Genomic DNA, 115,343 nt, shown 5'->3' with positions numbered 1-115,343 from the left:
TATCAAGCTCCTTAGGATCTATTTTAACGCCATCTATCCAATTCGAAAAGACTTTAAACGTATCTTGTAAATTTTTCTCATTTACATTAATCGTTAAGACATAGCTCGTCTGATCGTAGCTCGTCTGCGCGTTTAGATCGGCTCCAAATTTCACACCAAGGCTCTCAAGCTGCTTAATGAGCTCATTTTTACTAAAGTCACGGCTGCCATTAAATGCCATGTGCTCCAAAAAGTGAGCAAGACCTTGCTCGCCATCTTTTTCATCAGTTGAACCAGAATTTATAACAAGATAAAAAATAGCTGTTTTTTGTGGAAATTTATTCTCTTTAATATAGTATTTTAGCCCGTTTTTTAGCTCTGCATTTAACATATCTTTATCGTTTTGAAGCGCAAAAAGACCCATTGCTAGACAAAAAAGCAACAAAATTTTTCTCATTATTTTCCTTTTTAATTTTAATCGATAGACAAAGCAGAATTTAGCATAAGCCTGCAAATTTGCAGGCTAGAAGATTATTTTAGATCGTATTTTTTAAGTAAAAATTCGTAGCTTCCGTCTTTTTTCATATCATCTAAAATTTGATTTATTTTCTCTATTAACGCGCTCTCTTTTCCTTTATCAAATGCTATTGAAAAGCCCTCGCTACCATCAACTTCTTTGAAAAACGCTTCAAGTTCTGGATTTTTCTTGATAAAGCCATATCCGATAGAGCTATCAAGGATGACTGCGTCAAATTTGCCAACTTTTAATCCCATGATGAGTGGCACAGTATCTTCTGAAGGCACTACTTTTACGCCATTTATAGCATTTGCTGCTAGCTCTTGGACGGTGCCTTGTTGCACGCCAACTCTTTTGCCAGCTAGCTCTTCTTTAGCTTTTAGTGCGTCATTGCCTTTTTTCTTTAGATAAAGATTTTCAGTTAAATAGTATGGCTTTGTAAAATCAATCGATTTTAGTCTATCTGAAGTCGCACTCATCGCACTTATTATGCCATTTATTTTGCCAGCTTTAAGCGCTGGGATAAGGCCATCAAAACTCATATTTATGATCTTATATGAAAAACCTGCACGCTTTGAAATTTCATCAATTAGCTCGATGTCAAAGCCTGTTATTTTGTTATTTTCATCAATATATTCAAATGGCGGATAGTTCGCCGCTGTACCAAATTTTAGCTCATTTGCACAAAGAGCAACAAAAGCTGTGAGTAAAAGAGCAAAGATCTTTTTCATAATAGTGTCCTTTAAGGTGATTTAGTGGCTTAATTATCAGTATTTCTCTATTAAAAATTGTTTAAATCCGTAATAAAAGAAAAATGCTATAAATAATCGTATAGCAAAGTAGCATATAAATTTTTATAAATAAGTTCTATCCCTTAATTATCTTAAGGGATAGAATAATAGGAGCTCTAAGAGTAAGTCAAAGATTAAAATTTACTTTTTCTAACTTCGTTTACTATTGCCTTAGCCATGTCGTCAACATCAGATGTTACTTCATTTGCTTTATTGACAATTACTACATTTTCTTTTGTAAGTGTGTCTATTTGAGCAACTGATTGGTTTATCATATTGATTCCCTCACTTTGCTCTTTTATAGATTCACTCATTTCATTGATTGATTGAGCTAGTACATTTGTATTAGCTTCGATCTCTGTTAGAGATTTTTGAGTTCTCTCTGCTAGTTTTCTAACCTCATCTGCAACGACCGCAAAGCCTCTACCATGCTCTCCTGCACGTGCTGCCTCGATCGCGGCATTAAGAGCTAGTAAATTTGTTTGATCAGCTATATCTCTAATAATGGTTATGATATTTTTGATCTCGTCACTTTGTCTAATAACATCAGATGTTTTTTGAGATATTGCATTCATTGAGCTTGACATTTGCTCTACTGCAGCAGCAGACTCTTGAAGTGAGCTTGCTTGTACATTTGCACCTTGAGTTAGTTCTTTCATTGACTGACTTAAAGACTCAGCCTTTTCTTCTAGCACATGGGCTTGATCTAAATTTGCTCTTAACATCTTGGCTATCTCTTCACCAAGGGCATTTATACCAACCGCCATTTTGCCATCATCTTCAAGCCTTTTAGTAAAGTCTTGTTTTTTAAAGCTTTCTAGTAGATTTAACACGTCATCGCCATTTTCCGCAATAGCATGTTTAAGTGCGATTTGTAAGTCTTTGAAAGTTTGTTTTAGCTGGCTAAGTGCAGGATTTGAAGTATCTGCGTTAAGCTGAGCTACGTAGTTACCTTTGCCAATTTGATTTACAAAAGTATTTGCTTCTTTAATGAAATTATTTTGCTCAGATAAATTTGCCTCGATTTGTTTGATATTCTCATTTATCAGTGCACTCATCTGTCCGATCTCGTCGCTACCACTACGATCTAAAAATTCAGCCTTATTAGATTTATAATTTAAGAAGTCAAAAAATCTAACTAAGCCATTTTTAGTCTGATCTATACCAGAGATCAGGTTTTTACCTATTAATGTAGATACTAGCAACATAAGCAAAATACAAATCGCAATCACAATAGAACTTATAATAAGTTCGGTATTTGCATTACCCTTAATACGTCTTGCATCTTTTTGCATATTATCAAGTAGTTTAAGTTCAAGCTCTCTCATCGCATCTATTGAAATGCTTATCTTTGAAAACCAACTTGCTGCATCATAAGATACATCTTCAGTGGCAACTACATTTTTAATAATATTCATTGCATCTATAAAATCAGCCTTTTTTATAGCGATAGCATCAAATTCGTCACTAAATTCTTTTGGATTGTAATCGTAAAAATCCTGCATAAATTTATTTATAACGCTATTTAGTGCAACTACTTTATTGTAGTCCTCTTTGCTTATGCTCTTTTTAGTAAAAACCCCATTTAAAGTAGCACGCAAAATACCAAGAGACTCTTTTATCTCACCAACAATAATGATACGCTTTAGATCATCTACCAAGCTAGGCTCGAGCTTATCGCTATATCCATTTATAGCAATAACCTCTTTTCTTAAAATTTTTGTTATACGGCTAATTAGATCATTGCCACTTTTTTGATCTACATTTGAGCGGATACTATTTATCTCTGAAGCTATTTCATTTTTCTCTTCAAGCTTATCAAGCATAGCGTCTACTTTTTTACGCTGCTCTAATAAATTTTTATTATCCCCTCCTGCTAACACACCTGAGCTAAATCCGCGTTCTTTTTGCATCTCATGGATAAAATTATTTTGATTTATTATTGTATCCACGATTTTCTCACTAAACTCTGCTGTTGAGCGAGTCTTTAAGATACCATTTAGCATGTATGCGCTCATGATACCAAGGCCAATAAGACTGACGATAACTATCGCCATAATCTTAGATTTAATACCTAGATTATTCATTTTCTCTCCTTTTAGTTTTTCTTAAATATCTGCTTCAAAAATAAAGTTATACGACTTTAATACTTAAAAATTTACCAACAAAAAATACTTTTGGTTATTTTTATAAAAAATATTGATTAACGCATTTATGTAAAATTTTAATTTATATTTAGCTTTATTAAATAGTAGGAATTTTTTAACAAAATTGTGATACATGCAAATAGAAAATAGCACATTTAAAATAAATGCCGTTCTCATCCTGAGAAGCTTCATTTTTTCTCCTTGAAAATAGTTAAGTCATTTTATTAATTTTACTTTTAAAAGATGTTAAATTTTAAAAATTAGAAAAAAGTGAGTTTTTGCAGAGAATTCCTGCTTCTCTGCAAATTTTGTATTTAGATTTATTTCTTTAATCCATATTTATCTAGCATTTTGTCAAATTCACCAGACTTTTGTAGCTCATCGATCGCTGCATCTATCTTCTTGATAAGCTCGGTGTGTTTGCCTTTATCAAACGCCATTGCAAATCCTTCCGTGCCATCAGGAACTCTTAAAAATTCTTCTAAATCTGGATTTTGTTTTAAATATTCAACCCCTATCGGACTATCAGTTAGTACAACATCGATTTTACCAGCGTTTAGTGACATGATAGCAGCTGCTACATTTTCAGCAGGTATCGATTTAGTGGTTATGCTTTTGGCTGCTTCTTCTTGCAATGTTCCAACTTGAGCTGAAATTTTCTTATCTTTAAGGTTGTCTTTATTTACATCTGAGCCTTTTTTGCGGATAAATAAATTTTCTGAAAAATAATATGGCTTGGTGAAATCAACCGATTTTCTTCTCTCATCAGTTGCACTCATTCCGCTTATGGCAATATCTATTTTACCGGTTTTTAATGCTGATATCAGTCCATCAAAGCTCATATTTGCAACATCAAATTTTATCCCAGTTTTTTTGGTGATCTCATTTAATAAATCTATCTCAAAGCCAACAATTTTATTGTTTTCATCAAGATATTCAAAAGGTGGATAATCAGCACTTGAGCCAACTTTATAAACTACATTTTTACTAGCTTCTTCGGCATTATTTGCTGCATTTTTTTTATTAGCATCATCGCCACAACCTAGTAAAAATAAAACCAAGCTTGCCATCAAAAATTTTAAAATTTTACTCATTTTCTACTCCTTTAATGATTTAAAATTTTGCCTAAAAACTCTTTTAAACGCTCATGTTGCGGATTTGTAAAGACATTTTTCGGTGTGTCATCAACTGCGATTTTGCCTTTATCCATAAAGAAAATTCTATTTGCCACATTTCTTGCAAAGCCCATCTCGTGAGTCACAACAAGCATCGTTATGCCCTTTGCTGCGACATCTTTCATGATATCAAGCACCTCGCCGATCATCTCTGGATCTAGCGCGCTCGTTGGCTCGTCAAATAGTATCACCTCTGGATCCATTGCTAGGCTTCTAGCGATTGCTATACGCTGTTTTTGACCGCCTGATAGCTTATGCGGATAGGCGAATTTCTTATCACTTAGCCCAACACTTTTTAGCAACTCATCAGCTCTTTTTTCTGCACTTACTTTATCTAAAATTCCCGCTTTTATCGGAGCTAGAGTTAAATTTTGTAAGACGTTTTTATTTGCAAAAAGATTAAAGTGCTGAAAAACCATACTCACTTTTTGGCGAATTTTATTTATATCTGATTTTTTATCTAAAATATCTTCACCATTTATCTTTATGTGTCCGCTATCTGGCTCTTCAAGGCGGTTTATGCAGCGTAAAAATGTACTTTTTCCACCACCACTTGGACCAATTATCGCTATAACTTCACCCTTTTTTATATCTACGCTAATATCATTTAAAACTCGCAAATCGCCATAACTTTTGTTTAAATTTTTAATCTCAATCATGGCGGTTTAATCTCCTCTCAAGTAGTTTTGTCAAAAGTGTAAAAAATTTAACACTCACATAATAGACAATGCCCGTAAAAATTACTGGCTCTGGGCTATAAAAGACCGCTTGCAAGCTCTTACTTTGCATCGTGATATCAACGACGCTTATATAGCCCACGACTGATGTCTCTTTAAATAGCGATATAAACTCATTTGCAAGAGCTGGCAAGATATTTTTTGTAGCTTGTGGAAAAACTATCTCGCGCATCGAAACATAGTAGTTTAGGCCCATCGCACGAGCCGCTTCCATTTGTCCTTTATCCACGCTGTTTATGCCACTTCGCACGATCTCGGCCACATAAGCAGAGCTATTTAGTCCAAGTGCGATGAGAGCTACATAAAAATTATCACTCCATGTTGCAAAAATGACAACTGAAAATATTAAAAGTTGAAGTATTACAGGTGTTCCACGTAAGATATCGATATATTCATCAATTATAAAATTTAAGACTTTAATATTTAAAAATTTAATAAACGCCAAGGTAAATCCAAGTGTTATGCCTATGACAATACCGCCTATAGTAAGCCCTAAAGTCACTCCATAACTTTTGATATAAGCGATCTCTTGAGCCTCACTAAGATCTCTTGGATAGAAAAAATATGCTCCAAGTGAGACGATTATTATAAAAAATAGAAATTTAGCTAAATTTTGAGCCTTCAACTTTGTCCTTCTCTTTAAAATATGGCTTTAAATAATACGAAAAAATTTATATCATTTTGCTTAAAAGTGTTTAAGGATCGGCACTGAATGTTGTAATTTAAAAAAATTTATATTAACATAAGCCATTTATCTTAATTTGAAAGGAAATTTATGAGCTTTGGGTCTTATTTAGCCATCGCCATCTATTTTGGCTTTTTGCTCTTTATCGGACGATATTTCTACGATAAAAATGCAAGTATGAACGAGTATCTGCTAGATAACCGTCGAATGGGTCCAGTGGTTACTGCACTTAGTGCTGGTGCTTCTGATATGAGTGGTTGGATGCTACTTGGCGTGCCCGGAGCATTATACGCAACTGGCATAGCAAATGTGTGGATGATAATCGGTCTTATCATTGGAGCTTACTGCAACTATCTATTTTTAGCAAAGAGGCTTAGAATTTATACTGAAGTTGCGAGTGATAGCATCACGATACCAGACTTTTTAGAAAATCGCTTTAAAGATAGGACTAAAATTTTAAGAATCATCTCTGGTCTTATCATTTTGATCTTTTTCACACTTTATGTAAGTAGCGGCATCATCGCTGGAGGAAAGACATTTGAGAGCTTTTTTGGTTTAAAATTTGCCTACGGAGCGGTCTTTACACTTGTTATTGTGGTCTTTTACACATTTTTTGGTGGATTTAAAGCAGTTAGTATAACTGACGCATTTCAGGGGCTTTTGATGTTTTGTGTCCTAGTCTCGATCCCAGTCGTAGCATATCTAAATTTAGACTTGTCAAGTGATACAAATTTACTAAAAGAGATAAGCAAGCTTGATGCAAATCACCTAAATCCATTTAGAGATCAAACTTTTTGGGGAATTTTAGGACTTATGGCTTGGGGATTTGGCTATTTTGGTCAGCCACACATCATTGTTAGATTTATGGCGATACGTGATTCAAAAGAGCTTGCTAAGGCAAGAAGGATCGGCATTGGTTGGATGAGCATTGGGTTACTTGGTGCGATTATGAGCGGACTTATCGGCTTTGTCTACTTTAGTCAAAGAGGCGGGCTTAGTGATCCTGAGACGGTGTTTTTAAAGCTTGGCGAGCTACTTTTCCCACCATTTTTTATAGGCATTATCATCTCAGCTGTGCTTTCAGCGATAATGAGTACCATCTCAAGTCAGCTTTTAGTTACATCTAGCTCGGTAACAAAGGACTTTATCTTTGCATTCTATAAAAAAGAGATTAGTCAAAATACACAAACAGCGATCAGTCGCTATGCTGTCGTAGTAGTAGCCATAGTTGCTACTATACTTGCCTTTATCTCAACAGATAATGTATTAAATGTCGTTGGCAACGCTTGGGCAGGATTTGGTGCGAGCTTTGGACCGGTGCTACTTTTTAGCCTTTACTGGAAGCGCATGAGTGCACTTGGAGCACTTGCTGGCATGATAGCTGGAGGTGCAACTGTAATATTTTGGATCACGTCAGGGCTAAACGCTTATGTTTATGAAATTTTGCCTGGCATCATAGCGTCTTGCATAGCGATCATTAGCATAAGCATCTGGGGAGATGCGATAAATAAAATGACGAGCGAACCTCACGAGCAAGTCATAAAAGATGAATTTGAAAAGATGAAAACAAGGCTTTAAGCCTAAACTTACAAGAAATTCCTAGTATCTTGTACTAGGAATTTCTGCTAATTCTCTCTTAAAATTTTAATCCCTTTTTCAGTTTTCTTATCAAAAACCTAGCTGGATGAAGCTCATGAAATAGTGATCTTTCTATACAAAGTGGACGATCAAGTACAAGATCGGCTATCAAATTTGCTCCAAGTATCGCTGTGCCAAGACCTCGTGAGCCGTGAGCAAAATTTACAAAGACATTTTTTTCGTAGTTTGCTTTTGGATTGTTATCTTTATTTTTGCTCCAAAATAGCCCTTTGTAGTTTTGTTTATAAAATTCCTCATCATACAAGGCGCCAATTATCGGAAACCTATCTCCACTATAGCTTCTATATCCCACACGTGAGCCGATAATGGTGGCTTTTGTGGTGTCAAAAAACTCGCTTACATCGCTTAAATTTTTAGCATTATCCTCAACTTTAGGCATATCGCAAATTTCATTTCTAGCGTAAGTAGCGCCGATAACTTGCACACCTTTGACGGCTGGACAAATGTAGCCTTTTGCGCTTAGCGGCATGGCATTTTTTAGCACTGGTTTTAGGTGCGTGACTTGACCTCGGACACTGCTTATTTGCATGTCGTAGTCCTTAAAAATTTCACTGCTCTTACTGCCAGTGCAAAAGATTAAAATATCGGTCTCTAAATTTTTACCATTTTTAAATTTAACGCTGATCTTGCCATTTTGAAGGTACTCTCTGCTCTCGTACTCATGGTTAAATAAAATTTTAAAGTTGCTTGATAAAAATTTACAAATTTCTCTTGGTCTAGCGTATGCACCATCTTTTATAAATATGCCAGGATATGGTTTTAAGTTCTCATCGAATTTAAAAATATCCTCTGCATTTTGATCCTGCCATGAGGCGTACCTTTTAACGAGCTCATCATCAAATGCGTAGTCGATGCAGCCGTTAAATTTGATAAGGCTTTTTGGCAAAGTTGCCTTGTAAAATCTCACTGCTTGCAAAAATGCGTTTAAATGCATGCGGCCTAAATTTACCCCAGGCTTCGTAACTAATGGCATCAAAGCACCACAGTGATTGCCTGAGCCATTTGTTGCGACCTCACCATTTGCCTCGGCGATCACCACTTTAAAGCCATTTTTGGCTAGCTCGCCAGCTGTTGCAAGTCCAGCCACTCCTGCTCCTATGATGAGCGCTGTTTTGCCTTTTACGCTAGAGGCTGGCTCGCATCTCGCAAACCAAGCATCTTTTAAATTTTTATCTTTTTTCTCTAGCACGGCGCTACTCATCTGGCGTTTTCTAGCGTATCCCTCTTTTAGGCTTAGCAAAAAGCCAGCACCCTTTAGCCCGTCTTTTACTATTTTTGCACACGAGTAGGTTCTAGCAATCGTGCCAACCCTGCTTAGTCTTGCGATCTGCCTAAAAATTTCTTCGCTCCAGATCGAGCCATTTTTACTTGGAGCAAAGCCGTCTAGAAACCAGATGTCGGCAATAAAATCAAGCTCAGGTAAAATTTCTTTAGCCTCGCCGTAGCAAAGATCAAGTGTAATATTTGGGGCAAAATTTATACGGTGTATGCCTGAGATTAGCGGCGGATAGAGCGAAACCAGCTTTTTGACATAAGCTTTAAAAATGCCTAAATTTTCATAAATTTTTAAAAGATCTTCTTTTTTAATAGGGCTTTTTTCGATACTAACAAAGTGAAGTTTTTTAGAGCTATTTTTAAATTTCTTACAAATTGTGAAAAAATTTAATCCAGCACCAAAGCCAGTTTCAGCGATAATGAAGCTATCTTTGATCTGCCAAATTTCATCAAGCGCTCTTGCAAAGACAAATTCACTCTCAAGCCAAGGTTTGTCGGTATTAAAGTAGATGTCACCAAACTCCTCGTTAAATGGAATTTGCCCTTTAAAGCTTAAATTTGCATTTTTCATCTATTTTTTGCAAAATATCCATCGATGCCATTTGCGATGCCGTTTGCAAGGGCATTTTGATATGCATCATTAAAGAGCTTTTCACCCTCGACTGGATGCGTGATATAGCCGATCTCAACAAGAACTGCTGGCATAAGAGCACCTACAAGTACCCAAAATGGTGCCTCTCTCACACTGCCGTCACTTGCAGCATAGACTTTTCTGGCACTTGCTAAAATTTCTTTTTGGATATCGATGCCAAGCTTGTTTGAGGCGATGATCTTCTCGCGGTTTAGCACGTTTAGAAACGTCTGCTGCGAAAAGTAGTTCATCTCTTCTATATCTGATTTGTTCTCAAGCGCGGCTGCGTTTTTACTACGTTCACTTCGTGCAGGCGATAAGAAAAATGTCTCAATGCCGTGCATGCTCTTTGCCTTTGTGGCATTTGGAGCGGCATTTGCGTGAATGGAAACAAAAAGATCAGCCATCTTATCATTTGCAAATTTTGTTCTTGTTCTTAAATTTATAAAGACATCGGTTGATCTGGTAAAAAAGACCTTGTAGCCACGCGCTTTTAGTATGTCGCCAAGTTTTTTGGCTACACCTAAAACCGCAGTTTTTTCCTGAAGCTTACCATTTACTGCACCTGGATCAGTGCCACCATGGCCTGGATCGATGACGATCGTTTTGTTGCGTGAAAATTTACCAGTCGCAACTGGTGGCAAAGGTGCTGCTACTGGCTCACTTTGTGCAGGCTGCGGCTTTAAATTTGGCTCAGGCTCTTTGTGTGGCACTTCTTCATTTTTGTTTTTAGTTTTATGAAGTGGTGCTTTTACATTTTCATTTGAGATAAAATTTTGAGCGCTGATCACAAGCAGATCACTTGTTGCATTTGCTTTTATAGTCTTTTGGATATTATCAGAAAAAATAACTCTAACAGTATTTTTATCATACTGCGAGATATGAATGTAATCAGATATGAAATTTTTATAAGTTAGCGGATTACCATTTAATCTACCATCAATATCCATAATATTTTTATATGTATTTTGCTGCTTTAAAAAGGATGTTTTTAGTTTTGCGGTATCGATTTTTGTATTAAACTTAAGCACTAAAGTGTCATTTACCTTGGTTGCACTAAGCAGCGTCAAAGTAGCGGTGCTAGGCGTGCTAGCGCTCTTTATGCCATTTAGTGCATTTAGATCTTTTATATACCCACTTGAATCAAAACCAAGCGATTTTGAGCTAGTTATGAGTCTTGTGAGTGCTTGTTTTTTTATATTTTTGTCATTTTTTATGATCGCGTCGACATAGATGTCTTTTATATCGTTGTGAAATTTGATCTTTGCACTTCTGCTTGAGCTGGCAAAATTTTTATCAAATTTTGCAAATATCTCTGAATTTGTCGCAGCAAAAAGGAAATTACAAACAATAAAAAAGAGGATTATCGCTCGTTTCATTCACCATGTACCAGCTTGTGCATTAGCTCTTTTACGCTTATTAGCTCTTTTAGTTTATATCCGTTTGCTCCCGTGAAAAATAACCCGGTCTCTTTTTTGCCACTAAATGAGTCAAACAGCCTATCAGCGATGCAATATCCAACCTCTTTAGCCCCTTTGCCCCTTTGACAAGGGCTCACACAGTTGCTTATACACTGGATCTTTGGTCCCATCCTTTTTTCTACCAAATTTATCAAATTTGTTCTAATCCCACGAGCCGGATAGCCAACTGGACTTTTTATAAGCTCTATGTCCTTTTCCTCGGCTGCTAGTATCACTTCTTTAAAGCCAATATCTGCGTCACACTCATGAGTTCCGATAAAGCGTGTACCCATTTGAACGCCGTCTGCGCCTAGCGATATTGCTTTTTCGATATCATTTTTATCCCAAATTCCACCGGCTGCGATGAGCGGAAAGTCGCCCCACTCTTTTATCTCGGCTTTTACTTGTGGGATTAGATTAAATAGCGAAAACTCAGGATCAAGGCACTGCTCGTAAGTAAAGCCCTGATGCCCACCGCTTAGTGGTCCTTCAAGCACAACTGCATCTGGTAAGCGGTCATATCTTTGTAGCCAACGTTTGCAGATGATCTTTAGTGCTTTTGCACTTGAGATAATAGGAACTAGCGCGACTTCTTTAAAATTTTGTGTAAATTCTGGCAAATTCGTAGGTAGCCCAGCGCCTGATACGATGATATTTATACCGGCTTCACAAGCGTCTTTTACCACTCTTGCGTAGTCATTTGCAGCGTACATTATATTTACGCCAAGTGGCAAATCTCCACAAATTTTTCGTGCATTCTCAATAATTGCTCTAAGACCTCTTGTTGAGTAGAAATTTTCACTTCCAAATGGCTTTGCATTTAGCTCTTTGTTTATAAATTTACGATTTTCATAATATCCTGTGCCAACTGAGCTGATTATTCCAAGACCGCCTTCAAGGCTGACGTTGCCAGCTAGTTTGTCCCAGCTGATACCAAGTCCCATACCGCCTTGAAATATCGGATACTTTATCTCATATTTTCCTATTTTTAATGGCTTTAACTCCATCTATTCAACCTTTACTTTTGCAAATTTACGCTTTCCGACTTGCAAGATATATTCACCTGCTTCTAATTTTAACTGCTCATCGCTAATCTTTTCTTGATTAATGCTAACCGCATTTGCCTTTATGTCGCGTCTTGCTTGAGAATTTGACTCGCTTAGTTCGCACTGTGATAAAGCTTCCACTATCCAAACTGGTGCTTTTAGGCTAAATTCTTTGATATCAGTTGGGAGCTGATTTTGAGAGTGCACGCTATTAAACTCAGCCATCGCAGCCTTTGCAGCCTCCTCGCCGTGATACCTTGCTGTTATCTCGTAAGCAAGGTCCTCTTTTGCCTTTTTTGGATGATACTTGCCGTTTTTTACGTCGTTCATCAAATTTTCTATCTCGCCAAGGCTTTTTGTGCTTAAAAGCTCGTACCAACGCCACATTAGCTCATCGCTTATACTAAGCGTTTTTGCGAACATATCATTTGCATTTTCGGTTACACCGATATAGTTTCCAAGACTTTTGCTCATCTTATTTACACCATCAAGCCCTTCAAGAAGAGGCATCATGATGACAGCTTGCTCTTTGCCAACATTATATGTCCGCTGTAAGGTTCTACCCATTAGAAGGTTAAATTTCTGATCCGTACCGCCCATCTCGATGTCGCACTTCATCGCAACACTATCATAACCTTGAAGAAGCGGATACATAAATTCACAAATTGAAATTGGACTGCCAGATTTTATCCTTTTTTCAAAATCATCGCGCTCTAGCATTCTAGCGACTGAAAATGTGCTAGTTAGCTCTATCATTCCAGCAGCTCCAAGCTCATTTGACCATTTTGAGTTAAACATTATCACGGTCTTTTTTGGATCTAAAATTTTAAAAACTTGCTCTTCGTAGGTTTTAGCATTTTTTAAAACCGTCTCTTGATCTAGCTTTTTTCTAGTGACTGATTTACCAGTTGGATCGCCTATTTGAGCAGTGAAGTCGCCTATCAAAAACTGCACGATCGCGCCATGTTTTTGAAGCAGTGCCATCTTGCTTAAAACGACTGTGTGTCCCAAGTGAAGGTCTGGAGCAGTTGGATCAAAGCCAGCCTTTACATAGAAATTTTCACCTTTTTCATAATAGTTTTTTATTAAATTCTCAACTCTTTCAAAGTCAATAATCTCGGCAACACCGCGTTTTATCTCTTGTAAAATTTTAGCTATATCTTGCATTATCTTTCTCCTAGTTATGGTATGGATCGCTTTGCGAAACGAAATCTATAATCTTATATCTATCTTTGATCTTCTCCCTTAGCTCGTTTGCATCGATATTTTCAGCTATCTCAACACTTATCTCAAATGTATCACCGCTAAGGTCATTTGCTTCATTTAGCGAGATTGTAGCCAAATTTACATCTAATCTAGCAAGATATGTTAAAAATTCAGCCAACGCGCCTTTTCGGTTCTCAAGATTTAATAAAATTTTATATCTATGTGGGGCATTTCTAGTCCATTTGACAAAGATGATCTCATTGCCCTTATCCATAAGCTTTCCAGCACGCTCACAAAGCTTGTGATGCACAGTCACATTGTGCCCATTTTTAAAGCCAACTATGCTATCGCCTCTTTTTGGGTTACAACAATAGTCAAACTCGACATTTGAAATTTTATGATTTGAATAGATTACAATATTTTCAAATTTTTGCTTTTTAACCTGATATTTATCGCCCAAAGAGATCATAAAAGGACGCTCTTTTTTTATATACTTTTTAAGCATATTTACGACCTCTTGCAAAAAATCGCTTTCAGTTGCAGCACGAAAAACTTTTTTGCTTAAATTTTCATGCTCTATCCAGTCTAAAATTCTATCTTTTGAAACGTCAAAAACTGACTTTAAAATATCAACTGCAATTTTATAATTTATATCTTTTATCTTTTGTTTGCAGTATGTCCTTATCGTAGCCCTTGCTTTACCAGTTCGAACGCTATTTATCCACGAACAGCGAAATTTTGCCTCTTCGCCAGTTACGATCCTTACAATATCGCCATTTTTTAGCTCTGTTAAAAGTGGCATCCTGACGCGATTTATATAAGCTTCTTTTGCGTAAAGTCCGATCTCTGTGTGAATCTCATAAGCATAATCAAGTGCAGTAGCCCCGCGTGGAAGCGTAAAAACCTCACCTTTTGGCGAATAGACCGCAATATCTTCTATATAAAGACTATCTTTTGCATATTCATAAAGCTCTTCGACATTACTTTCAGCTTCATTGTTTTGCATACCAATGTCGTTTAGCCAGTCAAGTTTTGGATTAAGTAAACTGCCCTCGCCGTTTTTATATTTCCAGTGAGCTGCGACACCGTATTCAGCTGTTTTGTGCATATCGTAAGTACGAACTTGTGCCTCAAAAATACTCTTATTATCAAAAATAGTTGTATGTATCGTTTGATAACCATTTTGCTTTGGAAGTGCAATATAATCCTTAAATCTTGAAATAAGAGGATTAAAATTTATATGCAAATTCCCAAGCGCAAGGTAGCAATCAAGCGGCTTTTGCACAAGAATTCTAATAGCAAGCAAATCAAGCACCTCTTCAATCGAAATCCCTTTTCTTTGCATTTTTAAATAAATCGAATAGTAATGCTTTATACGTTTTTGTATCTCAAAAGTACCCTCAATAAAGCCATTTTCAAGCAAAATTTGATTTACTTTCTCGTAAAAGGTATTTAGCTTAAGGCTAAGCTGCTGTTTATTTTTATTTAAAAAGCTATCGATCTTGGCGTATTCTTCTGGCATAGCATATTTAAAACTTAGATCTTCAAGTATGTTTTTAATCGATGAAATTCCAAGCCTATGAGCGATCGGAGCGTAGACCATAAGCGTCTCTTCAGCAATACGTTTTTGTTTTTCTACTTTTAATGCATCAAGGGTTAGCATATTATGAAGTCTGTCACAAAGCTTAACCACAAGAACTCTAACATCCTCAATGGAGATTAAAAGCATTTTTCTAAAAGTTAGCGCCGAGCTTGCTAGTTTTTCATTACTACTTGAGCTTGCAAGCTTGTTTTCTCTTATAGCAACTATCTTTGTAAGCCCTTCAACCAGCTTTGCCACTTCATCGCCAAATTCAGCCTGAACTTCGCTAAGTGTAACTTCAGTATCTTCAACTACATCGTGAAGTAGTGCAGCTATGACCATGCTCTCATCTCCACCCATATTTGCTACTATTGATGCTACCAATATAGGATGGATTGCGTATGGCTCGCCACTTTTGCGATATTGACCAGCATGAGATGTGACACAGCTATCTATAGCTTTGTCTAATTTCTCGCTTCGTTCGCAAAGAGAAAAGAGCAACGTTATAGCTTCTGAAACATTTTTACAAGGTAAAATTTGTTCTATTAGCTGCTCTAAAAAAAGACTATTTTCCTTCAACTATTGCCTCTAAGCCTATTTTACCCTCAGCTACTTCAAGTAGCGCAATGTCAGCAAATTTCATCTTTGAAGTATCGGCTTCTACAAGCACTACTGCTCCATTTGCTAGTGCTTCTGCACGCTTTGCTACGATAAGTGAAAGTTTATATCTATCATCACCAACCTGTTTTAACGCTCTTGCTGTTATTTGTTCTGTTCTCATATTTATCCTTTTTAAAATTTATTTTACTACTGAGTATAGGGCTGCTTCTTCTTCATTTATTATTTTTAATAAATTTCCAGCCTTAAACATATTACAAACCAAAATCGGCAGTGAGTTATCTTTAGCTAAAGCTATGGCAGTATCGTCCATAACCTTGATATCATCGCTCATTGCCTTTTCATAGTTTAGTGATTTTAAAAGTTTTGCATCTTTGAATTTTTTAGGGTCTTTATCATAAACGCCATCAACCTTTGTAGCTTTTATGATCATATCTGAGCCGATTTCAATAGCTCTTAAAGTAGCTGCCGTATCAGTTGTAAAGAAAGGATTGCCGGTACCTGCAGCAAAGATGACAACTCTGCCTTTTTCTAAATGGCGCTGCGCACGTCCCACGATGAAAGTCTCACAGATCGCTTCCATTTTGATTGCACTTTGCACTCTTACCTCTAGCCCACTTCGTTCTAAAGCTTCACGCATTGCGATCGAATTTATAACAGTTGCTAGCATGCCCATGTGATCGCCACTCGTTCGTTTGATGATGCCATCTTTTGCGGCACTCACACCACGTATAATGTTGCCACCACCTATTACGATGCCAACCTCGATACCATTTTCGACAAGCTCTTTTATCTCATTTGCTATAAATTTAAGCACCGCCGTATCTATGCCAAAACCATTCTCTCCCGCTAAAGCTTCGCCTGAAAATTTAACCAATACGCGTTTTCTTTTACTCATTGTCTTGCTCCTTAAAATTCACGCATTCTAGCCAAAAAGGCTTTAAATTTAGTTAATAGTACTTGCAAAGTGGCTATTTTGAGATCATCTCAAGTGGATCGATGTGGTAGTTTCTTTGCGTCACTTCAAAGGTTAGATCGTTTCTAACTCGGCCTATAACGTAGCCTTTTTGCACAACTGAGCCTACCTTAACCGTCGGTGCGATCTGACTTAGGTGAGCATAGATCGTGTGGATGCCATTTTCGTTTTCAATGATGACTACATTTTCAAGCATCGGAGTTGCTTTTGCAAAGACCACTTTGCCATTTAGCACGCTTTTGACCTTGGCATCTGACGTGGTTGAGCGAAGCGTGACTGACTCATTAAAAATTTTGATGTTATATATCGGATCTACGTAATTTCCAAATTTTTGCTTTACGGTGTAGCTATCAAGAGGAGCGATTGTCTTTGCACCTGAATATTTTTTGACTGAGCTTGTTTGATAGCCTCCACCCATTGGCTGGCTCTTCTCACCTTTTTTACTACCTTTGCTTGCAGCTGCTTTTTCTTGTTTTTCTCTAGCAGCACGTGCGGCTTCATCTTCTTGTTTTTGCATGATAGCAAGCTGTTCTAGCGTCTTTCTTAGCTCATCTTGCTGGGCTTGAAGCTTGGCTAGCTTTTTGCTATAAATTTCCTTATCTCGCTTGAGCCCATTTATAGTATTTTTCTGCGTACTTTCTAAATTTTGCAGGTCGCTTTGTTTGCGTCTATAGTTTTTAATACTTGAGTTTATCTCGCTTATTTTGTTTGATTTATTTTTTATCTTCTCAATCGTATCTTCATAGTTCTGGCTAAGTCTTTTAAAATCCTCTTTTGTAATAGCATTTAGCTTGGTTAAAATTTGAGATGAGATGATGCTCTCCTCGCTTTGCTTGCCCTCAGTTGCAGACATCAAAAGATCAAACGACAAATCTTCTGCGATGATCCTTATCATATTTTGCTCTAGCTCTTTTTGTGTGCGTTCTAGCTCTTTGTTTTGTTTCGTTAGGTCATCAAGCTCAATAAGTGCTTTTGAAGCATTTGTCTCAAGGACTGAAATTTGACCCTTTAAATTTGTGATATCGCCACTTATACCGCGAAGTTTTTTCTCGCCATTTACGATATCACCAGCCAAATCATCTAGCTTTTTACTAAGCTGCTCGCTCATCGCCTGACTCGATCTTAGCGAGTTTTTGGAATCTTTGATCTTCTCTTTGGTATTTGACGCAAAAGCTAGACTAAAAGCTAGCAAAAATATAAAAATTACTTTTCTCATATCGTGCTTTTTCTAGCCTTACTCATCACTAAACTAACAGCAAAAATACTTAAAAACATAGCCACGCCAAATAAAATAAAAATATCCCTTGAAGGATCAAGACTAGGCAATATCACATCAATGCTTGCGGCATTTTCTCTAAAAATTTCAATGCCCGGCAAGAAAAAGAAAAATGCACCAACTGCAACGGTAGCAACTAGGCTATCAACCATGGCTGATTTGTAAAGCATGGCTGATTTTAGCCAAAAAGGTGCTCCAAAAAGCGTCATAATCTCAATGCGCTCCCTATGCTCAAATAGCCAAATTTTAGCCTGCTTAAGCATAAGCATAAGCCCAACAACACAAAGTATCGCCATAAAAGCATACGATATACTTTTGGCTAAATTTAGTATTTTAAAGACCTTATCGTGAGTCTTTGAAAATGTCTCAACCTTTGTGATCCCATCAAATTTTAAAAGCTTTTGCTTTAGCTCATCCATGTACTGCGGTGTCGGGAATTCGCTAAGTTTTAGTGAGTAAAATTTAGGTAGCGCATTTTGCAGTATGGATAAATTTTTAGCAGAGATGTCATTTGAAAGGCGGTCGATTATTTTTTGCGGACTTAGTGACTCGAGGCTAGCTAGATTACTCACGATCGCCTTTAGCACGGGCTCACTTAGCTCTTTACTTGAAACTATGACGATGTTGTAGTCATTTCCCATGAGCCTTTCATAATCTCTCACAACCTTATCGGCAGTTATACTAAACTGCACGGAAAACAAAAGCGCGATTAGCGGCAGGATAAATCCAAGATGATTTTTAAGCGATCTCATGCACGCCTCCATTTTCTATAACAAAGTGGCGGTATGGGATACGAAGCGTTGAGGGAATGTGATGAGTCACCACAACGACGCTTGTGCCTAAAAATTCCCTAGCTGATTTTAAAAGTGACCAGATGACGTCGCTCGAGTATTCGTCTAAATTTCCCGTTGGCTCGTCGCATAAGAGCAAATTTGGATTGTGCGCTAGAGCTCTTGCCATGGCAACTCTTTGCTGCTCACCACCACTTAGCTCACGAGGATATTTATCGGCTTTATGAAGCATATTTACATGTTTTAAAAGTTTAGCCACTTGCTTTTTGCTCACATTTTGATTGATGCCTTTGATGATGAGGGGCAACATAACGTTTCTTTCCACATTCCATTCATTTATCAAACGATAATTTTGAAATATAATGCCAACTCGCTGCCTAAGCTCACAAAGCCTTTTATCATCGATGTCGTCCATTTGTGTCATGCAGACATTTAGCTCTCCAGCAAGAGGTGAAATTTCTCCATAAAATGATTTTAAAAGTGTGCTTTTTCCACTTCCACTCTTGCCTGTGATAAAGACAAAATCATTTGCATAAATATCTAAATTGACGCTATTAATTACGATTTCATCGCGTTCATAAGCTAGGCTCAAATTTCTTGCACTAATTATCTCTTGCATCAGCCAAATACTCCTTCAAAAGCTCGTGTGCAGCTAAATTCTCACGAATTAATATCGGTTTTTTTATAAAATATTCGCTTTTCTCATCGCTTATTTTGATAAAACATTGCTCGGGTTTATTAAATGCTCCAAAAGCAACTTTTAGCAAAATTTCATCTTCATTTATGATATAAATTTCTTCGAAATGTAAAAAATAATCTTCTTTTTTGATGATAAAATTTTTAAAATTTTTAATGATATTTTTTACGCTTGTCTTTTCTTTAAAGCTAAAATCTCCAGCTAAAACACTCTCGCTACTTTCAATCTCACAAGTATAAATAACATCATAAATATCCTTATCTTGGCGTCTCCAGCGGTCTTCATACTTACTAGTTACTTCTAAATTTCTATTTTTAAAAGCTTCTATTTTTGAGTTTGTAGGCTCTAAAAATTTACTCAAGCTAAAGTCGCAATACTCCTTGCTGTCAGTCCTTAACTCAAATTTACCGCCAAGCTTTAGTATCCTCTCGCATTCAAGTGCAAATGCCGACGAGACCACACGTCTATGCTCTGCTTTATCCCATGGCACTGGAAAATGTAAAAATACCCTATCGACTAAATTTGAGCCAATAAGCGAGAGTAAAAGTCTGGCGTCGGTGTTTATTAGACGCACGTTTTCTAGGTCATTTGCCTTAGCTAGCTTTGCTACTTGCTCGATACTTGGCTTATAGACCTCTATGCCGATAACTAAGGCATTTGGATTGTTTTTGGCTTGATAAAGTAAGTGTCTACCAGAACCAAAGCCGATCTCTATAAAAATTTGATCAAATTTATCTTTTAGCTCGCAAAATGCTGGCACAAATTCTTCAAGGCTTAAAATTTCACTCACTTTTTTAGTCAAATTTGTCTTTTTTACAGCAAATGCTTGGCTGATTACATCATTGCAATTTTGCTCTTTAAAAAGCTCCAGTGCCTCTTGCAAAAGACCAACTTTAGCTGGCTTTGTAAGCTTCTCTCCCTTTACAACAACGCCATTTTTACCGGGCTTTACAACTAGAAAAAAGCTCTCTTCTTCATTTTTTGTGTAGATGAGCCTCTCGTTTCGCCCATTTGCCTGCCAAAGAAATTTGACTTTGTCATTACCAAATGGAAACGAGAGCTCTTTTAAAGACGAAGCGATGAAATTTGGCATTATTTTATGCTAACTTCTGCTTTTGATGACTTGTCAGAGGCAATACCGTACTCATCGATAGCTACGACGCTGTAAGAATAGCTAGCTCCTTTTTGCACGCTATCATCTCTAAGTCCAGTACCATCTATGCCACTAAAAATTTTCTCACTTGCGCCACTTCTATAAACAGTGTACGAACTAGCTCTATCAACTGCACTCCAGTTTACATTTACGCCGCTACCATCGTAGCTAGCACTAATATTTGGAGTCTTTGGCGCACCAAGTGTTATCCCCACAATTGGCTCTTCTTGTTTTAAGCTCTCAAGGCCGTCTTTATCGACTGCTGTGACCCTGTAATATCTCGTAGCTGCATTTGTGTTTATGAGATCCTCATAAGTGTTGCTAGTCGTTTTTGCTAGGTATGTGTAAGGTAAAATTTTACTCACTGTCCTATAAACCTTAAAATAAGCAAAATCCTCAGCTGGCGCGTAATCCCAAGTTAAAATTATCTTTTTTGGTGCATTTTTTGTTGCCTGAAGGTTTGTTACTGATTTAGGGTAACTCCTTTGTCGTTGCACTTATGTTTTGGCTTGGTTTTGAAACAACGCCTGAAGAAGTTTTAACTAAAATTCTATACTCATAAGACTTACCAGGTTTTACCTCAGTGTCGATATATTCAGCATTTAGTCTGCCATTTACCTCTGCGATTTGACTAAATTTATTAGCTCCTGCATCACTTCTTTGAATAATATAGCTTGCCACGGTGCTATCAGGATGTGGTCTCCAGATCACTTTTACACGTCCTGGAAGCCCTGTAATAGCTTGCGAAAACGGTACTGAGTCAAGTAGCGGCTTTGTGGTTGCTGTTGCGATCGTGCCCGGTTGAGAGATGGCGTTACTTGAGTAGGTTCTCATTTGGTACGAGTAGGTTGTCTCTGGAGCTAGATTGCGGTCCACATAGTGCGTTGCAAAGCGGTCTTTTATGTTTGCAACTAGTTGCATTTTTGAGTTTGCATCATTTGGATTTGAGCGGTAAAGATAGTAGCCAACGACGCTCTCATCTGTTACCGGATTCCACTCGAAGCCAACTTCTGTCATATCTGAAATAGTTTTTAAACTTGTAATCGTAGGTAGTGACATGCTTTGCTGAGTCGGTACGCTAGAGCCGCATCCCGCCAAGAAAGCTGCTAAAAATGGTGTCAATATGCGTAGGGCAAATTTTTTCATCAAAAATCTCCTTGGGAATTTTTTTGTAAATTATCTGGTTAAAGTCATCATACGTTTTTGCGGTAAATTCTACCCTTTTGCCAGTTCTTGGATGGATAAAATAAAGCATATAAGCGTGAAGCATAACCCTGCTTATTTTATCGCCTTGGCTCTTAAATCCGTATAAATCATCGCCTAAAATATGGCGGTTTATGCTAGATAGGTGCACTCTTATCTGATGAGTCCTGCCTGTAAAAAGTTTTGCTGCTATTAAATTTATGCCATTTTCGCTTAGTAAATTTACAAAGGCACTTTTTGCAAATTTAGCATCCGCAACGATCGCTTTTTTTAGGCGATTGTTTGGATTTCTGCCGATTGGCTTTTCTATGATGACATCCTCTTTTAACGGCAGGTCGGTGAGTGCTAGATAAATTCGCCCCATACTCTTATCGCTTAGCTGCTCGCTAAGTTTTGCATGGGTGAAGTTGTTTTTAGCAACGACGATAGCACCACTTGTACCCTTATCTAGGCGGTGGACGATGCCAGCTCTTACATCGCCATTTAAATTTGAGAGCATAAATCCCTTTTTATTTAGCCATTCAACAAGTGTCGCCTCTTTTACACTCGGAGCTTGATGAACGACGATTTGTGGGGGCTTGTTTAGCACTATGAGATCGTCATCTTCGTAGATGATTGGGATGTCAAAATTTACTTCGTATTCGTTTTGCACCTCTTTTCTTGGGGCAAAATTTACGCAAATTTCATCGTTTTCGCTCAGTAAAAAGCTTGGTTTTGAGACTGGTTTTAAATTTACGCTTACAAGGGAGTCTTTTATCAAATTTAAAGCTTGATTGCGTGAAATTTGAAGCTCTTTGGCTACTGCTACGTCGAGTCTTGAGCTGTTTAAAACATTAAATTTAACCAAAATCAAAGCCTTGTTTGTGATATAATCTAGCCCAAAAATTAAGGTTTGCTTCTTGATAAAACTAGATCGGCGTATTTTAACACATTTTGATTTTATTCAGCCGTTTTTAATAATCCCAATCATAGCCATCTCTTACATCCTAGTTTCCGAAGCAAACGACGTCTTAGCAAACAAACAGCTTGTATATTTTGGTATCGGATTTGTTTCATTTTGTGTCGCATTTTTATTGCCCATTAGGCGTATAGACTGGATCATTCCGATGTTTTACTGGGTCTGCATTGTGCTGCTTTTAAGCGTCGATCTCTTTGGCGTTAGCAAGCTAGGAGCCAAACGCTGGCTAGAAATTCCTTTTGTTCACTTCACACTTCAGCCATCAGAACTGATGAAACCAGCTTTTTTACTAATGCTAGCCTATCTCATCAAACAGCGTCCTCCAGAAGCTAATGGATACGGAGTAAAAGATTTTTTAAAGCTTAGTTTTTACATACTTTTGCCATTTGCGCTCATTATGAAAGAGCCTGATCTTGGCACCGCACTCATACTTTTAATAGTTGGCTACACTATCCTTTTTGTCATCGGCGTAAATAAGAAAATTTGGATCACTATCATCCTTGCAATAGGCTTTTTGGCGCCGGTTTTGTATGAAAATTTGCATGATTATCAGAAAAAGAGGATTCACGATTTTATCGCTGAAGAGCCAAGCTATCACGTCAAACAAAGCATCATCGCCATAGGTAGTGGTGGACTCAAAGGCAAGCCAAAAGATGAGGCAACTCAGACACACTTTAAATTTTTGCCAATCGCCACAAGTGACTTCATCTTTGCCTACAATATCGAGCGTTTTGGCTTTTATGGTGGATTGTTTTTGCTTGGACTTTATGGAGCACTTATAACACATCTTTTAAGTTTAAATTACGGCCTAAAAAACGACTATTTTACGCAAGTTACCACAACGGGGATTGCTGCACTTATTTTCGTTTATGTGGGTGTAAATGTCTCAATGACGATAGGTTTTGCACCAGTTGTAGGTGTGCCGCTACCATTTTTTAGTTACGGCGGAAGTAGTTTTGTTACATTTATGGTGCTTTTTGGAATTTTGCAAAATTTGCTAACTTTTAGATTTGATAGAACTTATAGCTTTATAAAAATTCACTTCTAAAATTTTCTCTGCAAGTATCAAGCTTTGTATTTTTTGATGCAAGAATTTATGGCGTTTATAAGATATTTTATATCCTCTTTTGTATGCGTGTAGTGAATGCTAACACGCACCCAGCCAGGCTTTTCGTCAAAAATGGTATTATCTTTTAGATTAAGCAAATCATGTCCATACGGCCCAGCACAATCACAGCCTGCGCGTGTTTGTATACCAAAATCACTACTTAGGCTCGCAGCAAAATCATAAGGCGAAATGCCTTTTACATTAAATGCAAAAATAGGTAATCTGTCTAAATTTTCAGGGCAATAATTTATCACCTCATCTATCTTTTCTAGCTCTTTGCAAAACATCTCGCCTAACTCACATTCAGCTACTTTGATATTATTAAGTCCGATTTCGTTTCTTAGTTTATAGGCTAAATTTGCACGGATTAGCTGCATTATCGGCGGTGTACCGCCCTCTTCTAAATTTTCAACTTCACTAGTAAAAACATGCGATGTCCTGCTTACGTACTTGACTGTGCCTCCTGCTGCAAATGTAGGCAAATTTTTACAAAGCTCTTTTTTGATAGCCAAAAGCCCACAACTCCCAACTCCTCCAAGTAGTTTGTGAGGCGAGAGAAACAGTGCGTCAAAATATCTGCAATCAACATTTTCATAAGCACTAAGAGTGGCCACATCAAGAGCCAAAATACCATTATATTTTTTAATCAGCGAGTAAATTTTTTTATAATCAGTTTTAACGCCAGTGACGTTTGAGGCAGCACTAAAGCTAGCTATTATCTTTCTTTTTGTATTTTGCTTTAATGTATTCTCAAGCATCGCATAATCTATCTCATTATTTTCATCAAGCTCTATACGTTTTATATCACAAAGCCCTTCTCTTAAGCTAACTTCAACGGAGTGATGCTCATAAGGGCCAATGATCGCTAGTGGCAAGTTTAATTTTCTTAAATTTGCTTTACCGATCAAAACTCTTGTAGCTGGTGAGATATAAATTCCCATTATCTCCTGAAATTTCTTTATCGCAGCCGTTGCCCCTTGACCAGTCGCAATAAGATAAAAACTATCATCAAGGCCCAATAAGCTTTTTAACTCAGCTCTTGCATTTTCATAGCATTTTTGCGTTAGCACTGCGCTTGAACTACTATCTGAGTGAGTGTTTGCGTAGGTTTTTAAAAATTTTAAAATTTCATCTTCAATGGGCTTATAAGCAAGACCTGAAGCTGTGTAGTCAAAATAATAAAGACCCTCTTTTAAAATGATATTTTTTCTTACTTCATCGATATTTAGCAATGTTTTCCTTTTATTTAAAGCAGGGATTATAATGAAATTTTGATAAAAAAGCTTGCAAAACAAGCATCTTTTAAAGCAATAAATTTCTTTGTAAATTTTCTATATTTTTCTTTATCGTGCCATCTTTATATATAGCAGATATTAAGGCGACCATGTCTGGCTTTACTCTAGCGACACTTGCAATGTTGCTAGCATTTATGCCTCCTATGACACATACATTCATTTCCATTTCTTTTGCTTGTAATATAGTTTCGATCTTGCAAAGCGGTACATTTGGCTTTGTAGGGCTTTTAAACATCGCTCCAAAAGCCACATAGCTTGCACCATTTTGCTTTGCTTTAAGAGCAAGATCTAAACTATCATAACAACTAACGCCAACATACGCATCATCTCCTAAAATTTCAAACGCCTCTTTTATGCTCGCATCATCTTTTCCCAAATGCACGGACTTTGCACCTATATGAGCAGCAAATAAAATATCATCATTTACGATAAATCTGGCTCCAAATTTTTCGCATAGGTTGAAAATTTCACTAGCCAGTCTCTCATTTTTAGGTATTTTTTTGGAGCGAAATTGGAAAAATTTAACCCCACACTCTAAAATTTCTTTAGTGTATTGCAAGGCTAAATTTTCAGGCATCAGCACATCGTCACTAATCGCATAAATTTCAGCCATTTATACCGACTTTATGATTTAGTAGGCGTTTGCCAAATTTTGTCGTAATTGCATTTTTAATAGCATTTAAAATGTATCTTTTGGCTAGCTTTATGGCCTCTTCTTTGGTGTGTCCATTTGCCAGCAAGCAGGCCAGCGCACTTGCAAAGCTACATCCAGCCCCATGCATGATCTCTGGTTTTATTAGTGGCTCTTCAAATTTAAGCACATCACCATTTTTTTTAAAAAGAGTATCTTCGCAAATTTCTGCAACCGTGCTTCGCTTTAAGATCATATCGCAAGGTAAATTTTTGCTATCAAGCTCCAAAACTTTGGCTTCATCGATATTTGGCGTAATAATGTCTGCAAATTTAAAAAGCTCTTTTAAGCTTGCTATCGCGTCATCTTCTAGTAGCTTTGAGCCTGATTTTGCTACGCAAACTGGGTCTATTACTATTTTAATGCCTTGCTTATGAAATTTTTCAAGCCAAGAGCCAACGCAAGATATAAGCTCTTTATTAAAAAGCATACCAACCTTTATGGCATCTATGTTTAGCTCTTCGTCTACCATTTTGATTTGTTCATTTAGATTTGTAACATTTGTAGCAAAGATATTGCTAACGCCATTTGTATTTTGTGCCGTAAGAGCCGTGATAGCCGTCGCTGCGTAGCAAGAAAATGCCTCGCATGTCTTAATATCAGCCTGCACGCCAGCACCACCAACACTATCACTTCCTGCAATGATTAATATATTTTTCATCTATCTCCCTTGCAACCTGAAATTTTATCAACACTAAAAGGATCATCGACCTTCCAAATGCTTGAATACTTCTTAATGCTATTTTTTAATGCATCTACTAAATAATCCACGTCTTGTAGCGTATGCGTATAGTGGAGTCCAGCCCTTACCCAGCCTGGCTTATGGGTAAATAGTGCATCTTCTTTTAAATGAAGCAAATCGTGTCCATACGGCCCAGCACAAGAACATCCTGCACGCGTTTGAATGCCGTATTCTTTACTTAAAACTTTGGCTAATTCATAAGACGAAACACCAGTCACATTAAAAGCAAATATCGGCAAACGCTTTATGTTATTTGGATGATAGCACGTAAGCTCAGGAATTTCTGTTAGTCTTTTCTCAAAATACTCTCCAAGCTCGCTCTCGTTTTCATATATTGTCTCAAATCCTATCTCATTTCTTAGCCTATAAGCCAAATTTACCCTTATAAGTCCTAAAATAGGCGGAGTGCCAGCCTCTTCTAGCTGCTCACTATCTTTTACAAATATAGCGTAGTTTTTGCTGACATAACTTACCGTTCCACCACCAGCAAATGTCGGCTCATCTGAGTTTGCAAGTATCTTTTTTATAGCAAGAAGCCCACAACTTCCAACTCCACCAAGTAATTTATGTGGCGATAAAAAAAGAGCATCAAAATAGTCACAATCAATATTTCCATAAGCGCTAAAACTTGCAGCATCAAATGCCACAATGCCGCCATAAGATTTTATAAGAGTATAAATTTTGCGGTAGTCACTCAAAACCCCAGTCACATTTGAAGCCACACTAAAAGTTGCGATGATCTCACGACCGACATTTATCCTTAAAATTTGCTCCAAATGATTAAAGTCGATCCCTCCATTTTTATCAAGCCTGATACGCTCAACCTCACAAAGTGCTTGCCTAAAGCTTATCTCATTTGAATGATGCTCATAAGGGCCAAGCACAACAAGTGGAGAATTTTCATCTGGCTTTAGGGCATATCTTTTTTTTAACGCTGGCGGTGCATAAATTCCTAAAATTTCTTGAAATTTCTTTATCGCGCCGGTAGCTCCATTGCCACAAGCAAAAAGATAAAAACTATCATCAAGTCCTAGCAAGCTTTTTAATTCACGTCTTGAATCTTCATAAATTTGAGCGGTTTTATAGGCATTTGATGAGCTGATAGAGTGTGTATTTGCGTATGTTTGAAGTATTTTTGCTATCTCATCTTCGATAGGTTTATAAGCTAGCCCTGAAGCTGTAAAATCAAAATAATAAATGCCATTTTTTAAAATTATATTTTCTCTAATATGCTCTAAATTTACCAAATCACAACCCTTGTTTTTTGCGTAGCATTATAGATTACTTTAGCTAAAATATACTACAATGCCCAAATAAAGGAGCCAATATAAAAGCTTTAAAATCAACATTTGAGCGAATGAAACACCTAGATATAAATGAACTTATTAAATTTCATCTCGTCTTTGATGAGTTTGATTTAAAGCACTCATATTATGATGTTTTTGAAGCGATCGAGGCTGAAATTTTAAACAACTTCTTAGCCTTGATGCCAAAATTTTACTTCGAATCCGATACAAACGATGCTATAAAATCTGCCCTCATAAAACTCGCACGAAGCGATAGAAAAAAATTTAATGTAAATAAAATTTTACCTCAAAGCCTAGCTAGCAAAGTCTACGCAAAGCTTTTTGAAAAGAATTTTTTACTGCTAGAAAAAAGTAGAGAAGTACTTCCAAAAAGATCAAAAAACCAAATGCTAAAAAAAGAAGAAAGGGGCTATAAAGTTGAGGATAAAATACATTTTAATAGCCATTTTTCAAGGTTTTGGTTTAGATTTATAGAGCCAAATTTAAGCTTGCTAAAAGCTGGTAGAAATGATGAAATTTTAGCCATCATAAAAAAGGAATTTGACGAATATGCAAGCCTTGGATTTGAAATTTTATGCGGTGAACTCATGGCAAAAAAATTTATGATTAATGGCATATTTTTAAGTAGCTTTTGGAGCAGAAATATAGAGCTTGATATGCTATTAAATATAGGTGGCAAGATCATAGTCGGCGAGGCAAAATACAAAGAGAGAAAGGTTTGTAAAAACGTGCTAAATTTACTATTAAAAAAATGCGAAAAACTAAATATCAGGCCAGATATTATTGCTCTTTTTTCAAAGAGTGGATTTAGTAGCGAGCTAAGAAATTTAAAGGATGAAAGGCTAAGGCTTTATGAAATTAGCGATTTTGAGGAACTTTTAAAATGAACGAACACGATATTCAAGCTGGCTTAAAAAGCCTGATAGAGCAGACTTATCTGATAGAAAATGAATATAAAAATTTAACATCATCTTACGCAAACTTGCAAAATTTCATTAAAGATATTGTGGAAATTCTGCCAAATGCTATCTGGGTATTAGATGAAAATGATGAGATCTTTTTACAAAACTCAGAAGCAGTAAGACTTGGTAAAATTTTTAAAGAGATACCAAAAAAAGAGGGCGAGATAAATGTAGATGGGCAAATTTATCTTTTTAAAACAAGCTCTAAAGACAATAAACTAATAATCTCTGCAACAAACATAACAGTAGAAAAACGCACCGAGCGCCTTGCCTCTATGGGCCAAGTAGCAGCTCACCTAGCCCACGAGATCAGAAATCCAGTGGGCTCTATCTCGCTTTTAGCTTCAACTCTACTTAAAAGAGCTGATGAACGCACAAAGCCTATCGTAAATCAAATACAAAAAGCTACATGGCGAGTCGAACGCATAATCAAAGCCACTCTACTTTTCACAAAAGGCCTTAACATAAATGCGCAAATTTTTGACTTTTCGCGGCTTAAAAAAGAGTGCGAAGAGGCTATAAATTTTTACGACTATTCAAAGGATATTAAATTTAGCCTAGAATTTCCAGATGGCAAATATATGGGTGACCTTGATCTACTTGCCATCGTTTTTCAAAATATTTTATTTAATGCCATTGATGCCATCGAAGAGAGCGATGATGATGAAGGAGAGATCATTTTAAGCTATGAAAAAACACCGAGTGAGCATAAATTTATCATTTACGATAGTGGCGAACCTATCAAAGACAAAGCTATAGTTTTTGAGCCATTTAAAAGCAGCAAGCTAAAAGGAAACGGCCTTGGACTGCATCTGTGTTTGCAGATCATAGAGGCTCACAAAGGCAGTATCGAGATCACGCTAAATCCAAAAACATTTTGCATAAATTTACCAATAAAGGAGTAAGAATGAACATACAAAACGAACTTGAGGCTTTTAAAAAATCTCTTCAAACGCTTGATTTGAGAGAAATTTCAAACGATGGAGCAAAAAATGTTGCATTTATTTGCATCGATATGATAGAGGCTTTTGCTGGTAGTGGTGCGCTCGCTAGTCAAAGAGTGGCTGCCTTATCAAAAGGGATCGCGACACTTTTTGATAGAGCGTGGAAAGATTTTGGCTTTAGAAATTTTATCCTTATAGAAGATAGGCACACCAGTGATTCAAAAGAATTTGAGAATTTTCTGCCACATGCCATACTTGATACAAATGAGATAAAAACCGTAAAAGAGATAGAAAATCTAAGCTTTTTTAAAGAGTTCAAGACATTTTATAAAAACTCTTTAAGCATTGCGTTTAATAAAGAATTTGAGAAATTCTTAGAAGAGCATCCAGAGCTAGACACCTTTATAGTCACTGGGGATTGCACTGATATGTGCGTTTATCAGTGCGTTAGTTATCTTAAACTACGAGCCAATGAATATAATAAAAAATCAAGAGTTATCGTGCCGTTTGATCTTACGCAAACGTACGATATACCAGGACATAATGGCGATTTTTACCACGAGATGTTTTCTCTTCATATGAAGCTAGCACTTGGCGCTGATGTGGTAAATGGTATTAAATTTTAAAGCTTACTTGAAATATTTATGAGCCTATTTAGCTCGTCAAATTTAAAGCTAAGCTCGTATTTATTCGATACGATTTCATTAGGGCTTTCGCTAAATTTCATATCACAGCTTAGCAAAAGTCCTTTTATAAAGATTTTGTGATCTAGCTCGTAGCTGCTTAAACACTCATTTACTACGCCTAAAAGCTCATTTGCAAGCACTGGCTTCTTCAAAGACCACATCTGATCTAAAAGCCACATACGCCGCTCCTCCCTCGTACTCTATCCTATAATAATTTTGCTCATTAAAAGCGGTGCAAAGAACCATACTAATCGTGTGACCATTGAAATTTTCATCTAGGTCAAATTTGTGGCGTGCTAAATGCACTAAGTCCAAATTTTTCGCCAAACTCACGTGCTTTATTTGCAAGCTTGAGTAACCGCTCATCAAAGCCATTTATATTTTCATAACCCCAAAGCCACGTATTTGACGAGAAACTTTCAGAGCCAATAAACTGCATGTCAAACTCACGCCCATCAAAGTAAATTTTGCCACTATCAAAATCAACCTGCCAGTTGCTACCTTCAACAAGTAGCTTAAATGCACGTTTTTGAAGTAATGTCGCTTTGCCAACACATGCGCTAAAAAGCTCGCTCCAGTTACTTTTATCTACGCCAAGCTTATCTAAAAACATCGCTTCTCCAGGCCTTAGCAAGCTATTGCTTGAAGTGCTTTTTCTTTAAAGCTATCATTTACAACAAATTTTGTCTTATAGACAAAAATTTGAGCCGTACTTTCATTTTTTATCTTAATAACAAGACGTTTATCGTTGTTTGTACCACTTTTTATATGTTCGTTATAGCCAAGATTATAAAGGCTAGTTATCTTATCTTTGCTAAGCTCACTAAGGCATAAAAGTACCTCTAGCTCGGCATATTCTCTTGCTCTTTGAGGCGTGCTAGCTTCTTCATTTTTAGAAAATTTAGAGTTTTGTTTTAGTTTTCTTGTCTTAAAGTCTAAATTTTGTGCATCTTCTAGGCTATAAACCTCGTTTAAATTTGTCCTTACAAATTGATCATCTTTTGTGATATTTATCCTAAAAGCATAAGGCAGGTCGCGTTTTGCCTCGTCCTTTACGATATCTTCGATGTTACCAAGCTCTCTTTCAAAGACTGCGATCTCGATATTTCCGTGAAAATCAAGCACATTTATAGTGCCCATTTTCTTGCCACTTTTGGTTATCCTTGTGCTAAAGTCTTCGATCTTACCAACGACTAAAATTTCAGCACTTTGTGGCAAGCTCTCAAATTCTGAGCTTAGAGTATATTTTATCTTGTTGATCTCGTCTTTATAATCATCAAGCGGGTGGCCTGAGAGGTAGATACCAACGCTCTCTTGCTCAAATTTTAAAATTTGCTTGATGTCAAATTCGTCATTTATCGTGACAAAATTTATCTTCACATCGTTCATGCTCTCATCTTCGCCAAATAAACTCTCAACTGCATTTTTACGGATCTGAGCAGCACTCTTGCAAGCTTCTATGATATTTTCTACATTTTGCATAAGCATCTTACGACTAAAGCCAAACTCATCAAAGCAACCAGCTTTTATGAGACTTTCAAAGACCTTTTTATTTACTTTAAATGGATCGATCCTTGAAACAAAGTCGTCCATACTCTTAAACTCGCCATTTGCTTCACGCTCAGTGATAATGTTTTCAATAGCCGCTCCGCCAACGCCTTTAATCGCACCAAGCCCAAAGATAATGCCATCATGATCACCATTTTTAACGACGCTAAATTCTTTGGTTGATTTGTTGATAGATGGTGGCAAAGTGTCTATATTTATGCGTTTTATCTCATCGATATAGCGAACGATCTTATCGACGTTGCTCTCTTCACTTGTAAGAAGTGCGGCCATAAATTCAGCTGGGTAATAGGCCTTAAGATAAGCCGTCTGAAATGTGACGTAGGCGTAAGCTGCGGAGTGAGATTTATTAAAGCCATATCCTGCAAATTTTACAATTAGCTCGAAAAGATCGTCTGCTTTTTGTCCATTTAGCCCTTTTGCCTCAGCTCCTTTTACAAACTCACCCTTTAGCCTGTCCATCTCTTCTTTAATCTTTTTACCCATCGCACGGCGTACAAGGTCCGCCCCACCAAGGCTAAAGCCGCCTATGGCTTGAACGATTTGCATAACTTGCTCTTGATAGACGATAACGCCGTATGTTGGCGCAAGGATTGGCTCAAGCTCTTTAAATGAGTAGGTTATCTCGGCCTCGCCATGTTTTCTTTTGACAAAATCATCGAGCATGCCACTCTCCATCGGTCCTGGGCGGTAGAGTGCTAGCATCGCGACGATGTCCTCGAAGCAGTCTGGACGCAAACTAGTTCCTAGCTTTCTCATGCCTTCGCCCTCGATTTGGAAAATTCCTATCGCTTGGCCACTTTGTATCATTTTATAAACATTAGAATCGTTTTTATCGATCTGCTCCCAAATGATATCCTTGCCAGTTCGTTGTTTTACCAGCTTTATGGCATTATCGATAACCGTTAGTGTTTTTAGTCCAAGAAAGTCAAATTTAATTAAATCCACATCCTCAAGATATTTAAGGCTATACTGCGTAACATAGCGATCTTCTGGGCTGTTTGGCTGACGAAATAGCGGAGTTTTGTTCCACAGCTCCTCATTTGAGATAACGACACCTGCTGCGTGCTGACCAGCGTTTCTATTTAGCCCCTCAAGATCAAGTGCAAATTTCCAAATTTTAGCTGCCTTTGGATTTTGGCTGATGAGCTCAGCTATCTTTGGCTCTTTTTCATAAGCATCTTTTAGCGTAATACCAAGTTCATCAGGTATTAGCTTTGCCATCGCATCGGCTTCAGCATAAGGCATATCGCAAACCCTAGCAACATCTCTTATAACACCTTTTGCGAGCAATTTACCAAATGTAATAACGCCAGCAACGTTAAATTTTCCGTATTTTTGCGTAACATAGTCGATGATCTCGCCACGTCTGCTTTGACAAAAATCCACGTCGATATCTGGCATGCTAACACGTTCTGGGTTTAGAAACCTCTCAAAAAGTAGGTTGTATGGGATCGGATCAAGGTCGGTGATCTTTAGCGAGTAAGCGACCAAGCTACCAGCCGCAGAACCACGTCCTGGGCCAACTGGCACACCTCTACTTTTGGCCTCATTTATGAAGTCCCAAACGATCATCATATAGCCTGGGAAATTCATTTTATTGATTATGCCAATCTCTATCTCAAGACGCTTTTTGTATTCGTCATGTAAATTTTCAGGGACAAATTTTAGCCTCTCTTCAAGACCTTTTCTACATTCATATTCAAAAAACACAGCATCATTTTTAAAGCTATATCTATTTTCAGGCTCTGGGAGGGTTAAATTTCTCTCTTTTGCATACTCAAGTGTAAATTTAAAATTTGGCGGAGTTGGGTTGCCAAGCTTGATCTCAAGGTTGCACTTATCCACTATCTCTTGGGTATTTTCTATCACTTCAGGGATATCTAAAAATAGCTCACTCATTTGCTCTTTGCTTTTTACAAAAAACTCATGGACGCTGTGGCGAAGTCGGTTTGGATCATCTAAAGTTTTGTTCATCGCGATACACATAAAAACCTCATGAGCGTCGGCTCGCTCTTTAAAAGTGTAGTGAGTATCGTTTGTAGCGATAACCTTTATGCCAGTCTCTTTAGCGATGCGTAAAATATCATCATCAATGCGTTTTTGATCGCCGATGCCGTGACGCATGATCTCAAGATAAAAGTCATCTCCAAAAATTTCTTTATACTCAAGCGCGACCTCTTTTGCTCTCTCATAGCCCTTTGCGCCAAATTTCACATTGCGATCACTTAAATTTAGATGCCAACTCACCTCACCCTGCAAGCAAGCAGAGCTACAAACCAAGCCCTCGCTGTGCTCTTTTAAGATTTTCTTATTTATACGAGGGTAGTAATAAAAGCCCTCGATGTAGCTCATGGAGCTAAGATACATTAAATTTTTATAGCCAGTCTCGTTTTTGGCGATTAGTATAAGGTGAAAGCGCTGTTTAGTACTCTTGTCATCAAGCTGCTCGCCATTATGAACGTAAGCTTCGATGCCAATTAGCGGTTTTATCCCCTCTTTTTTCATCGCCTTGTAAAAATCTATCGCTCCAAACATATTGCCGTGATCTGTGATAGCCGCTGCTGTGTCGCCTCTATCATGAAGCACGTGAGCTAGCTCTTTTATCTTGTTCGCTCCGTCAAGTAGGGAGTATTCGGTGTGTAAATGCAGGTGCGTAAAGCTAGAATTTTCACTCATTTTTTATCCTTTTTTAATGAGTGGATTTTACAAAATTTTGGCTAATAAGGTGCTTGATGAAAACTTAATGGGAGCTTTAAAATTTTATAGAATTTGTAGTTTATGGCTAAGAACAAAGCGCGCTATCATCTGACACACTATGCTATTAAGGTCTTGTAAATTTTAAAATTTATGAACGAGTAATTTCGGCTCTAAAATTTGAGCTAAGCGGTCAGTGAAGTCAAAATTTAGTAGTCAATTCTTGCGAGTGAGTTAAGTTTTAAAATTTGAAAATAGTAAATTTCTATTTTTGAAATCCCAACTTTAAATTTATGAACTCTTTTATTCAAAAGGGAGACAAGGGGACTCGAGTTACGAGGCCGTCCCCTTATCCCCCTTTTTAAATCCCCCAAACCCCTCGCACGTTCAAGGTGCATGCAATGGTGCTGGCGCACTGCATGCGTTCTATTCAAAAAAAGCCTCCCTCGAATTTTAAAGAGTAATTTCGGCTCTAAAATTTGAACTAAGCGGTCAGTGAAGCCAAAATTTAGTAGTCAATTCTTGTGAATGAATGGAATTTAAAATCTATAAAATGAAAAAGAATTAGATCGCGGACTAAGCCGCAATCCATTATAGATAAACTGGGATATTTGTGTGTTCTAAGAAAAATCTTGAAGTGCCACCAAGCACCATTTCCATAAGACCATTTTCACCATATCTGCTAGCAACGATTAGATCAGCATTTCTATCAATAGCTGCTTTTAAAAGCGCTTCACCAGGTATCATCGTGGTAGCGATCACTTCAAAAGTGGCTGATATGCCATGAATTTTGAAGTACTCTTCAAGCTTTTTAAGATTTAGTTCGGCATTATCGCCAAGGCTTGCTTTTGAGGTAATGCACTGAACATTTTTTGCCTTTTTTAAAAGATCGATCGAGCCTGTTAATGCCCTTGAGCTTTGCGTCGTACCAGTCCAGCTAACAAGGATATTATCGGCTTTAAACTCACGCATTTTTCTAGGTATTACAATCGCATTTTTACCGCTTTTTAAAACAGCTGACTCAAATGTACCAGTGATCTTTCCATCAAGTGGCACGGCAGCCACTACTAGATCGCAAAATTTACTCTCTTGCTCCACTATCGCACTTCTTTTACCACTGTGAATCGTAAAATTTGCAGTGCAAACATCTTCAATGATTTCACTAGTTACTTTTATGCCAAGCTCAGCACAAATTTTATTGAAAATTTTCTCATTCTCTTCATGCTCGACAGCTAGTTCAGATTTAGCTGATTTTAGAAATTCCTCAAAAAGCACTCCTCCACGAAGCGTCATTTTCATATTATAAACTACGCTTGGGTCAAGCTGGCAAGTCATAATTTCCATATGTGTGTTAAACCACTGAGCAACCTTTAGGGCACCATAAATTCTTGGCTCGATATCGTCTCCAGCTCCTATTGGAAAAAGCAACTTTTTGTATTTCATCATCTATCCTTTAAAATTTATTCGACTAAAGAGAGCGAAATTTTATTTCCTTTTTGCTCGCTCACACATACTTTGATCTGGTCGCCTACATTTAATGGAGTTTTTATCTTTGAGATATGAAGCAAGCCATCAATGCCATCTTTTAGCTCGATAAACACACCAAAATCAACCACACTCTTTACAGTTCCCAAAAACTCATCACCGATATTAAAATTTGGTTTTGAACGTTCTTTGTCGTGTTTAAACGGCTTTTTGCCAAATGAACGTCCATTGTCTTTTGAAGTGATAGAGATGATGTAATCTTTTGCAGCATCAACATTTTTCTTTGCTCCACCTGCGATTTTAACTTCACCTTTTTCTCTATCAAGATCGATTGAGACTTCAAATTTTTCAATGATCTCTTTTATAGTCTTGCCAGCTTGTCCGATGATGTCTACGATCTTGCTTGGATCGACACTAAATAGTTCAAGCTTTGGAAGCACATCTTCATTTATTTCTATATTTTTATCCGCTTCTGCCATCAAAGATAAGATATGCTCTCTACCACGTTTTGCTTGATAAAGTGCCTCTTTTAGCACTTCTAAGCTAATGCCACCAAGCTTAATATCCATCTGAAGTGCTGTGATACCATCGCTTGTACCTGCTACTTTAAAGTCCATATCACCGTCATGATCTTCAAGCCCCATGATATCTGTTAGTACTGCGTGTTTATCGCCTTCAAATATTAATCCCATAGCGACACCTGCGACAAGTTTTAAAGTATTTACGCCAGCTGCCCTAAGTGCAAGAGAGCCACCACAAACGCTAGCCATCGAACTTGAGCCGTTGCTCTCTAAAATTTCTGAAACGACTCTTATTGTGTATGGTGATGCTAGATCAATGCTTGGCGCAAGGGCACGTTTGGCCAAATTTCCATGTCCAAGCTCGCGTCTACCAGGAGCTTTTAGTGGGCTTGCCTCACCTACGCTAAAGCCCGGGAAGTTGTAGTTAAACATAAATTTCTCTACAAAAGGTACTTTTTCAGTGAGGATGTCATACATTTGAGCGTCGCTGTCAGTGCCAAGAGTAGTGACAACTAGGGCTTGTGTCTGTCCTCTTGTAAAGAGGCATGAGCCATGTGCATTTGGAAGCACATTTGTTTCGATACTAATAGGCCTAACCTCTTCAAGACCACGTCCATCAGCTCTTACGCCTTCATTTATTATCTGCTCTCTAACGATTTTCTTTTTATATTTGCCAAGGACATTTGTGATGACAGCCTCGTCCCAGCCCTCTTTTTGAGCGACCTCATCGCTTGAAATTTGTTTCGCGATCTTGCTAAGTTCGCTCGCACGCTCGCTTTTTGCCATTTGATTGATCGCGTTTTTAACCTCTGCTTTATAAAATTTATCGATATAAATAGCGATATTTTCATTTTCTATTTCAGGTTTTAACTCAAGCGCAGCGTCCTCTTTTTTATGCTCTTTGAAAGCTTCTTCGTAAGCACTGCTAGCCCTTAATATCGCCTTACCAGCAAAATCAATCGCCTCAACCATCATATCTTCGCTAAATTCATTCATCAGCTGTTTTTGAGCCATGCTATCACTTAAGCTTGGATCTATCATCGGCTCGATCGCGACCATCGGGATAAGCTGCGTAGTTTGCTGAGGCAAGCTTCTCATCTCGATCATCAAAAGCTCATCTTTTGTTCCAGCCACGTATAGATCGATCGCGCTTTGTTTTAGTTCAGAGTTGCTTGGGTTGATCACAAATTTTTCATCTATATAACCAACTCTCACGCCACAAACTGGGCGATTTACAGGTATGTCGCTAAGATATAGTGCAACAGAGGCTGCATTTAGGCTCACAACTTGCAAATCAACTTCAGGATCAGCTGAAAGCACCATTACAACGATTTGAGTTGGATATGCGTAACCTTTTGGAAAGAGCGGTCTAAGAGATCTATCGATGATGCGAGCTGTTAGCGTTTCAAAGTCGCCTGGCTTTGTCTCACGCTTAACATATCCACCAGGAATTTTTCCAGCAGCGTAAGCTTTTTCAATGTATTGCACCGTTAAAGGTAAAAAATCCTCCTCAACTTGTGTGTCTTCTCTTGCAACAGTTGCTAAAACGACGGTATTTTTCACCCTTAAAAGCACTGCTCCGCTAGCTTGTTTTGCTACTTTATTAAGGTCAAAAATTTCAACCTGATTATTGACTTCTATACTATATTGCATTATTTTTATCTCCTTGTTGTTTTTGTAACGGCAAATAATAAGGGCTCTCTTCTAATATTGACATGATACGCTCACTCGTAGCTTCGATCTTTTTCTCGTAATACGAATCCACATCGATAAAATCAACGATCTTGTTTATCGTGTAAATTTCATCAACCATATCATTTAAATTTATAAAGACATCAGTAGCAATCACTGGCGTTGCGTATGAGATGGATTTTACCTTCACATCAAGTAACGTCTTTATGCAAATGAGTGCCGTCATACCAGTCTCGCACCCCTCATCGATTAGTAAAATATTTTTATCTTTTAGCTCTCCTATCAAATTTCCTTTTCGGTATTTATAAACGTTTTTTAAAATTTTCTCTTCATATTTTCTATGTGCTTCGCCGTAAATATAGTCATAGCTTATATTAAAAGCTTTTATAAGTTTATCATTTAAAACTATATCTTCGGTTTCACTGACTATTGCAACGTCACACTCACTGTTGTTTGGCGCAGGTATTGGCTCGCTAAAGAGCATCTCGTAGCTTAAATTTAAACTTCTACAAACTGCATCTGTGAGTATAACTGACTCAAGTGACATACAAACGACTATCGTCTTTTTATCTACGAGCTCTTTTTTTGGCAAAATTTCAATTAGCTTGCTAGCTGCTTCTAATTGATCCTTAAATTTAGCCGTTATCATTTAGTTGGCACTCGATTTTGTGCTACTTTGCGAAAAGTCATAGTGCAAACCGCCCATTGGATAGAAATTTATCGTAAAATAAATACCATTTTTTCTGGTTGATGCTGAGCCGTTTATTGTTGTTGTTGGCTCGACATCTTGTTGATAAATTATCCCGTAATTCCAGCATTTTCTTTGATGAAGCACACCAACTCTCCAGCTTTTTGTGTAGCTTCGCTCGATATCATATTGCCAGCCACCAATAAGACTATATTGATGAGGTAATTTTACTCCAAGACTACTTGTAAAATAGCTATCTTTTGTTGCGCTATTTTTTATTTTGCTATCATTTTTCTTCATAGTGTGAAGCATATTTAGCCAAAATAAATCATTTGTGTATGAAAATCCACTTTGTATCTTTTTAAGCTCTTTGCTCTTGTGTGAATACTCAAGCTTATTATAAAGGCTTAAATTTTCAAATGGATATAGATAGATAGCATTTTTTAAATTCGAATATTCATCTTCTTTTGTGTAATATCCTTGAGAAATACTATGTTTTATAATCTTTCTACCATTAGAGTTAAAGAAATACTGAGTCAAATAACCAGAAATTTCTTCCTTACTCTGCTCTTGAGTCAAGAAATTTTCATACTCATTTAGATTTTTATCATAGATAAACTCATCATCTAAATTTCCTTTTCTATAGCCTGGTAGTAGGTATTCAGCTCCAAAATTTAGAGTGTGATAAAAGCTTTCATACGCTTTTGCAAGGTCAGTGTGAAGGGCAAATTTATGGTAATTATTTACAAAATTTGTATGCTTATCTTCTCTTTTATCATCAAATGAATTTATCTTATTCTCGTAATTTATTCTTGAAGCGTATAGGTACTCGTAAAATGAAAACGTTAAACTATCATCAAGCAGTGGCGCATGCACTGAAGCTGGGAGCGTAAATTCATACTGAGTCGCTCTAACGCCTATTTTTCTATCATATCTATGTGACTGAAGATCGAGTGAATATAAGATATTTGGCAAGACAATATCATCTGTAAATTTATGATACTGAAGCGATGGAAGCTCTTGAAGCGTGTCTTTGTTCTCATTTTTTGAGCCAATTTTTTCAGTATCTATGTAGTATTTTGCATAAGCACCAAAATAATGATCGTCATTTGCGATGAAATAGTTAAATTTAGAAGTTACAAGCGAATCATAATCATCATCTCTGCCCTTTAAATTTAAATAATCTATATCATTTAGCTTCGTTGCGTCTATCCAAATTCCCTCTTGCAAATCCGCCTCACTAAGGTATCTTATAAGCTTATCTCTTTCGTATTTTAGTCCAATACCTTTATGTGTTTTATTTTTTAGTTCAGCCTTATTTGAGGTCTCTCCTTTTTGCTTGGCTTGGTAGCTGTTTTTATCAGTAAATGAGCCAAAGCTTATTTCACCCCTTGAATCAGGCGACTCAGTAAATCTAAACGCACCATAAATTCCAGCACCTCTGTTTGTTCTTATCTGCGGATCAAGCTCGAAGTCCCACTCATTATAAGGTGCAAAATAAATCGGCTGTTTGTAATAAAAGCCTTCAGATTTTCCGTATCCAAGCTCAGGCGGCAAAAGGCCTGTTCTTCTTGTGGTATCTGTTGAAAAACCAAAATATGGCAAATAAAAAACTGGCACATTAGCTATACGAAAGACTGGGTTAAAAAGATGTAAAAATTTGCTTTGTTTATTTAGCATAGCTGAGCTTGAGGTGATACTCCAGTCAGGATCTTGGACATTACAACTTGAAACTATCGCTTTTTTTACTCTATAGTACTCACTGTCAGAGCTGCTTTCATCGCTTCTCATCCATACTTCCATGTCTTTATTCATCATAAAAAGCGATTCAAAAGCAGTGTCATTATTTTTTAAATTTAACTTTGCATAGTTTGAGCGAGAGACTTCGCTCTTTCCTTTCATCATGTTGACATTTCCAAAAAGCTCGATAATCGAATTATTTTGATCATACACAGCACAATCAGCTGTCACAAGATAATCTTGTGAATATACAACAACATTTTTATTAGCCGTGACGATGCCTTTATCTTGCTTTACATCATCGGCCAAAAGCTGTACATCTTGCACAGCTGCACTTAGATTTAAAATACAAACCGGAACTAAAAATAAAATTTTACGCATTTATCACCACTGTTTTTGCTATTTTGTCTTGCCAAGTCTGCCTAGCTGGATTTGCAAATGCCCATGCAAAACCAAGATAAAAACAAGCTTCACTAACCAACCTAAAAATCGCTCTTACCAAGCTTGAAATAAAATTTGGTCTATCTAAAATTTCTACATTAATGCACATCGTCTTTGTTAGCATTTGCCCAAGACTCGCGCCATAATACCAAACAAAAAATGTATGATAAATAATCTTTAGTGCGACTATTTGCCAAAAGAAATTTAAAGTCAAATTTCTGGCTTCATCATAGCTCATAACCGACAAAAAGGCATCCCAGTAAATGATCAAAAACAAAAAAGAAACAATACATTCATCAATTGAGTAAGCTAGCACTCTTTTTGAAAATGGCGCTAGCGAAATTTCTTCTTTTTCAAGTTTTTCAACTATCTGCATACTCATTTTAATGCCTGCCAGGCAATATCTTTTCTATAATGTGCTCCGTCAAATTTTACATTTTCGCAAAGCTCATAAGCTCTATCACGTGCCTCTTTTATACTCTTCGCAGTGGCCACGCAGACTAATACTCTGCCACCATCTGCATAAATTTCTCCGCCTTGCTCGCTAACACCAGCATAAGCAATGTGAGCATCTTTTACATCATTTAAAACTGAAATTTTAGCTTTTGGACTACTTTTATACGGATAGTTCTTACTAGCCATCACAACGCCAACTACAAATTCATCTTTTAATCTTATGGGCTTTAGCTCACCTTTTGCAGCGTTTAGTAAAATTTCACTCAGATCCCCGTCTATTAACGGCATCAAGACCTCGCACTCTGGATCGCCAAATCTCACGTTAAACTCAAGCACATAAGGCTCATTTTTCACAATCATCAGTCCCACAAAAAGCACTCCACAAAATGGACTGCCCTCGTTTTTCATCCCTTTTAAAGTTGGCTTTACAATCTCTTCTTCGACCCTTTTTATAAGTTCTTTTGAAGCAAGCGGACTTGGAGCATAAGCACCCATGCCACCAGTATTTGGACCTTCGTCATTATCAAGCAGACGTTTATGATCTTGAGCTACTGGCAAGCTTACAAAATTTTCTCCGTCGCAAATGGCAAAAAAACTTAGCTCAAAGCCATCCAAAAACTCTTCAACTACCACAAATTTACCAGCCTCGCCAAAGCTAGCTCCACTTAACATGTCGCTAACTGCCTCTTTGGCCTCCTCTTTAGAATTTGCGATTATAACGCCTTTGCCAGCACAAAGGCCATCGGCCTTTACGACCATCGGCGCGCTTAGGGTATCAATAAATTTAAATGCTTTTTCTTTATCATCTGTATTTAAATATCTTGCGGTTTTTATGTTATTTCTAGCCAAAAAGTCCTTCATGTAGGCTTTGCTAGCTTCAAGTCTAGCAGCTGCTTTGCTTGGTCCAAATATAAGCAAGCCCTCTTTTTTAAAGATATCCACTACACCTTCACTAAGCGGTGCTTCAGGGCCCACGATAGTTAGAGCAATATCATTTTGTTTAGCAAATTTTGCAAGCTCATAAAAGTCTTTTATCTTCAAATTCTCACCAAGGCGTGAGGTTGCACCATTTCCCGGCGCAAAGTATAAATTTATATTTTTTTCGTTTTTTAGTTTTAGAGCAATGGCGTATTCGCGGCCGCCACTTCCTATTATGAGAATATTCATTTCATCTCCGTAAATTTAAAAAACCCGAGTGGGCGTCGCATAGAAGAGTGGCCCATAAACAAAGCCAATCTTGCAAATAGATGGATACCAAACGGTTGCAACTTCTCGCCTTTTCAGACTCAAACGAAGCCACATCACAAGGCACCCATACCTTTTCGCTAACAAAAAAGTGTTGGACCCCGTAAAATGCTGACTCGCTTCACTCAGGCAATAAAATTATATAAATTCTTTGCTTAAAGTAATGTTTTGGCAAGCGCGATACAAGCGTTTATATCTTGACTTTGGCTCACTATTGGCTCGGTAAATTTTAGCTCTTTTGCAGTGACCTTTCCAATGCTTATCGCTTGATAGCTCTCATCCCAGCCAAAATTACTAAGAAAATTTTTGACATTTAGCGGAGAAGCGAAGATCAAGATACTATTTTTTGGTGGTTTTAGCTCCATTTTGCAAGGATTTAAGACATTTTCATAGGCGATGATCGCTTTTATATTTACGCCGCCATTTTGCAAAATTTCTAAGAAATTTGAAGCACTATCTTTACCCTTTAGATAAAGAACATTTTTACCTTTTAAAAGTGGCAAAATTTCCTTTGCAAAGTCGTCTCCGTGAGCGTTCTTTCCGGTATAAATTTCACTAAATCCAAACTCTCTTGCGGCCGACGCACAACTATTTGCAATGGCAAAGACTGGCAAATTTATAGGCGAAATGCCATTAAATTTTAATGCATTAAAAGCATTTTTAGAAGTAGCTACCAGTACGTCATAGTCACTTAAATTTAATTCAAATTTTAAAAACTCGATCTTGCTAACACTTAAATTTATAACGCTCTCATCAGTCGTTTTTGTATTTGAAATAAGATAAATTTTATGCAACTCTTTTTAACCTTAAAAAAGACATCAAAGCAAGTAATGTGCAGGCTAAAATAACAATAGAAGTCGAATAAAATATATCGCCAAGCCCAACTAGCGGAGAGACGACACCGCCTAAGAAAAATGGGCAAAATCCAAGTATCGCTGAGGCTGAGCCCGCGTATTCTCTGCCTTCGTTCATAGCTAGCGATGAAGCAGTTGGCAAGACAAATCCTGTAAAAAGAAGTAATAAGAAAAATGCGATAATGACGCCGATCACTTCAAATTTAAAGCAAAGCATGAAAGCAATAAAAATGCTAGCAAATAAGGTGCCAAAAAGCCCGGTTTTAAGTGCTTTTCTCTCATTTAAAAGACTAGCAAGCCTTGCTCCTATAACAAGCCCTAAACCATTTGAAGCAAAGCAAAAGCTATAGCTTACTGGACTTAAAGAATAAAATTCTTGAAAGATAAACGAAGATGACGCTATATAGGCAAACATCGCGCCCATCGCAAATGTCTGAATGCTTACGAAAAGCATAAATTTTTTCTTTCTTAAAATTTTTCCAAAAACACTATAAGTCACTAGCAAAGGCATTTTTAAGCGATTTGACTGGCTTAAGCTCTCTTTGAAATAAAAATTTGCGATAAAAAGCAAAATACCAATGATGGTTAGCGCCATAAAGATGCCGCGCCAGTCGGTAAATTTAAGTAGCAAGCTGCCACCAATTGGCGAGAGTATCGGGGCAAGACCATTTACGACCATCATAAGACTAAAAAATTTAGTCATTTCATGGCCCTTATAAAGGTCGCTCACAACGGCTCTTGAGATGACTAAGCTGCCGGCACTTGCAAGCCCTTGAATAATTCTCATAAAGATAAAAAACTGGATATTTTGCGAGAAAAATATAAAAATAGTGCTTATAGTATAGACGATGAGCGAGATGGTAAGGGGCAGTTTTCGGCCAAATTTATCACTTATTGGGCCAACTATGAGCTGACCTATGGCTAAGCCTGCCATCGATGTCGTGATCGTTAATTGCGTAGCTGTGACACTTGTTTTAAACCACTCGGTAATAGCCGGAAGTGCTGGCAAATAAAGATCTGTAACAAATGGTCCAAATGCAGAGAGGGCACCTAAAAATAGCAATAAAAATAGCTTGGAATTTTCTTTTTTCATAGTTTTTCTTTAAATTTTAAAAGAGATTATATTATGACTTTGCTTTTTGGGTTATTAAGGGTAAATTTAACGTGATATATAAAATATAAAAGCCCTAAAGATAGGGCTTGGTATTACATTTTGTCTTTAGTGACGATTAAGAGCATTTTAAATTTATCTTTTATCTTTAATCCGTGTGGTATTTTGCCTGGAAGCACGATGGTATCGCCTTTTTTGATATCAAAATGTTCATCACCAATAGTTAGCTTCATCTCGCCATCAAGTGCGATAAGTAGTGCATCGCCTGGAGCTGCGTGGGTCGAGAGCTCTTGGTCTTTGTCAAAACTAAGCAGTGACATCGAGCCATTCTCATTTTTAACAAGCGTCTTGCTAACTATCTTGCCACTCTCGTAGCTAACGGCATCTGCGAGGCAAAAAATACTCGCTTTGTCTAAATGATCTATCATAACATTCTCCTTAAAATCTATTAGTAAATATTTTGTTTTCTTTGTAAATTTGAGTTTTCGCCAGATTTTTGCCTCGATAAGGCAGGCTTCATCATACCCAAGCTTCATCTGCTTTTTGCCATACTCAAGTTGCGCTTCGCCATCTATCACCCAGGCAAGGCTATCTATAAAAAGCATCTCGTGATCTAGCTCCTCACCCTCGTCAAATGCGTATATATCAACGCTTGCGTTTTTATTTTGAAAGAGCCTTTTGCTAACGACACTTTTTTTAACTATATTTGTGTCTTTGTCTAGATTATAAATTTGACTCATTTTATATCCTTTTTTGCAAAATTATAAAAGGTTAAGAACTAAATTTCATTGACCAATGTTAATAAAAAGATAAAATATATCCTAATTAAAACCAATGCGTATAAAGAAGTTCCATTTACAGAAAATTTCATAAAGGGATTTTTGTGTCTACTCTCACTCAATAATTACCATATCATATTTGTTTCTTTTATTCTATAACAGTATCTTTTTAGTTTCTGTTTTTAATATGCGCAACCCGGCTTCCTTGCCGTAGTTTTGTAAGCTTCGTTAAGCACTAATCCAATACCCATTTGATGGAATCTTTTATGCCAATTACAAAAGTATCTGTACAATCCTTGCCGGTTGCATTTATACAACAAAACCAACCGACTCATCATTCATATAACAAGCGAGAAAAGGCTTTTCCTGCGAATCACGAATATACTCTTCTGTGCTTTATGGTATTCCAAACCATTCTGAAAGGTCATATAATATTTCTTTTGATGCACATTCTTTTTCCAGTTTATCTTCAACTTCTTTTATTTTTATATCAATTTACTCTTCCACAACTTCTATACTTTTAAATGTATACCTTTGTTTCTTAAATTTTCTATGCAATCAGCTAGATATTCGATATTGTGCTCTTTGTAAATTGGACTGCCTATAATTTCCTCTTTAAGATTATTGTACTTTTCTGCCGTCCTTCCTCTATAATTTTTATCTTTCCATTCCGCAGAAACTTTATATCCTCTTTTTTCCATCTCCACCATAACCAATACATGGTAAATAAAAAGATGATATGGGGAATATGTAAACACATAATCTACGGTTTTATGTTTCTTTTTCCATCCATTGCCCCTCAAAGCACAACATTCCCTGTGTTGTCCAAGAAGCTGATTTTTAGGCAATAAGTGGATAAGTTTTTCATGCCATAGTCTCATATTTTTCTCCTGTTAACAAGGTTGATTTTTCTAAATATTCATTAGGGTATTTCTTTAGTAAAGTGTTAATGCATTCAATTACAGCCTTCTGACTATTCTCCCCTGCCATATATCCATTTAATATATCAAATAATACCTGTTTTTCAATTGTATTTGCATCTTTTCTGAAATATCCCCATATATGAAGAATGGCATTACTAAAATCTTTTTTGCTCTCCTTCATATCTCTTGTTTCCTGTATTTTTTCATTTAGCCATACAACATCCAGTTCTTTTTCCTTCAAGTACTCCCTTATCTCCAGATATGCTTTTTGCGATTTGCTTAGTACAAAATATTTATTTTTTGCCCATAACTCTTCACATTCTCTTCTTGTATCTTTGTGTCTCATGTTGACGCTTCTTTCAAAATATTCAAACCAAAACAAATCCCATACAATGTATCACAATTTAAGCATTTATTAATAGCATTTAAATTTTTGTTTAGGTAAGGTATAAATGAATATCCTGCATTATTAGTATGTTAAAGTGGGCTCAGATACAAATGATTTTTATTACTATAACCTATTCAAATTTATTAACCACTGTTTCCACAAAAGCCTCCCACCAAAATAATGGAAGGCTTTCTAAATAATTTATCTAAATTTAAAACTCCCTTTGGAACCTACTTTTTCTTACTTTTAGTATCAAAATAGTATCACTAAGGAGCTTTTTGCTTCCGTAAGCCGTTGTGATATTGTATTTTCAACGGTTTTACAGCAGAAATATTTTTGTTACTCTACTCCCACTCGATAGTTGCAGGCGGTTTGCTCGAGATATCGTAAACTACACGGTTTATGCCGTTTACCTCGTTTATAATGCGGCGGCTTACGTTTTCAAGTAGATCATAAGGAAGCCTTGAAAAGCTTGCAGTCATGCCATCACTCGCGTCAACCACGCGCACGCAAACAGCGTTTTCGTAGGTGCGGTTATCGCCCATTACTCCGACAGAATTTACATTTAAAAGTACGCAGAAAGCCTGCCAAGTTTTGTTATACCAACCAGTACTTTTTAGCTCATCACGCAAGATCACATCAGCTTTGCGAAGTAGCTCTAGGCTTGGTTTATTTACTTCACCCATGATGCGGATAGCAAGGCCCGGTCCTGGGAAAGGATGACGGAATACTAAATCGCGACTTAGTCCAAGCTCAAGACCTAGCTTTCTAACCTCATCTTTAAAAATTTCTCTTAGTGGTTCAATTAGTTCAAATGTCATCCAATCAGGCAAACCCCCAACGTTGTGGTGGCTCTTTATCGTTTTGCTTGAGCCAACGACTGAGCTTTCGATGATATCAGTATAAAGAGTGCCTTGAGCTAAAAATTTCACATCACCATGCTTCTTAGCCTCTTTTTCAAAAATTTCTATAAAAGTCTCACCTATGATCTTGCGCTTTTTCTCAGGATCAACGACGCCAGCTAAGCGACCAAGAAAGGTCTCACTCGCGTCTATGCTAACTAGCTCAACACCAAGCTTTGTTCTAAATGTAGCCTCAACCTGCTCTCTTTCATTTGTTCTAAGAAGTCCGTTATCGACAAAGACAAGGATCAAATTTTCAGGCACAGCAGCTGCTAAAAGCGCCGCGGTTACAGAGCTATCCACGCCACCGCTAACTGCACAAAGTACCTTGTGAGTGCCAACTGTTTTTCTTATCTCTTCTATCTTATTTTTAGCGAAGCTTCCCATATTCCAAGTGCTCTCGCAACCACAAATATATTTAGCAAAATTCTTTAAAATTTGCGTGCCATATTCGCTGTGTTGTACCTCTGCGTGAAACTGGATCGCATAAAATTTTCGTTTATCATCACCAAAAGCACAATAAGGCGAATTTTCACTAACAGCGATCACTTCAAAGCCCTCTGGCAAGTCCTTTACATAGTCACTATGACTCATCCATACGATTTGTTTTGAAGGTGTATCTTTAAATAGCTCATGCTCTTTAATAGCATTAAGCTCTGCTTTGCCATACTCTTTTTGATCAGCCGCTAAAACCTCAGCTCCATGTGTGTGAGCAAGTAGCTGCATGCCGTAGCAAACGCCAAGTATAGGGATATTTAACTCAAAGACGCCGTTATCGCAAAAATAAGCATCTTTAGCATAAACACTAGCTGGACCGCCACTTAAAATGATACCTTTTGGCTCTTTCGCCTTTATCTCACTAAGCTTTGCATTAAATGGCAAAATTTCAGTGTAGACGCCCTCTTCTCTTAGCCTTCTAGCTATTAGCTGAGTGTATTGCGAACCAAAATCCAAAACTATAATCGTATTGTTCATTTATAACCTTTTAAAAATAGATATGAAAAATTTCAAACTGCACATACCAAACAATGATCGATACGATATATCCTAGAACCACCATCCAAGCGTATTTCATATGTGCACCAAAGGTATAAATTCCTTTTAATTTACCCATTACTCCAACACCAGCTGCTGAACCAAAGCTGATCATCGAACCACCAATACCAGCAGTTAGTGTCACTAATAGCCACTGACTCATTGCCTCGCCTGCATCAGCTCCCATAGCTGGATTTGCTTTTAAGACAGCTGACATAACAGGGACGTTATCAACGATTGCTGAAAGGAATCCAACTCCGATATTTACAGCAGTTGAGCCAAATTTATCATAAAGTGATACAGCGTAATTTAAAAATCCAGCAAAATGAAGAGCACCAACTGCAGCTAAAATTCCAAAGAAGAAAAATAGTGTGTTGTTTTCGATCTTTGACATATAGTGAAATACATGCATTGGCTCTTCATTTTTGTGAGCTTTTTTGAAATAGTAAGTATAAAGACTAAGTAGTGAGAAACCAAACATCATGCCCCACATCGCTGGCAAGTGGAAAAGCTGGTGCATCATAACAGCACAAAAGATAGTAAATGCGCCTATAAAGATAACTGCTTTGCCACCTTTTTTGATAACAACTTTTGGCTCGTTTGCCACATCAAAATGCGGTGCAGTACTTGGCACTACGCGAGAAAGTAAAAATGCTGTTACAAGCCAGCCAATAATAGATGCTGGGAAAAGTGCGAAAAAGTCTAGGAATGGTGACTTACCTGCTGCCCAAACCATAAGCGTAGTGATATCGCCAAATGGACTCCATGCTCCACCTGCATTTGCTGCTACGACAATGTTTATCGCACCAGCTACTAGGAAATTTGTATTATTTCTATCTATCGTTAGAAGAACGGTTGAAAGAATAAGCGCTGTTGTTAGGTTATCAGCTACTGGACTTATGAAAAATGCCAAAATACCAGTTAGCCAAAATAGCTTTCTATAAGTATAGCCTTTTGATACGAGATTATATTTAAGTGCATTAAATACGTCTCTTTCTATAAGTGCTTCTATAAAAGTCATCGCCACCATCAAGAAAAATACGATCTGAGCGATCTCTAAAATCAGGTGATTTACCTCATGTTCAAGCGAATGCACATCCATGCCATTTATAAGCATATAAACGCCGATAAGTAGGAACATAAACGTACCGATAAAGATAGCAGGTTTTGCCTTATCGATATGGAAATTTTCTTCTGCTGCTATGAAAAAATATCCAACAATAAAAATTATAAGCGATAAAATTCCTGCCCACGTAGTAGTTAAGTCAATAGCTGCGGTTTCTCCATCAGCACCAAAAGCCATCGCGAAAAACAAGCCTAGAAGTCCAAAAAACCTCATTATACTCTCCTTGTAGAATAAAAAATCTTGATATATTACTTAAATGAGCCTAAAAATTAGGTTAGTTAAAATTATTAAGCTTACATTACATTTTTATTTAAATACGAAAATTTTACTAGATTTTGTTTATCTTGTCAGTTTTCTTTTCTTTTACGGGAGCATTTCCATAAAATGGATCATCTTTATAGCCACAACCACTAAATGCAAAAAGAGTAAAAATTAAAATAAAAAATGATAAGATAAGCCCATGAAAAACGCTAAATTTTTGATAAATACTATTCACGAAAATCCTTTGTATAAAGAAAAATTAAGCATGGCAAATGAGTGCCAACAGCTTTTAGAGCTTATGGGGAAAGCAAAACGATTTTATATAGCTTTTTGCTACGTTAGAGAAGGTGTTTTGACCTTTGTTCTTACTCATCCCACTGGGCTTTTAGAGCTTAGGCGTGATAGTAGTATAAATGATATAAAAAGGTTATTAAAAACCTTTTGTAAATTTAATAAAAATAGTGTTTTTAACAGCATTCTTACTCCAAAGCCTCTTAACGAAATCAACTATACAAAAAACAAAAAAGAAGAAAATATAAGATTTGTCGTGAGCAAATTTTTAAAATTTTTTAATCAAAAAGAGCAAAGTGCCATCTTTTATACGCCAGCTAGCAAAGGCGAGTTTAAAAATTTAGCAAAAGACGAGCAAATACACCAGAAATTTGAAGAGCTAAGAAAAATTTTGCTCAAGAAAAATGAGCAGGCAAGATGCTAATAGACGAGATAAGAACACTTCCAAACGAGCCTGGCGTATATCAGTATTTTGACGCGCAAAATAGGCTCTTATACGTTGGCAAGGCCAAAATTTTAAAAAACAGGGTCAAAAGCTACTTTAAATTTACCCCAAGCCTAGCTCCGGCTGAAAAACTAAGCCCAAGAATTTCTAAGATGATAAGCGAAGCTGTGCATCTTGAATACATCGTCACGCCAAGCGAAGCAGACGCTCTAATACTTGAAAATTCTTTCATCAAGCAACTAAAACCAAAGTACAACATCTTGCTTCGCGACGACAAGACCTATCCTTATATCTTTATAAATTTAAATGATGATTTTCCAAGATTTGAGATCACTAGAAAAGTAGTAAAAGGCTCAAATATACGCTACTTTGGGCCATATTTTAGTGGAGCTAGCGAGCTACTTGAGGCACTTTATCTAAATTTCAACCTCGTTCAGAAAAAGACCTGCATTAAAGGTAAAAAAGCCTGCCTTTTTTATCAGCTAAAACGCTGTTATGCCCCGTGTGAAGGCAAAATTTCAAAAGAGAGCTACGCTAAGATCGTAAACGATGCTATTGCAGCCTTACAAAATCCAAATTTGCTCATCACTCGCCTTGAAGAGCTCATGCTAAACTACGCCAAGGCCGAAGACTACGAGCAAGCAGCCGCGACTAGAGATAAGATACAAACACTTAAAAATATGCAAACAAAGGTTGAAGTTGATCTTGCTAAACTTGAGGACTTTGAGGCCTACTCGGTCGCTTGCGTGCACGATATGATCTGTGCGGTAAGATTTAGCGTGCAAAGTGGCAAGATAACTGGCGTAAAAACTGACATCACGCAGGCCAAAAACGCCCAAAAAGACGAGATAAACGAAGCTTATAAGCAGGCCATTTTAAAAAGCTTCATAGCTGGACAGCCGATAATTAGCACCAAAATTTATGTCAATGAAAGCTTTGAAGATAGCGAGCTGGTGGAGGAAATTTTAAACGAGAGATTTGGGCGTAAATTTAGCATCACTTGCCCAAAAATAGGCGATAAGCGTAAAATTTGCGAGATAGCTACAAAAAACGCTGAAGTTAGCATCGAAAAATACCTAAAAACGCACGATAATGAGCTATTAAACGAGATAAAGGAGTATTTTAATCTAGCTCACACGCCTTACGTGGTCGAAGCCTACGACAACTCACACCTTTTTGGCGAGGCGAGCGTCGGGGCGATGGTGCGCTATGAGCATGGCGAATGGGCGAAGCAAAACTACCGCCAAATGCATCTAAATTCCAAAAACGACTACGATCAGATGAAAGAGAGCCTAACAGCTAGAGCCCTTAGATTTGACAAGCTTAGTCCGCCTGATCTTTGGGTTATTGACGGAGGCGAAGTGCTTTTAAACTTAGCCTGTGAAATTTTAGCAAGCAGTGGCGCAAATGTCGATGTGATAGCCATTTCAAAAGAGAAGACCGATGCCAAAGCTCACCGCGCAAAAGGCGAGGCAAAGGATAAAATTTACACAAAAAATGGTAGCTTTAGCCTAAGTACGAGCGATAAAAAGCTTCAGTTTTTCCAAAAAATGCGTGATGAGAGCCATAGATTTGTCATTAGCTTTCACAGAAAAACAAGGCAGAAAAATGATATGCAAAGATCAATTCTAAAGCAAGCTGGCGTATCTGAAGGAAGTATCGCGAAATTAATCAGCTTTTACGGAAGTTTTGATAAAATCAGCGAAGCGAATTTAGACGAAGTGGCAAAAATAACAAACAAAAGCGTAGCAGAAAAGCTTGCAGTGCTCAAAGAAGGAAATTTGAAGTGATAATATATGATGAAAATTTAAAAATATCTGCGATAACGCAAGATTCACTTGAGCTATTGGGTTTTGATAGTTTAGATGATTTTTTGTTGCAATACAAAGATATAAGTGAGCTAGTCATAACAAGCCAAGAAAGTACAAACTACAGCTTCTTGGAATTTTTACAAAATACGAAAGATGATAGCGCTAGAGTAAATTTAAAAAGAAAAGATGGTGGCGCGATCTTACTAGAAGCGAGATTGCAAAATGCCATTTTAAAAAATGGTGAAAAATTTTTTATCGTGCTTTTAGAGAAGCAAGACATAATAAATAACCAAAATCTAATAGCAGCAGTAAAAGTAAAACCTACATTAAGACTGCCTGTTTTCAAACTAAACGCATGGTATCTTTTTGATACACAGACACAATCACTTATCGATGATTCCTGGTTTGAAACATCGCTTAAAATACTAAATTTAAGTAAAAAAGATTTTGCATCCTATTTAAATATATTTTTACGTAACGCAAGAGAAATTCTTATCCAGATCCAATCAGCCATAATCGCAAAAGATGAGATAATGCTCAAAAAATACGTAGATGAGATAAGAGAAGCTGCATTAAATTTAAAGCTTAATACCCTTGCAAATGAGCTTAACGCTTTTTTAGATAACAATCAAAATGGAAAAATGAAAGAGATGTCTCTTTTTACCAAAAGACTAATTGAGATAGAAAATATCGTCAAAAAATATAGCAAAAAGAGTATCAATGAAAAATAATAAATTTTATATATTGCTAGCGCCAATAATAATTTCAGCGATCTTTTGTGCATATAGCGGAAATGAAAGCTATAAAAAATTTACAGATCTAAAAGATCTAAATGAAAAACTATATAAACAATCCTTAGTATTTCAGACTATAAAATCTGTAATACAAGAGCACGATACGCTAATAGGCAAAAGCCAGGAAGATATAAAAAAGCTGCGAGATAGCACCTTAAAAAATACACAAAAATTTATAAAATCTATAAGAAAAGACGATCGCATCGAGATACGAAATATAAATAAATTAAAAGAATTGCTAGCAAATCTAAACCAAAATGATAAATTTGATGAACTATTTTACGAATTTTTCCAAAATATAAATGGAGAAATAGATAGCGATTTTAAACAAGACTTAGACCGAGACTTTCCGCTTATAATAAAAGCTTATGCCGCAACTTTAAGTAAAATTTACAATCAACTCTCTTTAGCAAACAACACCAAATACTACGTAAAAAATATCTTTATAAATGGCCCTTTATTTTCGATAAACAATAATGTGAGGGAAAATATATATTCCGTAAAGGACAACACGCCAAATCTTGATATGCTTCCAAAAAGTGAGCTAAAAGAGAATATTTATAAAGACTTTAACCAGTTTGAAGCCAACTATCAAGCTAAAAAGATAAGAGAAGTTAAAGCCAAGATCGCATTTTCTGAGAAGCTAAATATCGAAGATATAATCTTAATAAAACAGTATGAAGATGATAAATTTATACTTTTATTAAATAGTGCCATAAACATAAAAAATGAGCTGTTAGAACTTACTAAGAGCGAGAAAATAAGCTTTGGCATAAAGACCTTTTTTGAGTTTTTGCTTTGTGGCTTGCTCATTTTGTCTTTGCTTGGTATTTCTGCTAGATTGAAATTTTTAAAAGTGCTTATCGATAAGTCAAAATACATATCGAGTTATATCCTATCATCAAAAGAGACAAGTGCAGATAATGCGATATCAAAGCTCATAAAAGCTTTTGAAGATCTAAAAGAAACCTATATAAAAGATAGCAGCTTTTTTCAGATAAAAGATAGATATATTTTATCCGTGAGCAAGAAGCTAGAGTCTATCAATAAGGAAATTTTTACATCGACTGCGGCTTTAAAAATAGAAACGAATAATAGCAAAAAGCAAGTATTTATAGACACAATAGAAAAAAATGCAAATATCATGACTTCGCTTTATAACAATGCTAAAAATATCTCAAATGTTAAAAAATATAGCGAATGCAATAAAACCGAGATATTTGATCCTCAAAAAAGCTTTGAAGAAATTTTGAAAGCAAATATCGTCTATTCGCAAAGCAAAAAGATAAATTTTATAAGCTACCTTGATCCAAGCCTTACAAATGAACTAGAAGGAAATCTAAATTCATTAAAAACCGCATTTAACTCTATCTTTTTGGCGTCTTTATCAATGTCTTTAAGACATCAAAATATTATCATCACTATCAAAAAAGTTCAAAAAGAGTTTGATAGAAGCGGACTTTGTTCTGTAAGCTTTAGCATAAAAAATAGCTCAGCTGCCATGAGCGAAAAGCAAATTTCAGATATATTTTCAGATGATGAGAATAGCTTAAATAATGATGAGAGCGAGTTTTATCTAAAAATCGCTCAAATTTATTTAAAAAATTTAGAAAGTAAGCTGGAGATTAACTCGTTTCCAAGTATTGGCAATGAGTTTAAATTTGTAGTCATCTTTAAAACAACATCAAACTATAAAGACTTTGATATAAAATGCGATCATAAACTAGCATTCTTACAAGACGCAAATGTAGCTTACAACGAAGCTTTTGAGCAGACCACAAAAGACCTTGGGCTCAAAGTGGATATGTTAACAAGCACTAGTCCATCTATTACAAAAAATTATGATGCTATATTTTTAAGAAACACCAATAAGCAAGGTCAAGATATTAAAAATCCGCTCATTTTAAAAGATCCGCTAACTCCATTAAGCATCACAAGGCTACTTTGCTTAGGCGAAGCTGATATTATGAATAAAAATTTAAACGATAAACCAAAAATTTTAATCTGCGATACTAATGAAATTTACATAGATATAACAGCAAGTGGTTTTAGTAAATTTAACTGCGAAGTTGTGGGAGTTTGTAATAAAAAAGATTTAAAACAAGCCATAAAGCAAGGCGATTTTGACCTTATATTTGTTGGCTCGAAATTTTTCGAAGCTGAAAAAAATAGCCTTCAAAAAAATATTGATCTTATAAAAGCAGCCATACAAAATGCGAAAATTCCAATTATACTAATGCTTTCAAATACTTCAAATATAGATGGAGAGAGTGTCAAAGAATACTTCAATGCTTATATAAAAACGCCAATAAATAGCGACGAACTGGCTCAAATTTTTAGAAAATTTTTGCCAAATTTTGGCGAGATTGCAATAAACGAAAGCTATCTAGTAAAAAGCGAAAATATTATTTTATTTAAGAAATCGCCAATGGAAAATAAAATATTTAGCTCAGCTTTAGGAGAATTTTACAACACACTTGAAACCACAAATAGCTTTGATGAGCTATTAACAAAGATAAAAACCAAAACTTACGGTATCGTTCTTATAGATGAAAGCGTAAAAGGCTTCAACTACGAAGAGCTAACAAGAGTTGTTGATAAGATAAGACAAAGCCAAAAGGTTGATACAAGAGTGCTGATATTTGGCGCACAAGAAAGAAGTGAATTTCCTTTTGTAAAAGTGCTAGCTAAAAATATCACAAAAGCAGAGCTTTCAGCTACCGTAAGAGAGCAAATCGATTCTATGGGCACTAGCTACGCTAAAAGCTCTTATGAATTTATTAAGTTTAACGCCTAAAACTCTTTTGCGTTATTTTTAAATACATTTAGCACGCTTGCTCGTTTATGGCAAATTTCGGCGTATTCTCTTTCGCTCTTTGAGTCATAAACTATACCAGCTCCAGCCCCAACAAATACATCACTAAATTCATTTTCACCTGGCACAAAGATGGCTGAGCGAATAAGAATAGCAACTTGAGCATCGCCATTAAAATGTAAAAATCCAATGCCACCGCCATAGATATTTCGCTCAGAAATTTCAAGCTCATTGATTATCTGCATAGCTCTTATTTTTGGGGCTCCACTTAGTGTGCCAGCTGGGAAAATACTAGCTAAGACGTCAAAAAGATCAAGCCCTTTGGCGCACTTGCCATAGACATCGCTTACGATATGAATTACTTTTTCATATTTTTGGATATGCATCGCATTTTTTACAGCTACACTTTTTGGTTCCGAAACCCTGCCGATGTCATTTCTGGCAAGATCGATTAGCATTTTATGTTCAGCCAGCTCCTTTTCGTCACTTAAAAGCTCATTTTCAAGTGCCGCATCAGCATTTGCATCACTTCCTCTAGGCCTTGTGCCCGCAATTGGTGCCACAAAAATTTGCTCACTTTTCATCTCAAAAACAAGCTCTGGCGAAGAGCCAACCACATCGCCATAAGGTGTAGGAAAATGAAACATATATGGGCTTGGATTTGTAAGTGAGAGCTTTTTATAAAATTCCAAACTGCTCATATTCGTTGAAATTTCAAGCAATTCACCAAGCACCACCTGAAAGACATCGCCGCTTCTTATATACTCTTTTGCTAACTCAACCATATCCTCAAAGTGTTTCTTTTCTTTATTAAGATCAGTTTTTATACTAAATTTACTCTGCTCTTTATTTTTGCATTCAACTTTCACATCAAGCAAAAAGTCATAATATTTATTCTTATCTCCATAGAATGTATAAATTTTACTCATCTTGTCAAAGTGTAGATAGGCCTTTGCATCGGCATAGATAAATTTTGGAAATTCATACCTTTTAGCTTTCTCTTCTCCGATATATTCAAAATATCTCACGCCATCATAAGCAAAAACACCAAAAAGACCTGCAAACGGAGCTAAAGATTTATTACGATTTGTATCAAAATAACTTCTAAGCCCATAAAAATCCATATCCTTTTCATCGATGTATTCACAATCAATGCCTATAATCGTTTGCGTCTTATCCTCGGCTAGGTAGCTATTTTTAAATTTTTCTCTAATCACTTCATAATAAAACAGTGGTTGTTCTAAGAGCATTTTTTTCCTTTAAATTTTTGATGATTATAAAAAAAGTTCGCTTTTAGTTTTTAAAATTTTTATCAAATTTCTAAATTTATGCCCAAATTTCACCTTTTTACTATTTTTTTAACACCGCTTGGCTAAAATTTGGCACTCGTAAAAGGAAATTTATGCTTTTTGTTGAACTTTTTATAATTGGTATCGGCGTTGGATACATCGCTGGCTTTTTTGGCATCGGGGGCGGCACAGTCGTTGTTCCTATAATGGTCGCCTTTGGATATGACATAAAAACTGCTATTGGCATAAGCGTCATGCAGATGATATTTAGTGCGACATTTGGCTCATACCTAAACTATAAAGCCGGGCTTTTAAAACTAAACCGCGGTGTATTTTTAGGTCTTGGAGGTCTGGTGGGGGCAAGTTTTAGTGGCATTATCGTATCGCACGCACCGGCACTCTTACTTGAGTCTATGCTTCTATCAACCTTTATCTTTTCGCTCATAAAGCTATACTTCACACCAAATAGTGACGGCACAAATGCGAATAATTCGCTCTTTTTGCTATTTTTAGTTGGCGTTTTTGTTGGCATTTTTGCCATTAGCATCGGCATCGGCGGAGGCGTCTTTATCGCGCCGATCTTGGTAGGCTTTTTACGCTACGAGCTAAAAAAAGCCGTTTCTATGGGTGTATTTTTCGTTATGTTTGCAGCTATCGCGGGTTTCATCTCGCTCTCGCTAAATGGCCATATCTCATACGCTGAGGGCGCATTTTTAGGTCTTGGCTCGCTAATAGGCGCATACTTTGGCACTAAAAAGACGCAAAATACCGACAAAAAAACACTTAAAAAATGGTTTTTGGTCTTTTACATAGCGATGATATGTTTGATATTAAAAGATATGTTTTTTGAGTAAGAGCATGGCTAAATTTGCCACGCTCTTTTTTTAAATTTCTTCAAAAAAATAGGCTTCGCTTAATTTAAAAGCAAGCTTATCTAGCTCGTCTTTACTTAAATTTACGCTCTTTGCGATATCTTTTAAACTAGCTTTGCCATCAAATTTTAAAGCTGCCTTGATCTCTTCATGGTTTAAATTTAACTTGCCATTTAGCTCATTTGCCAAAGATATGACTGGCGAGCTAGCCTCCAGAAAATACCCAAGATAGGCCGCAGCTCTAGGCTTTAGCCTAGTTTTTTTAGGCTCATAAGCAAGTGCAGCAAGCTTTGAAGATGAAATTTTGGTGTTTTGATCATTTAAAATTTCAAGTAGCCCCATAAATGCTTCGCCTTCGCTCTCACCAAGTGCGGCCTTTACTTTACTTAAATTTAGGCTTTGCGGATAGGCTTTGCTTAAAATTTCTTGTGTTTTTGTCCTTGGCTGCTCGCTAAAATATGCAAAATAAATCCTATCAAGCTCGCTCTCTCCAAGCACCGCGTCAAAGTCCTCAGCACCGCCAAGCCTCTCCTTGTGAGCGATGAGGCTTTTTCTAAATGATCTATTAAATAAAAAATCGTTTAGTTGCTCTTTTTTGATGCGAGAGTTGTAATTTTGCTCGATATGTGCGTCAAAGCGGTAAATTCCAGTTGAGCTTGCAAAGATATCATTTAGCGAAGCGTCTATGACGTAGCAAAGCCCGTGTTTGTCGATATGCTTGGCAAATTTATGAAAGTAAGTTGGCTCATTGCTAGCCTCCAAAAAATCATGCAATATATAATAATCATTGCCCTTTGCGATGATGCTTTGTAAGAAATTTAGCTGTGTTAAAAGAAGCTTCATACTATCTTTGTATACGACATCGCTTTGGCTTTGCAGGCTAAATTTCAAATAATCCTGCAAGAAATTTAACTCATCTTTCACATAAGCAAGTGCTTCTTTGCTGTCATTGCCTGAGCTAACAAAAAGCATAAAATCTCTTAAAATATCAAGACTCTTCCAGCCAGGATAGGTATTATACGAAACATAAGCGATACCATCCTTGCTAAGTAGTGCCTTAATCGTGGCAAGCAGCGCATCTCTTACATTTGGGCTCACCCAGCTATAAACGCCATGAGCGATAATATAGTCAAATTTCCCAAGCTCTTTTATATCGCTTTCGTTCATGTGCAAAAAATTTCGCTCAAGCAGAGTAAAATTTTCTAAACCTATCTGCTTTGCTACCTTGTTACCTTCAGCCACTTGATGACTTGAGATATCGATACCAACGACTTTTGCATTTTTATGTGAAATGGCAAATGGCAAGATATTACCGCCATATGACGAGCCAAGCTCAAGCACCCTAGCCTCTTTTAAGCCAGCTACCTTAAGCCCCAGAAATTTAGCAACCGCTTCTATCCTAACTGGCGAGCAGTCGCTAAATGCAGCCGAGAAATAAGGAATTTCATCATAAGCTTTCTTTGTTTTATTCATCAGCTATGTTTTCTTGCAAATTCTCTCATAAACTCGCCAAGTTTCTCAACGTCGCTTTGGCTTACGGCGTTATAGATAGAGGCTCTTATGCCGCCAAGATGTCTGTGACCTTTTAGCCCTAGCATGCCATCTTTTAGCGCTTCTTCGACGAAAACTGGCTCAAGCGCATGATCTTTTGGTATCGTAAAGCTCACGTTCATATCTGACCTACTTGATTTTTTTGCATGTCCCACGTAAAAGCCATTTGAGCTGTCTATGATGCTATAAAGTGTGCTTGCTTTTTTGGCATTTATCTTCTCAACCTCGGCAAGCCCGCCAAGATCTAGTAGGTACTGCATGGTTAAATTTAAAAGATAAATTCCAAAAGTTGGCGGTGTGTTGTAAAGTGAGTTTGCCTCTACGTGCGTTTTGTAGCGCAAAAACATAGGGACGTTTTGGCTGCTCACGCGATCAACTAGGTCTTTTCTTAAAATGACGATAGTCACGCCGCTTGGACCTGCATTTTTCTGAGCACCGCCATAAAGCAAGCCGATACTGCTAAAATCAAGCGGTCTAGCGAAAAAATCGCTCGAAGCATCGACAACAAGGGGCGATTTGGTCTTTGGCATAGTCTTATACTGCGTGCCATAAATCGTGTTATTTGAGCAGATGTAGGCGTAGTCGGCGTCATCGCTAAATTTAAACTCAGGTATGTAAGAGAAATTTTCATCTTCACTGCTTGCGACGACGTCTACATTTACGCCAAGCACTTTAGCCTCTTTGATCGCCTTATTTGTCCAAACGCCGGTGTTTGCGTACTGGGCCTTGCCGCCTTGATACAAATTCATCGGTATCATGCTAAATTGCAAATGTGCGCCGCCTTGCAAAAATAAAATTTCATACTTATCGCCGATGCCGTAAAGCTTTCTTATCTTCTCCATCGCGCCAAAGTGGATCTCCTCAAAGGTCTTGCTTCTGTGGCTGATCTCCATGATCGAGTAGCCCTCGTCTCTATAGTCTGTAAATTCGGCCTTTGCGTGCTCTAAAACGCTTAGCGGTATCGCGCTTGGGCCTGCACTAAAGTTAATTTTTCTACTCATTTTTACTCCTTGATAATTGCTTTTTTATGTGTATTTTGCGAGATAAGCTCGATCTCATCGTCTAATTTTAAATCTCCAAGATCAACTCTCTTACCATCTTTTCTAACCTCGATAAGCCCTTTTGTGCTCTCAAAAAATAGCTCTCTCATCTCATAAGCCTTCTTTAGCGAGCTAAGTGCCGAGCCAAGGACTAAAATTTTTCTTTGTACGGCGTTTGCTAGGGCGTTTTGCTTGTTTGTCACCTCGCTAAATTTTAGCTCAATCCTAGCCTTTAGAGCGTTTGACGAAAATTTAGAAAGAAGGACATTTAGCAAATTTTGCTTTTTGGTGATCTTTAAGCTTAAAGCGCTATCAAGATCGTCGCTGAGCCTATCAAGATACTGAAAAAACGCCTCTTCATCAGGCAAAAGATCAAGCATAGCTGCACTTGGCGTAAGCGACCTGCGGTCTGCTACAAAGTCGCTTATAACGTAGTCGATCTCATGTCCGATAGCGCTTATGACTGGCGTTTTTGTAGCGTAAATTTCACGCGCTAAGCCCTCGTCGTTAAAGCACCAAAGATCCTCTTTGCTGCCACCTCCTCTAGCTAAAACGATCACATCGACGCCGTATTTATCGGCTCTGCGCAAGGCTTTTATAAGCGAGCTTGGAGCACTTTCGCCCTGTGTTAGCGCGTCAAATATATAAATTTCACTTAGCCTCCAGCGGCTCTTTACCACCTTTAGCATATCCTGAAGTGCGGCTGAAGTGGCGCTTGTGACAAGGGCTATTTTTTTAGGTAAATTTGGTATCTCTTTTTTTGCTGATATATCAAAAAGCCCCTCGTTTTCGAGCTTTTCTTTAAGCTGCCTAAACGCAAGCTCAAGCTCACCCTCGCCATCAGGCAGCATCGCACTAGCCACTAGCTGATACGACCCGCTTGGCGAATAAATGGTCACTTTGCCATAAATTTTTACTTTTAGTCCATCTTTTGGTAAGAATTTCACCTTTTGATTATTCATGCGGTACATCACAGCTGAGATGCTTGACTTCTCATCCTTTAGCGTGAAGTACCAGTGTCCAGAAGCGTGCTTAGTAAGGCGCGAAATTTCTCCGCTTACCTCGACGTAGTCAAGTGTGGCTTCAAGCAGTGCCTTTGCTTTTTCGTTTAGCTCAGAAACACTAAGCATTGATTTCTCTAAAATGTGATCTTATATCATCTAAAAGAATTTTTTTGTTATCTCTTATGACATGCCAAAATTTAAATCCATTTAATCGTTCGGACTTTGCGGATTTTAATTTTGCTGCAAGTGAATGTATATCATAAAGTATATTATTATATTCGAGTCTAGAACCACGCTTTAAAATAGCGAATTCATCACTATTTTTTAAATAGAATCTCTCACCCAAATTTAAAAAATTTGCGTCAATCATCTGATCTAAAGTTACCTTTAATGGTTTTTTATCAAATTTTGCATGAGTTATATCACTATCTTCAAATACAATATCATTAACCCTTTTTTTGCCAAATTTTATATATTTATCATTTTGTTCTATAGAAATATAATTTCTTCCAAGCTTTTTTGCCATAGCTGCAGTTGTCATTGTTCCACCAAAAGGATCAAGCACTATATCTCCGATTTTTGAACTAATAGCAATAATCCTATAAAGCAGACTTTCCGGTTTTTGTGTAGAATGCAGCTTATTGCCATTTTCGTCCTTTAACCGCTCATTTCCATTACACACAGAAAATCTCCAAACTGAGCCTAATTGCCTTCTCTCGCCTTTTTCAAATAAATTTATATCAATATTTTCCGTATTTAATTCTTTTGCTGTTTTATAGTTAAAAGTAAATTTTGATTTCTTACTTTTTGTTGCCCAAATAAGAGTCTCATGCGAATTATTCAATCTTGTTCCCATAAAATTTGGGGTTGGATTACTTTTTTGCCAAATAACATCATTGATAAACCAAAACCCTAGCTCTTGCATAATCCCGCCGATAGTATATATGCATTGCATTCCTCCAATAACCCAAATAGATCCATTTTGTTTTAATACACGCTTACACTCATTAAGCCATTTACGAGTAAAATCAATATAATCATCACTATTTAAAAAAGTGTTATCCCATTCGTCATTACAACCATCAAATTCTTTGCCTTCTGGACGTTTTAATACTCCATCTACTCTCATCCAATATGGTGGATCAGCAAAGATTAAATCTATACTGTTAGTTGGAATACTTTGCAAAACATCGAGGCAATTTCCATAAAAAAATTTATTTAACATATTTAGCATAATCATCTTTTAAATACCACTGTCTATCTTTATCTCCAATGGTAATTACTTTATCTTGTATACTATTATGGCTTTTTAAATTTCTAACCTTTTGTGAAAATTTATCATCATTTCTTCCATCTAGTATTTTTAAATCTTCTCCGCTTGGTTTCATTATCCTTCTAAGTTCATCAATAAGCTCACTAGTCTTAATACCTGGTCTTTTTTTGATAGCATCAAGAGCTTTAATAGCGATTTCACCTTCTGTATAACAAGACATATTCAATCCTTCCTTTAAAAAATATATTTTATATTGCAATACCAAACTTAATCTTACAGCTCAAAATTAAATTTTAAACCAATTATATCTTTACATTTACTATCCTAAGAAGCTCAATATATTTATATAGATTTTTTAAAAAATTTATAAATTTTTACAAATTAAATCGCAACCAAAAATTCTATTATTCAAACTACTCTTAAAATCGTCGTATGTCATTTTTGACCTTTTTAGCGATAAATAGTGTCGAAATACCCATGCTAAAGCCCTTGCAAAGCTCTATCTCAAAGCCAGCTTCAACTAGCTCGTCGCAAAAACTCTTTGCGTCCAAGAAATTTTCGATCGAGCTTGGCAGATACTCATATGCCTCTTTGTTTTTTGAGATAAAGCCACCGATACTTGGCAAAATTTTACTTAGGTAAAAATCTCTTAGCGAGGTTATAAGCCCCTTTTTCTGGCGTTTTGTAAATTCAAGTACGACTACGTAGCCATTTAGAGCAAGTACTCTGTTAAACTCTCTAAGCGCAGCCTTTCGCTCAACCACGTTTCTGATGCCATAGCTTATACTTAGAATTTGAGCCTCACCGCTTGCAAGCGTAGTGTTGTCAGCGTAGGCCTCTATAAATTTAAAATTTGGAAATTTCACCCTCGCCTCTTTTAGCATGCCGCTTGAGGGATCGATGCCAGTAAGGCTTTTTATCTCAACGCCAAATTCTTTTGAAATTTCACTCCAAAGCCCCATCATATCGCCAGTGCCACAAGCCACATCTACGATATTTATGCTTTTATTTTTAAAAATTTCTAGCATATATCTGCAGGCAAATTTCCTCCAACTCACGTCCACACCAAGGCTTAACACTCTGTTTGCGACATCATAAGTAGGAGCGATCTGGTTAAACATATCAACGATTTTTTCTTGTTTTTGCATAAATTTGCCCTTTTATATGTAGTAAATTTTTAAATTTCTTGAAATTTTGCGAGTTGCTTTTATAAATTTAAGACGCTTTTTTAGTATCTCTTCTCTACTTTTATAAATTTGCTTGTAAATTTTACTCTCGAGCCTCTCTTTATCTGGCATTTCCGGAAGTCTTTTAAGGATGCCGAGCCAAACGTCATAGTCTTGAAGATTGCCAAAAATTTCTTGCATCTGCTTTAGCTTCTCTTCATACTTTTTAAGCCCCTCAAAATAGAAAATTTCACATAAAAACTCGTATGTATATCTCATCTTTTTAAGCTCTATCCTAAGATCATGAAAGCTCTCATTTGGGCAGTCTTGATTAAGGCTTTTTAGTCTTTTTTGAGCTAAAACCAAAAGCGTTCTAAGCTTAAACGAACCAAGGCGCGAAAGGCTTACATCAAAGAGTTTTGACTTATAAAATTCACCCTCGTTTAAAAATATCTCCCACTCTTTTAAAAATGCGTAATTTTCTTCGTCGCCAAGGTAGCTTTTTACATTTTCATACTCTAAATCTAGAGCCTTTTTTACAAAATAAATAGGCTCATTTGCGTGCTTTTGCTCGTTTAAAAAGCTCAAAAATACATCCAAATCTCGCTTTTTGTTTGTCGAGTTTGCAAGCATTTTAAAATTCTCACCAAAAAAAAGTGTCACTTTCTCATCAAAAACGCCACTAAAAATTTTAAGGATCGATCTAACCTTTCTTAAATTTACGCGAAGCTCATGCAAAACTTCTTCATCTTTATCTATCAAATACTGGCTTTTTAGCCTTTTTATTACTTTAAAAATACTAACGAAAAGGACTCTTAGCGCCTCGCCGCTTTTTAGATTTACAGCAAAATTTGGCAAAATTTCTTTTTCTTTTATGATCTTATAGGCTCTTTTGTAGTCGATTTGTTCATTTTCATTAGCATGGATGGCAAGAAATTTGTTTTTATATCTTTTATCGCAAGTTACGTCACTTAGGCAAAAATTTTCTAAAAACGGTGGTAGCTTGAAAAAGACGGCCTCATTTTCATCGCTAAATTCGATCTCAAATGTACAAAGTCCGTTTAGTTTATTTTTAAAAATATCGATGTTGCAAGGATTGTTATTTAGTTTAAAAGTGTATCTATCTTTTAAGATGACACTACCGATGCGGTTTTTAAGAGCCTTTTTAAACTCTGCTTTTTCACAAAATTCTTCATTTTCTTCTCTGATTAGATCTTTGCCGATCTTTACAGTTTTTATAAATTTATCCTCTTCACTTCGAAAGCGGATCTCTTCATTTTGCGTTATCTTGGTATAAAATTGAGAAATTTCAAGGTGCTTAAAAACTACTCCAGCTTCTTTTAAAAAATCTAGAATTTGAGAATTTTTGAGTAAAAATTTACGCTCTATCTCCAAACTCACATTTTTCTCCAAAATTTTTTGTTCATTTTAGCAAGTTAGTGCTTAAAACAATGAGAAAAATGCTAAATTTAGGCTTATTTTAAAAGTATTTTTATAAGAAAAAAGATGGAATTTATGTTGCTAAATAGCAACATAAATTTTATTTACAGTGTTTACAGCTTTTTACACTAGCTACGATGTTTAGACGCTCTATTATATTTCCGATCTTCTTTTCTAGTGCCTCTTGATATTTGCCAAGCTCAGCATCATCGTAGCTCACGTCCTCGACGCTTCCACAGCTTTCGCAGACAACATGAATATGTGGATATTCGTAGATGTCATATCTAGCTTTTTGATTGACGATATTTACTTCAACTACGAGACCTTCGTCTTTTAAAGTATTTAAATTTTTATAAACTGTCGCAAGAGAAACTGATGGGCTCTCTTTTAAAATTTCATCATAAAGCTCATCAATCGTTGGATGCGTGTGGCGATCAAGAATTCTTAAAACGCTAAGGCGTTGTGGCGTGACTTTTAGCCCAGATTGCTTTAATAATGATACGTATTGCATAGTGCTTTTCCTTGTTTTTATTTTGGCTTATGCTAGCAAAAATAATATTAAACGTTACTTTATTAAATGATATTAATTATTTTCTAGTAAATTTTTGGTAATCTGCTCAGCACTTATACCAAGGTACTTTTCGACCTCAGCAGTTGAACCATGTGGGATAAATTTATCTTCATACTCGAAGCTAATGACGCTTATATTTGAAATTTTATTTTCTTGTAAAAATGCACTTACTATCTCACCAATACCGCCTCTTTTAGCACTATCGCTAAAGATGTACCACTTTTTAGTGCGTTTTGCAAGATCTAATAAAAGCTCACTATCAAGCGGCTTTGCAAAGACAAGATCAACCAATATCACATCAAGCTTGCCAGTTAGTAAATTTCTGACCAAATTTGCTCTGCCAACGCCGTTGCCATAGCCTAAAAATACAATATCACTATTTGCATCAGCTAAAATTTCACCCTTACCAAACTCAAGTGGCTGAGCTTCAAACTCATCTCTTAAGATAAACGCTCCGCGTGGGTATCTAAAAGCGCTTACGCCCTTGTAAGAGTAGGCAAATTCCATAACATTTTTCATGCTCTCTTCACACCTTGGAGCAAAGAGAACCATGTTTGGCACGGCATTTAAAAAACTGATATCAAAAGCACCCTGATGCGTTTCGCCGTCCTCGCCCACAATACCAGCCCTATCCATCGCAAAAGTGATGTTTAAATTTAAAATAGAAGCGTCATGAATGACTTGATCATAGGCCCTTTGCATAAAAGTTGAGTATATCGCGACAAATGGCTTAAAACCCTCTTTTGCCATAGCTGACATCGAGGTGACTGCATGCTGCTCGGCTATCGCTACGTCCCAAAAACGATCTGGAAATTCTTGTATCAAGGCATCCATACCAGTACCTGTTGGCATCGCAGCCGTAACACCAACGATATCGCTATGCTCTCTTGCCATCTTTAAAAGATGCTCGCTAAAGATCGCCGTGGCTGACTTATTTGACTGTCTTTTAATAAATTCGCCACTTTTTAGATCAAATGGCCCAACTCCGTGCCAATTTTCGTAGCACCCCTCAGCAAATTCATACCCTTTGCCCTTTAGTGTCTGCACGTGCACAATGACTGGCTTTTTCATATTTTTAGCAGTTTCAAATGTACTAAGAAGCGCGCCTAAGTCGTGTCCATCGACAGGGCCTATGTACTCAAGCCCAAGCTCTTCAAAAAACATACCTGGAGTAATTAGCCTGATACCCTCCTCCATGCGCCTAGCCATATATGCGGCTGAATCTGGCATATAACTTAGAAATTTCTCAACCCTGCCCTTAAATTTTTGATAAAACTGTCCTGCCATCATCTGGCTTAGGTACTTGCTAAGCGCGCCTATAGGCTTGCTTATACTCATCTCGTTGTCGTTTAGGATGATGACACAAGGATATTTTCTGTCTCCCATCTCATTTAGCGCCTCGTACGCCATTCCACCACTTAGTGAGCCATCGCCTATGACAGCTACTGGGATACGATCTTCGTTTTTAAGTTTTATTGCCTTTGCAGCACCAACTGCTAAAGATATGGACGTCGAGCTATGCCCTGCTACAAAGTAGTCAAATTTACTCTCGCTTGGCTTTGTATAGCCGCTGATGCCATTAAATTTTCTAAGCGTATCAAAGCTCTCCCAGCGCCCAGTTAGTAGCTTGTGTGCGTAGCTTTGGTGGCTCACATCAAAAATAAATGGATCTTTTGTCACATCAAAAATTTTATGCATCGCCACAATGATCTCAACTGCACCGATATTTGAGCTAAGGTGACCGCCATTTTTGCTAACGGTGGCTAAAATTTTATCCCTGATGTCATGACAAAGTGCGTTTAGTTCATCAACATCTAAACTTTTAACGTCTTTATTCATTATTTACCAGCATTTTTAGTTTTTCTAGCCTTGTTTGCATAGTCGCATCGATATTGCCACCATCACTTATAATAACCACACCGCCTTTGCTTATAGCATCATCAGCGCTTATTTTGACGTGTCCATTCTTGCTAAATTGCTCTTTTATATATTCGCTATCTTCAGGATTTACACGAATTTCTATATTTTTGACATTACTTAGTTCTTTTATAAGAGAGCTTGCTAAATGATGAGCGATCTGATTTGAAGAGGTTGAAATTTCTTTATCGATTACTTCTTTTGCGATTTTTATAGCAGTTTGTCCGAGCTCTTCTTCGATCTTCTTTAAAAACTCATCGAATTTAACATACTGCTCATCCAGCTTTGCTGCTGAAGCGCTAAATCTAGCCTCAAGCTCATTTATCTTCGCTTCATTTGCCGCATTTGCTTGGGCGATACCTTCATTTTTGCCATCCTCTTTTGCACGAGAAATTTCAGCCTCAAGGCGCTTAGCAAATTCGCTCTCTTGATTTTCTATTTGCATTTGAAGTTTGATGATGTTGCTGCTTAGCTCATCTGTTTTTTTAAGCAGTTCTTCAACAAAGCTTGACTCGCCTCCTTGCTGCATTTGTGAGTTTTGAGCCTGAGAAGCAAAGTGGTTTTGCGGGCTTGCTTGCGTTTGGTGGCTAGCTTGAGGAATGAAATTTTCACCCTTTTGCCCAAAATTTTGCTCGCTTAACTCTTCACTAAGATTATTTTCTTCTATCAATACAGGAGCACTATCTGCGGCTCGCTCTCCAACTCCAAGCACCTTAAATCTGTAATTTTCTATAAAGTGAGCTGGAGAAGTCTCACTGGTTATTACGCTGCTTTTCATTCTATCATCTCATCTGCTTCGCCGACTTGGAATACACCTTGATCAGCTAGAGTTTGCACTGTCTCTACTATGCGCCTTTGGGCCTCTTCAACATCTTTTACACGCACCGCACCAAGATATTGCATCTCCTCTTTAAAAGCTTCAGCTGCACGCTGAGACATATTTGATAAAAATTTATCCTTTATGCCATCGCTTGAGCCTTTAAATGCGACCATAAGGTCTTTTTTATCGACATTTTTAAGAATTTCTCTAATCGCAGTTGCATTAAGGTTGATAATATCTTCAAAGGTAAACATAAGCTCTTTAATCGTTGTTGCAAGCTTATCATCGCTTTGTTCGATGCGTTCGATCGTGCTTTTGCTAGCTTTTTGCCCAAGTCTATTAAGCACTTCTGCTACAGCTCTTGGACCGCCAACTTCGACTTTGTATGATGTAAGACTTTCAAGCTTGCCCTCAAGCACGGTTGAAACGCGCTTAATTACCGATGGGCTAATATCGCCAAGATTTGCCATTCTAATGACAACTTCACTTCTTAGCTCATCTGAGAAAAAGCTAAGCGTTTCAGCAGCGCTCGTTGAGTCCATGTGAGCTAGTATTAGCGCGATGGTTTGAGGGTGCTCTTTTATGATAAAGTCTGCAAGCTGTTGTGGTTTTATCTTATCAAGATAGCCAAAGCTTTTTGAGTTTTCCATGCTTTTTGCAAGCTTGTCTAAAATTTTCTGAGCTGCCTCTGGACCAAATGTGCGGTACAAAATTTCTTTTGCGTACTCTAAACCGCCACTTCTCATATATTGATTTGACTGCATTAGAGCGTAAAATTCTTCTAGCACAGCACTTGCAACTTGCTTATCAATATTTTTCGCAGTTGCGATATAGCCTGAAATTTCAGTGATGACATCAACATCCATATGAGAAAATATAAGAGCAGTTGCCTCTTCGCCAAGCTGAATCAGCAAAATAGCAATCTTTTCAGGCATCGATAGATCATCATATATCATTTTTTGCTTGTCATTTAGCTTTATTGACATCAAATTTCCTTACGCATATTAAAGTCGCTGTCATTTTTTACCATATCTTGAAGTAGCATTGCTATCTCTTCATTTCTTTCTGTGATGACCGCTCTCATTTTCTCAAGTAAAACATCATATTTTAGTTCATCTTCATTAAACTCGCCACTAAGCCCTAGTTGCTCTTCGACCTTTTTGCGAGCAGCTTTAAATTTCTCAAGCGTATCTTCAGCATCTACCTCAATATCTTCAAGACCATCTTGAACTTGCTCCTCTTCTTCTTTTGTCTCTTCAAGCATCTTTTGCATAAATGGCACAATTACTTTTTTGTAGAAGATGTAGAGCAATAATGCCGCAAAAATATATTTTAGTAGCGGCATAAATGGCACTACATAGTTATTCACAAAGCCATCCATCTTCTCGCTAGTGCTTATATCTTTACCGGTTTTAAACTCAAAGTTATCTAAGCTTACTTCATCGCCTCTATTTTGGTTATAGCCGATTGATTGTTTGATTAAATTTGTGATTGATTCTCTTTGCTCTTTAGAAAGTGGAGTAAATTCCACCTCACCAGTTGGCTTGCCGTCGCTATCTTTTTTACTTTGATAAAGTCCGTCTATAACAACAGCTGCACTCACTCTATTTATGCTAGCAAACTGCCCTTTAATGCTTGTTACTTTCTTTGAAATTTCATAGTTTGTCTGCTGTGAGCTTTTGTTGTACTGCTCTTTTAAAGTGCTATCATCAAGGCCTTGAACAGGGCCAATGTTGCTAACCGCACCTGGGACGCCACCTACTTCATTTGGCGCTGAGCCTTGGCGTTTTTCTTCGATATTGCTTTCGCTTCTTACGACGTTATTTGGGTCATAAACTTCACTTTTTGTATCTTTTTTATCGAAGTCAAAGTCGATATTTACCTTTGCTACGACCTTGTCCGCACCGCCCACGATAGGAGCTAGCACATTTACGATCTTTTGCTCGTAATTATTTTCAAACTCGCGCTTATAGCGGATCTGCTGAGCTATAGCATCACTATCAAACTCACCGTCTTCATCGCCAAGTGCGACGCCATCTTGATTGACGATCTTTACATTTTCTGTGCTCAAGTTTGTAACAGAGGCAGCGACAAGGTTTTTAATACCAAAAATTTGCTTCGCATTTAAACTAACGCCTGGCTTTAGCTCAACGACGATAGAAGCGGTTGGAAGTGCTTGACGCTCAGTAAAAACGCTCTCTTTAGGGATAGCGATACGAACAGTCGCTTTTTGAATAGATGAGAGACTTTCAATCGTTCTAGCTAGTTCGCCCTCAAGCGCTCTTTGAAATTTTACTCTCTGCTCGGCATCAGTCGCACCAAATTCTTGCTTATCAAAAATTTCAAAGCCGATTTTGCTCTCTTTTGGTATTCCAAGCGTTGCAACAGCGATGCGCTCTTTATAGACATCGCTCGTTGGCACAAGGATAGTGCCTTCGTTTGCCAATTTATATTTAATTCCATCTTTATTTAGCTGATCAAGTATTAAGGCAGAATCATTTGGGCTAATGTTTTCAAAAAGAACACTATAGCCTGCAAAATTTTCATTTTTGCTTTTATAAAGTGTTAAAAACACTAAAAATGCCACGACCAAGACGATCGAGCTAGCTGCAACTATTTTTTGCTTTAATGAAAGCTTTTGATAAATTTGACTTATTTGATGAAGTAATGCTTTAAAATCCATATTCCTACTTTAAAATTTGCTTTAATTCTTCAAAAACTCTATCATTTTGCCAACTAAGGCCGATGGTGATTCTCACCGCATTTAGGGCGTAGCTTTTTAGATCTCGCAAAATTATACCCTTTTTTAGCATCTTTTCGCATATCTGGCTTGATTTTGGCTCGTTAAATTTAAATGTGATGAAATTTGTGTAGCTTGGGATAAACTCTATGCCATTTTGCTTTGCAAATTCCTCATATCTCTTCATCTGCTCGAAATTATTTTGCATGGTTTTTTGCACAAATTCATCATCATTAAGTGCTACTATCGCAGCTCTTAGGCTTGGAGTTGTGATATTGAATGGAGCTCTTAGTTTTGAGAGAGCGCCTATAATCTCTTCATTTGCCACGCCGTATCCAACGCGCATGCCACCAAGTGCGTAGGCCTTTGAGAATGTTCCAAGATAGATGGCATTTTTAAATTTCACTACCTCGCTTGGCCTTATCTCTTTTTTGCTATCTTTAAATTTTGCAAATTCATTATAGGCACAATCAAGCACAACAAGCGTATTTTCATCAATACTTTTTATAAATTTAAAGACCTCATCTGCGTCCAAACACTCACCCAAAGGATTGTTTGGCAAGCAAAGAAAGATTACTGAAATTTCATCTTTATGCGCATTATAAATTTCTAAAAACTCGCTCAAATTGTGCTCTACACTCTTTGTGCGATAAATTTTTGCTCCAGTTTGCTTTGTATAAATTTCATACATCGCAAATGTCACGCCAGCCATCAAAACGCCACTTTGCTTATTTGCCTTTGCGTGAAGTGCATACTCTATGATCTGGTCACTTCCAGAGCCGATGATTAGATTTTTGCTAGTTACGCCAAATTTCTTAGCCAGTCCCTCTTTTAGCTCAAAGTAGCTATCATCTGGATAGAGATGTGCATTTTTAGCGACCTCTTTTAGCGCCTCTTCTACGCGTTTGCTCGTGCCAAAAGGATTTTCATTGCTAGCTAGCTTTATCACATCTTTTGCCTCGATGCCAAACTCTCTAACTACAAGCTCAATCGGCTTTCCAGCCTCGTAATTAACTAAATCATCTAAAAAATCATTAAACTTCATTACTCTTCTCCGTTTAAATAACTCCCTAACCAGCTTATCTCAGCACCGCTCTCTTTTGCTAATTCAAAGGCATTTTGTACCTTCTCATCGTCGATATGCCCTTCAAAATCAAGATAAAACATTGATTTAAACTCGCGTTGTTTTATAGGGCGTGACTCAAGTTTTGTGATATTGATATTTTCATTTTTAAAGATAGAAAGCAGATCAGCAAGGCGTCCTGGACTGTGGTCAGTCTTTGCAAGGATTGAAGTTTTTGAGTTCTCAACTCTTGCATTTTTAAAATCGCTTAAAATCAAAAATCTCGTTCTATTTGCCATATTGTCTTCAATCGTCTCATAAACTATCGGCACATTATAAATCTTAGCTGCGATCTTTGAGCAAATGGCGGCTGAATTTCTATCCATTGATGCCATATATGCAGCTGCTGCGGTTGATTTGGCTGGGATAAACTCAACCTCATTTAGCAAGTGATCTTCTAAAAATTTACGGCACTGGTTGTAGCCTTGCGGATGCGAGTAAATTCGCTTTATCTCTTTTAAATTTTCATTTATGCTAACAAAGCTGTGGTGGATATCTACGTAGAGCTCTGCCACTATCTTTATATCATCAAATTTACTCAAACAATCAAGCGTAGCTCCAACAGCACCTTCAGTGTTGTTTTCGATAGGCACGACGCCATATTTTGCCTCTTTTTGAGCTAGCTTTGTAAAAACTGCCTCGATCGTAGCAAGTGGCAGGTAGGCACTCATCGCACCAAATCTACTTTGCGCCGCTTGATGTGTATAAGTGCCCTCAGGCCCTAGATAGACGATCTTTTGAGGCATCTCTAAATTTCTACTAACAGCGAAAATTTCAAGATAAATAGCCTCGATCGCAGCCTTATTTAAGGCTTTATCTTTGCTAAGGCTAGTTAAGCGGTTTATGATGGCTCGCTCGCGCTCAGGGCGATATATAGGCGTCCCAGTCGTTTGCTTTAGCTTGCCGATCTGCTCGACAAGCTTCATTCTTTCATTTAGTTTATTTAAGATGAGATCATCGATACTATCGATCTCTTTTCTAAGCTCATTTAGCTCTTGCATCAGTGCTCTCCAAAAACTCAATCTCAGGTGCCACGACGTCCTCAAAGCACTCACGTCTTCTTATCAGCCTATCTTTGCCATCAAGCACGCAAACTTCAGCGGCTCTGTTTCTTGTGTTGTAGTTTGAACTCATGCTAAATCCATAAGCTCCAGCCCCTTTAACCACGATGATGTCGCCACTTTCACACTCTGGTAGATTGATATCTTTTGCTAAAAAGTCGCCGCTTTCACAAACTGGACCGACCACATCGCAAGTGCCTAAATTTTCATCCTTGCCATCGACAAAAATTTTGTGATGCGCGCCATAAAGGCTTGGTCTTATGAGATCATTCATCGCTCCATCAGTGATGACAAATCTCTTTTTGCCGTTAAATTTCTCATATAAAACGCTTGCGACAAAGTAACCAGCATTGCCCACGATGAAACGTCCTGGCTCGCAAACGATGGTCACATCTTGACCCTTTAGTGCGCCTAAAATTCCTTGTGCGTAGTCATATAAATTTATCTCTTTTTCATCGTTATAAATGATGCCAAGTCCACCACCAACGTCAAAGAATTTGATATCAATCTCAAGTGCTCTTAGCTCTCTTAAAAGCTCACTAACGATATTTGCAGCATCGATTATCGGGCTAAGTGAAGTTAGCTGTGAGCCGATGTGAAAATGTATGCCAGTTGGCTCAAGAAAGTCCGAGTTTTTAGCGTGGATGTACATTCTTTTGGCTGTTTCAGCATCAACGCCAAATTTATTTTCATTTAGTCCTGTCGAGATATATGGGTGAGTTTTTGCATCGACACCTGGATTTACCCTAATGCTGATCCTTGCCTTTAAGTTTAGCCCTTTTGCGATCTTTTCAAGCCTTAAAAGTTCGGCAAAACTCTCGACATTTATGAGCAAAATTTCATTTTTCAAAGCCTCTTTTAACTCTTCATCGCTTTTGCCAACGCCACTAAAAATGATCTGATATCTCTTTGCACCTGCTAAAAGCGCTCTTTTTACTTCGCCAATGCTAACACAATCAAATCCAGCTCCAAGATCAGCTAGAAATTTCAAAACACTTAAATTTGAGTTTGCTTTCACCGCATAGCAAATGAGAGATTTTCTAGCAAAAAAAGCATTTTTTAGTGCTTCGTAACGGTTTTTTATGTGGTTAAAATCATAAATGTAAAGTGGGGTTTTGTATCTACTTGCAAGCTCTTTAAAATCCATAAAATAGCCTTTATTAAAATGACTTGATTTTACAAAAAGCTTGCCAAAATTTGGCTTAACGATGCGATTTTATGAGATAAATGGCGTATGCAAAAAGTAAAATAACTGGCAAAACTATGCCAATCTCTGGCAAGATCACAGAAGTTTGTGCAAATTTTGCAAGAATAAAGAGCAATCCCCAAACGACAAGAGTTATCACAACAAAGATAAAAGTCGAAAGTGCAAGATTAAAAAATCTACCAGTTACAGGCAAATGATAGTAAAAAATGAGCAATAAAAATGGTGCAAAAAATGGAGCGATAGCAAGGTTGTAAAAAGCTGTTTTTGCGCTATCAAGGCCGATGCCTTCATTTTTAAATGTCTTTATAAAATTTATCGCATCTGGGATATTAAATTTTGAGTTTTCAACGCTAACAGCGCTTTCAATACTCTTTGGCTTAAAGCCTTTTAGTGCATCTAAGTTCTCGCTTTGTATTTTATTAAAACCAGCCCCACCAAGCTCTAAAATTTGCGGCAAAATAGTTTGATTAACATCTTTTAAAATCCACTCATTGTCTTTAAAATTAGCATGATTTGCAAATGTAGTTGAGAGTAAATTTGTGCCATTTATCTCAAAAATTCTAACATCATTTGCTATTTGATTAACAGAATTTAGCTCCTTTATGTAGATAAATTTGCCTTCAAATTTTAAAAACGAATCATTTGTGTTTTTCGAAAAAGCCGTATTTTTAGCGATACTTTTTTGATAGTCGTGCGCATAGGCAAATGGAGTAAAATTTAAGCCAACATAAAAAATAGTTACAAAAAGTGCAATAAAAAATGGTGGAAAAATTAGACTATTTTTACTAATACCAAGCGCATAAAAGCTGATTAGCTCGTTTGACCTGACCATATTTACATGCAAAATAATGAGTGCAAAAATAAGCGAAAGTGGCAAAACGTAGCCAATAGCGCTAAGCGATGTAAGCCCAACATAAAGGAGCTGAAGGTTTGCAGATGGCGGCAGATCTTTTAAATTTGTAAGCAGATCGATACCAACATAAAATAGTTCAAGTGCTAAAAATACGATAAGAAAAGATTTTATATAGACCCAGCCAACGTATCTGGCGTATAGTTTCATTTGATAAGACCTTTTTTTATCGTAAATTTTTGCGAAATTTCGTTGATGTCGCTCTTTAGTAGCTCGCAAACTGCATTTTTTGTGTAGGCTAAAATTTCATCTAAAGCCTTTTTTTCTTCATCGCTAAACTCTCCAAGGACAAAATTTTTAGCATCACCAAGGTGCCCAATGCCAACACGCACCCTTTCGTAGTCGTTGCCGATTAGATTATCGATTGATTTTATGCCGTTATGCCCGCCACTACTGCCGCCTTTTTTAAATTTAACTGCACCAAAACTAAGATCAAGATCATCGTGTATTACGATTATTCTATCTGGTTTATAAAAGTCTTTTACCGCTTTTACACTTTGTCCTGAGAGGTTCATAAAGGTTGTTGGTTTTAGCAAAATAATGTCGTTAAATTTAAAAACTTCGCCTTGGAATTTGGCTGAGCTAACATCTTTGAAATTTGAGTCTTTTAGGAAGTCTATAAGCATAAAGCCTATGTTGTGTCTAGTGTTTTCGTATTTGGGGCCAGGATTTCCCAGCCCCGCTATTAGTGTCACAAAAGCCCTTTTTATTTAGCTTTAATAACTCCAAGTACCGCAACACGGTCAGCGTCAATGATAGTAACGCCTTTAGGAGCTGTGATGTCACGAACCAAAATAGTATCGTCGATGTCAAGTTTGCTTACATCAACGTCAAATGAATTTGGTAAATTTTCAGCTGTGCATTTTACACAAAGACGTCTTTTTGATTGGATCAAAACGCCCTTATTTTTAAGACCAATAGGTGTTCCAACTGGCTTAACTGGGATCATATATTTTGATAAAACGCCTGGAAGTGCTACTTTTAGATCTACGTGTTTAAGATCACTTGTAACAACATCTCTTTGGTAATCAACAATAACGACATTATAAACTTTTCCGCCTACTTTCACATCAAAAGCAAGGCTCTCTTTTTTACGTGCTTCTTTAATAAAGTCATTTACTTTAAAAGCAGCTGCAACATTCTCTAATCCCTTGCCATAAATGTTGGCGATTAGATAACCATCTCTTCTCAAAGCCTTTGCAGACTTCTTACCGATACTCTCTCTAACGATTCCTTCTAACATCGTTTTCCTTTCATAAAAAATAGGTGCTGATTTTATCCAATGCTTTATAAATTTCACATAAAGCTTGTTTAAGAATGATCACTTTTGCTGTTTGTGTATTAGCTTGGACTTCTTTGTCTAAAGTGATTTCATAATATCATCAAATGCTGACACAAACTGCTTTAAGCCATCGCTTAATAAATCTTTATAAACGACATTTATATCTATCTCATTATTTTTTATAATCTGAAAAAAGCTTGAGATATTTTCTTTACTAGGTACATTTTTTGCCTCTGCTTTTTCTTTTATAAATTCTTTTATCGTCTCTATTGGTGCTGTATTTATAGAATTTTTATACATTAGCTCTCTAACGTAATAATCCCCTCTTAAACTACCGCCTTTTACGCCTGTGCTTGCAAAAAGTGTTCTTACATTTTCTAGTCCAAAATCTTCAATCAGGTGGTATATATTCGCAGCATTCATTATGCCAATTTGTCCCGTTGGCAAGCTCTTTGTAGCCATAACCTCATCAAGCTTTCTATCAAATCTACTTACAAAAACACTTATCACACCTTTTGGCATAGTAGTATCCATAAAGCGACTTGCATAAGCCTTACTGCCTTCTTTAAATGCTTCAAGGCAGTTTTTAGCCTGATCTGGCGAAAATATAAGCGTTGCATTTACGCTAATTCCTCTTGCCATAAGCGCGCTCATTGCCTCATAACCATCTTTTGTAGCTGGAATTTTTATCATAACATTTGGCATTGATATTAGATTATGAAGCCTGATACCTTCTTCTATCGTTGCAGCTGTATCGTCGCTTAAATTTGGATCAACCTCAATGCTTACAAAGCCATCATCGCCGTTTGCATAATTTATTAACATTTTACATGCGGCGATTTTTATATCTTGAGTAGCTAAAATTTCATAAAGATCTTTTGGGTGGCGTTTATTGCTAGTTTCTATGATCTTTTTATAAGCAGGTGAAGCAAACGCTGTTTTAAAAATAGCTGGGTTGCTTGTAGCACCGTTTATAATATTATTTTCCGATAAAGAGTTAAATTCGCTTTGTAAAAAATTTCTCTCTATAAAATCACACCAAAGAGAGAATTTAGCTTCGTTGTCATACATTAGTTTCTACCTTATAAATTTTAAAATTTCACGCAAATCTTTAACATCAACACAATGTGTCGCTTCTTTTTTTAAGATATCTTTTGCACAAAATGCAATGCTAAGGCCGCACTTTCTAAACATCGATATGTCATTGGCCCCGTCCCCAACACACATTATCTCGTCCTTGCCTAAATTTAATAGTCCACACAAGCAGTCAATCATATCTCCCTTTGAACTACTAAACATCATCTCTCCGCCAACTTCACCACTTAAAATTCCATCTTTATGATGCAAGATATTTGCAAAATTTGCATCAAAATTAAGCTTTTTTTGCATTACATCGGTTGCATTATGAAATCCACCGCTAAAAACCACAACTTTGATACCTTTTTGCTTTAAAGCCTCTATTAGCTCGCCAGCTCCTGGCATTATGGGTAAATTTCTGCAAATTTCATTTACTTTTAAAAGTGGCAATCCTTTTAAAAATTTTACTCTTTTCGTAAGACTTTCAAAAAAATCAAGCTCACCGTTCATCGAATGCTTAGTTATATTAGCTACTTCTTCGCTAGCATTATTAGCGGCGGCGAGAATATCTATCGTCTCGCCGTCCATTATTGTAGAGTCAAAATCAAAAACACAAAGTTTTATCAAGCTATACCCTAAAAATCACGTTTTAAAAGGCTTTCGACCTTCAAGATCGTAAGGATATTTTGGTCGCGCTTTCCGATACCATAAATCATGCCTTTGTCTTTTACTAAAGTCTCTGGTGGCGGATCGATCCTGTTACGGTCTATTCTGATAGCCTCCGTCAAGCGGTCTATCACAAAGCCAGCGATATTATCCGCATCTTTCATAACGATATATCTTGTGCTCGGGCTTTGCTTTGTGACATTTAGTGAAAAACGCTTACGCAAATCAATAAGCGGAATAACATTTCCACGTAGATTAAATACGCCAAGAACATAATCAGGTACACTAGGAACACGTGTATATTCAATAGGTTTGATTATCTCTTGGATATTTAAAATAGGTATTGCGTACTCTTCCTCACCGACAACAAATCCTACTAGCTGAACTATATCCTCATTATTTTTTAACTCAGGACCATTTATTTGCTGTTTTTGTTTGCTTAAAACTTGATTTAGTTTATTGTTCATCCCTTACCCCTAAGCTAATTTTATATTCTTTCTAACGACATTTTCTAAGTACTCGGCTGAATATGGTTTTGTAATATACTCAGTCATTCCAACTTCTACGCCACGTAATCTATCTGTTTTTGAAGTCCTTGATGTAACAGCGATAAGTGGTAAATTTCTATACTTAGAGTATTTTCTAATTTCGCCAGCTAGTGTATATCCATCCATTCTTGGCATCTCAATATCTATCAAAATCGCATCAAAAGAGTGTTCTCCCGATTTTACGATATTTAATGCCTCAACACCGTTTGTGGCTTCTATTATTGTTACCCCAGTTGGTTCAAGCGCTTTTTGCATGATAGTTCTATCCATTTTTGAGTCATCGACTATCAAGACTTTATAATCGCTTGGTTTTTCCTTTGCTTTTGTGCTATCTTCTATTTCGGCCCTAATGTCTACCTTGATATCTTTTGCCATCTCCATCATAGCACCAACATCAATAATCAATGTCACACGGCCATCACCTCTAATAGTCGCACCAGCAATACCTGGGATATTTTGTAAATAATCGCCCATTGATTTAATAACAATCTCTTCTTGTCCAACCAAAGTATCGACGATAATACCTAGTTTTGCTTCAGCAACACCGATTATTACGACATAAGTTTGATCTCCACCATCAAATGCCTTTTCTACACCAAATACGTCAGAAAGTCTAACAAGAGACAAGACTTCATCTCTTAGCCTTAGTACATTTTTGCCATCGATCGTGTAGATATCATCAATAGGCACGCGAACAGTTTCAAGAACGCTAGCAAGTGGAATAGCATAAAATTCTTCTTGTGTTCCAACAAGTAGCGACTGAATAATCGCAAGCGTGAGTGGAATTTTAAGCTTCATAACCGTGCCTTTTCCAACTTCACTTTCAATATCAATGATACCGTTTAGTTTTTCGATATTAGTCTTAACAACGTCCATACCAACACCGCGACCAGATACGTTTGTAACCTTTGCCGCAGTTGAAAATCCTGGTCTAAAGATAAGGCCAAATGCCTCTTTTTCACTCATCGCATCAGCTTCGCGTTCGGTGATGATGCCTTTTTCTATCGATTTAGATTTAAGCATGTCAGCATCTAAGCCTTTACCATCATCAACTATCTCAACAACGATGTGGTTACCTTCATTATAAGCTTTTAGTTGAACAAGGCCTTTTTCTGGCTTACCTGCTGCCTTTCTTGTCTCAGGATCCTCGATACCATGATCGCATGAATTTCTGATGATGTGAACTAGTGGATCGCCGATCTCTTCTACGATTGACTTATCAAGCTCAGTCTCTTCACCTGAAATTTCAAGATCGATTTGCTTACCAAGGTCGCGGCTAAGATCACGTATCATACGTGGGAATTTATTAAAGACTTTTGCTATTGGAAGCATTCTTGTCTTCATAACGGCAAGCTGAATATCAGTCGTAACTAGACTTAGGCTTGAGACTACTTGATTTAACTCTTCAAGGAATTTCTCACCCTCATATCTCTCTTCCACGTCATCATAAATTTTTAATAAGCGGTTTTTACCAAGAACAAGCTCGCCAATTAGGTTCATTAAGTGGTCAAGCCTTTTTACCTCAACACGTATAGTTTGTTCCTGAGCTACTGCACCGCTGCTTGCTACTGGGACCTTTTTATCTCCGTCTTTTTCTTTACTCTCTGCTTTTGCAGCTGGAGCTGAAGTACTACTTGCAGCTGGGGCTATCTCGCTAGGAGATTTTGGAGCTATACCTTTTGAAGCACGCCTTGCTTGATCCTCAGCCTTTCTAACTTTTAAGAGTCTTTCTATTTCTGCTTCAACTTCTGAATCACTTAGCTTTGAAAGCTCGGCATCGCTTATCTCTGGTACTTCTTCGGTAGGCGCGGCTGGTTCTGGCTCTTTTGCCGGTTCTGGTACTGGCTCAGCTACTGGTGTGATAGGAGCTTCAGGAGCTGCTGCTGGGGCCTCACCCTCAGAAATTTGAGTAAGTCTTGCACAAATGTTTTTAATATCAATACCAGCAGCTGTATCATTTCCATGATCTCTAATGCTACTTAACAAGCCTTTCATCATATCAACTGACTCAAGAACTACGTCCATAATGTCTGGAGTGATCTTTAGCTCGCCTTTTCTAGCCTTATTTAAAACATCCTCCATATGGTGAGTAAGCTCTGTTAAAACATCAAAATTTAAAAAGCTTGAACTACCCTTTACTGTGTGAGCAACGCGGAAAATTCTATTTAATAATTCCAAATCTTCAGGGTTTGACTCAAGCTCAACAAGGTCATGATCTATCTGCTCAATAAGTTCGAAAGCTTCTATTAAAAAGTCTTCCATTATTTCTTTCATATCATCCATGTTTCACCTCATTTTGCAGATTTAGAATGTGCTTCAATAACTTTTAGCACTTCTTGATAAAATATACTCGCATCAAATTTCGTAAGATACGCCGCACCACCAGCTTCTTTGCTCTTGATTTCACTAAAATCATTACTCAATGAGGAGTTAAATACTATTGGAACTTCTTTAAATCTTTCATCGTTTTTAAGAGTTGAAGCAAAGCGGTAGCCATCCATCTGTGGCATTTCGATATCACTTAAGATAACTCTAAGCTCTCTTGATAGGTTATCTCCATATCTTTGATAAAGCTCTTCCATTCTCTCCAAGCCCTCAACGCCGTTTTTAGCCTCGACTACACTAAGTCCCATCTTCTCAAGTGCATCTTTTACTAGTTTTCTAGCAGTCGAGCTATCATCCAAAACCAAAGCAGCACCTTTTAATTTTTGATCGTCTGTTACATCAAATTCGATCTTTGGTGAGTAAATTCCAAGCTCTTCTACTATGCTTTCAAGATCAAGGATAAGTAAAACTTCATCATTTTCTATTCTTGTCACGCCTGTTATTTTGCCTTTGTCTAAAGCGCCAGAACCTGAAGCAAAATTTGCTGGCTCGATATCTTTCCAGCTTATACGCCTGATCCTTTTTGCCTCATGGACGATAAAACCGATCAAAATACCACTAAACTCAGCAATAATAACACGTGGCTTTATAACTACGCCTTCAGTTGGCTCGATAATATTCATCCATCTTGCCAAATTTATGACAGGGATCACCACGCCCCTTAAATCAAAAATTCCCTCGATATACTCAGGAACGCCTGGAAGCTCTGTAAGATTTGGCATCTTAATGATCTCCCGCACCTTTGCGACATTGACTCCGTATATTCCTTCATATACTTTGTTTTCGGTCTTTTTAAAGATACGAAAATCAACAAGTTCCATCTCGTTTGAGTCCGTTTTTAGTACGTTATCTCCAAACATCAATGTCCTTTCAAACTCATTTTGAGCAAATTTAATTTTTGCTGGGCGTATTCTACAACAAAATAACTTTGCTCACATGCAAAACAAGGTAAATTTATATAAAACTTATCGTAAATGTTAAATTGCTCGCCTTGATGATAGTGTCCTTCTATCACAATACTAGCCTCATATCCTTGCAAATGCTTGCTCATTAGCTCCTTAAAATTAGGAATTTTATAGTCTAAATTTTTATTGGTAAGTTTGGCTAGTATCGCTTTTGATATTTTAAAATTTAAAAATTTATCCAAAGCATTCATAAATTTTAAAAACCATCTAAGGCGCAAAAATCTAAGTGCGTATTTATCTACAAAAGGTAAAAATATATCACCATGCGCGATCTGAACGCGCTCTTCATTGATTGTCTTAAAATTTGCTGGCTGATCGTAAATATCATAAACCCTAACGCTTTTATAGCGCAGCATCTCGTGCCCATCCCAAATTTCTCTTGTTTTATTAAATAAATTTGAAAGTCTAAAGTCGTGGTTGCCCTCGAAGTAAAAAATTTCTACCTTTTGTGAAATTTTATTTATAAGGCTTAAGTGCTCGGCGTAAAATTCTCTTGTATATTCGCCCTCACCCGTTAGAAAGTCAAACATATCACCTAACAAAAAAATTTGTGGCGGCTCTTTGATCTCCCCGCTATCAACAGCTCTTAAAAATTTTAAAAAGCCATTTCGGTTTACGTTTTCATGCGCATCAGCTAAAAAGATCGCACCTTCTTTTATAACGGGGGCATATAGATATTCACTCAAATTTTGCCTTAATTAAAAATTAGCAGAGCCAAAAAGCAGTTTCTAGCTCTTTGCATCATCTTTTTAGTCAAATTTTATAGGCTTATAGCAAATTTTTACAATCTCAACGTCGCTTCTACCTTTTGGTAAATTTAGCACCACTTCATCGCCCTCGGCCTTGCCCAAAAGCTGCTTTGCAAGAGGTGAGTTTATCGAGATATAGCCTTTGTCGATGTCGCTTTCACTAATGCCAACTATCGTATATGTATGCTCTATTTCGGTTTCCTCGTCCATTATCGTAATACTTGAGCCAAACCTAACTCTATCGTGCTCGTAGCTACTTGGATCGATCACTTCAGCATTTGCCAGAAGCGCGCTTAGCTCTGCGATCCTAGCGTCTATAAAGGCTTGCTTCTCTTTTGCTGCATGATACTCAGCATTTTCTTTTAGGTCACCGTGACTTCTTGCGATATCTATCTCAGTTACGATTTGAGGGCGTTGCACCAGCCTTAGATCCTTTAGCTCAGCTTCTATCTTCTCGTATCCATGCATTGTCATTGGTTCACTCATTTTTTACTCCATATTTTTTAAAATTTTTACTACATTTTTACTGCTGCCATACCCTAAATAAGTCCTTAGTTCATCGCAACCTTTTAAGAATTTTTGCCTATCGCAGCTTTCATAAGCTCTAAATAAATTTTCAGCCGTTGCAAACTCTTGGATAAACTCCTCATGAAGCGGCTCTTTGCCCATGAAGTCAAACATTATATTTGCAAGTCCTGCGTGCTTGATCTTTACAAATTTTCTAGCTATAAAAATATCTATTGCTTTTGCCTTATATGCTAGCACAAATGGCGTACCAATGAGCGCTGCTTCAAGAGTAGCCGTACCTGAGCAAACAAAGGCAAAGTCGCTCTCATACAAGGCTTCAGGCGTATTTGAGACGATATCAAAATCACTCACATCGCCATAAATTTCATCCACTTTATCAAGCAAAAATGGTGGCACGACAAGCAGCCTCGTAGCCTCTATCTTTTTAGCAAGCTCTCTATAAACTGGCATAAGCCTTGAAATCTCTGACCTTCTTGAGCCTGGCAAAAACGCCACTTTGCCGCTACCACTTAGGCTAGTTTTCTTAAGCTTTATCTCATCCATCAAAGGATGTCCCACATAGGTTGAGCGACTATAAAATTTCGCATCAAATGGCAAGATCGAAGCTAGGTTGTCACAGTACCTTTCAACCGTACTCACTCTTTTTGGCTTCCACGCCCAAACTTGGGGCAAGATGTAGTATGTCACGGCTGCCTTTACCCCAGCCTCTTTTATCGCCTTTGCAAGCGGCAGGTTAAAGGCTGGGCTGTCGATAAGTAGCACTGCATCAACCTCTTTTGCCATCTGACTCATCACTTTCATCGCTTTTTTGGCTTTAAAGATGAGCGGCAAAACCTCGACAAAACCCATCGCTGAAAACTCGCTACTTTTCATATATGGCGTGCCAAGCTCTTCGCTAAAAATTCCCATTAGTTCAAATTCGCCCTCAAAATTTTTTAAAATTTCTTTTAAATGCAAATTTGCTGATGGCTCAAGAGCGGAGACTAAAATTTTCATTTACACACTTTCATTAGGTCTTTTTTTAGGGGCATTATACGCAAAAATTCTTTAAAATTTTAAGAAAGCTGTGATAAAATCCAAGCCTCTAAAGGATAAAATTTGAAAGAAATTTTGATAACAAACGACGATGGATTTGAAGCGACTGGCTTGCTTGCCTTAAAAGAAGCTTTAAGCGAACTAGATGGTGTGAACATCACGATCGTAGCTCCAAGCTCTGAAAAATCAGCCTGCGCTCACTCTTTGACACTCACAAGGCCGCTTAGATTTATAAAACTTGATGATAACTTTTTTAAACTTGACGACGCAACGCCTAGCGACTGCGTCTACCTCGCACTTCACGCACTTTATAACAAAAAACCAGACCTTGTGATAAGCGGTATAAATCACGGAGCAAATTTAGGCGAAGATATAACCTACTCTGGCACGTGCGGAGCGGCGATGGAGGGCGTTTTGCAAGGCATTAGAAGTATCGCCTTTTCGCAGTTTTATGCAAATAATTCATTAAATGAACTTGGCTTTGAGCTAGCAAAAGAGGTGGTGAAATTTATCGTACCAAAGGTGCTAGAGGGTGAAATTTCGCTAAATCAAAGAGAATTCCTAAATGTAAATATCCCGGCTGTAACTAGCAAAAATTTTAAAGGCTACTCCGTAGTACCAGCTGGCAAACGCACCTACGCCACGCATGCTACGCTTAATCGCAACCCAAGAGGTATCGAGTACTACTGGCTTGGAAACGCTGCGCTTGAATACGAAAAAGGCGAGCCAAGTGACATCAGCAAGGTAAATGAGGGCTTTGCCACGATAACGCCCATAAAACTAAATATGACTTCGTATGAAAGTTTGGAGAGCTTAAAAGGGAAATTTGATGCAAAATGATAGATTTACAAGGATAAGATGGCTATTTGGCGAGGATGGTTTTAGCAAACTTCAAAGTGCAAAAATGCTAGTTTGCGGAGCTGGAGGTGTGGGTGGAATGTGCGTTGATGCGCTTGCTAGAAGCGGGGTTGGGCACATCACTTTAATCGATAAAGACATCTTTGACGTGACAAATCAAAATCGCCAAATTTACAGCGAAAACGTTGGTGGCGTAAAGGTAGAGGAGTTTGCCAAAATTTATCCTTGTATTACGCCTATCCAGACGCTGATCACGCCAGAATTTATTGCTGGTTTTGACTTTGGCAAATTTGACGTGGTGATCGATGCGATCGATGATATCGCTGCCAAGATCGCCCTTGCAAATGCGGTAGATCCTAGCAAATTTATAGCCTCGATGGGTGGGGCAAAAAGGACCGACCCAACTAAGATAAAGGTGGCTAGCGTTTGGAAAACCTCGGTCGATCCACTAGCCAGAAAATATAGATATGAGCTCAAAAGATCAGGCTTTAGCGGTAAATTTGACGTAGTCTTTTCAACAGAAGAGCCACTTTGCAAGCCACTTGGAAGTTTCATGGGTGTGACTGCTTGCTTTGGACTAAATTTAGCTTCACTAGCTGTTAAAAAGATAGTTGGGCAGTAAGTCAAAAATTTACTCTCCAAGCAAAATTTCAAATTAGAGCTGGTATTTTTTGGATATAAATTTAATAGCCAGCTCTACAAAACACGAATTTAACAACCCAAGATGAGAATCTAGCAAATTTTAAAATTTATGGGCGAGTAATTTCGGCTCTAAAATTTGAGCTAAGCGGTAAGTGAAGCCAAAATTTTTAATCGAAACACTAACCCATAAGCCCTAAATCTTGGCTACAGCGTGGAAATCGCTTTTTTTAGTAACAGGGGCTTATGGAAATTTTATAAAATCAAAAGAGAAAAACGAAGCAAGACAAGGTAAATTCTCTTTGTTTTTATAGAAGTATCATACAAATTTTGGCAGTCAATTCTTGCGAGTAAATGAAAGTTTAAAATTTACAAAATGGCTTGATTAAATTTGCAATTTTTTATTCAAAAGGGAGGCAAGGGGACTTAAATTTTACTTCTCAGGCTCGCAACCGCGTGGCAGACACTAAGTCCATTCTCTTATCCCCCTCCCGCCCCTTTTTTAATCCACCCCCTCGCACATTCAAGGGGCATGCGCTAGTACTTCGCACTGCATGCGGTCTAAACTCTAGCAAATTTTAAAATTTACAAGCGAGCATATCACACTTCTAAATTTAGTGGTGAATGTTTATGAGCCCTAAAATTAGTAAGTTGCTAAGGAGTGAGCAAGATTTTAAAATTTGTAAAAACAATAAAATTCTTTTTTAAATAAAGACTTTGAATTTTAAAAATTTATATATTTTTTGGATTAAATTTAAAGTAGCCAGCTGCAAATTTAGCAGCCAGCTAAAATTTTAGTTTTTATGTATGCGAAGGTAGCTATTTAGTGCGCCAACATAGGCTTTTGCGCTTGCCATCATAGTATCTATGTCAAGTCCATGGCCTATTACAGCCGTTTTGCCCTCAAACTCGACCTTTACATCAACCTTTGCAAGTGCGTCTTTACCTTGAGAAACAGACGCTACTTTATAGTCTTTGAGCGTACCACTAATGCCACTAATACGATCAACCACCTTAAATATCGCATCAGCGGTACCATTTCCTAGAGCTGAGTCACTGATGATCTCATCATTGTGTTTTATACTAATTGAAGCACTCGCAAGGCTTCCGCCGCTACTTTGAAGAAGAGCCGTGATCTCATAAGCTTGTGGAATTTTTGTAATCTCTTCAGCCACAAGAGCTCTAATATCATCATCAAATATCTCTTTTTTCTTATCAGCTAGCTCTTTAAATTTTTCAAAAGCCTTATTAAGAGCATCGCTATCAAGGTCAAATCCAAGGCTAGCAAGCTTATCTTTAAACGCGTGACGACCACTATGCTTACCTAGAACGAGAGAATTTTTCTCAAGGCCTATGCTCTCAGCGCTAATTATCTCATAGGTCTCTTTGTGTTTTAGCACGCCGTCTTGATGTATGCCACTCTCATGAGCAAATGCGTTTTTACCAACGATAGCTTTGTTTGGTTGAGGCTCAATGCCTATAATACTAGCAATCAGTCTTGAAGTTGGATAAATTTCTTTTGAGATAATGTCTGTATAAAATGGAGCAAAGACGTCTTGGCGGGTTTTGATAGCCATCACGATCTCTTCAAGTGCAGCATTTCCGGCGCGCTCACCTATGCCATTTATCGTACCTTCGACCTGCCTTGCACCAGCTTTTATGGCCGCTAACGAGTTTGCTGTAGCCATGCCTAAGTCATTGTGATTATGCACAGAGATTATCGCTCTATCGCCTACAAATTTTACTATTTCACTAATGCGAGCAGTTATCTCTTCAGGATATAAATAACCAACCGTATCAGGGATATTTAAAGTTTTTGCACCCGCATTTATGGCAGCGTCACAAATTTCTTTTAAAAAGCTCATTTCACTTCTACAAGCGTCCTCGCAGCTAAACTCTACATCATCGCAAAAGGTTTTTGCGTATTTTATAGACTCGACTGCACGTTTTATTACTTCATCTGGGCTCATTTTTAGCTTGTACTCCATATGAATTGGACTTGTCGCTATAAATGTATGAATTCTCTTATTTTTAGCTGGAGCTAATGCCTCGCCAGCTGCCTTGATATCACGCTCAACTGCACGTGCAAGAGAGCAAACCGTGATATTTGAGGCTTGCTTTGCTATTTGATTTACCGCATCAAAATCCCCTGGGCTTGCTGCTGCAAATCCGGCCTCCATAACATCCACACTAAGCCTTTCAAGCTGAAGTGCAATCTGTAGTTTTTCAGCTGTATTCATCGATGCGCCAGGGCTTTGTTCGCCATCTCTTAAAGTCGTATCAAAGATTATAATTTTATTCTTATCCATTTTTGTCCTTTTTTGTTTTTTATATTTAAATTTTAAATTTGATGAGTTAAGTAAAGAGAAATTTGCTACCTAAGTAGCAGCAGTAGAGAGTTTTTAATTTCGATTTTTGGTAAAAATTTACGTGATTTTATGACGCCATTTTCGCTCATTCGCTCTCCTTTTTTTTGGAATTTTTACTAAACATTATAGTGGCTCTTACTATGCCATAAAGCATATAGACGCTCATAACCAAAGTCGCACTTTCAAATGGATATAGATAAAGTATCGAAAACGCAACTACAAGAGCTACTAAAATTCTTATCACATGGGTTTGTTTTAAATTTATTTTTTTAAAACTTGGATAGCGGATGTTACTAACCATTAAAGCTGCCAAAGTAGCTTCAAGTAGCATCAAGCACCACTCAAATCCCTCTAAAAAAGTATAGTCGATATAAATTCCAACCCAAAGTACGCTCACAATAGCTGCTGATGGTATAGGAAGCCCGATAAAAACATTTGGCTCATATGTACCAGTAGTGACATTAAAACGAGCAAGCCTAATAGCTCCAAAAACCACAAACATAGCAGCTATAAGCGCTCCAAATCTGCCAAAATTTTTACCAATAGTCAAATAAAATAAAACCGCTGGTGCTACACCAAAAGCAACAAGATCTGCAAGGCTATCAAACTCTACCCCAAATTTACTAGTTGTCTTTGTAAGTCTAGCCACACGTCCATCAAGTCCATCTAAAATAAGCGATAAGATTATATAAATAATGGCTTTAAAATAGTTGCCTTGAATAGATGAAATAATGCTAATAACACCCAAAAAAGCACTAGCTGCTGTAAATAAATTTGGCAAGATATACATTAGTTGCATCTTTTGTATGTTATTCATCTCTTTTTCCCTCTTCAAAATATCCCAAAAGTGAAGCAGCCTTTACGCTTTCTCCGACGCTTACACATATTTTAGTATCTCTTGGTAGGTATAAAATCACCTCACCACTTCCTAAAAAACCAAATTTTCTAGATGCTTTCAGGCTAGTAACATTTGAAATTTCTAAACTTCGACTGAAAGCTCCAGCTATAATTTTCATAACAAATTTTATATTCTCTTTTTCAAAGCGAATAATCGCTCTTTCATTTAAAAATTCTGAAATTTTCATAGCCTGGCACAAAAATAAGCCATGTCTTTTTCGTATTTCAGCTACTTTTACATCACTTACAGCCCTTAATGTACCAACATCAAAAAAAGATTTTTTTATGACGATCTTAGCTACTTCATTATTATCAAAATTTGAAGCACTAATCTCTTTTATCTTGCCATCAATCGGCGATAGTAAAGCCAATTTATCATCAGAAAATGGCTCTCTCTCAGGATCTCTAAAAAAATAAAGTCCCAAAAAAAGTAAAATAGCAAAAAGTAGTGGCAAGATCCCAAATAGCAAAGATAAAACAAATAAAATTAAAAAAAATAATATAAATTTATATCCTGCTTTCGCGATATAGCCACTCATTTTTATTCCTCTTTTTTACTCTTTTCGTCTTCTTCGGTCTCTACAAGCCTGCTCTCTAGATCATTTTCGATCTCATAGTTTTTAATGATCTCTCTAACTCTTTTTCCTTCGATTGTTTCTTCTTCATAAAGTGCTGATACCATATTTTCAATAGCACCTTTATAAATTTCAAGCAAACCAAGCACAGCTGTGTATCTTTCATGAAGAAGCGTTTTTACAAACTCATCAACCTTTTCAGCCATCTTATCACTGTAATCTTTGATGCTTTGACCACCATTTAAAAACGTAGCACGTTGCTTTTCAAGTACCATAAGACCGGCAACATCGCTCATACCATACATACTAACCATAGCTTTTATGATATCAGTCGCACGCTCTAGGTCGTTGCTTGCCCCGGTTGAAATTTCTTTAATAAATACCTCTTCAGCTGCTCTACCAGCCAAAAGCACATCCACTTCTGCTATCAGCTCATGCTTTTGCATCATAAATTTATTCTCTTCAGGCGTATTTAGAGTATAGCCAAGTGCTGCAAGACCACGTGGCACGACTGAGACTTTTGTTACCCTTTTTGCACCTTTTGTTAGTTCAGCTATCAAGGCATGACCGCACTCATGATAAGTGACGATTCTTTTTTCTTTTGGATTTACACGGCGAGACTTTTTCTCAAGTCCAGCGATCGATCTCTCAACGGCCTCCACAAGATCAGCCTGCTCGACAAAAGTCTTTGACTTCCGTCCTGCAAGAAGTGCAGCCTCATTTATGATATTTTCAAGATCAGCACCTGCTAAACCAGTAGTAAGCCTTGCTATATCTTCGATATTTACATCTTTGCCAATCTTTACATCTTTCATATGAACTTTTAAAATGTCGCAGCGTCCTTTAAAATCAGGCTTATCAACAAGCACTTGCCTATCAAATCTACCTGGCCTTAAAAGCGCAGCATCTAAAACTTCAGGTCTATTTGTAGCCGCTATAACGATGACTGGCGATTTATCCGCATCAAAGCCGTCCATCTCAGAAAGAAGCTGATTTAGCGTTTGCTCTCTCTCATCATTGCCACCCATCGGACCAGAATTTCTACTTTTACCGATCGCATCGATCTCATCTATAAAAACGATCGCTGGAGCCTCTTTTTTAGCATTTTCAAAAAGATCTCTAACCCTACTTGCACCAACACCGACAAACATCTCTATAAAGCTTGATGCTGACATAGAGAAAAACGGCACACTAGCCTCGCCCGCAACTGCTCTTGCAAGAAGCGTTTTGCCTGTGCCCGGAGGGCCAACTAGCAAAATTCCTTTTGGAATTTTTGCCCCAAGTCTTAGATATTTATCAGGACTTTTTAGATAATCAACTATCTCTTGAACCTCTTCTTTTGCCTCTTCGACACCTGCAACATCGTCAAATTTAACTTTTGGCTTTTCAGAATTTATAAGTTTTTTTGCACTTCCTATGCCAAGTATGCCGCCGCCAATGTTCTTTTGCATACGACTAGCAATAAACATCCAAATAGCAAAAAATATAAATACCGGGATGATCCATGAAAATATAAGATCACCAAACCAGTTGTTTTCGCTATAAACGCTATAAGTTATGCCATTTTGCTCAAGTATACCAATGAGCGTTGGATCATTTATGCGTTTTGCAAGGTAGATAGTTTTGTCACTACCTATGCCTTTTATGGTAGTTTCTGAGATAGCAACCTCATTTAGCTGCTTATTTTTTAACATATCTTTAAACTCAGAATAAGCTACCATTTTACTCTGAGCATTGCTATTTAGCCCAAAAGAGCCACCTAGTCCGTCTCCACTAAAGCTTCTAAAAGCTAAAACTATAACTATTGCAAAAATAGCAAAAATAAAAATAGGATTTTTATTAAAAAAACCGTTATTGTTGCCATTGTTTTGGTTATTATTTTGGTTATTCATCTATTTCCTTATAAACAAAGCTACACCAATCGTCACTTTGTTTTATCTCAATTAGCTCCAAATCCTTAAATGTATCTTTAATCCTATCTTCGTATTTGTTTAAAATTCCTGACAATACCAAGTAGCTGCCTTTTTTAAGCGATTTTTTTAAGTCATTTGAGAGCATAAAAATGACATCAGCGATGATATTTGCTACAACAATGTCATATTTTTGCTCTAAATTTGCGATAGAGCCTGTCCAAATTTTATTAAATTTAATCTCATTTAGCTTGGCGTTACTAAGTGAACTTTGTGTAGCTTGCTCGTCTGTATCGCAAGCATCGACCTTACAGCCAAGCTTTGCTAAAGCTATGCTTAATATCCCGCTTCCGCATCCTACATCTAAAGCAGTATTGCCACTTTTTGCATATTTTTGTAAAAGTTGCAAACAAGAATTTGTACTTTCGTGGTGCCCTGAGCCAAAGGCTAGAGCTGGGTCGATTATGATATTTGTTACGCCATTAAGTGGCTCTTCCCAGCTAGGTCTAACATAAATTTTATCAACCAAAATAGGCTTAACTGCCTTTTTATACTCGCCTAGCCAGTCTTTATTTTCTTTTAAATTAAGAGAAATTTTTAAATCATTTGAAATTTTACGAACACTAGAGAGTCCTTTTGCATACTCTTCAATACCACAAGCTATATCTTTTAGATCATACTCTTCCCTGATGATGATCTCGTGATCTAGCTCTTCAACACAGGTAACTCCAAAAGAGAAAACTAGCTCTAAAATTTCATCATAACAATTTGATGTTTTTATGCTTAATTCGTAGAATTTATCTTTCATTAACCAAGAACGTCTTCAAGCTTCTCTTTTAAAACTTGTGGCGTAAAAGGTTTAACGATGTAGTTATTAACACCTGCTTTTAAAGCTGTTATAACTTCGGCCTTTCCGCCCTCTGTTGTTACCATTATGATAGGCATATCAACATACTTTTGCTCTGCTCTTACCTTTTTTACAAGCTCAAGACCGTTCATCTCAGGCATGTTCCAGTCAGTAATAAGAACTTCGATACCTTCATTTTGAGTTAAGATATTCCAGGCCTCAAGACCGTGCTCAGCCTCAAGAATTTCTTGATGTCCTAACCTTTGTAAAGTATTTTTTATGATTCTTCTCATTGTTGAACTGTCATCTACAACCAAAATCTTCACATAATATCCTTTTAGTAAAAATTGCCCTATTCTAGCTAATTTAAATTTATAAAAGCTTTAACGCTATCTAAGTAGTTTAAAGGCCTCTTTTAGGTCAAGCAACCCTTCATAGTAGGCTTTTCCAACTATTACGCCACTAATCTCATTTGTAGCTTTTAGCATCAAAATATCATTTATATCACTCACACCACCACTTGCTATTGTCTCAAGCTTACTATTTCTAGCTATTTGCAAGCTAAACTCAACGTTAACTCCGCCAAGCATTCCATCCATATTAATATCAGTACAAATCACAGCTTCCACACCAACATCTGCAAATTTTCTTGCAAGATCAACTGCTTTTATATTTGAGATCTCGCCCCAACCTTGTACGGCCACGTAGCCATCTTTTGCGTCAATGCCAACTACAACTCTATAAATTTCAGCCATTTTTGCTGTAAATTCTGGATCATGAAGGGCAACTGAGCCAAGGATCACCCTGCTAACTCCAAGGTCTAAATAGCGTTTTATTCGCTCTTCATCTCTTATACCACCACCCACTTGGACGCTTAAATTTGTAGCCTTTGTAATTTTTTCAATTGTTTTAAAATTTATCGTCTCTCCAGCAAATGCACCATCCAAATCAACCACGTGAAGCCATTTTGCGCCATAATCTTCAAATTTTTTAGCAAGTTCACTTGGCTCGTTGCTATAAATTTTTGCACTTTGCATAAGACCTTTGCTAAGTCTAACTGCTTGTCCTTCTTTCAAATCAATCGCTGGAAAAATTTCCATCATAACCTCGCAAAATTCTCTAAAATTTTAAGTCCAGCTTCATGACTTTTTTCTGGATGAGGCTGAAAGCCAAAGATATTTTCATGCCAAACCGCACTTGTAAATTCATATCCATAAGTTGTCTTTGCAAGAGCAAATTTATCATCACAAACCACATGGTAGCTGTGTACAAAATATAAATACTCAAGCTCTTTTAGTTCTAAATTTAATGGACTATTTTGCTTAAATTCCAAAGCGTTCCAACCAATGTGAGGTATTTTTAATGGTTTATCGAAATTAGCTTCATTAAATTTTACGACCTCACCAGGCAAAAGAGAAAGTCCCTCATGCTCGCCAAACTCAAAGCTTTTTTTAAACAAAAGCTGCATACCAAGACAAATACCAATAAAAGCTTTACCGCTTTTTACAGCTTCTTTTACGGCTTCGTCCATGCCGTTATTTTTTAGCTTTGTCATCGCCTCACCAAAAGCTCCAACGCCTGGTAAAACAATGTGCGAATACTCTTTTAAATTTTCAGGCTTACTTACTAAGGCACATTTTTTGTCAAGAAAATCAAAAGCATTTATCACGCTTTTGATATTGCCCGCACCATAATCAATAATAGCAATCATCTGTTCTCTTGCCTTTTTACGCTAAAAAGATAAAAGCTAAGTGCCGCCATTAGCATCGCCACGCCGCCTATTAGATAGATAGCGTTTATGATATTTTCAGGTGCAGTAATAGCAAATTTAAAGACTAGCATAAGTGCTTCGATCGCAAGTGCGATGATAATTGAGCCGATAAATCTCACCATCGTCTTATAAATAACGCTATTTTCTTCGTGATTTTTTCCTAAAACTTCCTCTTCAAATATCGTCTTAACAAGGTCAAAAATGGCAAGAGCTAGCGTTAAAATAATGGTTGATTCAAAAATTTCTTCGACATTTATATGCTCGATGCTCTTTGAGATAAAGCTCTTTACACCGTGCCAAAACAAAAATGCGCAGATCATAAAAAGCGATGCACAAAAAAGTGTATAAATAGTCTTTAAAAATCTACCAAAATGCTCCTCAACAAAGCCGCTATCGACCATATTTAGGATATTTTCTAGGCTTATGTCGATGCAGGCGATAAATTTAAGCTCATTTTTTTCATTATAGATAGGCACGCTTGCTGTGACGCATAAACCTCCATTTAGGCTTGATGGATATGGATCGCTTAAAACGCATCTTTTCTCACGCACTGCAGTGTAGTAGTAGGCTTTATTTGCGCGGTTTTCGCCCTTTGGAATTTTATACTTCTCATTTAGGCTGATCGAGTCTTCAATCTGCACGCCATTTTCGTCTAAGATATACAATGCGTCAAAATTTTCTATCTCGTGGCTGATCTTATCAAAGCCAGCTTTTATGTTTTCTAAGCACACTCCAGGCAGTCTGTTTGGTAAATTTCTACTAAATAAATAGCAGATATATGCCCTTGCCTTGTATCTCGTGTCACTAAATCTCTTAATATCTTTTATAACCAAAACTAGCCTTTTAAATTTAATGCATGATTAAACTCTGGCACGATCACCTTAAGTGCAGGTGCGATCTCATTATCCTCAAGCTGCAAAAGCTCACTTATCTGCGAGTTTAAAAGCGCTAAATCGTAAGGCTCTGAATGCGTTACAAAGATTGATTCATACTTGGTTTGAACGTCATCTTTGTTGATAAGCAGCTCTTCATAAAGCTTCTCGCCTGGTCTAAGACCTACAAATTCTATACCCAAATGCTCTTTGTTTGAAAGAAGAAGCATCTTTTTAGCAAGATCAACGATCTTAACAGGCTCACCCATATCAAGCACGAAAAGCTCGCCACCTTTTGCGATAGAGGCTGCTTGAAGGACTAGCTGACAAGCTTCTGATGTAAGCATAAAATATCTTGTAATCTCTGGGTGTGTGACGCTTAGTGGCCTATTTGCAGCGATCTGCGCTTTAAATTTAGGTATGACAGATCCGCTTGAGCCAAGGACGTTACCAAAGCGCACGCAAACTATCTCGCATACACCTGCTTCATTTGAATTTAGTGCGTAAAGCTCGCAAACACGCTTAGTTGTACCCATTATGTTTGTTGGGCGCACAGCCTTGTCTGATGAGATCATGACAAATTTCTTAACGCCATATTTTTTAGAAAGATCGACTGCATTTTTTGTGCCAAGGATGTTGTTTTCAACTGCCGAGCGAGGATTTAGCTCGCAAAGTGGCACGTGTTTGTAGGCTGCAGCGTGGATGACGATCTCTGGTCTAAATTCTTCAAAAACCTCTTCAAAGTCTTTTAAATTTGTGATATTTACAAGCTTGCTAACAGTTCTTTTATCTTTTGTGTCTTCGCCTATTTTATAAAGGTTGAACTCGCTATGCTCAACCATTATAAGCTCACTTACACCAAATTTTAAGCACTGCTTACAAATTTCACTTCCTATACTGCCACCAGCTCCGGTGACAAGTACTCTTTTATCTTTTAAGAAATTTGAAATAGCCTCTGGGTTTAAATCTTTTGGCTTTCTAGCAAGTAAGTCTTCGATTGAGATATCCTTGATCGGCTCATTTTCGATAAGAGAGAAGAGCTTCATATCTCTTATACCATATCCACTTAGCTCATCAACTAGAGCTTGAAGCTCATCTTGATCTAGTGCAAGCGCGATGATAGCGGTCTTTGCGTCATAATCTTTTATAAGGCTTGGTATCTCTTTTTTATCTTGAACTAAAAATCCATCACAATAAGTACCAACAAGATCACTCCTGCCATCTACCACTCCAACCGCGTAGTAGTCAAGATACCCTTGTTTTAAGCCACGCAAGACGTGAAGCGCCTTTGATGTCGCACCTATAACGATACAAGGCTCACCTTTGTGAGGTTTGTTTGAAAAGTCAAGCACCATGCGTTTTGAAATTCTTAAAAGCCCAACAAGTAAGCATGAAATAAGAAGATCAATAAAAATAACGCTTCTTGGATATGGATTTAAAAAATCTTGAATAATAAAAAAAATGATCGTAAATAAAACAGCTGAGCAAACGTGAGCTAAGAAAATTTTTCTTGCTTCATTTAATCCAAAAAACCTCCACGGCACCTTGTAAATTTTAAACATCCACATAAAAAAGAGCTTAAAAACGATCAAAAATCCAGCCGTTACAAAAAGCCCTTGTACGTAGATATCTGGGATGTCAGCGTTAAATCTTAAAAGATAAGCCACATATATCGAAAAGATAAATATAAAAACATCGCCAAGAAGGAAAAATACGAGCCTTTTTAACTTCGTTGCATGAAACATTTACGCATTTTCCTTGACTATTTTTATCACTCTTTCTTGTGTCTGCTCGCTCATATCGCTGCCACTTGGTAAGCAAATTCCTCTTGAAAATAGATCTTCGCTATATCCATCGATAAAACTTAACGCACCATTAAATACAGGCTGTAAATGCATAGGCTTCCAAAGTGGGCGACTCTCGATGTTTGCATCAGCTAGTGCTTTTATAACTTTTAAATGTGTATCCTTTTTGGCAAAAATGCCGGTTGTCAGCCATCTGTTACCACGAGAATTTGGCAGTTCTGGCATAAATTCTAAAACATCGCCAAGCTCTTTTTCATAAATTTCAAAGACTTTTCTCTTTTGTTCAACCCTTTTTTCCAAAACTTCCATCTGTGCCACGCCAATAGCGCCTAGAACGTTGCTTAAGCGGTAGTTATAGCCATAGTCTTTGTGCTCGTAGTGAAGCAATGGCTCTCTTGCTTGCGTGCTGTAAAATCTAGCTTTTTCTACAAATTCCTTGTCGCCAACTAGCATACCGCCGCCTGAAGTGGTGATGATCTTGTTGCCGTTAAAGCTATATGCACCCATTACGCCAAATGTGCCAAGTGCCTTACCGCCGTAAAATCCGCCGAGTGCTTCAGCTGCATCTTCAACCAAAGCGATGCCCTCGTTTTGGCAAATTTCACAAATTTCTTTCATCTTTGAAGCTTGTCCGTAAAGATGAGTAACGACTAATGCCTTTGGCTTTTTAGGTAAATTTGAGATCGCTTTTTTAAGTAGTTCTGGGTTTAAATTCCAACTCTCGTCGCAGTCGATGAATACCGGAGTTGCTTTTTCATAAAGAATAGGCGAGACTGAAGCCATAAAAGTAAAGCTAGAAGCCAGCACAAAGTCGCCCTCTTTTACGCCAAGGACGCGAAGTGCTAGGTGAAGTGCCGCCGTTCCAGCGCTTAGCGCAAGAGCATCTTTGGCTCCGGTGTAGCTTTTTATACTTTCTTCAAATTTATTAACATACTCGCCAAGTGGCGCTATATAGTTGCTTTCAAAAACTTTTTTTATATATTCCTGCTCTTTTCCGCTCATATTTGGTGGAGATAAAAAAACCCTATCCATTTCATCCCTTTCGTGATTTTTTGGCGATTTTAGCACTTATTTTTAAATTTATATCTTAGCGCGCTCGCATGCAGGTACGCCGTAAGCCTTTGTGCCATCTTTTATATCTCTAACAACCACGCTTCCAGCACCGATGATGCAGTTTTTGCCAATACTTATACCTTGAATGATGCTTGAGCCGATACCTATGTGCGTAAATTCGCCCACGCTCACATTTCCAGCAAGGGCTGCATTTGGGCTGATGTGAGCAAATTTACCTATGTCGCACTCATGCTCTATCACCGCACCAGAATTTATGATAGCACCCTCTTTTATGCGAGCTTTTGCGTTTATAACGGCATTTGGCATGACAACTACGCCTTTTTCTATCACAGCACTTTCGCTCACAACCGCACTTTTATGGATCAAATTTACTATATCAAAGCCAGCAACCTCTACTTTTTGGCTAATTTTTTGCCTTGTTTTATTGTCGCCAATGGCTATTATGATGTCAGCTTTTTCAAGCTCTGGGCTAAATTTACGCTCGCTAGCATCATCTAAAAAAACTATCTCATCATAGCCATTATTTCTAGCGATGTCAGCTACTACAAGGCCATGCCCGCTTGCTCCGTAGATGTAAATTTTCTTAGTTTTTGCCATTAAATTTCTCCGTCGTAGCCTGTCCCTCTTTGCTTACACCACTTCGCTTTAGCACCTTTTCTATTGTCTGCAAGGCTATTTTTACGTCAAGCATAAAGCTTAAATTTTTGGCATAATAGACGTCGTATTCAAATTTTTTCTCCCAGCTTATGGCATTCCTGCCATTTACTTGTGCCAGGCCCGTGATACCAGGGCACACGTCGTGGCGGTGCTTTTGCGTTTCGTTATAGATGGGTAGATATTCAACCAAAAGCGGTCTTGGTCCAATGAAGCTCATATCGCCCTTTAGCACGTTAAAGAGCTGTGGTAGCTCATCAAGGCTAAGAGAGCGGATCAGTTTGCCAAATCTACCAAGACGCTGCTCATCTGGCAAGAGCTCGCCATTTGCGTCACGCTCGTCGCTCATCGTCTTAAATTTATAAATTTTAAAAATTTTCTCATTAAGACCCGGTCTTGCTTGCGTAAAAATGACATCACGGCTCACCTTAAAATAGATAAAAATCGCCGTTGCTATGATAATAGGCGATGTTAAAATAAGCAAAAACAAAGCCCCCAAAATATCAATCACCCTCTTTAAAAAATTTCTATACATCTATAAATTTCCTATAAATTTCTATATATCTTTTTGCGATTTGCTTCTCGTCAAACTCGCTAACCGCCCAGTTTCTGCCGTTTTGCCCAAGTCTAGCACAAAGTGCTTCGTCATCAAGCAAAATTTTTATCTTTCCAGCAAGATCATTTGCGTCTTTTGCCTTGCATAAAAGTCCGTTGTAGCCGTCTCTTACAGCTTCATTGCAGCCTGTCACGTCACTTGCAACGACTGCTTTAGCCATGCTCATCGCCTCTAAAACCGTTCTTGGAAAGCCCTCTTTATAGCTAGGAAGTGCTAGCAAATAAGAAGCCTTTAAAAGCTGTGGTATGTCGTTTCTAGCGCCAAGATAACGTACTTTGCCGCCTTTTAAAAAGCTCTCATCTGCGGTTGATTTATTACCAGCAAAGCCCTCGCCCAAAAAGACAAATTCGCAGTTTTTGTAGCCATTTAAAATTTCAGCTGCCTCGTAAAATTCACGAACACCCTTGTGCCACATGGCTCTTGCGATCATTAAAATGACTTTTTTATCGCCAAGATCAGCCGCTTGCGTGATAGCTGGATCAAATTTAGTAGTATCCACGCCGACACTTTTTATGCGGTACACCTTGCTTTTGTCTATCAAATTTTTAGAGATCAGATAGTCTGGATCTGCGTCATTTACGAAGATGCAAGCATCAGCTTTTGCAAAAGAGAGCTTATAAAGGCTCTCCATGACAAAACGCACAGCCTTTGTCTTAATATCATCGTCTATATAAAAGCTGCCAAGACCTTCAACTAAATTTATCACATGCTTTATACCAGCGTTTTTGGCAGCAAACGTGCCAAATACATTTGACTTGTGAGCGCCAGTTTGAAGCAGATCTAAATTTAGCTCGCTCAAAATTTGAGAAAGTTTTTTTGAGTTATTTATCACAGTTAGTGGATTTAGGCTAGCCTTGTCAAGCTCGTAAGTGACAGAGTGAAAGCTTTTAGCAAGCTCATCAGTGAAATTTCCTTTTGGAGCGATAGCAAAAACCTCATGCCCCATATCTTTTAAAGCCTGCATAATAGGGCGTCTAAAAAAGTGTATGCTCATATCAGCGTGGCTTAAAAACCCTATTCTTGCCATTTTTACCTCTTTAATTTATAAATTTTTGCCGCCCCATCAAGTATGACTGGCTCAAAAATTTTTGGATCGTACCTTTCAAGCACAAAAAGCTGTATATAAGTGCTATTTAAAATGCTCTCATCAAGGATGATAAACCTACCATAATCTCTCATAAAAATGACAGAAATATTTGAGCTTTCGTTATTTTTATACTCTTTGACATTTAGCTTGCCGGCCTCGTTATAATCAGTCTCTATGAAAGATTTAAGGGGCAAGATGTTGCCATCATAGATTAAATTTGTGACATCACTTGTGAGCGTAAAACCACCATTTAGTCTAATGCCACTTTCATTTTGAGAGATCGCTCTTGTGACGATAAAAAGACCGTTGTTTAAATTTTTACCACTTTTTAGATCGATCTTACTAAATTGCAAAATTGTCGGAAAAATACTAAGCATCCTATCTGGCAAGTAGTAGTAAATATCCCTTGTCTTTGCTGGCAGGCTAAAATTTGCCTCTTTTATATCGCTAAAAAACTGATCGATGCTTGCATTTCTCTCTTTTAAAATTTGAGCCAAATTACCATTAAATCGCTCTTTAAAATTTCTCTCAGTGTATTCTACATCAAGCCTTGCCATATTTGCCGAGCTCATCTCATCGCTTCCAAGCGCAAAACTCACGGCAAAATTTTCACGTCCAAGGTGCTTTCCGCCGTCAATGAGCGTCTTAACATCGCTGTAATATCTGATCGGATATCCATAGTCCCACCACGCAACCACGTAGTCCTCGCGTCCTGCGATACCTTTTAGCTTATTTAAAATTTCAACCTCTTTGTGCACAAAAACTGGCTCAGCCTTGTAACCATAGATATGAATGAGCGCTGGAGCGATGGCAAGTACGGTTATAAAGGCTCTCGCAAGATTTAGCACCGCTCCTTTTAGCTTTAAATTTGAAAGTATAAACTCCACCAAATAGCCAAAGCCAAGTGCCATGATAGGCACAGCATAAATGGTAAATCTAAGGCCGCTTTTAAAGGCTAAAAAGCCAAGAGCTAGCATGCCAAGCGAGACGGCAAATGAGCGGTTTTTAAAGCAAAATAGAGCAACGCCAGCAAGTGAGATCAAAAATGTGATGACATTTGCGCTGATCCTCTCGCAAAATAGCATAAAATCAACGATGCTTGACTCTTGGATGGTTTGATTGACATTAAAAAAGTGAAAGCTCATGCCTCCAACTTCAGGCGCATCTCTAAAGACGTAAAATTTAAGCTGAAAGATTATCGGATTTAGCCCACCACGGATGACAAAAATAACAAATATAACTGCCAAAATGCCAAGAGCAATTTTTAAATTTATCACCTCTTTTTTAAAAAGACAAAACGCATAAATAGCGATGACAACGATAAATTTAAGAGTTAGATCAAGGTTTGAGATAGCAAGTAAAAGCAGCGAAATTTCAAGATAAAAAAGTGGATTTTTCCTATCAAAAATAAGCGTATAAAGTAAAAATAGCCCAGTTAAAATGCTAATAAGCGAAAATGCGCTCGCATACCACCACATATAGATAAGCACGCTTAAAGGTGCGATTATTAGGCTCTTTGCGTCCTTTTTCTCAAGTACTCTAATAAGTCCCCAGACGACAAAGACGCTAAGTGGGATGATAAGCATGTCAGTGTCGTAGTATCCTGCCATAGTGCGGTTATAGTAGCTATTTGCGACCACTGCAAGAAGTGCGGCGATGAAGCCAGCAAATTTTAGCTTATACTCATTTGCGATTAAGATAACTGGCACAGCGACAAGCGATGAGAAAAATACGCTCATATAAATCATCGCCGTCTCAAGCTTGACGCCTAGAAATTTCACGATCCAGTAAGTAAGCGTCGAGAGCGGATAGCCGTAGTAGCTAAGGTCGTTTTCTTGGTGAAAGCCAGCCAGCATGTCCCTTGCGCCCTCGGCAAATGCATAGCCGTCGTTTGTGCTGATCATTAGCTCGTTGTTCCAGAAAAATACCGGATATTCACTCGCCCAAAAGACCCAGTAGAGCCTACAAACCATGCCAAAAAGGACTGCGACAAATATCATCAAGTATAAAGAGTAATTTTTAAAAAATAAATTTCTATTCATTAGGATTTTCCAAAAAATTTATAAGCTCACTCGCTATATTTTCACTATCAAAAAATTTAGCCCGATTATACGCAACCTTTTCAAAATTTTGCCTTATTTCAGGTGCATTAAGCACCTTTATCATCGCCTCTTTCATCGCATTTTCGTCATCAACAGGCACTAAGATGCCAAACTCGCTCTCGCCCAAAAGCTCCTTTGCACCGCTTTTATGCTCGGTTGAGATGATAGTTTTTTCGCACGCTAGCGCCTCTAAAAGGACATTTGAAAAGCCCTCAAAACGCGATGCACAAAGCAAGCAAGAGGCATTTTTTATGTGTCTAAATGGGTTTTTATCAGTGCCAAGAAGCTTTACTCGCTCGCTCACGCCAAGCTTGTCTATCAAATTTTGTAGCTCGTCCTTTAAAGGCCCTTTCCCTAAAATGCCAAGCGTTGCACGAGTGTCGTTTATGGAAGAGATTATTTTTATTAGCATGGCTTGATTTTTACCGCTATCAAGGCGGCCGATATTTATGAAAAATGGCCTAAAATCACTCTCAAGTGGCTCATCTTTTAGCAAATTTATAGTTTTTAGATCAAGGGCGTTATAAAGCACCTTTGTTTTTGCTTCGCTCATGCCAAAATTTCGCACCAGATCCTCTTTATTGCCAGCTGCATTTGCGAGGATGAGATCAGCTTTTTTATAAAGATGAGTGAGTAAAAATTTATTAACTCGCCCGCTTAGATCATCTTTATATAGTATAGACGGACAGCTTCGCTCACTGATAACTAGCCTTTTTTTAAAGCCCAAAATTCTAGCTATTGCAGCGATATAACAGGGGCGGTTCATCAGCACAAACTGCGTATCGATGCCTAAATTTTGGCAAAGTTTTTTATATTTAAAGGCAAGCATTGGCATCGTCAAAAAGAGCCTTGCAAGCTTCTTTAGCCCGCTCTCGTAAGGATCGCTATTTTCTATAAAGTGGATTTGCACCTCGCTTGGGATCTCGTAAGCGATGACCTTGCTCATTAAGATGAGGTGAACTTCATAACTTCTAACCAAAAATGGCAGTAAATTTGCCACATTTCGCTCAGCCCCACCAGGTCCCATCGAGTATAAAAAAACGGCTAATTTTTTCACTTGCTAGCAACCTTTTTTATAAATTCTCGCCACTGTTTGATGATGTTTTCTTTGCTAAATAAATTTGCACTTTCGCTGGCATTTTTTGCTAGTTTTTGCCTTAAATTTTCATCTTTTAAAAGCATCTCAAGCTTATCTTTTAGATCATCTGCGTCGCCGTTTTTAAAGATAAGCCCGTCTATGCCCTCTCTAATAAGCTCTCTTGCGCCCACGGTGTCGCTACTTAGCCTAGCGCAACCAAAGGCAGCTGATTCGATTAGCACATTTGAAAGCCCCTCGCTTCGTGAGCTAAGAGTAAAAATTTTTGCCTCACTATAAAGCTTTGTAACGTCATTCATGTGACCTAGAAATTTGACGTTAAGCCCTAAATTTGACGCCATTTGCTTCAGTTCGGCCTCTTGCCTGCCACTGCCTGCGATCTTTATCTCCCAGCCATCAAGCAAGCTCTTATCCACCTTGCTAAGCGCCTCAAAATAGATATCATAGCCCTTTACCGCCTCCAGCCTTGCCACGCTTAAGATGACGTTTTGCTTCTCGCAAATTTCAGGCACGTCGATAAAAAGTGGGTTGTGGATGACCTCGCGGTTTTTGGCAAATTTATAGTAGTCGTAGTCGCTTTTACTTAGCACGCTTAAGCCATCTACAAAGCGGTAGCTAATATCACGCATAGCGCTTGCGATTTTGCTTTTTAAGTAGCTGTGCTCGTGGTGCTCGGTTGCTATTAGTTTGCTCTTTAGCCCAGCATTTGCCAGCACGCAAGCGACGTTTGTCCAGTCGATAAAGCTCATTATCAGATCAGCCCTTTGCTCTTTAAAAAGCGCTCTAAGAGCTAGGATTTTTTTAAATTTTAAAGTAAGCCCTGAGCCAGTGACGTTAACATTTATGATCTTTACTTTTTCATTAAATTTATAAAGTCCAAGGTCCTCTTCAAGAAGAGCGATAGTGATCTCATTGTCTTTGCAAAGCTCGTTTGCAAGCACGTTTAGCACGCGCTCAGCTCCGCCATTTCTAAGCGCAGCTATGACAAAAAGAATTTTCACTTCACACCTCCAAGCTTTAAAAGCTCCAGCCATTTTTTATAAATTTGCTCCACGCTAAACTCATCAAGTCTAGCTCTTGCATTTTTGACAAATTCGCCCATTTTTGCCTCATTTTGGATCAAATTTGCAAGCTTTTCGCTCATCTGATCAGCGTTATTTATCTCGCAAAGCAAGCCATCAAAGCCATCTTTTATAAGCTCTTTTGCCCCGCTAGTTCTTGTTGCAACCCGCACGCAGTCATAGTTTATAGCCTCTATCAAGGTGTTTCCAAGACCCTCGAAATTTGAGCAAGAGAGCAGCACCTTTGCCCTTTTATAAAGCGAAGCGATGTCACTTACATTGCCTAAAAACTCTACCTCAGCGCCCAAGCTTTTGGCTAAATTTTCTAAATTTGCTCTCTCGCCGCCATCTCCAGCGACAGCAAATTTATAGCCGCTTTGCTTTAAGCTTGCAGCCACTCTTACAAACATTTCGCAGTTTTTTATCTTATTTAGCCTGCCAACAAAGATGACTAAATTTTCTTTATCAAAGCTCTCATTGCGCACCTCTTCAAAGAGTGGGTTGTAAATTTTCATCACATTTTTGCAAAATTTCGAGTAGTGGACAAGATCCTCGTCGCTTAAGACGCTAAGTGCATTTGCAAATGGGTAGCTTATGCGTCTTAGCACCTTAAAAATGACTCTTTTTGGCGCAAGATAGTTTGTGTGCTCACTTATGATTATAGGCGTTTTTAGTCCAGCCGAGCTAAAGAGAACCAAGGTATTTACGGCGTCTAAAAACGATATCACAGCGTCAAATTTGCCCTCTCTTATGAGCGCCCTTAAGGCAAGCACTTTTGAAACTCTCTTTTTTAAATTTCCAACAAAGCCAAGCTCATCAGCCCCAACGCCTAAATTTATGAGCTTCACGCCACTTGCTAGCTCGTAAAATGGCTCATCCTTGTCAAATTTAACAAGACTTACATCATGATCCATGCTAAACCTTGATGCGATCACCGCGCAAACTCGCTCCGCACCGCCACTTCTAAGCGTTGATGTGACAAATAATATCCTCATACGCCAAGCCTTTGCTTGATCTTTACTCTAAGCTTTGAAAGTGCCGGCAAAAGCCCGCTTGGGAGCGGACTAAGCAGCAAAAATATAAACGCTTCTTTACTAAATTTAATGCTAAGACTTTTAAAGATACACCTTAACATAAGGCCATATTCGCCTGCTATTTTGGCGTAGTAAGCGGCGTTTTTATACTGCATAGCTAGAAATTTTGGCTCATTTTTTATAGCAATGTCGTAGTGCAAATTTGCAGTTTTAATGTAAGCGTTTGCCACGTTTAACGCGTGTTTGCTAGCATTTAGCGTCGCACTATCGCTTCTTGCGATGCGGTAGATGTAAAGTGGCTTTTTAAGGTAGAAGACATTTTTTTCAAAAAAGCGGATATAAAGCTCATTTTCGCCACCAAAACTGCTCTCATCAAACCTAAAGCCGTCTATAAATTCACGTGAAAAAAGCTTAAAATACTCGCCATTTATCCGCCCACAGTGGTAATCAATCTTACTCATCGCCCCACTCTTGCTATATGGGCTTCTACCAGCCACGACCTCGGTCATCACGCCATCTTTTTCGCAGATCGCGTCTGCAAAAACACACGAATACTCGCCACTTTTTAAAATTTCATAGCACTGGGCAATCGCTTCTGGCAAAAGCTCGTCGTCATCATCTAGCAAGCAGACAAACTCGCCTGTTACGTTGTCAAAGCCGTTATTTTTATTGCCATTTGGGCTCTTTTTGTGAGCGCTGTTTTTTACAAACTTAATCCTTGCGTCGTTAAAACTCTTGCAAATTTCACTTGCACTCTCGTCATCGCCGTCGTCAGTTACAACTATCTCTAGGTTTTTATAGCTTTGAGCTAGAGCGCTTTTTATGGCCTTTTTTAAAAGCTCTGGACGCTTGTAAGTTGCGGTTACGATGCTGATTAATGGCTCGCTCATTTAGCCCCTTTTAAAAATTCTCTCATAGCCTTGAAGCTTTTCAAGTCGTGAGAAAAGTATAAATTTAAATGTCTTGATATAGGCCTTTAAATTTGCGCTGTATCCTCTCTCAAGGCGCTCGCCCTCGATGTTTGAGCCACTAAGATCAGTTGGATGCGAAAAGAGATCACAAAAATACATCTGCATCTCATTAACGCCAAGCAAATAGTCCCAAACATCGGTCGTGCAAAGCGCACGTTTATGAATTTCAAGCAAATTTTTAGCACTTTTTTTAGTTAGCACGTAAGCCCCTGCTCTATAAATGCTTGAAAATGAGTGCTTTGAAACCTGCCAAAGAGGCTTACTTAGGCTAGTATCCACCTTTTTGCCAAAGGCGCTAAACCTGCCCTCCAGCCCATCTTGCATGCCACATATGAGCACGCTATTTTCAGGCATCTTGCTAGCTGCTAAAAAGGCATCTTTTATGTCCTGATCACTCCCTATCACGTCATCTTCAAAGATGAGGGCAAATTTCGCCTCACTTGCCAAAAATGCCACGTAGGCCTTCACATGTGAGAGCGAACAGCCAACCTCTGCTGGGCTTAAAACCTTGCCGTAAGCTTTAAATGATGGCGAAATGATCTTGTAATACTCCCTTACATTTAGCTCCCTGCCGTCCACTGCGTCTATTAGCTTAAAGCTATCATAAGAGCTAAATTTCTGCTGCAAAAGCTCGCGCCTTTTGGTGTCTTTAGCCAAAGAGATCAGATAAATTTCATCCATTTAAGACCTTTTAAAAAGTACGAATTATTTAATTATGATGCTTTATAATTACTTAATACATTTTTAATTAATTTTAACTAGAATTTGCACCATAAATAAATTTCAAAAGGTTATTATGCCAAAAGATAGTCTTTTAAACAGTTTCAATGTTAAAAAAATAAATAATACTGTTACCAATGACACTCTTTCAGTTTCAACATTGATTTCTACTGCACCCAATTTTAAAAATAGAATTATCATAGATATAAGATCAAGACTTGCTTATTTGGCTGAGCATATTGCAAATTCTATAAATTTAACAACAAAAGATGAGATAATAAATTTTATCTCCAACAATCCGCATGAAGAGTATGTCCTTTGCTGCAATAGTTCAATAAGAGCCAGAAATTTGGTTAGTGATATAAACTTGCCAAATGTGAAATTTTATAATGGAAATTTATTGGATGCCAAAGAAGAAGGAGCGTGTTTCGTATGCAACGATGAAAGATTTAATAATATTTTAAAAGAAACTAGAAGTCAAATAACAAAAATTTACAAAAAATACAAACGAGCTTACATAATTGCATTCAGCGGAGGAAAAGACTCAACTTGTGTATTGCAACTTGTTTATGAAATGATGTTAAATTTACCAAAAGATGAGCTAAATCCAACGTATGCTATTCTTTCAGACACATTAGTTGAAGCACCAAATGTTGCCATCTACTTTAAAAATATTGTAAACTCCATAAATTCTGATGCCGCTAAAAGAGAAATTCCATTCAAAATTATTATAGCAAAACCATCAGATCAGGATGAATTTTGGGCCAACCTAATAGGCAAAGGTTATCCTAGTCCTACTAGAACATTTAGGTGGTGTACCGAGCGGCTAAAAATAAACCCTATGAAATCTATAGTAAAAGAAATAACCGACAAACACGGAAGTGCAATAATGCTACTCGGTGTAAGAAAAAGTGAAAGCATAAATAGAAAAATAAGTATAGAAAAAAGAATACTCAGCGAAGATGGATTTAGCAAACATGACGACTATGAAAACGTACTAATATACTCGCCTATTAAAGAATGGTTAACAGAAGATGTTTGGAGCTACTTAACAATACAAAATCCTCCACCATGGGACGTAAGCCATAATTTTCTTTTTGATCTTTACACGCAAGCAAGTGGTGATGAATGTCAATTTATAATAGACAAAAAACAAAGTAGTTGTGGGGGAAGCCGCTTTGGATGTTGGGTATGCACTCTAGTAAACGAGGATAAATCCATGCAAGGTTTTATAAAAAGCGGAGAAGAAAAACTCAGACCACTAAATGAGTTTAGAAATTTTATAAAACAAGCCAGAGAAGATGACTCAATGAGAAGCGATTTTAAAAAAGATGGTAGTTTTAGGCGTGGTCCATTTACAAGCAATGCCAGAAAAGTGATACTAAAAAAACTTTTAGAGTGTGAATCAAAATTTGGGGGTGAACTTATAAGTGATGCACAGTTAAAACTTATATCAGATATCTGGAAAAAAGAATTTGATAGTGAAAATTCGTGTATAAAAATAGCAAAGGAGTTTAATAGGATGCAAAACGAAGATACACAAGAGATTTACCTAGATGATCTAGATTTACTAGATGAAACAAAAAATGGTGGCATTGTAGCAAAACGTATAATTGCTGAAGTTATAAGCAAGCCAGGAATAAAAGATAGAGAAATCTATAACATAATATTCAAAAATATAACCGATGAAACAGCAAAATTAAAGGATAAAAATGATTTTCTATAAGCGTATAACAATCTGTAACCTTTTCGCATACAATGATATACAAAGCATAAATTTTAATCAAATGAACAATAAAAATATCTACTTGCTTTTTGGTAAAAATGGCTTTGGCAAAACTAGTTTTATACGTAGTATAAAGTTACTTTTTGCAGGCAGCGGAATACTAAGCGATAGCAAAAATGTACCAGATATAGTTTTGAATTTTATAAACAACAAAAGCCCAGGAAGATTTTCTCCAGAAGTTTTGCTTTTAGGACAAAATGCTGAAAATGGCTGGCAAGGAGTATTTAATAAAACTGCCATAAAAAATAATGAAAACAATTTTTTTGTTGAGCTTATATTAAATGAAGATGGAAATGAAATAGTAATAAGGCGCGAATGGAACAGATATCCAAGCATTAGTGAAAAACTAATATTTATAAAAAACGGCGAACAACTCACTGATAATCTGGCAAAAGATGAATGCGAGCAAATTTTACCTTTAAATTTTTTGCAGTTTTTTGTTTTTGACGGTGAAGAGATAGAGGCTATGGCTGATGAGATTAGCACACAACTAAAAGACAAAATTCAAAGTATGTTAAATATATCAGTACTTGACAAGCTAAACAGCGAAATAAGTAGTATTGAGAAAGATTTTATAAAACGAAGCAATCTCGCAAGCGAAAATAAAGCACAGCTTATGAGGTTTGAAGGTGAATTAGGTAGCAAAAAAGAAGAACTTGAAAACACAATTAATAACATAAAATTTAATGAAGATGAGATAAAAGAAAAAATTCAAATTTTGACATCTAAAAAAATGAGCGAGATGCAAAAATAAAAAATAATTCAAAAGAGAGTGAAAGCTTGCAAAATGCTAAAAATCAAGCACTAAATGACCTTGAAACTGCTAAAAAACATATAGTTGATTTTGGCGGAGAGATTTTGTTTTTAGGAATTAATAAAACAATCAGTGAAGCTCTTATGCAACTTAGCAAAAATATAGATACAAGCAGCTTTAATGCTGAAGAAATGACAAAATTAGCAAAATTTAGCACAGAATTTCTAATGCAAAAAATAAAATTTGATGGTGACAGCATAGACCTAAACAATGCCTTAAGAGACGCTTTTTTGGAATTTATAAGAAAAGGTGGTGATAATAAATTTAAAGGGCTAAACAAAACTGCTTTAAATGCTATTTATGTTAATGCAAACGAAAATAGCGATAGACTTCTTAAGGCCATAAGTAATGCAAAAAATGCCAAAAACAGTATTTTTACAATTTCATCCAAACTCGATAATTTCATAAGCGATAGTGCTATAGAAAACGAAATAAAAAAACTAGATGAAGAAATAGAATTACTTGAAAATGAAAAAATAAAAGTTGGAGATGAGCTAAAAAATAATCAAACAAAAAAGACAACTTTTGAAAATGAAATATATGAACTTGAAAGAGAAATAATGCGGCTAAAAGATGAAGCTGGTCGCGACAAACGCATAAAAAATCAGCTTGACCTTTTAAAACAAATAAAAGAACAAATAAATATTTACAAACAAGGACGTATAGAGCGTACCACCAAACGTCTAAAAAAAGAAATTTACGAAAACTATAAACGTTTACTTCCAAACGATAATGTAGGTAGTGTAGATATACAAAATTTTGTAGTTAAATTAATCAATAAAGATGGTGAAGCTATTGCGGTAAAAAGTCAAAGTGCAGGACAAAAACAAATAGCTGCTATTAGTATATTTTGGGCGCTTTCAAAACTAAGCAACAGGCGACTGCCTCTTATTATCGACACTCCACTTGCCAGACTTGATTCAGAGAACCGTAAAAATGTTATACAAAATTACTATCAAAATTCATCAAATCAAGTTATAGTACTACCAACTGACACTGAATTTACCAAAAATGAAATTGAATATGCAGGTGATAAAATTGCTGGAATTTATGAAATTATAAATGACGAAACTAAACGAGATCATGCAAAAATTATAAAAAAGGATAGCCAATGCTAGGTAAAATATATACAAAAGCAGGAGAAGAAATTTTTATACAAAATATTATTAAAAATGCTCTAGCAATAGATAGCTTACCAAAATATGTAATATTAAGACTTGCCATAAATAAAACATTTCGCCTAGAGTATAAAAGATTAGATAATCCGAGCTATGCCAACACTATACCATACGATGGAAGTGCAAAAGGCGGAGAATATAATATGGAACAAGTTACTGGCGATGGCAAAAACAAAGACTACACAGATCTACTGCGCTTAGCTTTTATATGTAGACACAAGGATGAGGGGCTTGATTTTAGTGACGATAGTGTTTTTACAAGCACAGTTGATAAATATATACATCGTGGACTTTTTGAGCTAAATAATATATATAAAACAAAAGATGATTTTTATCAATTTTTATTAGACGAATTCAAAGAGACATCTTTGGTTGACCAAAATACCTTTACTGCAAGCCAAAGTATCTCCAAGGATATAAATGAAATTAATTTCATCCAATATATAAAACAGAATAATATTAAAGCACAAATTTTAACCCACATAGATGCATTACGTCATGATGTGATAAAGCTAAAATGCGACGATATGAAAACTTATGAAAATATCAAAAAAGAAGCCGATGATTATAAAATAAAATTTGGTCTTATTGGTGATGCAAATGCTGTTTATGCTGGAGAACAAATGTGTCTTAATGTCTATTTTCCAAAACCAGAAAGCAAATGGAAAAATTTTGGACTAGATGAATTTTTAAAAGACATAAAAGAGTGTGATAGAAAATTTTGGCTTGGGGTCTATTGTGGAAGAGATATATTGTCAAAGCCATTTTTTCTTGATATCTCGCAACATCTACTGGTAGCTGGTACTAGCGGAAGTGGAAAATCTGTATTACTTCACACCATTATAACTTCACTTGGTTTGATTAATAAAAATATAGAATTTATACTTATAGATCCCAAAAATGGTGCCGAATTTGGAATTTATGATAATAGTAAAAATTTAAGTCCACTTTGCAATAATAAGGTTATAAAAGATATAAACGAAGTAAAAAATATAACTCAAATAATTATAGACGAGATGCAATATCGATATGATTTTTTTGCCAAACAAGGTGTATCTAAGAATTCTGAACTCAAAGAACCGCTTAGTAAAATAGTAATTGTATTCGATGAGGTTGCTGATGCCTTTTTGCAAATAAAGGAATTGCAAGATGATATAGTCAGAATAGCACAAAAAGCACGGGCAGCAGATATACATCTAATCATTGCAACTCAAACTCCAAATGCAAATATATTAAAGCAAGAACTTAGAGCAAATATAGATACAAGGATTGCGCTAAAAACTCAAAACTCAAAAGGTTCAACAATTATTATTGATGAAACAGGAGCTGAAAATTTACTAGGAAAAGGAGATATGCTCGTAAAAATAGGATCTGACATAAATCGAATATTTTCACCATATCTTGATAGTAGTGATATAAAAACTATCTTATCTTAAATTTATTTTTAAACACAGTGATAGCACCTTTTTTCTGCGTGCTATCAAATAAAAACATAAAACCAAAAATATATCCTAAAATCAAAAATAAAATAGCAGTAAAAATAAATTCATCCCAGCTTTTCACATCAAAAAATAAATAGCTTTTTAATAAAAATAATAAGACAAGCATTATTATAAAAACGGCTAAATTTTTAAAATAAACCCCGTAAAATGTGGTGAGTTTCACCTCTAAATTTAAGGCAGCGTTTATGAGGTCAAAGCCAAGAATTCTTATGCTATAAAAAATGGCTGCAACAATGACAATGCCATAAACGCCGTAGTCACTAAATTTAAGCAGGGCGATCTGTGCTATGATCGTGCTAACACCAAGGATAGTGTTGGCAATGGCTGGTCGACGAAGCTTGTTTGTCGCGCTATCAAGGTTAAAAAGTGAAAAAACAAAGCTTATAAATACGATAGGCACAAGCGTGATCATCGAGACGTTGTAGATAAATTTGACCTCATCTGCGCTTTTAAAAGGTAGCCAAAGCGTGTAAAAATTAAGCCCAAAAACGACGAAAAATGCAGCTGGAGCGCTCATCACAAAGGCGATCACCTTCATCGAAAATTTAGCCTCTTTTATTAGGTCCGTGATCAAATTTTTAGAGTAAAGCTCGACAAATTTTGGCGCAAAGATACCGCTAAGCTGCGCCACAAAGCTCTCAAGTATGATAGGAGCGGCCTTGGCAACAGAAAGAAGACCAGTGGCGTTTGCATTGACAAAAATGTTGCAAATAAATAGATCCATGCCCGTTAAAAGTATGCGATTTAGCGCATTAAAGCTATTCCAAATGCCAGAGTTTAAAAGTTCTTTTATCTTAGAAAAGTCAAATTTACTAAGGCTAAATTTTAGCTCCGGCGTGATGCGAGCTGACATAAAAATGGTGCTAAAAAAGACAAAAAGGCTAGCAACTAGCGCTGAAATGGCGATGTATGAGATAAATGGCTTAAAAAAGAAAAAGAGCGCCACGATGAGAGCTGCTAGGATCGCGCTTGAGATGGCGTTTCTGATGGAGAGTAGGTAGAGCTTGTTTGTCACAAAAGCACAAACCGTCAAAACGCCGTTAAATAGCCCAACACAGAAATTTATAAAGTAAAAAAGAAGGGTCATTCTCACGTCAAATAGTAAATTTTCAGGGACATTTAAAAAGCTTTGCAAATTTAGTATAAAAATGGAGCTTAGCACCACTACAACAGCGCAAAAGAAGATATTTACAACAAGCACCGATGAATAATAGGTGTTTGCAAGGCTTAGATCCTTTTTGTGCCACGCATGAGCAACAAAACGCCCACTGACCGAGTTGATCGCCACGCTCACGACCGCTGCGTAGCTTACGATGGCGTTGCTAAGGCCCACAAAGCCAAAAGCCTCGTTGCCAAGGCTTTTTAAGATAAATGGCGTAAGAAAGAAATTTATGCCCATTGATACGACAAAAACGACGATCGAGCTTATTAGATTGATTAGCATTAGATTTTCAACCTATAAATTTTTACACCATTTGAAATAACAAATGGCTCAAAGTACCGCTCATCAGCTCGCTCAAATA

106 protein-coding genes (2 of these 106 running past the window's edge) are annotated in these 115,343 nt (G+C 37.2%); 16 read left to right on the top strand and 90 right to left on the bottom strand.

Annotated features, from left to right (window positions below; genetic code table 11):
- The 6 genes from CVT05_RS01710 to CVT05_RS01680 all read right to left on the bottom strand — a co-directional run.
- Nucleotides 1-436, bottom strand: the start of a protein-coding gene (locus tag CVT05_RS01710; RefSeq protein ID WP_107697608.1) for a M16 family metallopeptidase. It extends 2,303 nt beyond the left edge of the window; the window shows 436 of its 2,739 coding nt (coding positions 1-436); it begins with the start codon at nucleotides 434-436; its stop codon lies off the left edge, out of view.
- Between the two features lie 74 nt (nucleotides 437-510).
- Entirely contained in the window at nucleotides 511-1,227 is a 717-nt protein-coding gene (locus CVT05_RS01705) for a transporter substrate-binding domain-containing protein (protein ID WP_107697607.1), read from the bottom strand.
- 194 nt (nucleotides 1,228-1,421) lie between these two features.
- The gene (locus CVT05_RS01700; protein WP_107697606.1) at nucleotides 1,422-3,374 is read right to left on the bottom strand and encodes a methyl-accepting chemotaxis protein; all 1,953 of its coding nucleotides are present in this window, start codon (nucleotides 3,372-3,374) and stop codon (nucleotides 1,422-1,424) included.
- A gap of 380 nt (nucleotides 3,375-3,754) precedes the next feature.
- A complete protein-coding gene (locus CVT05_RS01690) occupies nucleotides 3,755-4,528 on the bottom strand; it encodes a basic amino acid ABC transporter substrate-binding protein (RefSeq protein ID WP_107697604.1) in 774 nt (257 codons plus the stop codon).
- Between the two features lie 11 nt (nucleotides 4,529-4,539).
- A complete protein-coding gene (locus CVT05_RS01685) occupies nucleotides 4,540-5,268 on the bottom strand; it encodes an amino acid ABC transporter ATP-binding protein (protein WP_107697603.1) in 729 nt (242 codons plus the stop codon).
- Nucleotides 5,261-5,971: an amino acid ABC transporter permease gene (locus tag CVT05_RS01680; protein WP_085658195.1), complete on the bottom strand. Its 711-nt coding sequence runs from the start codon at nucleotides 5,969-5,971 to the stop codon at nucleotides 5,261-5,263. The genes CVT05_RS01685 and CVT05_RS01680 overlap by 8 nt, the downstream gene beginning before the upstream one ends.
- Before the next feature lie 150 nt (nucleotides 5,972-6,121).
- Between CVT05_RS01680 and putP the strand changes: the two genes are divergently transcribed.
- Nucleotides 6,122-7,609, top strand: a complete 1,488-nt coding sequence (gene putP, locus CVT05_RS01675) for a sodium/proline symporter PutP (protein WP_107697602.1) — start codon at nucleotides 6,122-6,124, stop codon at nucleotides 7,607-7,609.
- A gap of 58 nt (nucleotides 7,610-7,667) precedes the next feature.
- Here the strand turns inward: putP and mnmC are convergent, their stop codons facing one another.
- The 14 genes from mnmC to CVT05_RS01605 form a co-directional block, all read right to left on the bottom strand.
- Nucleotides 7,668-9,536, bottom strand: coding sequence for a bifunctional tRNA (5-methylaminomethyl-2-thiouridine)(34)-methyltransferase MnmD/FAD-dependent 5-carboxymethylaminomethyl-2-thiouridine(34) oxidoreductase MnmC (gene mnmC, locus CVT05_RS01670; protein ID WP_107697601.1), 1,869 nt, complete (start codon nucleotides 9,534-9,536; stop codon nucleotides 7,668-7,670).
- Complete coding sequence (locus CVT05_RS01665; RefSeq protein ID WP_107697600.1) at nucleotides 9,533-10,975, bottom strand: N-acetylmuramoyl-L-alanine amidase family protein; 1,443 nt, start codon at nucleotides 10,973-10,975, stop codon at nucleotides 9,533-9,535. The genes mnmC and CVT05_RS01665 overlap by 4 nt, the downstream gene beginning before the upstream one ends.
- Nucleotides 10,972-12,063 carry a nitronate monooxygenase gene (locus CVT05_RS01660; protein WP_021091713.1) on the bottom strand — a complete coding sequence of 364 codons (1,092 nt, stop codon included), beginning with the start codon at nucleotides 12,061-12,063 and terminating at the stop codon, nucleotides 10,972-10,974. The genes CVT05_RS01665 and CVT05_RS01660 overlap by 4 nt, the downstream gene beginning before the upstream one ends.
- Nucleotides 12,064-13,269 carry a tyrosine--tRNA ligase gene (tyrS, locus tag CVT05_RS01655; protein ID WP_107697599.1) on the bottom strand — a complete coding sequence of 402 codons (1,206 nt, stop codon included), beginning with the start codon at nucleotides 13,267-13,269 and terminating at the stop codon, nucleotides 12,064-12,066. It lies immediately after the preceding gene.
- Between the two features lie 10 nt (nucleotides 13,270-13,279).
- Nucleotides 13,280-15,469: a RelA/SpoT family protein gene (locus tag CVT05_RS01650; RefSeq protein ID WP_107697598.1), complete on the bottom strand. Its 2,190-nt coding sequence runs from the start codon at nucleotides 15,467-15,469 to the stop codon at nucleotides 13,280-13,282.
- Nucleotides 15,456-15,671 carry a DNA-directed RNA polymerase subunit omega gene (locus tag CVT05_RS01645; RefSeq protein WP_021091717.1) on the bottom strand — a complete coding sequence of 72 codons (216 nt, stop codon included), beginning with the start codon at nucleotides 15,669-15,671 and terminating at the stop codon, nucleotides 15,456-15,458. Before CVT05_RS01645 ends, CVT05_RS01650 begins: the two co-directional genes overlap by 14 nt.
- A gap of 18 nt (nucleotides 15,672-15,689) precedes the next feature.
- A complete protein-coding gene (gene pyrH, locus CVT05_RS01640) occupies nucleotides 15,690-16,406 on the bottom strand; it encodes a UMP kinase (RefSeq protein WP_054196984.1) in 717 nt (238 codons plus the stop codon).
- 73 nt (nucleotides 16,407-16,479) lie between these two features.
- Nucleotides 16,480-17,700, bottom strand: a complete 1,221-nt coding sequence (locus CVT05_RS01635) for a murein hydrolase activator EnvC family protein (protein ID WP_107697597.1) — start codon at nucleotides 17,698-17,700, stop codon at nucleotides 16,480-16,482.
- Nucleotides 17,697-18,512 (bottom strand): FtsX-like permease family protein, encoded by an 816-nt coding sequence (locus tag CVT05_RS01630; RefSeq protein ID WP_107697596.1) that lies wholly within the window; start codon nucleotides 18,510-18,512, stop codon nucleotides 17,697-17,699. Before CVT05_RS01630 ends, CVT05_RS01635 begins: the two co-directional genes overlap by 4 nt.
- Nucleotides 18,499-19,170 (bottom strand): cell division ATP-binding protein FtsE, encoded by a 672-nt coding sequence (locus CVT05_RS01625; RefSeq protein WP_021091805.1) that lies wholly within the window; start codon nucleotides 19,168-19,170, stop codon nucleotides 18,499-18,501. Before CVT05_RS01625 ends, CVT05_RS01630 begins: the two co-directional genes overlap by 14 nt.
- Complete coding sequence (gene trmB / locus CVT05_RS01620) at nucleotides 19,154-20,341, bottom strand: tRNA (guanosine(46)-N7)-methyltransferase TrmB (RefSeq protein WP_107697595.1); 1,188 nt, start codon at nucleotides 20,339-20,341, stop codon at nucleotides 19,154-19,156. The genes CVT05_RS01625 and trmB overlap by 17 nt, the downstream gene beginning before the upstream one ends.
- Nucleotides 20,341-20,766 carry a hypothetical protein gene (locus CVT05_RS01615; RefSeq protein WP_223154226.1) on the bottom strand — a complete coding sequence of 142 codons (426 nt, stop codon included), beginning with the start codon at nucleotides 20,764-20,766 and terminating at the stop codon, nucleotides 20,341-20,343. Before CVT05_RS01615 ends, trmB begins: the two co-directional genes overlap by 1 nt.
- A 106-nt stretch (nucleotides 20,767-20,872) precedes the next feature.
- Nucleotides 20,873-21,547, bottom strand: a complete 675-nt coding sequence (locus tag CVT05_RS01610) for a fibronectin type III domain-containing protein (RefSeq protein ID WP_180381474.1) — start codon at nucleotides 21,545-21,547, stop codon at nucleotides 20,873-20,875.
- Nucleotides 21,480-22,451, bottom strand: a complete 972-nt coding sequence (locus CVT05_RS01605) for an RluA family pseudouridine synthase (protein ID WP_107697594.1) — start codon at nucleotides 22,449-22,451, stop codon at nucleotides 21,480-21,482. Before CVT05_RS01605 ends, CVT05_RS01610 begins: the two co-directional genes overlap by 68 nt.
- A gap of 52 nt (nucleotides 22,452-22,503) precedes the next feature.
- Here CVT05_RS01605 and CVT05_RS01600 point away from each other — a divergent pair, with 52 nt between their 5' ends.
- Nucleotides 22,504-23,610, top strand: coding sequence for an FtsW/RodA/SpoVE family cell cycle protein (locus tag CVT05_RS01600; protein ID WP_103560396.1), 1,107 nt, complete (start codon nucleotides 22,504-22,506; stop codon nucleotides 23,608-23,610).
- Between the two features lie 17 nt (nucleotides 23,611-23,627).
- Here the strand turns inward: CVT05_RS01600 and CVT05_RS01595 are convergent, their stop codons facing one another.
- The 4 genes from CVT05_RS01595 to CVT05_RS01580 all read right to left on the bottom strand — a co-directional run bounded on the left by CVT05_RS01595 (nucleotide 23,628) and on the right by CVT05_RS01580 (nucleotide 27,645).
- Complete coding sequence (locus CVT05_RS01595; protein WP_107697593.1) at nucleotides 23,628-24,902, bottom strand: aminotransferase class V-fold PLP-dependent enzyme; 1,275 nt, start codon at nucleotides 24,900-24,902, stop codon at nucleotides 23,628-23,630.
- A 70-nt stretch (nucleotides 24,903-24,972) separates the two neighbouring features.
- On the bottom strand, nucleotides 24,973-25,578 hold the full coding sequence (thiE, locus tag CVT05_RS01590) for a thiamine phosphate synthase (RefSeq protein ID WP_107697592.1): 606 nt from the start codon (nucleotides 25,576-25,578) through the stop codon (nucleotides 24,973-24,975).
- Nucleotides 25,571-26,317 (bottom strand): hydroxymethylpyrimidine/phosphomethylpyrimidine kinase, encoded by a 747-nt coding sequence (locus tag CVT05_RS01585; protein ID WP_107697591.1) that lies wholly within the window; start codon nucleotides 26,315-26,317, stop codon nucleotides 25,571-25,573. Before CVT05_RS01585 ends, thiE begins: the two co-directional genes overlap by 8 nt.
- A complete protein-coding gene (locus CVT05_RS01580) occupies nucleotides 26,314-27,645 on the bottom strand; it encodes an aminotransferase class V-fold PLP-dependent enzyme (protein ID WP_107697590.1) in 1,332 nt (443 codons plus the stop codon). Before CVT05_RS01580 ends, CVT05_RS01585 begins: the two co-directional genes overlap by 4 nt.
- 110 nt (nucleotides 27,646-27,755) lie before the next feature.
- On the opposite strand from CVT05_RS01580, the gene CVT05_RS01575 reads away from it, so the two are divergent.
- From CVT05_RS01575 to CVT05_RS01565, 3 genes are read left to right on the top strand one after another with little or no spacing between them, the layout of a single operon-like run.
- Nucleotides 27,756-28,592, top strand: coding sequence for a DUF234 domain-containing protein (locus CVT05_RS01575; RefSeq protein ID WP_107697589.1), 837 nt, complete (start codon nucleotides 27,756-27,758; stop codon nucleotides 28,590-28,592).
- The gene (locus CVT05_RS01570) at nucleotides 28,589-29,572 is read left to right on the top strand and encodes a sensor histidine kinase (RefSeq protein ID WP_107697588.1); all 984 of its coding nucleotides are present in this window, start codon (nucleotides 28,589-28,591) and stop codon (nucleotides 29,570-29,572) included. Before CVT05_RS01575 ends, CVT05_RS01570 begins: the two co-directional genes overlap by 4 nt.
- Before the next feature lie 2 nt (nucleotides 29,573-29,574).
- Nucleotides 29,575-30,237 carry a cysteine hydrolase family protein gene (locus CVT05_RS01565; RefSeq protein ID WP_107697587.1) on the top strand — a complete coding sequence of 221 codons (663 nt, stop codon included), beginning with the start codon at nucleotides 29,575-29,577 and terminating at the stop codon, nucleotides 30,235-30,237.
- On the opposite strand, the gene CVT05_RS09300 is transcribed toward CVT05_RS01565, so the two are convergent.
- The 17 genes from CVT05_RS09300 to CVT05_RS09290 form a co-directional block, all read right to left on the bottom strand.
- The gene (locus CVT05_RS09300) at nucleotides 30,234-30,476 is read right to left on the bottom strand and encodes a hypothetical protein (protein ID WP_199906722.1); all 243 of its coding nucleotides are present in this window, start codon (nucleotides 30,474-30,476) and stop codon (nucleotides 30,234-30,236) included. The genes CVT05_RS01565 and CVT05_RS09300 overlap by 4 nt on opposite strands.
- A gap of 101 nt (nucleotides 30,477-30,577) precedes the next feature.
- Nucleotides 30,578-30,931 (bottom strand): DUF6882 domain-containing protein, encoded by a 354-nt coding sequence (locus CVT05_RS09295; protein ID WP_199906721.1) that lies wholly within the window; start codon nucleotides 30,929-30,931, stop codon nucleotides 30,578-30,580.
- Entirely contained in the window at nucleotides 30,925-34,542 is a 3,618-nt protein-coding gene (gene dnaE, locus CVT05_RS01555) for a DNA polymerase III subunit alpha (protein WP_107697586.1), read from the bottom strand. The genes CVT05_RS09295 and dnaE overlap by 7 nt, the downstream gene beginning before the upstream one ends.
- A gap of 609 nt (nucleotides 34,543-35,151) precedes the next feature.
- The gene (locus CVT05_RS01545; RefSeq protein WP_103624438.1) at nucleotides 35,152-36,003 is read right to left on the bottom strand and encodes a universal stress protein; all 852 of its coding nucleotides are present in this window, start codon (nucleotides 36,001-36,003) and stop codon (nucleotides 35,152-35,154) included.
- 17 nt (nucleotides 36,004-36,020) lie between these two features.
- A complete protein-coding gene (locus tag CVT05_RS01540) occupies nucleotides 36,021-38,219 on the bottom strand; it encodes a polyribonucleotide nucleotidyltransferase (protein ID WP_107697585.1) in 2,199 nt (732 codons plus the stop codon).
- Entirely contained in the window at nucleotides 38,209-38,907 is a 699-nt protein-coding gene (locus tag CVT05_RS01535) for a sodium:proton antiporter (RefSeq protein WP_103640248.1), read from the bottom strand. The genes CVT05_RS01540 and CVT05_RS01535 overlap by 11 nt, the downstream gene beginning before the upstream one ends.
- Nucleotides 38,908-41,067 (bottom strand): LPS-assembly protein LptD, encoded by a 2,160-nt coding sequence (locus tag CVT05_RS01530; RefSeq protein ID WP_107697584.1) that lies wholly within the window; start codon nucleotides 41,065-41,067, stop codon nucleotides 38,908-38,910. It abuts the gene before it with no gap.
- Entirely contained in the window at nucleotides 41,060-41,509 is a 450-nt protein-coding gene (locus CVT05_RS01525; RefSeq protein ID WP_054197002.1) for an RDD family protein, read from the bottom strand. The genes CVT05_RS01530 and CVT05_RS01525 overlap by 8 nt, the downstream gene beginning before the upstream one ends.
- Nucleotides 41,506-42,750, bottom strand: coding sequence for a phosphoribosylamine--glycine ligase (gene purD / locus CVT05_RS01520; protein ID WP_107697583.1), 1,245 nt, complete (start codon nucleotides 42,748-42,750; stop codon nucleotides 41,506-41,508). The genes CVT05_RS01525 and purD overlap by 4 nt, the downstream gene beginning before the upstream one ends.
- 233 nt (nucleotides 42,751-42,983) lie before the next feature.
- Nucleotides 42,984-43,622: a uroporphyrinogen-III synthase gene (locus CVT05_RS01515; RefSeq protein WP_107697582.1), complete on the bottom strand. Its 639-nt coding sequence runs from the start codon at nucleotides 43,620-43,622 to the stop codon at nucleotides 42,984-42,986.
- Nucleotides 43,615-44,775, bottom strand: a complete 1,161-nt coding sequence (locus tag CVT05_RS01510; RefSeq protein ID WP_107697581.1) for a multidrug effflux MFS transporter — start codon at nucleotides 44,773-44,775, stop codon at nucleotides 43,615-43,617. Before CVT05_RS01510 ends, CVT05_RS01515 begins: the two co-directional genes overlap by 8 nt.
- A 113-nt stretch (nucleotides 44,776-44,888) precedes the next feature.
- Nucleotides 44,889-45,533, bottom strand: coding sequence for a cupin domain-containing protein (locus CVT05_RS01505; RefSeq protein WP_107697580.1), 645 nt, complete (start codon nucleotides 45,531-45,533; stop codon nucleotides 44,889-44,891).
- 551 nt (nucleotides 45,534-46,084) lie between these two features.
- Nucleotides 46,085-46,453, bottom strand: a complete 369-nt coding sequence (locus CVT05_RS01495; protein WP_107697579.1) for a TIGR02328 family protein — start codon at nucleotides 46,451-46,453, stop codon at nucleotides 46,085-46,087.
- The gene (locus CVT05_RS01490; protein ID WP_103649135.1) at nucleotides 46,437-46,841 is read right to left on the bottom strand and encodes a YbgA family protein; all 405 of its coding nucleotides are present in this window, start codon (nucleotides 46,839-46,841) and stop codon (nucleotides 46,437-46,439) included. Before CVT05_RS01490 ends, CVT05_RS01495 begins: the two co-directional genes overlap by 17 nt.
- Nucleotides 46,842-47,227: 386 nt before the next feature.
- Nucleotides 47,228-48,760: a glutamine-hydrolyzing GMP synthase gene (gene guaA / locus CVT05_RS01485; RefSeq protein WP_107697578.1), complete on the bottom strand. Its 1,533-nt coding sequence runs from the start codon at nucleotides 48,758-48,760 to the stop codon at nucleotides 47,228-47,230.
- 10 nt (nucleotides 48,761-48,770) lie between these two features.
- Nucleotides 48,771-50,159: a sodium:proton antiporter NhaD gene (gene nhaD, locus CVT05_RS01480; RefSeq protein ID WP_107697577.1), complete on the bottom strand. Its 1,389-nt coding sequence runs from the start codon at nucleotides 50,157-50,159 to the stop codon at nucleotides 48,771-48,773.
- A 115-nt stretch (nucleotides 50,160-50,274) separates the two neighbouring features.
- A complete protein-coding gene (locus CVT05_RS09290; RefSeq protein WP_167496277.1) occupies nucleotides 50,275-50,442 on the bottom strand; it encodes a hypothetical protein in 168 nt (55 codons plus the stop codon).
- Nucleotides 50,443-50,472: 30 nt separating this feature from the next.
- Between CVT05_RS09290 and CVT05_RS01475 the strand changes: the two genes are divergently transcribed.
- The 4 genes from CVT05_RS01475 to CVT05_RS01460 are packed head-to-tail and all read left to right on the top strand — an operon-like array spanning nucleotide 50,473 to nucleotide 56,345.
- Nucleotides 50,473-50,922, top strand: coding sequence for a hypothetical protein (locus CVT05_RS01475; RefSeq protein WP_107697634.1), 450 nt, complete (start codon nucleotides 50,473-50,475; stop codon nucleotides 50,920-50,922).
- Nucleotides 50,916-52,733, top strand: coding sequence for an excinuclease ABC subunit UvrC (gene uvrC / locus CVT05_RS01470; protein ID WP_107697576.1), 1,818 nt, complete (start codon nucleotides 50,916-50,918; stop codon nucleotides 52,731-52,733). The genes CVT05_RS01475 and uvrC overlap by 7 nt, the downstream gene beginning before the upstream one ends.
- Complete coding sequence (locus CVT05_RS01465; RefSeq protein WP_107697575.1) at nucleotides 52,730-53,485, top strand: hypothetical protein; 756 nt, start codon at nucleotides 52,730-52,732, stop codon at nucleotides 53,483-53,485. Before uvrC ends, CVT05_RS01465 begins: the two co-directional genes overlap by 4 nt.
- Nucleotides 53,475-56,345 carry a response regulator gene (locus CVT05_RS01460; protein WP_107697574.1) on the top strand — a complete coding sequence of 957 codons (2,871 nt, stop codon included), beginning with the start codon at nucleotides 53,475-53,477 and terminating at the stop codon, nucleotides 56,343-56,345. The genes CVT05_RS01465 and CVT05_RS01460 overlap by 11 nt, the downstream gene beginning before the upstream one ends.
- Here the strand turns inward: CVT05_RS01460 and CVT05_RS01455 are convergent.
- Complete coding sequence (locus tag CVT05_RS01455) at nucleotides 56,342-57,613, bottom strand: anthranilate synthase component I family protein (RefSeq protein WP_107697573.1); 1,272 nt, start codon at nucleotides 57,611-57,613, stop codon at nucleotides 56,342-56,344. The two genes, CVT05_RS01460 and CVT05_RS01455, sit on opposite strands and share 4 nt — an antisense overlap.
- A 152-nt stretch (nucleotides 57,614-57,765) precedes the next feature.
- Here CVT05_RS01455 and CVT05_RS01450 point away from each other — a divergent pair, with 152 nt between their 5' ends.
- On the top strand, nucleotides 57,766-58,506 hold the full coding sequence (locus CVT05_RS01450) for a sulfite exporter TauE/SafE family protein (protein ID WP_107697572.1): 741 nt from the start codon (nucleotides 57,766-57,768) through the stop codon (nucleotides 58,504-58,506).
- A 30-nt stretch (nucleotides 58,507-58,536) separates the two neighbouring features.
- Here the strand turns inward: CVT05_RS01450 and CVT05_RS01445 are convergent, their stop codons facing one another.
- The 26 genes from CVT05_RS01445 to lpxB all read right to left on the bottom strand — a co-directional run bounded on the left by CVT05_RS01445 (nucleotide 58,537) and on the right by lpxB (nucleotide 85,543).
- Nucleotides 58,537-59,997, bottom strand: a complete 1,461-nt coding sequence (locus CVT05_RS01445) for a class I SAM-dependent methyltransferase (RefSeq protein WP_107697571.1) — start codon at nucleotides 59,995-59,997, stop codon at nucleotides 58,537-58,539.
- Entirely contained in the window at nucleotides 59,997-61,076 is a 1,080-nt protein-coding gene (gene serC / locus CVT05_RS01440) for a phosphoserine transaminase (protein ID WP_107697570.1), read from the bottom strand. The genes CVT05_RS01445 and serC overlap by 1 nt, the downstream gene beginning before the upstream one ends.
- 2 nt (nucleotides 61,077-61,078) lie before the next feature.
- Nucleotides 61,079-62,245 carry an exodeoxyribonuclease VII large subunit gene (gene xseA / locus CVT05_RS01435; protein ID WP_107697569.1) on the bottom strand — a complete coding sequence of 389 codons (1,167 nt, stop codon included), beginning with the start codon at nucleotides 62,243-62,245 and terminating at the stop codon, nucleotides 61,079-61,081.
- A complete protein-coding gene (locus CVT05_RS01430; RefSeq protein ID WP_234400518.1) occupies nucleotides 62,238-63,353 on the bottom strand; it encodes a DNA-methyltransferase in 1,116 nt (371 codons plus the stop codon). The genes xseA and CVT05_RS01430 overlap by 8 nt, the downstream gene beginning before the upstream one ends.
- The gene (locus CVT05_RS01425) at nucleotides 63,334-63,612 is read right to left on the bottom strand and encodes a hypothetical protein (protein WP_107697568.1); all 279 of its coding nucleotides are present in this window, start codon (nucleotides 63,610-63,612) and stop codon (nucleotides 63,334-63,336) included. Before CVT05_RS01425 ends, CVT05_RS01430 begins: the two co-directional genes overlap by 20 nt.
- Nucleotides 63,613-63,811: 199 nt before the next feature.
- Entirely contained in the window at nucleotides 63,812-64,540 is a 729-nt protein-coding gene (ubiE, locus tag CVT05_RS01420; protein ID WP_107697567.1) for a bifunctional demethylmenaquinone methyltransferase/2-methoxy-6-polyprenyl-1,4-benzoquinol methylase UbiE, read from the bottom strand.
- 12 nt (nucleotides 64,541-64,552) lie between these two features.
- Complete coding sequence (locus tag CVT05_RS01415; protein ID WP_234400517.1) at nucleotides 64,553-65,959, bottom strand: CHAD domain-containing protein; 1,407 nt, start codon at nucleotides 65,957-65,959, stop codon at nucleotides 64,553-64,555.
- Nucleotides 65,960-66,098: 139 nt separating this feature from the next.
- Nucleotides 66,099-66,509: a Fur family transcriptional regulator gene (locus tag CVT05_RS01410; RefSeq protein WP_054197019.1), complete on the bottom strand. Its 411-nt coding sequence runs from the start codon at nucleotides 66,507-66,509 to the stop codon at nucleotides 66,099-66,101.
- Nucleotides 66,510-66,581: 72 nt separating this feature from the next.
- Complete coding sequence (gene dxs / locus CVT05_RS01405) at nucleotides 66,582-68,408, bottom strand: 1-deoxy-D-xylulose-5-phosphate synthase (RefSeq protein WP_107697566.1); 1,827 nt, start codon at nucleotides 68,406-68,408, stop codon at nucleotides 66,582-66,584.
- Nucleotides 68,401-69,264 (bottom strand): flagellar assembly protein FliH, encoded by an 864-nt coding sequence (gene fliH, locus CVT05_RS01400; protein ID WP_107697565.1) that lies wholly within the window; start codon nucleotides 69,262-69,264, stop codon nucleotides 68,401-68,403. The genes dxs and fliH overlap by 8 nt, the downstream gene beginning before the upstream one ends.
- Nucleotides 69,261-70,292, bottom strand: a complete 1,032-nt coding sequence (gene fliG, locus CVT05_RS01395; RefSeq protein WP_021091747.1) for a flagellar motor switch protein FliG — start codon at nucleotides 70,290-70,292, stop codon at nucleotides 69,261-69,263. The genes fliH and fliG overlap by 4 nt, the downstream gene beginning before the upstream one ends.
- Entirely contained in the window at nucleotides 70,292-71,989 is a 1,698-nt protein-coding gene (fliF, locus tag CVT05_RS01390; RefSeq protein ID WP_084042226.1) for a flagellar basal-body MS-ring/collar protein FliF, read from the bottom strand. Before fliF ends, fliG begins: the two co-directional genes overlap by 1 nt.
- A gap of 4 nt (nucleotides 71,990-71,993) precedes the next feature.
- Nucleotides 71,994-73,091, bottom strand: a complete 1,098-nt coding sequence (gene hisC, locus CVT05_RS01385; RefSeq protein WP_107697564.1) for a histidinol-phosphate transaminase — start codon at nucleotides 73,089-73,091, stop codon at nucleotides 71,994-71,996.
- Nucleotides 73,091-74,170 carry a prephenate dehydratase gene (gene pheA, locus CVT05_RS01380; protein WP_107697563.1) on the bottom strand — a complete coding sequence of 360 codons (1,080 nt, stop codon included), beginning with the start codon at nucleotides 74,168-74,170 and terminating at the stop codon, nucleotides 73,091-73,093. The genes hisC and pheA overlap by 1 nt, the downstream gene beginning before the upstream one ends.
- Nucleotides 74,154-75,377 (bottom strand): diaminopimelate decarboxylase, encoded by a 1,224-nt coding sequence (gene lysA / locus CVT05_RS01375; RefSeq protein ID WP_107697562.1) that lies wholly within the window; start codon nucleotides 75,375-75,377, stop codon nucleotides 74,154-74,156. Before lysA ends, pheA begins: the two co-directional genes overlap by 17 nt.
- Nucleotides 75,378-75,432: 55 nt before the next feature.
- A complete protein-coding gene (locus CVT05_RS01370; protein ID WP_107697561.1) occupies nucleotides 75,433-76,497 on the bottom strand; it encodes an LptF/LptG family permease in 1,065 nt (354 codons plus the stop codon).
- Nucleotides 76,494-77,042, bottom strand: a complete 549-nt coding sequence (gene pth / locus CVT05_RS01365) for an aminoacyl-tRNA hydrolase (RefSeq protein WP_107697560.1) — start codon at nucleotides 77,040-77,042, stop codon at nucleotides 76,494-76,496. The genes CVT05_RS01370 and pth overlap by 4 nt, the downstream gene beginning before the upstream one ends.
- A gap of 11 nt (nucleotides 77,043-77,053) precedes the next feature.
- Nucleotides 77,054-77,590 (bottom strand): 50S ribosomal protein L25/general stress protein Ctc, encoded by a 537-nt coding sequence (locus CVT05_RS01360; RefSeq protein ID WP_002939542.1) that lies wholly within the window; start codon nucleotides 77,588-77,590, stop codon nucleotides 77,054-77,056.
- Nucleotides 77,591-77,707: 117 nt separating this feature from the next.
- Entirely contained in the window at nucleotides 77,708-78,700 is a 993-nt protein-coding gene (locus CVT05_RS01355; RefSeq protein WP_107697559.1) for a transaldolase, read from the bottom strand.
- A gap of 6 nt (nucleotides 78,701-78,706) precedes the next feature.
- On the bottom strand, nucleotides 78,707-79,333 hold the full coding sequence (serB, locus tag CVT05_RS01350) for a phosphoserine phosphatase SerB (protein WP_107697558.1): 627 nt from the start codon (nucleotides 79,331-79,333) through the stop codon (nucleotides 78,707-78,709).
- An 8-nt stretch (nucleotides 79,334-79,341) separates the two neighbouring features.
- Complete coding sequence (locus CVT05_RS01345; protein ID WP_085658145.1) at nucleotides 79,342-79,839, bottom strand: chemotaxis protein CheW; 498 nt, start codon at nucleotides 79,837-79,839, stop codon at nucleotides 79,342-79,344.
- A gap of 9 nt (nucleotides 79,840-79,848) precedes the next feature.
- Nucleotides 79,849-82,203 carry a chemotaxis protein CheW gene (locus CVT05_RS01340; protein WP_107697557.1) on the bottom strand — a complete coding sequence of 785 codons (2,355 nt, stop codon included), beginning with the start codon at nucleotides 82,201-82,203 and terminating at the stop codon, nucleotides 79,849-79,851.
- An 8-nt stretch (nucleotides 82,204-82,211) separates the two neighbouring features.
- Nucleotides 82,212-83,165, bottom strand: a complete 954-nt coding sequence (locus CVT05_RS01335) for a chemotaxis protein (protein WP_021091802.1) — start codon at nucleotides 83,163-83,165, stop codon at nucleotides 82,212-82,214.
- The gene (locus CVT05_RS01330) at nucleotides 83,165-83,956 is read right to left on the bottom strand and encodes a UDP-2,3-diacylglucosamine diphosphatase (protein ID WP_107697556.1); all 792 of its coding nucleotides are present in this window, start codon (nucleotides 83,954-83,956) and stop codon (nucleotides 83,165-83,167) included. The genes CVT05_RS01335 and CVT05_RS01330 overlap by 1 nt, the downstream gene beginning before the upstream one ends.
- Nucleotides 83,957-84,019: 63 nt before the next feature.
- A complete protein-coding gene (gene greA, locus CVT05_RS01325; protein WP_021091879.1) occupies nucleotides 84,020-84,505 on the bottom strand; it encodes a transcription elongation factor GreA in 486 nt (161 codons plus the stop codon).
- A 3-nt stretch (nucleotides 84,506-84,508) separates the two neighbouring features.
- On the bottom strand, nucleotides 84,509-85,543 hold the full coding sequence (lpxB, locus tag CVT05_RS01320) for a lipid-A-disaccharide synthase (protein ID WP_107697555.1): 1,035 nt from the start codon (nucleotides 85,541-85,543) through the stop codon (nucleotides 84,509-84,511).
- Nucleotides 85,544-85,645: 102 nt separating this feature from the next.
- Here lpxB and surE point away from each other — a divergent pair, with 102 nt between their 5' ends.
- Nucleotides 85,646-86,422 carry a 5'/3'-nucleotidase SurE gene (surE, locus tag CVT05_RS01315; RefSeq protein WP_107697554.1) on the top strand — a complete coding sequence of 259 codons (777 nt, stop codon included), beginning with the start codon at nucleotides 85,646-85,648 and terminating at the stop codon, nucleotides 86,420-86,422.
- Entirely contained in the window at nucleotides 86,412-87,062 is a 651-nt protein-coding gene (locus CVT05_RS01310; protein ID WP_107697553.1) for a ThiF family adenylyltransferase, read from the top strand. Before surE ends, CVT05_RS01310 begins: the two co-directional genes overlap by 11 nt.
- 811 nt (nucleotides 87,063-87,873) lie before the next feature.
- Here CVT05_RS01310 and CVT05_RS01305 read toward each other — a convergent pair.
- The 20 genes from CVT05_RS01305 to CVT05_RS01210 all read right to left on the bottom strand — a co-directional run bounded on the left by CVT05_RS01305 (nucleotide 87,874) and on the right by CVT05_RS01210 (nucleotide 108,501).
- Nucleotides 87,874-89,388 (bottom strand): 2-isopropylmalate synthase, encoded by a 1,515-nt coding sequence (locus tag CVT05_RS01305; RefSeq protein ID WP_107697552.1) that lies wholly within the window; start codon nucleotides 89,386-89,388, stop codon nucleotides 87,874-87,876.
- 145 nt (nucleotides 89,389-89,533) lie between these two features.
- Nucleotides 89,534-90,265 carry a CDP-diacylglycerol--serine O-phosphatidyltransferase gene (gene pssA / locus CVT05_RS01300; RefSeq protein WP_107697551.1) on the bottom strand — a complete coding sequence of 244 codons (732 nt, stop codon included), beginning with the start codon at nucleotides 90,263-90,265 and terminating at the stop codon, nucleotides 89,534-89,536.
- Nucleotides 90,258-90,884, bottom strand: coding sequence for a phosphatidylserine decarboxylase (locus CVT05_RS01295; protein WP_021091662.1), 627 nt, complete (start codon nucleotides 90,882-90,884; stop codon nucleotides 90,258-90,260). The genes pssA and CVT05_RS01295 overlap by 8 nt, the downstream gene beginning before the upstream one ends.
- 2 nt (nucleotides 90,885-90,886) lie before the next feature.
- Complete coding sequence (gene ftsH, locus CVT05_RS01290; protein ID WP_072594437.1) at nucleotides 90,887-92,812, bottom strand: ATP-dependent zinc metalloprotease FtsH; 1,926 nt, start codon at nucleotides 92,810-92,812, stop codon at nucleotides 90,887-90,889.
- Nucleotides 92,805-93,638, bottom strand: a complete 834-nt coding sequence (locus CVT05_RS01285; RefSeq protein ID WP_107697550.1) for a 50S ribosomal protein L11 methyltransferase — start codon at nucleotides 93,636-93,638, stop codon at nucleotides 92,805-92,807. Before CVT05_RS01285 ends, ftsH begins: the two co-directional genes overlap by 8 nt.
- Complete coding sequence (locus tag CVT05_RS01280) at nucleotides 93,638-94,003, bottom strand: chemotaxis response regulator CheY (RefSeq protein ID WP_002939933.1); 366 nt, start codon at nucleotides 94,001-94,003, stop codon at nucleotides 93,638-93,640. The genes CVT05_RS01285 and CVT05_RS01280 overlap by 1 nt, the downstream gene beginning before the upstream one ends.
- A 63-nt stretch (nucleotides 94,004-94,066) precedes the next feature.
- Complete coding sequence (gene hisA / locus CVT05_RS01275; RefSeq protein WP_107697549.1) at nucleotides 94,067-94,777, bottom strand: 1-(5-phosphoribosyl)-5-[(5-phosphoribosylamino)methylideneamino]imidazole-4-carboxamide isomerase; 711 nt, start codon at nucleotides 94,775-94,777, stop codon at nucleotides 94,067-94,069.
- A complete protein-coding gene (hisH, locus tag CVT05_RS01270; RefSeq protein WP_107697548.1) occupies nucleotides 94,777-95,388 on the bottom strand; it encodes an imidazole glycerol phosphate synthase subunit HisH in 612 nt (203 codons plus the stop codon). The genes hisA and hisH overlap by 1 nt, the downstream gene beginning before the upstream one ends.
- Nucleotides 95,385-96,281, bottom strand: a complete 897-nt coding sequence (locus tag CVT05_RS01265; RefSeq protein ID WP_103560684.1) for a PDC sensor domain-containing protein — start codon at nucleotides 96,279-96,281, stop codon at nucleotides 95,385-95,387. Before CVT05_RS01265 ends, hisH begins: the two co-directional genes overlap by 4 nt.
- A 2-nt stretch (nucleotides 96,282-96,283) precedes the next feature.
- Nucleotides 96,284-98,065, bottom strand: coding sequence for a UDP-N-acetylglucosamine 4,6-dehydratase (configuration-retaining) (gene pglF, locus CVT05_RS01260; RefSeq protein WP_107697547.1), 1,782 nt, complete (start codon nucleotides 98,063-98,065; stop codon nucleotides 96,284-96,286).
- Nucleotides 98,066-99,157 (bottom strand): UDP-N-acetylbacillosamine transaminase, encoded by a 1,092-nt coding sequence (gene pglE / locus CVT05_RS01255; RefSeq protein WP_107697546.1) that lies wholly within the window; start codon nucleotides 99,155-99,157, stop codon nucleotides 98,066-98,068.
- Nucleotides 99,158-99,205: 48 nt separating this feature from the next.
- Nucleotides 99,206-99,796 carry a UDP-N-acetylbacillosamine N-acetyltransferase gene (gene pglD / locus CVT05_RS01250; RefSeq protein ID WP_107697545.1) on the bottom strand — a complete coding sequence of 197 codons (591 nt, stop codon included), beginning with the start codon at nucleotides 99,794-99,796 and terminating at the stop codon, nucleotides 99,206-99,208.
- Nucleotides 99,783-100,388, bottom strand: a complete 606-nt coding sequence (gene pglC / locus CVT05_RS01245; RefSeq protein WP_107697544.1) for an undecaprenyl phosphate N,N'-diacetylbacillosamine 1-phosphate transferase — start codon at nucleotides 100,386-100,388, stop codon at nucleotides 99,783-99,785. Before pglC ends, pglD begins: the two co-directional genes overlap by 14 nt.
- The gene (pglA, locus tag CVT05_RS01240) at nucleotides 100,381-101,496 is read right to left on the bottom strand and encodes a N,N'-diacetylbacillosaminyl-diphospho-undecaprenol alpha-1,3-N-acetylgalactosaminyltransferase (RefSeq protein ID WP_107697543.1); all 1,116 of its coding nucleotides are present in this window, start codon (nucleotides 101,494-101,496) and stop codon (nucleotides 100,381-100,383) included. Before pglA ends, pglC begins: the two co-directional genes overlap by 8 nt.
- Before the next feature lie 2 nt (nucleotides 101,497-101,498).
- Nucleotides 101,499-103,598, bottom strand: a complete 2,100-nt coding sequence (locus tag CVT05_RS01235) for an STT3 domain-containing protein (protein WP_107697542.1) — start codon at nucleotides 103,596-103,598, stop codon at nucleotides 101,499-101,501.
- Nucleotides 103,591-104,715 carry a glycosyltransferase gene (locus CVT05_RS01230; RefSeq protein ID WP_107697541.1) on the bottom strand — a complete coding sequence of 375 codons (1,125 nt, stop codon included), beginning with the start codon at nucleotides 104,713-104,715 and terminating at the stop codon, nucleotides 103,591-103,593. Before CVT05_RS01230 ends, CVT05_RS01235 begins: the two co-directional genes overlap by 8 nt.
- Nucleotides 104,712-105,755, bottom strand: coding sequence for a glycosyltransferase (locus tag CVT05_RS01225; protein WP_107697540.1), 1,044 nt, complete (start codon nucleotides 105,753-105,755; stop codon nucleotides 104,712-104,714). Before CVT05_RS01225 ends, CVT05_RS01230 begins: the two co-directional genes overlap by 4 nt.
- A complete protein-coding gene (locus CVT05_RS01220; RefSeq protein WP_107697539.1) occupies nucleotides 105,752-106,810 on the bottom strand; it encodes a glycosyltransferase in 1,059 nt (352 codons plus the stop codon). Before CVT05_RS01220 ends, CVT05_RS01225 begins: the two co-directional genes overlap by 4 nt.
- Complete coding sequence (locus CVT05_RS01215; protein ID WP_107697538.1) at nucleotides 106,807-107,739, bottom strand: glycosyltransferase family 2 protein; 933 nt, start codon at nucleotides 107,737-107,739, stop codon at nucleotides 106,807-106,809. The genes CVT05_RS01220 and CVT05_RS01215 overlap by 4 nt, the downstream gene beginning before the upstream one ends.
- Complete coding sequence (locus CVT05_RS01210) at nucleotides 107,740-108,501, bottom strand: glycosyltransferase family 25 protein (protein ID WP_107697537.1); 762 nt, start codon at nucleotides 108,499-108,501, stop codon at nucleotides 107,740-107,742.
- A 115-nt stretch (nucleotides 108,502-108,616) separates the two neighbouring features.
- On the opposite strand from CVT05_RS01210, the gene dndC reads away from it, so the two are divergent.
- Genes dndC through CVT05_RS01190 form a run of 4 tightly spaced genes read left to right on the top strand, consistent with a single transcriptional unit; the run spans nucleotide 108,617 to nucleotide 113,754 of the window.
- Nucleotides 108,617-110,266, top strand: a complete 1,650-nt coding sequence (dndC, locus tag CVT05_RS01205) for a DNA phosphorothioation system sulfurtransferase DndC (protein ID WP_107697536.1) — start codon at nucleotides 108,617-108,619, stop codon at nucleotides 110,264-110,266.
- Nucleotides 110,253-111,080, top strand: coding sequence for an AAA family ATPase (locus CVT05_RS01200; protein WP_107697535.1), 828 nt, complete (start codon nucleotides 110,253-110,255; stop codon nucleotides 111,078-111,080). Before dndC ends, CVT05_RS01200 begins: the two co-directional genes overlap by 14 nt.
- A 26-nt stretch (nucleotides 111,081-111,106) precedes the next feature.
- A complete protein-coding gene (locus tag CVT05_RS01195) occupies nucleotides 111,107-112,258 on the top strand; it encodes a hypothetical protein (RefSeq protein WP_107697534.1) in 1,152 nt (383 codons plus the stop codon).
- Nucleotides 112,252-113,754 carry an FtsK/SpoIIIE domain-containing protein gene (locus CVT05_RS01190; RefSeq protein ID WP_107697533.1) on the top strand — a complete coding sequence of 501 codons (1,503 nt, stop codon included), beginning with the start codon at nucleotides 112,252-112,254 and terminating at the stop codon, nucleotides 113,752-113,754. Before CVT05_RS01195 ends, CVT05_RS01190 begins: the two co-directional genes overlap by 7 nt.
- Here CVT05_RS01190 and CVT05_RS01185 read toward each other — a convergent pair.
- Nucleotides 113,741-115,264, bottom strand: coding sequence for an MATE family efflux transporter (locus CVT05_RS01185; protein ID WP_107697532.1), 1,524 nt, complete (start codon nucleotides 115,262-115,264; stop codon nucleotides 113,741-113,743). The genes CVT05_RS01190 and CVT05_RS01185 overlap by 14 nt on opposite strands.
- Nucleotides 115,264-115,343 carry the 3' end of an STT3 domain-containing protein gene (locus tag CVT05_RS01180; protein ID WP_107697531.1) on the bottom strand. Its footprint extends 2,047 nt past the window's final position, so 80 of the gene's 2,127 nt are visible here — the last part of the coding sequence; its start codon lies off the right edge, out of view; the stop codon is at nucleotides 115,264-115,266. The genes CVT05_RS01185 and CVT05_RS01180 overlap by 1 nt, the downstream gene beginning before the upstream one ends.

The sequence above is a fragment of the Campylobacter concisus genome, from assembly GCF_003049705.1.
GTDB lineage: Bacteria > Campylobacterota > Campylobacteria > Campylobacterales > Campylobacteraceae > Campylobacter_A > Campylobacter_A concisus_AR.
The sequence above is the reverse complement of the archived record's forward strand: the minus strand, read 5'-3'. Positions and strand labels throughout refer to the sequence as shown.

Bases quoted from the DNA above. Each gene is read 5' to 3' on its own strand.
- CVT05_RS01705 (WP_107697607.1), bottom strand. From the start codon at position 1,227: ATGAAAAAGATCTTTGCTCTTTTACTCACAGCTTTTGTTGCTCTTTGT.
- CVT05_RS01700 (WP_107697606.1), bottom strand. From the start codon at position 3,374: ATGAATAATCTAGGTATTAAATCTAAGATTATGGCGATAGTTATCGTC.
- CVT05_RS01690 (WP_107697604.1), bottom strand. From the start codon at position 4,528: ATGAGTAAAATTTTAAAATTTTTGATGGCAAGCTTGGTTTTATTTTTA.
- CVT05_RS01685 (WP_107697603.1), bottom strand. From the start codon at position 5,268: ATGATTGAGATTAAAAATTTAAACAAAAGTTATGGCGATTTGCGAGTT.
- putP (WP_107697602.1), top strand. From the start codon at position 6,122: ATGAGCTTTGGGTCTTATTTAGCCATCGCCATCTATTTTGGCTTTTTG.
- mnmC (WP_107697601.1), bottom strand. From the start codon at position 9,536: ATGAAAAATGCAAATTTAAGCTTTAAAGGGCAAATTCCATTTAACGAG.
- CVT05_RS01665 (WP_107697600.1), bottom strand. From the start codon at position 10,975: ATGAAACGAGCGATAATCCTCTTTTTTATTGTTTGTAATTTCCTTTTT.
- CVT05_RS01660 (WP_021091713.1), bottom strand. From the start codon at position 12,063: ATGGAGTTAAAGCCATTAAAAATAGGAAAATATGAGATAAAGTATCCG.
- tyrS (WP_107697599.1), bottom strand. From the start codon at position 13,269: ATGCAAGATATAGCTAAAATTTTACAAGAGATAAAACGCGGTGTTGCC.
- CVT05_RS01645 (WP_021091717.1), bottom strand. From the start codon at position 15,671: ATGAGAACAGAACAAATAACAGCAAGAGCGTTAAAACAGGTTGGTGAT.
- pyrH (WP_054196984.1), bottom strand. From the start codon at position 16,406: ATGAGTAAAAGAAAACGCGTATTGGTTAAATTTTCAGGCGAAGCTTTA.
- CVT05_RS01635 (WP_107697597.1), bottom strand. From the start codon at position 17,700: ATGAGAAAAGTAATTTTTATATTTTTGCTAGCTTTTAGTCTAGCTTTT.
- CVT05_RS01630 (WP_107697596.1), bottom strand. From the start codon at position 18,512: ATGAGATCGCTTAAAAATCATCTTGGATTTATCCTGCCGCTAATCGCG.
- CVT05_RS01625 (WP_021091805.1), bottom strand. From the start codon at position 19,170: ATGCAAGAGATAATTAGTGCAAGAAATTTGAGCCTAGCTTATGAACGC.
- trmB (WP_107697595.1), bottom strand. From the start codon at position 20,341: ATGCCAAATTTCATCGCTTCGTCTTTAAAAGAGCTCTCGTTTCCATTT.
- CVT05_RS01610 (WP_180381474.1), bottom strand. From the start codon at position 21,547: ATGAAAAAATTTGCCCTACGCATATTGACACCATTTTTAGCAGCTTTC.
- thiE (WP_107697592.1), bottom strand. From the start codon at position 25,578: ATGGCTGAAATTTATGCGATTAGTGACGATGTGCTGATGCCTGAAAAT.
- CVT05_RS01585 (WP_107697591.1), bottom strand. From the start codon at position 26,317: ATGAAAAATATATTAATCATTGCAGGAAGTGATAGTGTTGGTGGTGCT.
- CVT05_RS01575 (WP_107697589.1), top strand. From the start codon at position 27,756: ATGAAACACCTAGATATAAATGAACTTATTAAATTTCATCTCGTCTTT.
- CVT05_RS01570 (WP_107697588.1), top strand. From the start codon at position 28,589: ATGAACGAACACGATATTCAAGCTGGCTTAAAAAGCCTGATAGAGCAG.
- CVT05_RS01565 (WP_107697587.1), top strand. From the start codon at position 29,575: ATGAACATACAAAACGAACTTGAGGCTTTTAAAAAATCTCTTCAAACG.
- CVT05_RS09300 (WP_199906722.1), bottom strand. From the start codon at position 30,476: ATGTGGCTTTTAGATCAGATGTGGTCTTTGAAGAAGCCAGTGCTTGCA.
- dnaE (WP_107697586.1), bottom strand. From the start codon at position 34,542: ATGAGTGAAAATTCTAGCTTTACGCACCTGCATTTACACACCGAATAC.
- CVT05_RS01545 (WP_103624438.1), bottom strand. From the start codon at position 36,003: ATGAAATACAAAAAGTTGCTTTTTCCAATAGGAGCTGGAGACGATATC.
- CVT05_RS01540 (WP_107697585.1), bottom strand. From the start codon at position 38,219: ATGCAATATAGTATAGAAGTCAATAATCAGGTTGAAATTTTTGACCTT.
- CVT05_RS01535 (WP_103640248.1), bottom strand. From the start codon at position 38,907: ATGATAACGGCTAAATTTAAGGATCAATTAGAAGCAGCTAGCAAGCTA.
- CVT05_RS01530 (WP_107697584.1), bottom strand. From the start codon at position 41,067: ATGCGTAAAATTTTATTTTTAGTTCCGGTTTGTATTTTAAATCTAAGT.
- CVT05_RS01525 (WP_054197002.1), bottom strand. From the start codon at position 41,509: ATGAGTATGCAGATAGTTGAAAAACTTGAAAAAGAAGAAATTTCGCTA.
- purD (WP_107697583.1), bottom strand. From the start codon at position 42,750: ATGAATATTCTCATAATAGGAAGTGGCGGCCGCGAATACGCCATTGCT.
- CVT05_RS01510 (WP_107697581.1), bottom strand. From the start codon at position 44,775: ATGAAAAAAGAAAATTCCAAGCTATTTTTATTGCTATTTTTAGGTGCC.
- CVT05_RS01505 (WP_107697580.1), bottom strand. From the start codon at position 45,533: ATGAGTCAAATTTATAATCTAGACAAAGACACAAATATAGTTAAAAAA.
- CVT05_RS01495 (WP_107697579.1), bottom strand. From the start codon at position 46,453: ATGAGACTATGGCATGAAAAACTTATCCACTTATTGCCTAAAAATCAG.
- CVT05_RS01490 (WP_103649135.1), bottom strand. From the start codon at position 46,841: ATGAGACACAAAGATACAAGAAGAGAATGTGAAGAGTTATGGGCAAAA.
- guaA (WP_107697578.1), bottom strand. From the start codon at position 48,760: ATGAACAATACGATTATAGTTTTGGATTTTGGTTCGCAATACACTCAG.
- nhaD (WP_107697577.1), bottom strand. From the start codon at position 50,159: ATGAGGTTTTTTGGACTTCTAGGCTTGTTTTTCGCGATGGCTTTTGGT.
- CVT05_RS01475 (WP_107697634.1), top strand. From the start codon at position 50,473: ATGGCAAATGAGTGCCAACAGCTTTTAGAGCTTATGGGGAAAGCAAAA.
- uvrC (WP_107697576.1), top strand. From the start codon at position 50,916: ATGCTAATAGACGAGATAAGAACACTTCCAAACGAGCCTGGCGTATAT.
- CVT05_RS01460 (WP_107697574.1), top strand. From the start codon at position 53,475: ATGAAAAATAATAAATTTTATATATTGCTAGCGCCAATAATAATTTCA.
- CVT05_RS01455 (WP_107697573.1), bottom strand. From the start codon at position 57,613: ATGCTCTTAGAACAACCACTGTTTTATTATGAAGTGATTAGAGAAAAA.
- CVT05_RS01450 (WP_107697572.1), top strand. From the start codon at position 57,766: ATGCTTTTTGTTGAACTTTTTATAATTGGTATCGGCGTTGGATACATC.
- CVT05_RS01445 (WP_107697571.1), bottom strand. From the start codon at position 59,997: ATGAATAAAACAAAGAAAGCTTATGATGAAATTCCTTATTTCTCGGCT.
- serC (WP_107697570.1), bottom strand. From the start codon at position 61,076: ATGAGTAGAAAAATTAACTTTAGTGCAGGCCCAAGCGCGATACCGCTA.
- xseA (WP_107697569.1), bottom strand. From the start codon at position 62,245: ATGCTTAGTGTTTCTGAGCTAAACGAAAAAGCAAAGGCACTGCTTGAA.
- CVT05_RS01430 (WP_234400518.1), bottom strand. From the start codon at position 63,353: ATGCTAAATATGTTAAATAAATTTTTTTATGGAAATTGCCTCGATGTT.
- CVT05_RS01425 (WP_107697568.1), bottom strand. From the start codon at position 63,612: ATGTCTTGTTATACAGAAGGTGAAATCGCTATTAAAGCTCTTGATGCT.
- ubiE (WP_107697567.1), bottom strand. From the start codon at position 64,540: ATGCAAAAACAAGAAAAAATCGTTGATATGTTTAACCAGATCGCTCCT.
- CVT05_RS01410 (WP_054197019.1), bottom strand. From the start codon at position 66,509: ATGCAATACGTATCATTATTAAAGCAATCTGGGCTAAAAGTCACGCCA.
- dxs (WP_107697566.1), bottom strand. From the start codon at position 68,408: ATGAATAAAGACGTTAAAAGTTTAGATGTTGATGAACTAAACGCACTT.
- fliH (WP_107697565.1), bottom strand. From the start codon at position 69,264: ATGAAAAGCAGCGTAATAACCAGTGAGACTTCTCCAGCTCACTTTATA.
- fliG (WP_021091747.1), bottom strand. From the start codon at position 70,292: ATGTCAATAAAGCTAAATGACAAGCAAAAAATGATATATGATGATCTA.
- fliF (WP_084042226.1), bottom strand. From the start codon at position 71,989: ATGGATTTTAAAGCATTACTTCATCAAATAAGTCAAATTTATCAAAAG.
- hisC (WP_107697564.1), bottom strand. From the start codon at position 73,091: ATGAAGTTTAATGATTTTTTAGATGATTTAGTTAATTACGAGGCTGGA.
- pheA (WP_107697563.1), bottom strand. From the start codon at position 74,170: ATGCAAGAGCTAAATGAGCTTAGAAAAGAGATCGATAGTATCGATGAT.
- lysA (WP_107697562.1), bottom strand. From the start codon at position 75,377: ATGGATTTTAAAGAGCTTGCAAGTAGATACAAAACCCCACTTTACATT.
- CVT05_RS01370 (WP_107697561.1), bottom strand. From the start codon at position 76,497: ATGAAACTATACGCCAGATACGTTGGCTGGGTCTATATAAAATCTTTT.
- CVT05_RS01360 (WP_002939542.1), bottom strand. From the start codon at position 77,590: ATGTTAGAAGGAATCGTTAGAGAGAGTATCGGTAAGAAGTCTGCAAAG.
- CVT05_RS01355 (WP_107697559.1), bottom strand. From the start codon at position 78,700: ATGTATGACAACGAAGCTAAATTCTCTCTTTGGTGTGATTTTATAGAG.
- CVT05_RS01345 (WP_085658145.1), bottom strand. From the start codon at position 79,839: ATGAACAATAAACTAAATCAAGTTTTAAGCAAACAAAAACAGCAAATA.
- CVT05_RS01340 (WP_107697557.1), bottom strand. From the start codon at position 82,203: ATGGATGATATGAAAGAAATAATGGAAGACTTTTTAATAGAAGCTTTC.
- CVT05_RS01335 (WP_021091802.1), bottom strand. From the start codon at position 83,165: ATGTTTGGAGATAACGTACTAAAAACGGACTCAAACGAGATGGAACTT.
- greA (WP_021091879.1), bottom strand. From the start codon at position 84,505: ATGAGTGAACCAATGACAATGCATGGATACGAGAAGATAGAAGCTGAG.
- lpxB (WP_107697555.1), bottom strand. From the start codon at position 85,543: ATGAAAATTTTAGTCTCCGCTCTTGAGCCATCAGCAAATTTGCATTTA.
- CVT05_RS01310 (WP_107697553.1), top strand. From the start codon at position 86,412: ATGCAAAATGATAGATTTACAAGGATAAGATGGCTATTTGGCGAGGAT.
- CVT05_RS01305 (WP_107697552.1), bottom strand. From the start codon at position 89,388: ATGGATAAGAATAAAATTATAATCTTTGATACGACTTTAAGAGATGGC.
- pssA (WP_107697551.1), bottom strand. From the start codon at position 90,265: ATGAATAACATACAAAAGATGCAACTAATGTATATCTTGCCAAATTTA.
- CVT05_RS01295 (WP_021091662.1), bottom strand. From the start codon at position 90,884: ATGAGTGGCTATATCGCGAAAGCAGGATATAAATTTATATTATTTTTT.
- ftsH (WP_072594437.1), bottom strand. From the start codon at position 92,812: ATGAATAACCAAAATAATAACCAAAACAATGGCAACAATAACGGTTTT.
- CVT05_RS01285 (WP_107697550.1), bottom strand. From the start codon at position 93,638: ATGAAAGATAAATTCTACGAATTAAGCATAAAAACATCAAATTGTTAT.
- hisA (WP_107697549.1), bottom strand. From the start codon at position 94,777: ATGGAAATTTTTCCAGCGATTGATTTGAAAGAAGGACAAGCAGTTAGA.
- hisH (WP_107697548.1), bottom strand. From the start codon at position 95,388: ATGATTGCTATTATTGATTATGGTGCGGGCAATATCAAAAGCGTGATA.
- pglF (WP_107697547.1), bottom strand. From the start codon at position 98,065: ATGTTTCATGCAACGAAGTTAAAAAGGCTCGTATTTTTCCTTCTTGGC.
- pglE (WP_107697546.1), bottom strand. From the start codon at position 99,157: ATGGATAGGGTTTTTTTATCTCCACCAAATATGAGCGGAAAAGAGCAG.
- pglD (WP_107697545.1), bottom strand. From the start codon at position 99,796: ATGGCAAAAACTAAGAAAATTTACATCTACGGAGCAAGCGGGCATGGC.
- pglC (WP_107697544.1), bottom strand. From the start codon at position 100,388: ATGTATAGAAATTTTTTAAAGAGGGTGATTGATATTTTGGGGGCTTTG.
- pglA (WP_107697543.1), bottom strand. From the start codon at position 101,496: ATGGCAAGAATAGGGTTTTTAAGCCACGCTGATATGAGCATACACTTT.
- CVT05_RS01235 (WP_107697542.1), bottom strand. From the start codon at position 103,598: ATGAATAGAAATTTATTTTTTAAAAATTACTCTTTATACTTGATGATA.
- CVT05_RS01220 (WP_107697539.1), bottom strand. From the start codon at position 106,810: ATGAGGATATTATTTGTCACATCAACGCTTAGAAGTGGCGGTGCGGAG.
- CVT05_RS01215 (WP_107697538.1), bottom strand. From the start codon at position 107,739: ATGAGCGAGCCATTAATCAGCATCGTAACCGCAACTTACAAGCGTCCA.
- CVT05_RS01210 (WP_107697537.1), bottom strand. From the start codon at position 108,501: ATGGATGAAATTTATCTGATCTCTTTGGCTAAAGACACCAAAAGGCGC.
- dndC (WP_107697536.1), top strand. From the start codon at position 108,617: ATGCCAAAAGATAGTCTTTTAAACAGTTTCAATGTTAAAAAAATAAAT.
- CVT05_RS01200 (WP_107697535.1), top strand. From the start codon at position 110,253: ATGATTTTCTATAAGCGTATAACAATCTGTAACCTTTTCGCATACAAT.
- CVT05_RS01190 (WP_107697533.1), top strand. From the start codon at position 112,252: ATGCTAGGTAAAATATATACAAAAGCAGGAGAAGAAATTTTTATACAA.
- CVT05_RS01185 (WP_107697532.1), bottom strand. From the start codon at position 115,264: ATGCTAATCAATCTAATAAGCTCGATCGTCGTTTTTGTCGTATCAATG.